The sequence below is a fragment of the Streptomyces sp. NPDC047869 genome (assembly GCF_040704065.1).
Taxonomy (GTDB): Bacteria; Actinomycetota; Actinomycetes; order Streptomycetales; family Streptomycetaceae; genus Streptomyces.
This window is the reverse complement of sequence record NZ_JBEYRK010000009.1, coordinates 56,619-170,897: the sequence shown is the minus strand read 5'-3', so window position 1 is coordinate 170,897 and position 114,279 is coordinate 56,619. Positions and strand designations below refer to the sequence as shown.

Below are 114,279 nucleotides of genomic sequence, written 5' to 3'. Positions count from 1 at the left end.
TCTGCGCTCGGCGATGCGGAAACTGGGCGCTCACACCCGGGGGGAGGCGGTGACCGCGGCACGCCGGGCGGGGCTCTTGCCCTAGGGACCGGGCGGCCGGTGACGCTCGTAAGGAAACCTGGCCATTGTTGTGACCATGCCGCGAATTTTTTCCTGCGCTTGACCGTTTGTTATTTCCCTCACCACGACTTCCGTCCGAATTTCAAGAATCGTTGCCTAGAATTTGGCCCGGACACGACACAGGAGGGGAGCGGTGACCATGCGACGGGACTTCCAGGAGTCGGTTCGATGCCGCCCCGACCTGGTCATCGGCCGCGAAGAGCTGTTCGGGAGCGCCCGGGACCAGCTCGACTCCGGTGGCAGCGTGCTGCTCCACGGCCCCGCCGGAATAGGTAAATCGACGGTGCTGCGGGCATTGGCCGAGGAATACGGCGCCACCGCGCGCCGGGTCCTGCGCTGCTCGGCGACCGAGTCCGAATCCCACCTTCCGTTCCTGGCCCTCGCCGACCTCCTCGGCCTGGCCCTGGAGGAGGTCGCCCCCCGGTTGCCCGCCGCCCAGCTCACGGCCCTGGAGTCGGCGCTCACCGGCCGCGGCGAGTCCAGCCTCCAGCGCGACGGCCTCGCCCTGCGCCTCGCGGTGCTCTCCGCGCTCCGGGCGCTCGCCGACCGGGGCCCGGTCCTGATCGTCGCCGACGATCTGCAGTGGCTGGATCCGGCCAGTGCCGAACTGCTCGGCTTCGCCGCCCGCCGGCTCGGCGACACCCCTGTGCAGATGCTGTGTGCGGTGCGCACCGAGGACGAGGCCTACGACCGCCATCTGCGCGCCTGCCCGCCGGGCACCCTCTCGGTGCGGCTGGGCCCCCTCTCCCGCACCGAGCTGACCACGCTGCTGAACCACCGCGGCTACGACGGTCTCCCCCGCTCCACCGTCCGGGAGGTGCACCGCACCAGCGGCGGCAACCCGCTGTTCGCCCTGGAGCTGGGCCGCGTCCTGGCCGAGACCCCGGCCCCGCCCAGGCCGGGCGAGCCGCTGCCGGTGCCCACCTCGCTGCGCGCCCTGGTACTCAGCCGCCTCGACCTGCTCTCCGTGGAGGCCCGCCGCACCCTGCTGCTGGCCAGCGCCGGCGCCCGCCCCACCCTGGCCCTGCTGCACGCGGCCGGCCGGGAACACGCCGAGGCCGAGTGCGCCCAGGCCGCCGAGCTCGGCCTGCTGGCCACCGAGACCGACGACCCGGCCGTACGGTTCGCGCACCCGCTGATCTCCGCCGCGCTGTACGCGGAGGCGCCCGCGCAGGAGCGGCGCGCGGTGCACGCGGCGCTGTCGACCGCGGCCTTCGACCCGATCGAACGGGCCCGGCATCTGGCCCTGGCCACCACCGGCACCGACCCGGACGTGGCCGACCGGCTCGCCGAGGCCGCCGCGCTGGCACGGGACCGCGGGGCGCCGTCGGTGGCCGCCTCGCTCGGACTGCTCGCCGCCCGGCACACCCCGGCGGCCGGCGAGCCCGGGCCGGACGAGCGGCGGCTCCGGGCCGCCGAGGACGCCATCACGGCCGGCGAGGCCGACCTGGCCCGGGACATCGCGCGCGAGGTGCTGTCCCGGGCCGTGCTGCCCGCCGAACGGGTACGGGCGTGGATGGTGGTGATCGAGTCGGCCGGGCAGGCGCTCGGCGACGTGGACGCCGTCTTCCCGCAGGCCCTGGCCGACGCCGGGGACGACCCCAGGCTGCTCGCCCTGGTCCGTTACCAGCTCGCCTGGCGCGCCCTGGTCGTCGAGGGCGACTTCACCGAGGCCCGCCAGGAGGCCGCGCACGCCGCCGAGCTGGCCGCGCGGGCCGGTGACCGGCGCACCGAGCTGATGGCGCGTGCCTTCCAGGCGTCCACCGAGACCCTGATGGGCCATCCGGACGCCGCCGCCACGACCGCGCGGGCCCTGGAGGAGCCGCAGGATCCGTACGTCGCCTGCCACCACAACGGCGTCGGCTACGCCCGCTACCGCTGGCTGCTGATGAGCGACCAGCTCACCGAGGCCCGGGCCACCATCACCGCGCTGCTGCGCGAGGTGCGGCGGCGCGGCATGGTCGAGAGCGAGGTGCACTACCTGCGCATGTGCGCCGAGACCGAGCTGCGCGCCGGCCACTGCGGCCGGGCCCTCGACCTGTCCCGGGAGAGTCTGCGGCTGGCCCGGGACGCGGGCATCGGCGAGAGCGCGTCCGCGATGCTGGCCTCGCTCGCCGAGGCGTCCGGCGGCGACACCGAGCGGGCGCTGGAGCTGGCCCGCGAGGCGGTCGGGCACGCCGAGGAGGACGGCGACCAGATGTACCTCTCCCGCGCCCTGGCCGCCCTCGGCTACGCCCAGTTCGTCGCCGGGGAGCCGCGGGCCGCCGTGGAGTCGCTGGGCCGGGTGCGGGAGCTGGAGCTGGGGCTCGGCATCACCGACCCGGCGCGCGGCCGCTGGCACGGCGACCTCGCGGAGGCACTGGTGCTCGCCGGAGAGCACGGCCAGGCGCAGCAGGTCATCGACGGGGCCCGGGAGCACGCCGTCAGGCTGGGCCGGGAGAGTGTCGTCGCCGTCCTGGACCGGGCGGAGGCGCTGGCCCGGGCCGCCCGCGGCGACCACGAGACCGCCATCGCCCAGCTGACGTCCGCTCAGGAGCGGCTCGGCAGGCTCGGCAACGGCCTGGAGGAGGCCCGGGCGGCGTTCGCGCTGGCCCGGCTCCGCGCGCGGCAGGCGGAGGACCCGGCCAAGCGGAGGGCGGCGTACGACGAGGCCGTGCGGCTGTTCCGGCGCTGCCGGGCGCTGCCGTGGCTGCGCCAGGTGGACGAGGCCCTGCGCGCCCCGCAGCCGGAGCCCGCGCCGCCCGCCCGGGACCCGCTGGACGCGCTGGACGGTCTGGCCTCGATGGAGCGTCAGGTCGCCGCGCTCGTCATGGAGGGGGCCACCAACCGGGAGATCGCGTCACGGCTGTTCGTCAGTGTGAAGACGGTCGAGGCCACGCTGACCCGGGTGTACCGGAAGCTTGGGATCCGCTCGCGCGTCGACATCGTCCGATTGGCGGCGGCTCGCCGAGCGCGGTGAGCGAGGCGCTAGTTAACTGAGCCGGACCGAGGGTTTTCCCTCACCCGACCCCCTAGGGGGTTCCCTCATTGGGAGCCGAGGGACCCGGGCCTAGCGTAAAGGGCGTGCCGCTCGCCCGGGCACACGGGGTCGGTCCCTCCCCCAACCGCTCGGTCTCCCCCGGGCAGGGGGTTCCCCTCCCCATGTGCACCACCCCCACGCCCGTGCGAACCCCCCACCGGCCAAACCGAGGAGACGCATGTTCGGCCTCAGACGTGCCAGAAAGACCACCGCCACGCTCATGGCGACGGCCGCCGCCGCGGCCACCGCGCTCATCGCCTCCCCCGCCTCGGCCGACGCTCCTCAGCCCATCGTCGGGGGGACGACCACCACCACGACGGCGTACCCGTTCGTCATGCAGATCACGGACGCGTCCGGCAGCCAGTTCTGCGGCGGCACCCTGGTGGCCGCCAAGAAGGTGGTGACGGCGGCTCACTGCATGGTCGGTGAGACAACCAACAGCGTCCGCGTGGTCGGCGGCCGGACCTATCTCAACGGCACCGACGGCACGGTGAGCAAGGTCAGCAAGATCTGGATCGACCCGGACTACACCGACGCCACCAACGGCGACGACGTGGCCGTGCTGACCCTGTCGACGTCGATGCCGTACACGAAGGCGTCGTACGTCTCCTCCTCCCAGACCAGCGTGTACGCGGCCGGCACCACGGCCCGCATCCTCGGCTGGGGCACCACCTCGGAGAGCGGCAGCTCCTCCAACCAGCTGCGGACCGCGACCGTTCCGGTCGTGTCGGACGCCGGCTGCAGGAGCTCCTACGGTTCGGACTACGTCCAGTCCGACATGGTTTGCGCCGGATACACGTCCGGTGGCGTAGACACCTGCCAGGGCGACAGCGGCGGTCCCCTGTTGATCGGGGGCGTCCTGGCAGGGATCACTTCCTGGGGCGAGGGGTGCGCGGAGGCCGGTTACCCGGGTGTGTACACCCGGCTGACCACCTTCTCGGACCTCGTGACCGCGCAGGTCACCTCATAGCCCCGAGGACCACCCGAGCACCTCTCGGGTAGATGCCGGGGGGCGTTGCGAGCCACCACGAGCGGCCCGCAACGCCCCCCTTTCCAAGTCCCGTCCCCCGGGCACCGGTTGCTCCGGACGGGTGAGGGGCTCAGCGCGGTACGACGGTGCCGAACCGGATGTCGTGGGGCTTCCCGGGGTGCAGCGCGGCCAGCATGCGGGCGCCCTCCTCGGCGACCTCCTCCCGCTGGCCCTTCGTCAGCTCTCCGAACGGCTCGACGACGAGCGTGGTGCCGTCGGGCATCCACACGCCCGCCAGGAAGCCGTCGACCAGGAGGGTGCGGTAGGCCTGGTTGCCGCGCCGGGCGCGGCCCCGGTACTCGGGGGGTACGACACGGCCGCGGTCGGCGTGGGAGAGCAGCAGGTTGTCGTACTCGGGCAGGAAGCGGGGCGGGGCCGGGGTGTCCGGGTCGGGGCGGGACGCGTCGGGCAGGTCGAACAGTTCGACTCCGCCGGCGTCGCGGAAGGTGACCAGCCGCGGGCGCAGCCGCTCGAAGGCGTCCCGGAGCCGGGTGAGTCCGGACCAGGTCTGCATGTCCTTGACGGAGGCGGGACCGAAGGCGGCGAGATAACGCGGGATCACGGTCTCCGCAGCCGGGGCCGGTTCGGCGGGGCGGCCCAGCCAGTGCTCCGCGGTGGTGAGGGCCACCCGGCCGGCCCGGCCCCACAGTCCGCGCGGGGTCACCTGGACCAGGGGCAGGGTGCAGCGGGCGGCGACGGCGAGCGACCCCGGGTCCGCGTCCGGCCACTCGGCGCTCAGCGCCTCGCGCAGCTGGGCCATGGTCCGCGGCTCCGCCTCCACCAGGTCACGGGCGACGGCGGCCAGCCGGCCGAGGTCGACGCCGGCCAGGCCGGTGCGGAAGTGCGTCAGCTCCCGCACCCGGGCGGCCTGGACCAGCGGCCGCAGGGTCAGGCAGTCGTCGGCGGTGTGGGTGTGGATGGTGGAGCGCAGGGTGACGATGCGGACGGCCGCGCGGTCCGCCATGAGCCGGGACAGCCGCTCCGGCGTGAACCCCTCGAGCCGGGCGGCGAGAGCGTAGTACGGGGGCTCGGTGTTCTGCGCCTGCAGGCCCAGGAGGTGCCGTACGGCGTCCTCGGCGGACAGCGGGGAACGGCGCAGCAGGAGCTGCCGGTCCAGGGTGGCGCGGTTGAGGGCGCGGGTGTCCAGGAGCGGAGCCGGGGCCGTGCTGCTCTTCGTCATGGAGGCACGCTAACCGGCCTTGCGGACACCTTCTGTCCGCGGCCGGCGGACCGGATCCAGCGGGCGATCTTGCGCGGGCGAGCCGAGAATGGGCGAGGGCACGTTCCGATCCGGGGAGAGGAGCCGGAGGTGTCCGAAGAGCCGGCCGCACGCATCGCGGAATTGATCGAGCCGCTTCGGGTGGCACCGGGTGCGCGGGTGGACCTGAGCCGGGACTTCGACCCCGGCTACCGGGCGGGCCTGCGCAAACGCGACGCCGAGGAGCTGTTGCGCGCCGGGGTCGCCCTGCTGGCCGAGTACCAGCAGCGGCTGGCCGCCCAGGACACCTACGGCGTCCTGCTGTGCCTCCAGGCGCTCGACGCCGGGGGCAAGGACGGCACGATCCGGCACGTGATGAGCGGCCTCAATCCCCAGGGCGTACGCGTCAGCAGCTTCAAGGTGCCCTCGGACGAGGAACTGGAGCACGACTACCTGTGGCGCTACGCCCGGCGGCTCCCCGAGCGGGGCGAGATCGCCATCTTCAACCGCTCGCACTACGAGGAGGTCCTGGTCGTACGGGTGCACCCGGAGAACCTCGTACGGCAGAAGCTGCCCGGGGAGGCGCGCGGACCGGACGTCTGGGAGCGGCGCTACCGCGAGATCAACGAGTGGGAGCGTCATCTGACCGACAGCGGGTTCAAGGTGGTCAAGCTCCTCCTGAACCTCTCCAAGGAGGAGCAGCGCGCCCGGTTCCTGAAACGGATCGACCTGCCGGAGAAGAACTGGAAGTTCTCCGCGGCCGACGTGCGCGAACGGCGGCACTGGGACGAGTACCAGCGGGCCTTCTCCGCGATGCTCTCGGCCACCAGCACCGCCTGGGCCCCCTGGTACGTCGTTCCGGCGGACCGCAAGTGGTTCGCGCGGATCTGCACGGCGGCCGTCCTCGCGCACACCCTGATGGACATCGACCCCCGCTACCCCGAGGTGAGCGAGGAGGCGCGCAGGGACCTGCTGGCCGCCCGGCGAGAGCTGGAGCGGGAGGCGCCCGCCGGTGCCCCGGCCGATCCGTACGCGGCGCGGCAGGCGCGGGCGGACGGCGGGCGCGGGGCCGGCCCGGAGCGGCGGGACGGCGGCGAGCGCGGAGGATCCGTCGAGGGCGGGAGACAGGGCCAGCCCCGGCAGCGCGGGAAGCGAAGCGGCCGGGGCTGACGGGCCGGGGCACCATCCGCCCGGATCGGTGGCGACGCGATGACGGTGCGGCCGCTCCTGTGGGAGCTGGGCAAGTCGCTGGCCCGCCGGTCCAGGAGCACCGGGTGAGCGGACGCCCGGCGGCCGCGCCCGGCAGCGGGGCCGGTGGTGCGTTCCGCGCCGTGCCGGGTGCGGGCCCTCAGCGGGTGTCGCGGCCGACGGCGACGCGGCCCATGGTCAGGGCCAGCCGGCGGACTTCGCGCCAGTTCATGGCCGGTGCCACGCGGGGCGCGCCGGGGCGGTGGCGCGGCACGCGTACGCGCAGGACGCCCGGCTCGATGCGGCAGCGCACCGGGGTGGGCAGCGTCAGGGCCTCGCCGTCGACGCCGGCCGGGACGGCGGTGGCGTCGGCGTCCACCACGACCTCGGCGGCCGTGAAGCCGGTGAGCCCGCGGCTGCGTCCGCCGAGCAGCAGCAGTTCGGTCGCCTCCGTCGTGCTGTTCACCTCGACGACCAGCACGCCCAGCCGGCCGGAGTCCAGCCGGTCCCGGTGGCCCAGTCCCGCCGCGTCGTCGCCGTGGTAGGGGTTGTTGCTCACCAGGACGGCCTGGGGACCCGTCAGTCTCCGCTCACCGGCGCGCACGACGAGCCGTGGGCCGCTGTGCCGGGTGAGCAGGTCCGGCAGCATCTCCAGGGTGGTACGGGCCTTGTCCTCGCGGTAGGCGGGGCTCTGCACCACGGCCGCGTACACGCCGAACGAGGCGTTGTTGACGAAGACGCGCTCCGTGCCGTCGTCCGCGGGCCCCCGTCCGGAGCTGATACGCCCGAGGTCGACGCGGAGTTCGACGCCGTCGGTCAGCGCCTCCAGGCAGGCCGCGGGGTCCTGCCGGTCGAGGCCCAGGTCCATGGCGAAGTGGTTGCGGGTGCCGGCGCTGATGACGACGAACGGCACGTCGTGTTCGGCGGCCACCCCGGCGACCAGGGCCTGGGTGCCGTCGCCCCCGGCGACGCCGAGCAGATCGGCTCCGCGCCGCACGGCCTGCCGCGCCAGCTCGGCCACGTCCCGCGGTGCGGCCGGGTCCAGTACCTCGACCTCCGCGCCGAGGGCCCGGGCGCGCTCGACGAGGCGGAATTCACCGACCTTGCCGCCGCCGGAGCGCGGGTTCATGATCAGGAAGGGGTGCCGGGCCCGCCGGGCCGCGAGCTCCGGCATGGCCGGCACGTCGTCACCGGCGAGTGCCGCCCGGCCCGCGGAGACGGCCAGCGTCCACAGACCGAGCGAGACCAGCACGACCCACAGCAGCCCGGCGGCGGCGTACAGGGCGAGGACGGCGAGCGGCGCCGCGATCACCAGTACCACGGCCAGCGACCTGGCCCATCCGGTGCGGCTCAGCAGCCACCACACGCCGGCCGCCGTGAGGACGGTCCCGGCGAGGCCCACGGCCACCAGGACGACGCTGCCGAGCCCGGCGAAGGCCGGCAGCACCGCCACCGCCGCCACGCCCGCCACCAGGGCCAGACGCGCGGTCCAGCGCCTGTTCATGCGGCAACCTCCCGTTCCGTCGTCCCAGGCTACGAGCGGGCGCCACGACCGGCATGTCCGCGCCCGGCGCGCCCCGCCGGACCGGTGGCCACATCCGGACCGTTCCCTTCACCCCGTGTGGTGTCATTCCGGTGGATCAAGAATCGACAACCGAGGAGCAGGGATGTCCGAGGCTTTGGTGCTGGGCGGTGGCGGTGTGGGCGGGATCGCCTGGATCACCGGGGTGCTGACGGGACTCGCCGACGCGGGGCATGACGTCACCGGAGCGGATCTGCTGCTCGGGACGTCCGCCGGTTCCACCGTCTCGGCACAGCTGGGCAGCGGACTGGGGCTGGCGGAGCTGTTCGCGCGGCAGGTGGACCCGGCGCTGCAGTCCACCGAGATCATGGCCGAGATGGACCTGGAGGGGTTCGCCGCCGAGATCGGTGCCGCGGCGTCCGCCACCGCCTCCGTGCCGGAGCTGCGCCGGGCCGTGGGGCGGGCGGCGCTGGCGGCGCCGACCGTGCCGGAGCCGCGGCGGCGGGCGGTGATCGAGTCGCGGCTGCCCTCGCACGGCTGGCCGGAGCGCGCGCTGCGGATCGTCGCCGTGGACGCCGAGAGCGGGGAGCCGCGGGTCTTCGACAAGTACTCGGGGGTACCGCTGGTCGACGCGGTGGCGGCGAGCTGCGCCGTGCCCGGCGTGTGGCCGCCGGTCGGCATCGACGGGCGGCGTTACGTCGACGGCGGGGTGCGCTCGATGGCCAACCTCGACCTTGTGGACGACGCGGACCGCGTGGTGGTGATCGTGCCGATGGGCATGACGGAGCCGTTCCCCAGCGAACAGCCGGTGGAGAGGTCGGTGCGGGAGCTTCGCGCCCGGGGCACCGAGGTCGTGGTGGTGGCGCCCGACGAGGCGGCGCGGGCGGCGATCGGCGACAACCCGCTGGACCCGGGAACCCGCGGCCCGGCCGCCGAGGCGGGCCGGGCACAGGGACGGGCGCTGTGCCTGCCCTGGCGGCACGGCTGAGACGCCCCCGGCGCTCAGGAGCCGTGGTCGCAGACGGAGTTCAGCCAGGTGAGGCTCTCCGGGCTGCTGAGGCTGTCCAGGTTCCTCAGCAGGTCGTCCAGATGCCGCTCGCCCGGGTCGGCGAGGAAGTCGATGGTCGCCTGCGCGAAGGCGTCACGGACCTGCGGCGGCATCGCGTCGGAGGCGTCGAAGCAGTGGACGGCGTCCTTGTCGAGAAGGGTCCGGGCCAGCGAGCGGTGCCAGCCCGCACCGACGTCATCGGCGGACGGCTGGGCCCCGGCGTGCACGGAGAAGCCGGACTCCTTCGCGACCCAGGCCCGTTGGGCCCCGGCGGAGGCCAGGTGGCGGATGAGCGCTCTGGCCTGCGGGGTCGCGTGCAGCAGGGCGACCAGGTCTCCGGAGACCTCCCAGGCGTCGTGCGCCGTGGCGCCGGGAATCAGCCGGGAGGAGGGCGTGTAGCGGCCGTCCGCCTTCTTCCAAGGGCCGAGGTCCCGGATGAAGGAGGCCTGGTGCTCCAGGGAGCACCGCGGCGGGTCGGCGGTGACCAGCTCGGACGCCTGCTGGTACTCGGTGAGCAGGGCGCGCTCCACGAGGGCCTTGTGGCCTCCGGCGCCGGCCAGCCGGCCCCAGGTGGTCCAGGCCCGCTTCACCTCCTTGGACTGCCAGGACAGTCGGCCGCGGGCCCAGCGCTCGTAGGCGCCCGAGCCGTACTGCTGCAGCAGGATGTCCTCGATCCAGTCGGTGCCGGGCCAGCCGCTGGTCGCGCCCGAACCCATGCCGAGGCACCACTGCCCCGGCCGCCCGGCGATCTCGTTCAGCGTTCCCGGAGGGGTGCGCGCGGGGTACCAGACGATGCTCTTGAGGTCGGCCTTGAGCGGGAACCAGTACACGTGCCCGTTCAGGGGCGTGACCCAGGACTCGCTGAAGTCCTCCCGCCGGATGAGCTCGTCGAGCGGCTTCAGCTGCTGCCGGCCCGCGTAGGCGGCCAGTTCGCCGGGGCCGGTGAGCACCACCACGTCGGGTGGTGTGCCGGTCTCCACGTCGGCGCCGAGCACCTGGCTCTCGGCGGAGCTGCCCTGGTACTCGACCTTGATGTGGTGCTCCCGCTCGAAGGGTTCGATGACCGCCTCGCGGAAGTACCGCGCGTCCCTGCCGGTCCAGTTGGCCAGCAGGGTGACGGTCGGTTCCTGCCCCAGCGCGCGTACGCCGGTCACGACGGCCGCGGCCAGCACGGCCAGGCAGCTCGCCACGACGGTGACCGTGCGGACCGCGCGGCGCCGGGCGCCGGGGGCGGCCCGGTCCTGCCCGGGGGCGCTCACCGCGGCCTGAACCGGTAGTCGTCGATGTGCGGCCGCAGACCGGCCTCGGTCAGTGCCATGAGCAGGACGCCTCCTATCACGATCCACGCCGAGGCCGCGGCGCGGAAGCCGGTGTGCGCCAGGAACGACGCGGTGCGCGGTCGCGCGTCCGTGACGGCCTGCCCGGCCACCACCTGGTCGAGCAGGCCCCGGGTGTCGGCCATGCCCCGGTGGGTCCACACCGTGAACAGCACCAGGGTCAGGAACCCGCCGGCCGTCAGTGCCGCGGCACCGATGAGCTGCCGGTTGTACCGCCGCCGGAAGCGGCGGCGCAGGAACAGCTGGGTCTCCGCCAGGGCCGCGCCCAGCGCGAGGACGCACAGCCCCGCCACACTCCAGCCGAGCCACAGCGGCCAGCCGAAGGAGGTCTGCCGCTGCACCGCGGCCCGCTGCTGGTCCTGCAGCAGCTTCAGCCGGGCCTCGATGCCGGACTCGCCGCTCCGCAGCATGCTGGTCGCGTAACTCATGTAGGCCCTCCGCAAGACGCTGTTGCTGGGCTCCAGTTGGGCCCTCTGCACCATCGCGGTGTATCCGGTGACCAGGCCGGCGACCGTCTGCAGGGCCTGCCGGCCCGCCGGCCCACCCACGTCGTCCGCGGCGGCTTCGGCGAGACTCTGCGCGGCCACCGAGATCTGCTTCTGGAACTCGCTGGTCGACGGGGTCGCCCCGTTCGCGTCGGCCTGTGCCTCGCCGAGCGCCTTCAGCGCGGTGTCGATGGCGACGACGGCGGGGGCGCTGGCGGTGCGCAGCGGGCCCGCGTCCGCGTGCACGCCCTGGTAGGAGACGAACAGGGACAGGGTCAGCAGCGCGGACAGGACCAGCAGCAGACGCCGGCGCACGGCGAGGTCGTACGCGGTCGTGCTGCCGTCGGGCGGCCGCCGCCCGGCGCCGAGGAGGCGGCCGAGCGGGCGGGGCAGCGGCGGGCGGTGGCGGGGGCCGGCGGTGTCGCGCGCGGGCAGCGGGCCGCCGGGTCCGTGGCCCCGTCCCGTCCGCGCCGCCGCCGGCTCCGTCCCGGCGCTCACGCCGTCCCCCTCAGCAGACGCCCGCACTCGCCCCCGCAGTAGACCGAGTCGGCCGGGCCGAGCCACGCGCAGTCCGGGCACTCGACGAGGTCGTCGGAGCCGGCCGGCTCGAGGGGGCCCGGCGGGCCCTCCGCGCCGGCGGACGGTGGTCCGGCGGACGGTGTTCCGGCGGGCGGTGGCTGCGGTGGTGTGGTCATGGCGCTGGAGAGGATCAGGTGCTGCCAGTCGACGTCCTTGAGGCCGTCGCGGACCCGGCCGGTGCCCGGTACGGCCTCGATCCGGCGCAGGGCGGCGAGCAGTTGGGCGTCGTCCAGTTCGGCGGCCAGGGACAGTGCCCGGGCGAGGGCGCGGTCCGCCTCCGCCCCGCCCTCCGCGCGGCGCAGCCAGGCCCGGTACGCCCGGGCCACGGCCGCGCTCGTCTGCTGGTACAGCTCGTGGCGGCGGACGCCGGGGTGCGGCTGGGAGGCGTCGAGCGGGTTGTCGGTCCAGCGCACCAGGACGGGCCGGGGCGCGGGCAGCCGTACCGGGTGCCCGGAATCGGGTACGACCGCTTCCACGGCCGCGAGCTGGAGGTCCTCGCCGGTGTCGCGGCCGGTGGGGTCGGCGGTCAGGACGACCTGGAAGTGCCTGGTCTCCTCGCCCCAGGCGCGGGTGACGTACTCGGCACCCCGCTCGCCCGGCCCGGCGTCGAGGGCGTGGAGTTCCCGCTCGCTCGGCACCACCTGCTTGACCTGGCGGATCACCGTGCCGGGGGCCGGGGTGATCCTGATGCGCAGCTCGGGGACCGCCGTGCCGAGCAGCGAGTTCGTCAACTCCTCGTACGCGGCTGTGAGTTCCGACTCGCGACGGACCGCGCCGGCCCGGCCGTGCAGCCGCCGGGTGATACGCAGCAGGAGGTCGGCGTCCCAGTCGTCGCCGATTCCCCAGGCGTCGCAGACGAACCGGCCGTCGCAGGCCTCCAGGGCGGTGTCCAGCGGCATGCCGGCGCGGTGGTCGTGTTCGTTGCGGCCGTCGGTGAGCAGCAGGACGTGCTTGACCGGCGCGGCCTGCTTGCTCAGCAGCCGGCGGGCCAGGTCGAGCCAGTGGCCTATGGCGGTGCCGCCGTCCGCGTCCAGCAGCCGTACGGCACGTTCGGCGGCCGCGCGTTCGGCCGGCCCGGCGACCGCCATCACCTCCTGGCCGGGGCCGGGATGGACCACCGAGGCGTCGAACCGGCCGGACAGCACGGCGAACGCGGTGCCCTCCGGCAGCAGCCGCAGGGCCGCCGCCGTGGCGTCCTTGGCGGCGTGCAGCTTGGCGGCCGGGTGCAGCATGGAGCGGGAGGTGTCCACGATCAGCACCTCGGCGAGGGCGGGGCCGGCACCGCGGGCGGACCCGGTGGCGTTCCGGGAACCGCCCCCGCCGACGCCGACGCCGATCTCCAGGATGGCGTGCATCTCCCGGGCACGGGGCCGGCCCGTCGCGCCCGGCGTCACGGGCAGCTCCTTGTTCTGGCCGACCGCCAGGGTCACCTCGATCTCCTCGGCGTCCCCCGTGCTCCCGGCGCTCATGACTGCCTCCTCTCTCGCTTCCCTGGGTGTGGTCGGCGTTCTCAGAACGTGGTCATCGGCCGCACGGCGTGGGCCAGATCGAGCAGCCGGCCATGTTCGGCGGCGGTACGGGCCTGTGCCGCAAGCTGCCGGAAGGACTGCTCCAGCAGGGTGCGCATCTTGTCCTCGGCGCCGGATCCGAGCAGGTCGCCGGCCGGGAAGTCCGGCCCCCAGCCCTGTTCCGGGCGGCTGTCCAGGACGTTCTCCCGGACCTCGGCGACCAGCCGGGCCCGCGAACCGCCGTCGGCGGCGCCGCCGTCCAGGTGCAGCTCCGGCAACCGCCGCACGGCGTCCCGCAGGTCGGCCGGGGTGGGCGGGCGACCGTGCAGGAGTCCGGCGCGGATGCGTACGGCCGCGACGCGGGCGGCGTCGTAGTGGCGGGAGGTGGCGGGCACGGCGTCCAGGACGTGGACGGCGGCGTCCCGGGCGCCGGCCGCCAGGTGGCCGCGGGCCAGGCCGAACGCGGCGGCGGTGTGCGCGAAGTCCCGCGCCCGGACCGCCTCGTAGAACCTCATCGCCCGGCTCGTGTTCCGGCCGCCGGCGTGTTCGGCGCAGTGGGCGAGGGCGAGCTTGGGCACGTACTCGCCGGGCAGCGCCCGGTAGACGGCCTCGAAGCAGCTCTCCGCCTGCCGCACCTCGGCCTTGCTCAGGTGCAGCACGCCCCGGTGCCAGGCGATGCGCCAGTCGTGGGCGGCGGAGCGTTCGCCGAGCAGGGTCTCGGCCTCGGCCAGCCAGTTCCTGGCCTCACCTTGTTCGCCCTTGCGCAGGTAGGCGCGGCACAGCCAGAGCGCGGTCTCGGGGGTGCCGAGGCGGGATTCGCGGGGCCACTGCCGGGCCACCCGGTCGGGGGCGTCGGGCGGGAAGGTGTCGAGCAGCAGGGCGGCGCCGTCGTCGGGGTCGGGGACCGGTTCCGGGAGGGCGCCGGCGACCTCGGCGGGCGGGGGCGGGGAGACGTCCAGTGCGGCGGGCCGTCCGCCGGCGCGGCCGGTCCAGTGGTCCAGGGCCGGGATGGCGCCGAGCCCGGCGTCCAGTCCGGCCTCGGAGGCGCGGAACCGGGTCGAGCTCTCGGGCAGTTGCTCGCCGAACTGGAGTGAGCGGAACTCCCGTAGCACTTCCCAGCATTGCCGGGACATCTCGGCGGCCGACCGGAACCGGGCGCGGGGTTCGCCGTGGGTGGCCCGGTCGATGAGGCGGCGGAAGGAGTCCGGGGCGAGACCGCGGGCCGGTTCGGCGCTGCGGGCCAGGGCCTGGAGGGTCATTCCGACGGTGTAGAGGTCGCTGTCGACGTGCCAGCCCCGGCTGTCGATCTCCTCCTTCGGCGGGGCGAAGGTCGCGGTGTAGACGTAGGCGGAGGCGCGGTCGCCGATCGCGCGGACCGCGCCGAGGTCGATGACCTTGATCGCCCGTCCGAAGTGGATGACGTTGGCGGGCTTCATGTCGCAGTACAGCAGGCCGCGTTCGTGCATGTACTGCAGGGCGCCGAGGATCTTGCAGCCGTAGGTGAGCACGTGGTCGAGGCGGGGCCGGCCCTGGAATATCCGCTCGGCTTCGTCGGCGTCGAAGAGCTGCTGCAGGGAGGGGCCGGCGATGTAGTCCATCACGAGGTAGCCGGTGGGGGAACGGCCGGCGGACCCGTGTTCGGCGTAGGTGATGATGCGGACGATGTCGGGGTGGTGCAGGTCGGTGAGCGAGCGGCGTTCCTCGACGGCGTTGCGGCGGGCGAGCGCGTCGTGCACGTTGATCAGCCCCTTGAGGACGACGCGGTAGCCGTCGGCGCGGATGTCCTCGGCGAGGTGGATCCAGCCGAGGCCGCCGTGCGCCAGGCAGCCGAGGATCCGGTAGTGGCCGGCGACCACTTCGCCCTTCTCCAGCTGGGGCAGGAAGGAGTAGCGGGTGCCGCAGCGCGGGCAGCGGCCGGTGGCGCGCGCGGGCTGGCCGCCGTAGCCGACGCCGATGGTCATCGTGCAGCCGTTCGCGCCGCAGCGGCGGCCCCCGGTGGGCGGCCGGGGGTCCTCGACCGGTGCGCCCTCGGGCACGGGCACCTCGGGCAGCAGGACCAGTCCGTGCTGGTCGAGTTCCCCGACCCCGGCGACGGCGTGGACGGGGCCTGGGCCTGGCGGCTCCTCGGTGCCGGGGCCGGGGTCCGCATCGGGCCGCGGGGGCGGCGGATCGAGGCTCCGTCCGCTCCGCGGCTCGGCCCGCGGCTCCTGGTGGCGGTGCCCGCAGGTGTCGCAGTAACCGGTGGCCATGATGTGGCCCGCGCAGCCGGGCCGCAGGCACGACGTCATCGGGCAGCACCTCCGTTGCCGGGTGCGGAGCCGGAGCAGAAGCCGACGAACCGCTCCACGGCGCTCTCCGCCTCGGCCACGTCGCAGGGAATCTGCCGCAGCAGCGACAGAGCGCGTTCGTAGAGCCGGTAGGCCTCCATGACCCGGTCGTCCTCGGACGCGGCCCGCTGTCTGCACAACGGCCACTCGGCGGTGACCCGGCCGAGGAGTTCCTCGCGGCGGCGCAGCCGGGAGTCGAGGACGTCCACCGCCTGCTCCAGCCGCAGGCGGCGGCGTTCGGCGGCGTCCTCGAAGGTGAACAGCAGGTCGGCGCGCCCGGGTTCGCGTTCGGGCTCGGGGGTGTGGGCGACCCACTCGCGCAGCATCCGGGTGCGCCGTACACCGGCCTCGGCCTGGTCCAGCAGCCGCCGGGTGGCGGGGTCGGGCAGCACCCGGTCCCGGCGCTCGTCCAGCGCGGGGCCCAACTCGTCGACGATGTAACGGAGTTCGTGGTCCAGTCGGCTCCAGCGGCCGCGCAACGGCCGCTGGACGAAGGACTCGGCGGCCCGGTCGGCACGGCCGCCCCGGCGGCGGAAGACCAGGAGCAGCCGTGCACCGTGCTGGGCGAGCCGGTCGAGCAGGCCGAGCAGGTCGTCGGGTTCGGCGGCCCGGTCGACACCGGCCAGCACGGCGGCGAGCGGGACACGCAGAGCGCCGAGCCGCTCCGGCCGGGGGTCGCCGCTGATGCCGAGCCGTTCGGCGATCCGGCGCATGACCTGGCCGGACGTCATGTCGGTGACGTCCAGCGCGAGGTCGTGGCCGCCGGCCGGGGGCACGGTCTCGGGCGGGTCGTGGGTGAAGGCGCTGGTGTTCTGCCGGGTGCGCAGCTCCCGGTCGGCCAGGGTGACGGCACGGTTGAGGGTCCAGGCGCGCGCGCCGCGGGCGGGGACCACCGTGACCAGCACCGGCCAGCCCTCGCCCCGGAACCAGGAGGCGAGTTCGGTGGCGAAGGGCACGTCGAGCCGGCCCACGGCGGGCGTCGCGGTGCTGCGCAGCGCCGGGTCGACGGCTTCGGCGCCGGCGCTCCAGGCGGCGGCCTGCGGCAGATGGCTCAGCACGGTCTCGGTGGGGCTCATGTAGCTGAACACGGAGCCGGATCCCTCGTCGACACTGAGCACGATCCCGATGACCTGGTCGGTCTCGTGGTCGATCACCGGCCCGCCGCTGAAGCCGGGGACGGCCAGTTCGCCCGGCGTCTGCGGGCGCAGCTGCACCTGGCTGTCCCGGCCCCGGGCGGCCACCAGGGTGGCGCCGTGCCAGCGGCCGCCGGCGTCGCCGTCCGGGAAGCCGTACATGCTCACCGGTCCGTGCGGCGCGGCGAGCCGGTGCAGCCGGGTGGTGTGCTCGGCGAGCAGGGGCTCGGCGAGCCGCAGCAGGGCCAGATCGCCGCTGCGGTCGCCGAAGGCGTCCTCCCGCTGCGGCACGTGTTCGTCCTCGCGGACCGTGGCGGCGACGCCGGGCACTCCGGGGACGCCGAGGAAGTGGACGACGTAGGGCCGGTCCGGGCGGACGACATGGGCGGCGGTGAGCACCCGGTCGGGCGCGAGCAGCACCCCCGCTCCGAGCACCTGCCCGTCCGGTTCCTCGATGCGGGCGATCCAGGACGGTATCCGTAACCGCGACTTGACGGCTCGCTCCCCCGTGCGCGTCATGTCAGCCGAGGTTACTCCGCGTGTTCCTCCGGGGCCACTGGTGTGCACGGGGTTGTCGCGCGGGGCGGACAATGAGGCCCCCGCGATCCAGAACCAGAAGAGGGAAACGTGAAGAAGAAGCACATATGTCTCGTCGTGGTGGCGTGCACCGTCCTGGCCGCCGCATGCGGGGGAGGCGAAACACCCGTCGACACCTCCCGCCTGACGGGCCCGCAGCGGGAATGGGTCGAGTTCGCCTACGCGCACGAGAAGAACGACGAGACGAAGAGGGCGTGGGAAGGGCTGACCGCCGAAGGCGTCAAGTCCTACCTCCGTCGGCAGCGCCCCCGGCTGTGCGGCGACTCGGCGTCGCTGATGGGGAGCCTGAAGGAAGCGGGCTACACGGCGGACGAGATGCAGGAGTACGAGGACAGGACCGAGGAACTGATCTGCTCGCACCCGTGACGAAGACCGCCCGGCGCGTCCCGGTCACGACGGGCGGGCGGCCCGCGCCTGCCAGCCGGTCCACCGCCGCACGGTGACGTCGATCACCGGCCCGGCCGGCGGACACGGCCCGTACTGCGGGTACTTGGCGCACAGCAGCGCGACGGCCGTCTCGCGCACCCGCCGTACGGCCGCGTCGGCGGTGTCCGGCGGCAGGACGCGGGCCTCTCCGTCGGCACGCACCCACCACAACTGCTCCCAGTCCTCGTCGTAGGCGTCCACGAGCAGGCACACCGCCGGCCGTACGGCCAGGTTGGCCAGCCGCTTGAGGCGGGTGGTGGTCTTGGGCTTGTGGTCGACGGCGGTGACGAGCCGGTCGGCGCCGTCGCGGGTGTGGTGGGCGAAGACCACCGGCACCTGGTGGGGGCGGCCCGCCGCGTCGGCGGTGGCCAGCCGGGCCACCCGGGCCGCGGCGAACCGGCGCCGCGCCTCGGCCTCCTCCAGTCGGGGCATGTCCGCTCCTCGCTTTCCGGCCGGCCGGAAGCCGGCGCGCGTGCGGTGCGCCGAGCACGCCGGCTTCGGTGAGTCACCCGGAGTTCCCGCCCCCGCTCATCCATGGTGCTCCGGCGGTGCCGGCCGGTGCTCGCCCGGCTTCAATAAATCGAACACACGAACTATGCACTGAATGTATAGTCCCGGCATGCCTCTCACGACTTCGGCCGGCGACACCCCGGCCCCGCAGCCCGCGCCCCTGAAGATGCGCCGAAGGGGGCGCGGGTTGCGTCTGTCCGCGCTCGCGTCGGTCGCCGCCTGTCTGACGCTGACGCTGTCGGGCTGTGCGGAGGTCGACACGACCGCCCCCAGCACGGTGCGCGCCGAGGGTGCCCACGGGGCGCCGGCCGGGCTCGGGACGGTGGACTGCCGCGAGGCGAAGTGCATCGCGCTGACCTTCGACGCGGGGCCGAGCGAGAACTCGGCGCGGCTGCTGGACATCCTGAAGGAGAAGAAGGTCCCGGCGACCTTCTTCCTGCTCGGCAAGCGGCACATCGACACGTATCCGGAGCTGGTCAGGCGGATGGCGGCCGAGGGTCACGAGGTCGCGAGCCACACCTGGGACCACAAGATCCTCACCCGGATCTCCGACGAGCGGATACGCGAGGAACTGCGGCGGCCCAACGAGGAGATAGAGCGGCTCACCGGGCACAGGCCCACGCTGATGCGTCCGCCCCAGGGCCGCACCGACGCCGACGTGCACCGGATCTGCAAGGAGATGGGCCTGGCCGAGGTGCTGTGGAGCGTGACCGCGAAGGACTACACGACCACCGACTCGGCACTGATCACCAGGCGCGTCCTGGACCAGGCCTCCCGGGACGGCATCATCCTGCTGCACGACATCTACCGGGGCACCGTGCCGGCCGTGCCCGGCATCGTCGACGCGCTGAAGGCCCGTGGCTACGTCTTCGTGACGGTGCCTCAGCTCCTGGCGCCGGGGCGGGCCGAGCCGGGCCAGGTGTACCGGCCCTGAGCCGGCCGGTCGTCAACTCGCCGCCGGGCGCCGCCGTTGCGCCGGGCGGGTGATCCGGGGCCGAGTGCGCGGGTGGCCGGTGGCGATTGCCTACGATCGTGCCGTGCCCTACTTCTGCGTCGAACGCACCGTGCCCCTTCCGCTCGAGGAGGCGTGGCGGCGGCTCACCGAGTGGCCCCGCCACGGTGACGCGGTGCCCTTCACCCGCGTCAGCGTCCTCACGCCCGCGCCGACGCACGAGGGCACCCGGTTCGTGGCCCGCTCCGGTGTCGGCCCGTTCGGCTTCGACGATCCCATGGAGGTCACGGTCTGGCGCCCGCCCGTGGACGGCGAACCGGGGCTGTGCCGCCTGGAGAAGCACGGGCGGGTGATCCTGGGCTGGGCCGAGATCGAGGTCCGGCCCGGACCGGGCGGCCGGGCCCGGGTGGTGTGGCGGGAGGACGTACGGATCCGTTTCCTCCCCCGCCTCTTCGACGGCGTCGTGGCGTTCACGGCGCGGACGCTGTTCGGGAGCACGGCGAACCGGCTGCTCCGGCGGGCGTGACCGGCCGGCGGCCGCTCAGGCAACGGACCCGACGATCCGGCCCGCGGGAGTCGCCGCCGTGTCGTGGTGGATCGGGGTGTGGGCGCCGGTGAGGGAGACGCCGCTGCCGCCGCGGCGGACCGCGACGATCTCCGCGGCGATCGACAGGGCCGTCTCCTCGGGGGTACGGGCGCCGAGGTCGAGGCCGATCGGGGAGCGCAGCCGGGCCAGTTCGAGTTCGCCGACGCCGACCGCGCGCAGCCGCTCGCTCCGGTCCAGATGGGTGCGGCGGGAGCCCATCGCGCCGACGTAGGCGACCGGCAGCCGCAGGGCCAGCCGCAGCAGCGGTACGTCGAACTTGGCGTCGTGGGTCAGGACGCACAGGACGGTGCGAGCGTCGACGTCCGTGCGCTCCAGGTACTCGTGGGGCCACTCGACGACGATCTCGTCGGCCTCCGGGAAGCGGGCCCCGGTGGCGAACACCGGGCGGGCGTCGCACACCGTGACGTGGTAGCCGAGGAACTTGCCGGCCCTCACCAGCGCGGAGGCGAAGTCGATCGCTCCGAAGACGATCATCCGGGGCGCGGGGACCGAGGACTCCACCAGGACCGTGAGCGGGGCGCCGCAGCGCGAGCCCCGCGCTCCGATCTCCAGGGTGCCGGTGCGGCCCGCGTCCAGGAAGGCGCCGGCCTCGGCGGCCACCGTCCGGTCGAGTTCGGGATGGGCCCCGAAGCCGCCGTCGTGGGAGCCGTCGGCGCGGACCAGCAGGGCGCGGCCGCGCAGTGCGGCCGGCCCCTCGGCGATCCGGGCGACCGCCGCCGCCTCACCCCGCGCGGCGGCTGCCAGCGCGGCCGCGAACACCGGCCGGGCGGGACCGTCCGCCCGGACCGGTGTGACCAGGATGTCGATGACGCCGCCGCAGGTCAGGCCGACGGCGAAGGCGTCCTCGTCGCTGTACCCGAAGCGCTCCAGGACGGTCTCCCCGTCCTGGAGCGCCTGCCGGCACAGCTCGTACACCGCGCCCTCCACGCACCCGCCGGAGACCGAGCCGACGGCCGTGCCGTCGGCGTCCACCGCCAGGGCGGCGCCCGGCTGCCGCGGGGCGCTGCCGCCGACGGCCACCACGGTGGCGACGGCGAAGTCACGGCCCTGCTCGGCCCACCGGCTCAGCTCCTCGGCGATGTCCAGCATCTCTCGGTCTCCTGACGGGGTTGTGGGGTACAGGTGTTGGCTAGCGCACGCCCAGCCAGCCCTCGATCGGGCGGAGGGCGAAGTAGACCAGGAAGACGGCCGTCAGCCCCCACATGAAGGCCCCGATCTCGCGGGCCCTGCCCTGGGCGGTCTTGATGGCCGTGTAGGAGATGACGCCCGCGGCGACACCGGTGGTGATGGTGTACGTGAACGGCATCAGGACGACGGTCAGGAAGACCGGGATCGCGGTGGCGCGGTCGGCCCAGTCCACGTGCCGGGCGTTCATCAGCATCATGGCGCCGATGACCACCAGGGCCGCGGAGGCGACCTCCTGCGGCACGATCGCGGTCAACGGGGTGAAGAACAGGCAGGCGGCGAAGAACAGTCCGGTGACGACCGAGGCCAATCCCGTGCGGGCGCCCTCGCCGACCCCGGTGGCCGACTCGATGAACACGGTCTGGCCGGAGCCGCCCGCCACACCGCCGATCGCACCGCCGGCGCCGTCGATGAACAGCGCCTTGGACAGGCCCGGCATCCGGCCCTTGTCGTCGGCGAGCTTCGCCTCGGTGCCGACGCCGATGATGGTGGCCATCGCGTCGAAGAAGCCGGCCAGGACCAGGGTGAAGACGATCATGCCGACGGTCATCGCGCCGACCTCGCCCCAGCCGCCGAACTCCACGTGCCCGAAGAGCGAGAAGTCGGGCATCGAGAGCGCGCTGCCGTGCAGTTGGGGCGCGCCGCCCGCCCACTGCTTCGGGTCGATCACGCCGAGGCCGTTGAGGACGGCGGCGACGACCGTGCCGGAGACGATGCCGATGAGGATGGCGCCGGGGACGTTCCGGGCCTGCAGCATGAAGATGAGCAGCAGGGTGCCGGCGAAGAGCAGGACCGGCCAGCCGGCGAGTTCACCCGCGGGGCCGAGGCTCACCGGGGTGGCCTTGCCCTGGTGCACGAAGCCGGCCTTGTAGAAGCCGATGAGGGCGATGAACAGGCCGATGCCCATGGTGATGCCGTGCTTGAGCGCGAGCGGGATCGCGTTCATTATCATCTCGCGCAGGCCGGTGACGACCAGCAGCATGATGACGACGCCGTACAGCACGCACATGCCCATGGCCTGCGGCCAGGTCATGTTGGGGGCGACCTGCGAGGACAGGACGCCGGAGACCGACAGGCCGGCGGCGAGCGCGAGCGGCACCTTGCCGACGAAACCCATCAGCAGCGTGGTGAGGGCCGCGGCGAACGCGGTCGCGGTGATCAGGGCCTTCTGGCCGAGGGTGTCCCCGGCCGCGTCCTTGCCGGACAGGATCAGGGGGTTGAGCAGGAGGATGTACGCCATCGCCATGAAGGTGGTGATGCCGCCGCGCACCTCACGCGCGACCGTGGATCCTCTGCCGCTTATGTGGAAGTACCGGTCGAGCCAGGACCTGCCGGCCGGGACGCGGGTGCCTTCGCCCGCGTCTTCGGCTGTGGTCCTGGGCTCCACTGACTGCTGGGTCATGGGCCAACTCCCAAGGTTCACAGGGGCACCCGGCTGCCGTGGGGCGGCAGGCGGGATTTGGGATTGGACGGCCCGGGGGACGGCCCGAGACGAACGTGGTACTTGCTGGTCGGCGCCGGGACGGCCGTGGGTCGGGCGGAGCCCGGCGCCGGGGTGCCGGCGCGTCGCGACGTCGTAGCGACGCGCCGGCGGCCGTCGCTACGCGGTGCCCGTGAGGTGTTCCGGGCGGACCGGTGTGCGGTTCAGCTCCAGTCCGGTCGCGTTCCGGATCGCCGCGAGGACGGCCGGGGTGGACGACAGGGTCGGGGCTTCGCCGATGCCACGGAGCCCGTACGGCGCGTGGTCGTCGGCGAGTTCGAGCACGTCGACGGGGATGGTCGGCGTGTCGAGGATCGTGGGGATCAGGTAGTCCGTGAAGGAGGGGTTCCTGACCTTCGCGGTCTTCGGGTCGACGATGATCTCCTCCATGACCGCGACGCCCAGTCCCTGCGTGGTGCCGCCCTGGATCTGGCCGACGACGGAGAGCGGGTTGAGCGCCTTGCCGACGTCCTGGGCGCAGGCCAGTTCGACGACCTTGACCAGGCCGAGTTCGGTGTCGACCTCGACGACGGCGCGGTGCGCGGCGAAGGAGTACTGGACGTGCCCGTTGCCCTGGCCGGTGCGCAGGTCGAAGGGTTCGGTCGGCCGGTGCCGCCACTCCGCCTCGACCTCCACGGCCTCGTCCTCCAGGACGTCGACCAGGCCGGCGAGGACCTCGCCCGCATCGGTGACCACCTTGCCGCCCTCCAGCAGGAGTTCGGCCGTGGCCCAGGCCGGGTGGTAGGAGCCGAACTTGCGGCGCCCGGTCTCCAGGACCTTCTCACGGACCAGTTCGCAGGCGTTCTTGACGGCGCCGCCGGTGACGTACGTCTGCCGGGAGGCCGAGGTCGAACCGGCGCTGCCCACCTGGGTGTCGGCCGGGTGGATGGTCACCTGGCTGACGCCCAGCTCGGTACGGGCGATCTGCGCGTGGACGGTGACTCCGCCCTGGCCGACCTCGGCCATCGCGGTGTGCACGGTGGCCACCGGCTCGCCGGCGATCACCTCCATCCGGACACGCGCGGTGGAGTAGTCGTCGAAGCCCTCGGAGAAGCCGACGTTCTTGATGCCGACCGCGTAGCCGATCCCGCGTACGACGCCCTCGCCGTGCGTGGTGTTGGACAGACCGCCGGGCAACTGGCGTACGTCGGCGCCCTCGCTGGACTCCCACTGGCGCTCGGGGGGCAGCGGCATCGCCTTGACCCGGCGCAGCAGTTCGGCGACCGGGGCCGGGGAGTCGACCGGCTGCCCGGTCGGCAGCAGGGTGCCCTGCTCCATCGCGTTGAGCTGCCGGAACTCCACCGGGTCCATGCCGAGTTCGGCGGCCAGCTTGTCCATCTGCGCCTCGTAGGCGAAGCACGCCTGGACCGCGCCGAAGCCGCGCATGGCGCCGCAGGGCGGGTTGTTGGTGTAGAGCGCGATGGCCTCGATGTCGACGTCCTCGACGACGTACGGTCCGACGCTGAGCGAGGAGGCGTTGCCGACGACGGCCGGGGAGGCGGAGGCGTAGGCGCCGCCGTCCAGCACGATCCGGCACTTCATGTGGGTCAGTTTGCCGTCGCGCGTGGCCCCGTGCTCGTAGTGGAGCCTGGCCGGGTGGCGGTGGACGTGCCCGAAGAAGGACTCGAACCGGTTGTAGACGATCTTCACCGGCTTGCCGGTGCGCAGCGCCAGCAGGCAGGCGTGGATCTGCATCGACAGGTCCTCGCGGCCGCCGAAGGCGCCGCCCACTCCGGACAGCGTCATGCGCACCTTGTCCTCGGGCAGGCCGAGGACGGGCGCCATCTGGCGGAGGTCGGAGTGGAGCCACTGGGTGGCGATGTAGAGGTGGACGCCGCCGTCCTCCTCGGGCACCGCGAGGCCGGACTCGGGGCCGAGGAAGGCCTGGTCCTGCATGCCGAAGGTGTACTCGCCCTCGACGATGACGTCGGCCCGCTCGCGCGCCGCCGCCACATCGCCGCGGACGATCGGCTGGCGGTGGACGATGTTCGGGTGCGGGACGTGGCCCGAGTGGTGGTCGTCGCGGTTCTCGTGCACGAGGATCGCGTCCGGGGCGGTCGCGGAGGCCTCGTCGGTGATGACCGGCAGTTCCCGGTACTCGACCTTGATCTTGGCTGCGGCGCGGCGGGCGGTCTCCGGGTGGTCGGCGGCGACGATGGCGACCGGCTCGCCGTGGTGGCGCACCTTGCCGTGGGCGAGGACGGGGGTGTCCTGGATCTCCAGGCCGTAGTTGCGCACCTCGGTGGGCAGGTCGTCGTAGGTCATGACCGCGTACACGCCGGGCAGGGCGAGTGCCTCGGAGGTGTCGATGGACACGATCTCGGCGTGCGCGACGGTGGAGCGCAGGATCTGGCCCCACAGCATGTCCTCGTGCCACATGTCGGACGAGTACGCGAACTCGCCGGTGACCTTCAGGGTGCCGTCCGGGCGGAGCGTGGACTCACCGACGCCGCCCCGGGTCTGCGAGCCCTGCGTGATCTTCGTAGGAGCGCCGTTCGTCGGCATCTCAGACCCCCTCGGACTGGCGGGCGGCGGCCAGCCGGACCGCATCCATGATCTTCTCGTAGCCGGTGCAGCGGCACAGGTTGCCGGACAGGGCCTCGCGGATGTCCGCGTCGGTCGGGTTGGGGTTGTGCTCCAGCATCTCGTCGGCGGCGACCAGCAGGCCCGGGGTGCAGAAGCCGCACTGGACGGCGCCGGCGTCGATGAACGCCTGCTGGACGGGGCTGAGTTCGGTGCCCTCTCCGGTCTGCGAGTCGGTGCCCTGGGCCTGCCATCCCGTGGCCTCGTCCAGCGAGGTGCCGCACCGGCCCGCGTCGCCGCACGAGCGCTGCCTGGCGTAGTCCGCGAGGCCCTCGACGGTCACCACCTCGCGGCCTTCGGCCTGGCCGGCCGCGACCAGGCAGGAACACACCGGCACGCCGTCGAGGCGCACCGTGCAGGAGCCGCACTCGCCCTGCTCGCAGGCGTTCTTGGAGCCGGGCAGGCCGAGGCGCTCGCGCAGCACGTACAGCAGGGACTCGCCCTCCCAGACGTCGTCGGCCTCCTGCGGGCGTCCGTTGACGGTGAAGTTGACGCGCATCACGCAGCTCCCTCGGTGGTGCGGCGGGCGCCGCGGTACGACTCCCAGGTCCAGGTGAGCGTCCGGCGGGCCATGACGCCGACCGCGTGCCGGCGGTAGCTCGCGGTGCCCCGGACGTCGTCGATCGGGTTGCAGGCGCCGGAGCACAGCTCCGCGAACCGCTTGGCGACCGACGGGGTGACGATCTTTCCGTTGTCCCAGAAGCCGCCCTCCTCCAGGGCCGCGTTCAGGAACTCCTCGGCGGCCTTGGCCCGCACCGGCGTGGGCGCGGCGGAGCCGATGCCGGTGCGCACGGTGCGGGTCTCCGGGTGCAGGGCGAGACCGAAGGCGCACACGGCGATCACCATGGCGTTGCGGGTGCCGACCTTGGAGTACTGCTGCGGGCCGTCCGCCTTCTTGATGTGCACCGCGCGGATCAGCTCGTCGGGCTGGAGGGCGTTGCGCTTGACGCCGGTGTAGAACGCGTCGATCGGGACGAGGCGGGTGCCGCGGGCCGCCGACTCCACCTCGACGTCCGCGCCGGCCGCCAGCAGGGCGGGGTGGGCGTCACCGGCGGGCGAGGCCGTGCCGAGGTTGCCGCCGACGCCGCCGCGGTTGCGGATCTGCGGGGAGGCGACCGTGTGCGAGGCGAGCGCGAGGCCCGGCAGCTCGGCACGGAGGTTCTCCATGATCTTCGTGTAGGGGACCGAGGCGCCCAGCCGGACGGTGTCCTCGCCGACCTCCCACCCGCAGAGGTCGCCGACGCGGTTCAGGTCGAGCAGGTACTCGGGCCGGCGGTGGTCGAAGTTGATCTCGACCATCACGTCGGTGCCACCCGCAATCGGCACAGCGGTGGGGTGCTCGGCCTTCGCGGCGAGCGCCTCCTCCCAGCTGGCGGGGCGAAGGAAGTCCATGACCGGCTCTCTTCTTCGTCTCGTGAGTCGTACGGATCGAGCCAATCCGGGTGCGGCGGTTCCGGCTCGTTCATGTGCTCTTTACGCGGAGTGGGCTCAGTACACCGCCCCGTACTCCGGCAGGGTCAGTCACCGAAACCATGAAGGAGTTGGCTGGCCACGACGGGCATCTTGTAGATTCGTATGAACGGAGGTCTTCGGTAACCTCTCCGTTTTCCCCGGGAAACGCGGGTGCCGGCCCGGCGGCCCCGTCGTACGGCCCCGGCACCCGGGTTCCGGGCCCGTCACGGGTCCCCATCAGGATTCATCGTAGATTTCGAGACACAGAACGGCGGCGACGAGATGCGGCTGCGCGCACTGCTGGACACCGATGCGCTGGGGCTGCGGCTGCTCGGCGGCGAGGACGAGCTGGACCGCTCCGTGCGCGGGGTCATGACCACCGACCTGCGCGACCCGAGCCGCTATCTGTCCGGCGGCGAGCTGGTGCTGACCGGACTGGCCTGGCGCCGCGACGCCGGCGACTCCGAGCCCTTCGTACGGATCCTGGTGCAGGCCGGGGTGGCGGCGCTGGCGGCCGGCGAGGCCGAGCTGGGCGCCGTGCCGGAGGACCTGGTGCTGGCCTGCGCCAAGCACCGGCTGCCGCTGTTCGCGGTGCACGAGTCGGTGGCGTTCGCGACGGTCACCGAGCACGTGGTGCGGCAGGTCTCCGGGGAGCGGGCCGGTGACCTGGCGGCCGTGGTGGACCGGCACCGGCGGATGATGACCTCGGGCCCGGCCGGCGGCGGCCCCGACGTGGTCCTCGACCTGCTCGGCACCGACCTGGACCTGCGCGCCTGGGTGCTCTCCCCCACCGGCCGGCTGATCGCCGGCTCGAAGGTCGCGGGTCCCGCGCTGCCGGCCGAGACCTGCGCGCGGCTCGCCGCCGAGCACCTGGCCGCCACCCGCTCCGGCCGGCGCGGCCCGCACCGGTTGCCGCTGGACGGCAGCACGTTCTCCCTCTTCCCCATCCGCTCCTCGGGGCGCTCCCCGCAGGCCGCCCGCGACATGCGCGAGACGGTCCTGTCGGACTGGCTGCTCGCGGTGGAGGCGGACGCCGGGGACTGGCCCGAGGAGCGCCTCGACCTGCTTCAGGGCGTCACCCAGCTGATCGCCGTCGAGCGCGACCGGCGGGACGCGGCACGCACGGTGCGGCGCCGGCTCGCGCAGGAGGTGCTGGAACTGGTGCAGACCGGTGCCGCGCCCGCCGAGATCGCCGCGCGACTGCGGGTGGCCGCGCCGGTGCTGCTGCCGGGGCTCGGGGCGGCCCCGCACTGGCAGGTGGTCGTGGCCCGGGTCGAATGGGACGGCGCGGCGCCGGCGGGCGGCCCGGTCGCCCAGTCGCTGCTGGAGGAGATCCTGGTGGACCCGCTGGCCACCGGCCCCGAGCCCTCGGACCGCATCGCCGTCGCCCACACCGGGGACGAGGCGATCGCCCTGGTGCCGCTCCCGGCGGTCGCCGCCGACCAGGACGGCTCCGAGACCGGTCTGCTCGCCGACGCGCTGCTGCGAGCGGTACGGGAGCCGCTGTCGGCGGGCCTGGCCGACGACGGGCGGCTGACCCTCGGTGTCAGCGCCGCCGTGCACTCGGCGGAGGGCCTGCGCGGCGCGCTGGAGGAGGCCCGGCACGCCCGCCGGGTCGCCGCGGCCCGCCCCGGCCGGGTCTGCGCGGCCGGCCACCAGGAGCTGGCCTCGCACGTGCTGCTGCTGCCGTTCGTCCCGGACGACGTCCGCCGCGCCTTCACGGCACGTCTGCTGGACCCGCTGACCGACTACGACCGCCGCCACCGCGCCGAGCTGATCCCGACCCTGGAGGCGTTCCTCGACTGCGACGGCTCCTGGACCCGCTGCGCCACCCGGCTCCACCTGCACGTCAACACACTGCGCTACCGGGTCGGGCGGATCGAGCAGTTGACGGGACGGGACCTGTCCCGCCTCGAGGACAAGCTGGACTTCTTCCTGGCGCTGCGGATGAGCTGAGGCGACCGAGACGTGACAGGGTCCGGCCAAGTCACGCCAAGGTCCCCCGACTTTGTGAATTTTTTCACCCATCCCCTTGGCCCAGCCCCATGATTGGTGCTGGAATGCCGCCACCACTCAACAGCTCGACGGCGTGCTCGGGGAGGGCAACGTGGCGCATTCCGCCATGTCTGGTAACGGAACGACCGCCTGTGACGATCCTCTCCAGACCGCGGTATGGCGGTTGCGCTCGCGGGCCTGCTGGGCCGACGCGGCGGCCATGCTGCCGGCGGACACCCCGGCCGCGACCCTGCAGCGGGCCGCGCTGCTGGTCGAGCGGTGCCTGTACACCGAGCGGGGCTGGGCGGAGGCGGAGGACGCGCTGCGCACGGCGGAGGCGCAGGCGCACACCGACGAGGAGCGCGGGGCGGCCGCCTGCGAACGCGGCCAACTCGCCTACGCCGCCACGCTGCACGGCGTACGGGACCGGGCGGACGAGGCACGGGCCGCGCTGGGGCGGGCGGCGGCGCTGATTCCGCCGGGCGCCGTGGGACGGGCGCTGCTGGACTTCCGGCGGGGGCTGCTGGCCGAGAACCTGGCCCACTCCCCGCAGGCGGCGCGTGCCGCGTACCGCCGCGCCCACGCGGGCGCCACCGCGCACGCCGATCCGCTGCTGCTGTCCTTCACCTGGCGCCACCTCGCCGGACTCTCCCTGCGCGACGGGGAGTTGGCGGAAGCCCGGCACGGCTTCGCCGAGTCGCTGCGGATCCGCGAGGAGCTGGGCTACCTGGTGGGCACGGCCCCCGCGCTGGCCTCCCTGGCGGACGCGGAGTCGGAGCCGGAGGCCTCACGGCTGCGGGAGGAGGCCCGGCGGCTGTTCCGGCTGCTGGGCGGCGTCCCGACCTGGCTGGCCCAGCAGTTGGCCCCGCCTGCGCCGGGTGCCGCGACCGCCTGAGGGCCGCCTCAGAGCCGGCTGAGAGGTCGCTGTGCCAGTGTGACGCGCCCCGACCCCCTCAGGAGCGCTCGATGAGTCTGGTCAACGGCCTTCCGGCCCATGTTCTGCTGGTGCACGTGGTCGTCGTACTGATACCGCTGACCGCGCTGGCCCTGGTGGCCGGCGCGGTGTGGCCCCGGGCCGCCCGGCGGCTGGGCGTGCTGCTGCCCTCGCTCGCCCTCGTGGCCCTGGTCAGCGTGCCGCTGACCAGCCAGGCCGGTGAGTGGCTGGAGCGGCACGTCGACGACGACGCGCTGGTCCGGCGGCACACCGAGCTGGGCGACGGACTGCTGCCGTGGGCGCTGGGCCTGTTCGTCCTGGCGGCGGTCGTGTGGTGGTCGGCACGCGGTCCGCGGCGGGAGGGCCGGGACGGCGGCACGGAGCTGGCCACCTGGCTCACCTCGCTGCCGCTGCGCGTCGTGGTGTCGGTGCTGTCCCTGGCGGTGGCGGCCGGAGCCGTGGTGGACGTGTACCGCATCGGCGACTCGGGCGCGAAGGCCGCCTGGCACGACGCGTACTCGAAGAGCGCGCACGGCGAGCGGGACGGTTCCTGACCCGTGTCCCGGGCGGAGCGGGGAGGCCCGCTCCGCCCCTTGCCGGGCGGCGCCCGGGAGGTGTCCGCCCGGCGTCAGACGGCGCCCGCGAAGTGGTCGCCGACCAGGTCCCGCACCACGTCGAGGTCGCGGGCGATCAGCGCGTCCAGCAGTGCCGTGTGCTCGGCGGCGTCGGCCACGAGGTCGGCGCGGCCGTGCCGCACCGGGCCGCCCACCAGCGGCCACTGGGAGCGCCGGTGGAGGTCCTCCGCCATCCGCACGAGCTGCGCGTTGCCCGCGAGGGACAGCACCGCCCGGTGGAAGGCGCGGTCGGACTCCGCGTACGTCGCCGGGCAGCCGGAGGACGCGGCGCGCACCGTGTCCTCGGCCAGCGGCCGCAGCTCGGCCCAGCGCTCCGCGGGCACCGTACGGGCCAGCCGCAGCATCACCGGCACCTCCAGCAGCGCCCGCACCTCGGCCAGCTCGGCCAGTTCCCGGGCGCCCCGCTGCATGACCCGGAAGCCGCGGTTGGGCACCACCTCGACGGCGCCCTCAAGGGTGAGCTGCTGCATGGCCTCGCGCACCGGTGTCGCCGACACCCCGAAGCTTTCGCCGAGGGCGGGCGCCGAGTAGACCTCGCCCGGTTTCAGCTCGCCGGCGACCAGAGCCGCCCGCAGCGCGTCGAGGATCTGACCGCGCACCGAGGAGCGCCGCACGGCCGTCCTGGGCCGCGGGATCGGACGCTCACCGTGGGTGTGCTCGCCCCGCGCCCCGGACGGACCGGTGTCCGGCCGGCCGGCCGGCTCGGCCGCCCGCTCCCGCGCCGGTGCCCTGGCCTCGCCGAACGGGTCGGCGGAGCCCTGCACACCCTGCTTCACGGGGCCTCCTCCGGCTTGTCGGCACTTGGGGTCATTAACGGCGGGTTGTCACTTGTCCGTCAAGCACCATAGGCGCACGGGGCGGGTCTTCAAATTTCCCGGAGAATGGATAAGGTTAGGCTTACCTTTGCATTCAGCCCGCGATCAAGGTCCGGTGATCCCGCCATGCCCGCTACGGCCTCGCCGTTCACCGCCGCGTACGCCCGCCTCACCGCGGTCCACCCGGGGCTGACGGTCACCGAGCCGGACCCGGCGCGGGCACTGCCCGAGGGCGGCGGCTGGGTCGGTGCCGCGGGGCTCGCCGAGGGCGGGGACCGGCTCGACGCCTTCCTCGCCTGGGACGAGGCCCAGGTGCTGCGGGACTACGGCCGGCGGGCCCGCCCGGACGTCGTGGCGAGCTTCGGACTGCACCGCTACGCCTGGCCGGCCTGCCTGCTGATCACCGTCCCGTGGTTCCTGCACCGCCGGGTGCCCCGGCTGCCCGTGACGGCCGTCTCCCACGACCGCGCGGCCGGCCGCATGGCCGTCCGCCCCGCCTCCTTCGCCTGCCTGCCGGGCGATCCGGCGGCCGTCCTGCCCGGCGCGGTCGTCGTGCCGGACGAGGAGGCGCTGCGGGCCGAGGTACGCGCGGCCGTCGCCGAGCACCTGGAGCCGGTGCTCGCCGCCTTCGGGCCGCGGATGCGGCGGCGCGGGCGCGCCCTGTGGGGCATGGCGACCGACGAGGTCGTGGAGGGCCTGTGGTACGTCGCCCACCTGTTCGGCGCGGACGAGGAGCGGCGGGCCGTGCGGGAGCTGGAGCTGCTGCTGCCGGGGGCGACGCGGCCGTACGCCGGCTCGGCGGCGTTCCGCGTGCTGACCGGGCCGGACGGCGAGCCGCTGGCCACCCGGGACCGGGCGAGCTGCTGCATGTTCTACACCGTGCGCCCCGAGGACACCTGCGCCACCTGCCCGCGCACCTGCGACAGCGACCGGATCGCCAGGCTCACCGCCGCCGTGGCCGCCTGAGGCTCCCTCAGGTCTCCTGCGCCTCCCGCGTCCCTTAAGACCATCACGATCGGACCACCGGTCACGGACAGGTGATTCACAACTCCCCCACCCGCATCGGGAACTTTCCGGGGAACCATCCGTACGGGTAGTCTTATTCGAACTCAACTCCCGCCCCTCAAGCGGCAGTTCGAGCAGAACGTCGCCCTGGGCATCCCCTTGCACCTCCTTGGCGGCCTCTTGCCCCGAAACCCCCTGAGGGCTGTCCGGAGTGGGCCACTATGGCGGGCGTTACGCCCTATCCCAATGCAAGGGACCCCTGATGAGACTGACCGACATATCGCTGAACTGGCTGCTTCCGGGCGCCGTGCTGCTCCTGGGCATGCTGGTGGCGGTGGCGGTGCTCGCGCGCGGCAAGCGCTCCTCCGGGGAGAACGCGAGTGCGGACGACTCGTGGGAGCGCCAGGAGGAGCGCCGCAGGCGCAAGGAGGCCGTTTACGGCACCGCCTCCTACGTGCTGCTGTTCTGCTGTGCGGCGGTCGCGGCCGCCCTCTCCTTCCACGGCCTGGTCGGCTTCGGTGAGCAGAACCTCGGGCTGACCGACGGCTGGCAGTACCTGGTGCCGTTCGGCCTGGACGGCGCGGCGATGTTCTGCTCCGTCCTCGCGGTGCGCGAGGCCAGCCACGGTGACGCGGCCCTGGGCTCCCGGATACTGGTGTGGCTGTTCGCCGCGGCGGCGGCCTGGTTCAACTGGGTGCACGCACCTCGCGGCGTCGGCCACGCGGGCGCCCCGCAGTTCTTCTCCGGCATGTCCCTGTCGGCGGCCGTGCTGTTCGACCGCGCGCTGAAGCAGACCCGCCGGGCCGCGCTGCGCGAGCAGGGCCTGGTGCCCCGCCCGCTGCCGCAGATCCGCATCGTCCGCTGGCTGCGGGCGCCGCGCGAGACCTACGGGGCCTGGTCCCTCATGCTCCTGGAGGGCGTGCGCAGCCTGGACGAGGCGGTCGAGGAGGTGCGCGACGACAAGCGGCAGAAGGAAGAGGCGCGCCGGGCCCGGCGTGACCAACAGCGGGTGGAGCGCGCCCAGCTGCGCGCGCTCAGCCGGGGTCACCGCGGCTTCGCCGGACGCGGTGGCGGCCGTCAGGTGGAGGTGCAGACGGTGGAGCGCGGCCCCGCGCCGGCGACCGCGGAACCTGCCATATCGGCGCCGGAGCCGCTGCCCGTCCGCTCCCGGCCCTCCCTTCAGCCGGTCCGCAAGGGCACTGAGGCGATCACCGTCGACCTCACCGCCGAGGACGACACGATGGCGCTGCCGCGCCTGGACTCCCTGGAGCGCAAACTGAAGGATCTGGAGCAGCAGTTCGGCTAGAACCGGAGCAGGGACCGGGGACTGGGCTCATCTCGGGACGGGGGCGTGACCGCGCGGTCACGCCCCCGTCCCGTGTCCGTCTTCGCGGCCGGTGAGCCTCAGGCCGCCTCGGCACCGAGTTCGAACCACACCGACTTGCCCACGCCGTGCGGCCGTACGCCCCAGCAGTCCGCGAGGGACTCCACCAGGACCAGCCCCCGCCCGTTGGTGTCCTGCTCCGTGTCCGGTGTGCGCGGCCGCGGTCCGCGGGCCACGAAGTCCCGTACCTCCACGCGCAGTCCGCCGGCCGAGACGACGGCGGTCAGTACGGCGTCGCGGTCGGTGTGCACGAGTGCGTTGGTGACGAGTTCGCTGGTGAGCAGTTCGGCTATCTCCGAGCGACCCGGTCTGCCCCAGTGCCGCAGCAGTTCCCGTAGTTCCCGGCGCGCCTCGGGCACCGCCCTGAGGTCCGCCCGCCCCAGCCTGCGCCTGAGCCGCTGCTGGTGCCACTCGTGTTCGGTGATGGTGTCGGTCTCTTCCCCCGCTTGAGCCGAGGAGGCCCCGATGGCCACGGGACCGCCCCCTCGCGCCTGCCTCTTCATGACCCCCGCCCGCACGTTTCCGGCCCTGCCCCTCCTGGTCGAACACGTTCACGGGGATCCATTCCCCACCCGCCCACGGGCAGTCCTGGGGTCCGGCCGACGGCCGTGTGTTCGGCCACGCCCGCCCGAGCCTCGCGCCCGGCCCCGGACACCGCCGCGATCTTGCTCCGCCCCGGCAGGACCGCCGTACGGTGCCCCGCGAGTCCCAGGACGGACAGATCGGGACGTGTGGCCCCAGCTGGGCGGTGCGCCGTCACGGGCCGTGAAAGTGGCCGGAAAACACCGTTGTCCGGGCGGAGTCTCAGGGCCTGGGGACGTTGCGCAGGTTGGAGCGGGCCATCTGGACCATGCGGCCGACCCCGCCGTCCAGCACCATCTTCGAGGCGGACAGCGCGAACCCGGTGACCATCTCGGCGCTGATCTTCGGCGGGATGGACAGGGCGTTGGGATCGGTGACGACGTCCACCAGCGCCGGCCCCTTGTGCCGGAGGGCGTCCTTGAGCGCGCCGGCGAGGTGCTTGGGCTTCTCCACCCGCACCCCGTAGGCACCGCAGGCGCGGGCGACGGCGGCGAAGTCGGGGTTGGTGTTGGCGGTGCCGTACGAGGGCAGGCCCGCGACCAGCATCTCCAGCTCGACCATGCTGAGCGCGGAGTTGTTGAACAGCACGACCTTCACCGGCAGGTCGTACTGCACGAGCGTGAGGAAGTCACCCATCAGCATGGCGAAGCCGCCGTCGCCGGACATGGAGACGACCTGCCTGCGCCGGTCGGTGAACTGGGCGCCGATCGCCATCGGCAGCGCGTTCGCCATCGAGCCGTGCGAGAAGGAACCGATGATCCGGCGGCGGCCGTTGGGCGAGATGTAGCGCGCGGCCCACACGTTGCACATGCCCGTGTCGACCGTGAACACCGCGTCGTCGGAGGCTACTTCGTCGAGGACGGCGGCCACGTACTCGGGGTGGATGGGGACGTGCTTGTCCACCTTGCGGGTGTAGGCCTTGACCACGCCCTCCAGCGCGTCGGCGTGCTTCTTCAGCATCCGGTCGAGGAAGCGCCGGTTCGTCTTCTCCTTCACCCGCGGGATGAGACAGCGCAGCGTCTCGCGCACGTCGCCCCACACGGCGAGGTCGAGCCGGGAGCGCCGGCCGAGGACCTCGGGCCGCACGTCGACCTGGGCGATCTTCACGTCGTTCGGCAGGAAGGCGTTGTACGGGAAGTCGGTGCCCAGCAGGATCAGCAGGTCGCACTCGTGGGTGGCCTCGTAGGCGGCGCCGTAGCCGAGCAGCCCGCTCATGCCGACGTCGAACGGGTTGTCGTACTGGATGAACTCCTTGCCCCTGAGCGCGTGCCCGACCGGGGACTTGATCCTCTCGGCGAACCGCATCACCTCGGCGTGCGCGCCGGCCGTGCCCTTGCCGCAGAAGAGGGTGACCTTGCCGGCCTCGTCGATCATGTCCACGAGCTTGTCGAGCTCCGCGTCACCGGGCCGGATCGTGGGCCGGGAGGTGACCAGGGCGCTCTCGGCGGCGCGTTCCGGGGCGGGCTGGTCGGCGATGTCGCCGGGCAGCGAGACCACGCTCACGCCGCTCTGCCCGACCGCGTGCTGGATGGCGGTCTGCAGCAGCCGGGGCATCTGTCTCGGGCTGGAGATCAGCTCGCTGTAATGGCTGCACTCCTGGAAGAGCCGGTCCGGGTGGGTCTCCTGGAAGTAGCCGAGGCCGATCTCGCTGGAGGGGATGTGCGAGGCCAGCGCGAGCACCGGGGCCATGGAACGGTGCGCGTCGTACAGACCGTTGATTAGGTGCAGGTTGCCCGGGCCGCAGGAGCCGGCGCAGGCCGCCAGCCGGCCGGTGATCTGGGCCTCGGCACCGGCCGCGAAGGCAGCGGTCTCCTCGTGGCGTACGTGGATCCAGTCCACGGCGGAGTGGCGGCGCACGGCGTCCACGACCGGGTTGAGGCTGTCCCCGACGACGCCGTAGAGCCGGCGCACACCGGCCCGGACGAGGATGTCTACGAACTGCTCGGCGACGTTCTGTTTGGCCATGGCTGTCGTCAGCTCCTTCGCTGTCCCTCGCTGTCCCGCAGGGGCCCTCCCGGTCCATCAAGTCACAGGGGCGGCGGTCACGCCTCCCACACGGCCGCCGCCGTACGGTCGTCGGCGTAACCCTTCACCCGTACCTGGGCGTCCGCGAGGAACGCGGCGAGGCCCGGCGGGGTGGGGCCGGACCAGCGGCGAGCGAGGTATGCGCAGAGCGCGGGCTCGCCGCGCAGCGGCTCGGCGAGGCCGCCGGTCGCCATCACCAGCACATCACCCGGGCGGGCTACCGAGGCGCGGAAGCGGAAGGGTTCGCGGGGTGGCCCGGGGGCGGGCTCGAACGGGCTCGGCGGGACCGGGATGCCGAAGTCCATGGTGAGCCGGTCGCCCTCGGGGGTCTCGGCGGGGGCCGAGCCGAAGCCGACGACCGGTTCGCCGGTGGCGCCGCCGGACGGCACACCGGGCTCGATGTCCTGCCACTCGCCGCCGCGCAGCCGGAACAGTCCCCCTTCGCCGACGCCGAAGAACACGCGGGTACGGCAGCCGGGGTCGGCGGGCAGCAGCAGGCAGCGCAGACCGGCGGTGTACTCCTCCGGATCCAGGCCCCGTTCGGCGGCGTCGGCCCGCAGCCTGCCGAGACTGTGGTCGGTCAGCCGCTGCAGACCGGACTTCAGGTCGCCGCGCCGGGCGGCCCGGAGGTCCTCGACGAGCCGCCCGTGACTGCGGCCGACGGCCCGGCCGATCAGCCGGCACGCCTCCGCCGCCACCTGGTGCGCGCCCGGCGCGGCCCGTGCGCCGGTCGCCATGGCGACGAGCACCAGCGCCTGTTCGCCCGTGCCGAACCGCGCGGTCAGCAGCGCGTCCCGGCGCGGCTCGCCCCGGTACCGCGCCGAGTCCCCGCGCAGCGACACGGCGCGCAGCGTGCAGGTCCCGTACTGGGCCCCGTCCAGAGCGGTGTCGGCCACCTGCTCCGCCAGATCGTCCGGATCGGCGAGGGGCAGCGCGGTGGGCTCGGGGTCGTAGGTGGGGGGCCCGGAGCCCACGTGGTCGAGTGCGCAGGGCGGCGAGGGGACCGCTGAGGGCAAGGGGGCCGCGTAGGCGCGGGGCGGGCGCGCCGGAGGGTCGGGGGGCACGGGGGGCACGGCCGGGGCTGTGTCCGGCGGGGCCGGCAGGCGCTGAGCCGGCACCGCGCGGTCCGGGGATGCGCGGTCGGGTGACGGCTGGTCGGACGGCGGCTGGCCGGGCGGCGGTTCCGCGGACGCCGGCGTGCCGTCACCGGACCCCTCGCTCGCGCCGGGCTCATCGCTCGCGCCGGGCTCATCGCCCGCGCCGGGCACCTCGTTCCCTCCGGGCCGCTCCCGCACCGCGTCCCGGGCCGAGGTGAAGCGGTCGTCCAGCGAGTCGGGGGCCGGTGCGGGCCCCGTGTCCTCGGTGGAGTCGTCGTACAGCTGTCCCCACCAGTCGTCGTCATGACGGGCGGGCCTGCCCCCCTGCTGGCTCATGTCCCTGATTGTCCACCGCACGGGCCGTATGAGAACGGGGCACGGGGAAATTGCGGCGTCCGCGTTCGCGGGGCACGGCGCGACGGAGTACGGACCGAACCGCCGTACGTGAAAGGCTTGATGGCCGCCGGGCGGTCCCACCCCCCACGGGAGGACCGCCCGGCGGCGTTCTGGGTGACCGGGCTACGCCGGTCGAGTGGCCGGATCCGCTCGGATCATGCGGGGGATCTCTGGGCCGCGGCTGTGCGCCCCCGGCCCGGCCGGGTGTCCGCCGGTGCCGTTCAGCCTGGCAGAGTGACCGCTGGTACGGCGATGATGTGCGGCGGCGGGTTTGCGCCGTGGCCGGTTTCCGCCACGGATCGCCCGCGTGGATGGCTTGTTCTCAGGAAAGAGGAACGTGGCTCGATGCTGGCAGCGATAGGCCTGGACGAGACCCACGAGTCCGCGTACCGGGCGCTGGTGTCCGTGGGCGCCGCCGAGGTGGCCGATCTGGCGCGGCGGCTGTCGCTGGCCGAGCCTGACACCGAGCGCGCGCTGCGCCGGCTGGAGCGGCACGGCCTGGCGGCCCAGTCCCCGGCGCGGCCGGGCCGCTGGGTGGCGGCGCCGCCCGGGGTGGCGCTGGCCGCGCTGCTGACGCAGCGGCGGCACGAGCTGGAGCAGGCGGAGCTGGCGGCGGCTCTGCTGGCCGAGGAGTACCGGGCCACGGCGGCCGAGCCGGAGGTGCACGACCTGGTGGAGGTGGTGACCGGCGCCTCGGCGGTGGCGCAGCGCTTCCTGCAGATGCAGCTCGGCGCCACCGAGGAGGTGTGCGCGCTGGTCACCGGCAACCCGATGGTGGTCTCCGGGACGGAGAACGACGCGGAGGAGCAGGCGGCCGGGCGCGGGGTCCGCTACCGGGTGGTGGTGGAGCGCGCGGTGCTGGACCTGCCGCACGGGCTGACCGAGCTGACGGCGGCGCTGGGCCGGAACGAGCGGGTGCGGGTGCTGGACCGGGTGCCGACGAAGCTGGTGATCGCCGACCGGTCGCTCGCCATGGTGCCGCTCACGACCAGGACGGTGGAACCGGCCGCGCTGGTGGTGCACGCGAGCGGTCTGCTGGAGCTGTTGGCGGGTCTGTTCGACTCGGTGTGGCGCGAGGCGCTGCCGCTCCGGCTGGCCGCCTCCGGGGTGGCCGAGCAGCGGCCGGACGGGCCGGACCCGACCGACCTGGAGGTGCTGTCGCTGCTGCTGGCCGGACTGACCGACGCGAGCGTGGCCAAACAGCTCGACCTGGGCCTGCGGACCGTGCAGCGCCGGGTGAAGCGGCTGATGGAGCTGGCCGGGGTGACGACCCGGCTGCAACTGGGCTGGCACGCCTGCGAGCGGGGCTGGGTGTCCCGCGACGAACCCCTCTGATCTGCGGCTTCTTCACCTCTCGGGCACGCTGGGCAGATGGGAGCGTGGGAACTCCCGCTGGTCGGCGTGGTGATCGCGCTCGGTCTGTGCGGAGTGCTGGTGCCCGGGGCGCCGGGGTCCTGGCTGGTGTGGGCCGCGGTGCTGTGGTGGGCGCTGGAGGACCCGCGGCCGCTGGCCTGGGCGGTACTGGTGGGCGCCACCGGGGTGCTGCTGCTGTCGCTGCCGGTGCGCTGGGCGCTGCCCCCGCGCCGGCTGCGGGCGAGCGGCGCCACGCCCCGCATGGCCGTGTACGCCGGGACGGGCGCCGTCCTCGGCTTCGTGCTGCTGCCGGTGCTCGGCGCGCTGCCGGGTTTCCTGGCCGGGATCTATCTGCACGAGCGGCTGCGGCTCGGCGGGCACGGCGAGGCGATGTCCGCGCTGCGCACGACGATGCGGTCGGGCGGTTCCGGCGTGCTCACCGAGCTGTTCGCCTGTCTGCTGATCGCGGGGGCGTGGCTGGGCGCGGTGCTGTGGGGCTGACCGGTCAGCGGGCGAGTGCCGCGGCGACGGTGTCCGCGATCGCGCGCATCCCGGCGTCGTTGAAGTGCAGGTGGTCGCCGGGGTCGTAGGCGGGCAGGATGCGCTCGGGAAGGGCCGGGTCGCGTACGGCCGCGTCGGCGTCGGCGACGGCGTCGAAGGCGCCGCCGGTGCGGATGAACGCGTTGACCCGCTGCCGTACGGCCTCACCGGTCGCCGTGTACGCCCCGTACCCCGCGTACGGCGTGAGGGTGACGCCGACGACCCGGACGCCGCGGGCGTGGGCGCGGGCGACCAGGGTGCGGTACGCGGCGGCGAAGGCGGCGGGGTCGTCCGCCACGGGGGTGCCCTTGATGTCGTTGACGCCCTCCAGCACGACCATGACCCGCACCCCGGCCCGGTCCAGGGCGTCGGCGTCCAGCCGGGCCAGGGCGCTCGGCCCGGTGCCGTCGCGCAGCAGGCGGTTGCCCCCGACACCGGCGTTGAGGACGCCGAGACGCCCCAGCCGTTCGGCGAGCCGGTCCGGCCAGCGGCGGTTGGCGTCGGGGGTGGAGCCCTGGCCGTCCGTGAGCGAGTCGCCGAACGCGACGACGCTGTCCTCGGCGGCGCCGAGCACGTCGACGCCGGTGACGTAGTACCAGGAGCCGGTCGCCAGGGTGTAGGCGGCGCCGGTCTCGTCGGCCGCGTGGCCCGAGCCGGCGGGGGCCAGGTAGCTGGTCTGCAGGGCGGTGCGGTGGAAGGTCGCGGGGCCGGTGTCGTCCGGGGTGAGGACGGTGACCAGCAGGTCGGCGGCGGCCGGCACGGTCAGCGGGACGGGATCGGTGAGCACGTCCCGGCCGGGCTGGACGGTGACCGTCGGCGCGCCCCCGAAGGTGGCGGTGCGCAGGGTACCGGGTACGGCGTCCGGGCCCGCTGCCCGCCGCAGCGCCACCGTGACCGCGCCGAGCCGCAGCGGCGCGGTGCCGAGCCGGTTGCTGAGCCGGATCCGCACGGCGCCGCCGCCGACACTGAGATGGACGACGTTGCGGAAGGCGGCACCAGGCAGCGCGGCGGCGGTGCCGGACGGTGCCGCCTCCCAACTGCCGGTCCAGTGCGGTGCGGTGGTCCCGGCGACGGCCCTGGCCGTCGTACCCGGCACCACCGCGAGCAGCAGCGCCGCGAGCACCCGTCCGGCCTTGACCATGTACCGCCCGCCCTTCCCACGACCCGTCGCAGGTGACCGTGCCACAGGGCGGGCGCGCGGCACCGGAGCGGCACCGGGGAGTCCACCCGCTCGGCGTAGGGCGGTACGCGGGCGGCGGCGGTGGTTCCCGGCCGGGGCCCGCGGGCGTCGCGGCTATCCGGTCACCGGTCCGCCGCCGGGGCGGGATCCGGCAGGCCGTTCTCCAGGGTGAGCAGCCAGAGCTTTCGGTCGAGGCCGCCCGCGTAGCCGGTCAGGGCGCCGCCCGCGCCGATGACGCGGTGGCAGGGGCGGACGATGAGGAGGGGGTTGGCGCCGATCGCACCGCCGACGGCGCGGACGGCGGCACGGGGCGCGCCAATGCGGGCGGCGATCTCGCCGTAGGTGGCGGTGGCGCCGTACGGCACGGCGTCGAGGGCGTCCCACACCCGCTGCCGGAACTCGGTGCCGTGGGCGCGCAGGTGCAGCCGGAAGTCCTTCAGTTCACCGGCGAAGTAGGCGGCCAGCTGCTCCTCGGCGGCCCGGAAGGGCCCCGGGTCGTGTCGCCAGCCGGGTTCGACGGTCCGGCCGCCCTTCTGCCCGGGCACGGACAGGGAGGTGAGGGCGCCGTCGGGGCCGGCGGTGAGCAGCAGCCGTCCGACCGGGGCGTCCACGGCCGTCCAGCGGGTCAGGTCCGTCATGGGGTCAACTCTCCTGTGGTGCGCAGGTGCTGGATGGCATACGACCGCCAGGGCCGCCAGGTGTCGGGGGTGTCGAAGCCGGGCGGGGCCACGTCGGGATCGCCGAGGGCGCGGACGCGCAGGACGGCGGCGACGGCGGGGTCGAGGCCGGGCAGCGCGAGCAGCGCCCGCTGGGCTTCGTCCCGGTCGGCGCCCGGGTCCAGCCGTACGGTGCCGTCGGCGAGGGCGGCCGCGAGCGCGCCGAGCGGGCCGCCGGGCTCGGCCCCGGCGAGGACGGCGGGCTCCGGGAAGAGGTGCGTGAGGCTGCCGCAGGGTGCGTCGAGCGCCTTGCCGTACCGCCGCACCAGCCACTCGGCCCCGGCCGTCCCGGCGAGCGCCCGTACCGCGGGCTCCAGGGGGTCGACGGCACCGGGTGAGCGCAGACCGGGCCGGGCGGCGACCAGCGGGGCGAGCCGCGGGTCGCGGGACAGCCGCTCGTCGACCGCGTACGGGTCGGCGTCGAGGTCGAACAGCCGGCGCAGCCGGTGCACGGCGGTGGTCAGGTCCCGGGGGTCGGTGAGGTGCAGCCGCGCCTCCAGCCAGCCGCCCGGACGGGTGCCGCCGCCCGGTCGCCGGCCCCGGGCGCGCTCCTCGACGGCGACGATCCCGGTGCCGTGGGGCAGCCGCAGGGTGCGCCGGTAGATCCGGCCGCCCAGGGCGCCGGTGACCTCCTCGACGCCGGGCACGGCCTCGGCGGCGAGCTGGTCGAAGACGGCGGCGGACTGGTAGGGGCCGCGGTGGGCGAGCCGCAGCGGGACGCCCGCGCCCGGGGTGGCCCGGCGGGCGCCCCGGCCCCGGGGCGCGGCCGCCCGTACCCCGGTCGGCGTGGCGTCGTACACCTGGCGGATGGTGTCGTTGAACTGGCGCACGCTGGCGAACCCGGACGCGAACGCGATCTCCGTGATCGGCAGGTCGGTGGTCCGCAGCAGGGTCCGGGCGGTGTGCGCCCGCTGGGCCCGGGCGAGCGCCACGGGTCCGGCGCCGAGTTCGGTGGTGAGCTGCCGCTGGACCTGCCGGGCGCTGTAGCCGAGCCGGGCGGCCAGTCCGGCGACGCCCTCGCGGTCCACGACGCCGTCGCCGATCAGTCGCATGGCCCGGCCGACCACGTCCGCGCGGACGTTCCACTCCGCCGATCCCGGCACGGCGTCCGGGCGGCACCGCCGGCAGGCCCGGAAGCCGGAGCCCTGCGCGGCGGCGGCGGTGCGGAAGAACCGCACGTTGGAGCGCTTCGGGGTGACCGCCGGGCAGCTCGGCCGGCAGTAGATACCGGTGGTCTCGACGGCGAAGAAGAACGCCCCGTCGAACCGCCCGTCCCGGCTGCGCACCGCCTCGTACCCGCTGTCCTCGTCCATCACGTGTCCCAGTGTGACCGCCCCGGCCGGGGGCGGGCTGGCGGGAATCGGACATGCAGGTGGGAGGGGTGGCGGCGGGACGGCCGGAAGCCGCCCGGGCGGCATCCGGCCGGGCGGTGGGCGGCCGGGCGGTGGGCGGCCGGGCGGTGGGCGGCCGGGCGGTGGGCGGCTACGCCCAGCGGCCGCGCTTGGCCTCCATCGCGGCCCTGCCCTGCGCCCCCTTCCGCTTCCAGTCCTTCCTAATCTCCGCGCGCAGGCGGGCGTCCGTCTTGGCGACGATCCACTGGTTCTCGCGCAGCAGTTTGCGGTAGCTCTCCAGGCGCCGGACCGGGAGGTCTCCGCCGTCCACCGCGGAGCGCACCGCGCAGCCGGGCTCGCTCTCGTGCGCGCAGTCCTGGAACCGGCACCGCTCGGCCAGCTCCTCGATCTCCGCGAACACCTGCCCGACCCCGCTCTCGGCGTCGTACAGCCCGACGCCGCGCAGCCCGGGGGTGTCGATCAGCACGCCACCGGAGGGCAGCGGGAGCAGGTTGCGGGTGGTCGTGGTGTGCCGGCCCTTGCCGTCGACGTCCCGGGCGGCCTTCACGTCCATGACGTCCTCGCCGACCAGGGCGTTGGCGAGAGTGGACTTGCCGGCCCCGGACTGCCCCAGCAGCACGGTGGTGCCACCGCCGACGAGCGCGGTGAGCACGTCGAGGCCGTCGCCGTGCAGGGCGCTGACGGTGAGCACGGGCACGCCGGGCGCGGTCGTCTCGACGTCCTGGACGAGATGGGCCAGCGTCACCTGGTCCGGCACCAGGTCGGCCTTGGTGAGCACGACCACGGGCTGTGCGCCGGACTCCCAGGCCAGCGCCAGGAACCGTTCGACGCGCCCGAGGTCGAGCTCGACGGCGAGGGACACGGCGACGACGACGTGGTCGACGTTGGCCGCGAGGATCTGCCCCTCGGACCGCTTGGAGGAGGTCGACCGGACGAAAGCGGTACGGCGGGGCAGCAGCGTCCGCACGTACCGCGGATCACCGCCCTGCGGGTCGACGGCGACCCAGTCTCCCGTGCACACGACTTTCATCGGGTCGCGGGGGACGACGAACTCGGTGTCGGCGCGGACGACGCCGGCCGGGGTGATGACGTCGCACTGGCCGCGGTCGACCCGCACGACACGGCCGGGCAGGAGGCCCTGCTCGGCATGGGGAGCGAACTCGGCCTCCCAGCCCTCGTCCCAGCCGTAGCCGGCGAGAGGGTGCGACGAAACCGAAGAAGCGGAGAAGTTCAAGGGGAACCCTTCACAAGGGCGGCCCCGGCTCCGCGCACGTGCGCGCTGTGGGAAAGGTCAGCCGGTGGCCACGGGGGTGGAGTGGATGATCTTCTGGTTGCGGGCAGCACCCGTCACAGAGACAGCCATCGGTCACACCTCCCGTTCCTCGTCCGGTCGACAGCGGCCGTCAACGGCCGCCGTGCGAAGCGGTCTTCACAGTAGAGCGGCGCGCACCCGGGCGCCACCGGTTTGTTCGCCCGCGTCCGCCCGGCCCCGCACCCCTGGTGGGCGCGAGGCGTCCGTCCGCCGGAGTGTGCTACGGTTGCATCAGTTGCAGTTGTGGTACCCATGAATTCATGTGCGCCTGACGGGAATGTTTCTCCTAAAGGCGCATTATTTGTTTTTCCGGCATCTCCGGATGGGGCCTCTGCCTACCAGAAGGAGAAAGTCATGGCACAGGGAACCGTGAAGTGGTTCAACTCTGAAAAGGGTTTCGGCTTCATCGCGCAGGACGGCGGCGGCCCCGACGTCTTCGCCCACTACTCGAACATCGCCACCCAGGGCTTCCGTGAGCTCCAGGAGGGCCAGCGGGTCAGCTTCGACGTCACGCAGGGCCAGAAGGGCCCGCAGGCGGAGAACATCGTTCCCGCCTGATCGCCGGACACGTACCTGCTCACCGGGGCCCGCACCGTCATGGTGCGGACCCCGGTTTGTGCTGTTTTCAGGAAGGCAGACAACCGCATGCCCCGCAGACCCCAGAAGCCGAACCGGCGCGCGTCGTCACCCCCACCGTCCGCGTCGTCGCCGAGGGAATTCCGGCTGCCGGAAAGCACGACACCCGCACTTCCCGCCGTCGAGGACTTCGCCGGTCTGGACATGCCCGCGGCTCTGCTGAAGACGCTCACCGCGCAGGGTGTCACCACCCCCTTCCCCATCCAGGCCGCCACGCTGCCGAACTCGCTCGCCGGCCGTGACCTGCTCGGGCGGGGACGCACCGGCTCCGGCAAGACCCTCGCGTTCGGGCTGGCACTGCTGGCCCGCACGGCCGGACTGCGCGCGCAGCCCAAGGCGCCCCTCGCCCTCGTGCTGGTGCCCACCCGGGAACTCGCCCAGCAGGTGACGGACGCGCTCACCCCCTACGCGACGGCGGTGAACCTCCGGCTGACCACCGTGGTCGGCGGGCTGTCCATCACCAAGCAGGCCGGTGCGCTCCGGCGCGGCGCCGAGGTGGTCGTGGCGACCCCCGGCCGGCTCAACGACCTCGTGGAACGCGGGGACTGCGTGCTCGACGACGTGCGCATCACGGTGCTGGACGAAGCCGACCAGATGACCGACATGGGCTTCCTGCCGCAGATCACCAAGCTGATCCAGCGTGTACGGCCCGACGGGCAGCGCATGCTCTTCTCGGCCACCCTGGACCGCAACATCGACCGCCTGGTGCAGCGCTTCCTTACCGACCCCGTGGTGCACTCCGTGGATCCGTCCGCGGGAGCGGTGAGCACCATGGAGCACCACGTGCTCCACGTCCTGGACGGCACCGACAAGGAGGCCGTCACCACCCGCATCGCGGCCCGTGACGGCCGGGTCATCCTCTTCCTCGACACCAAGAGGTCCGCCGACCGGCTCGCCAAGCGGCTGCTGGCCGTCGGCGTCCGCGCGGCGGCACTGCACGGGGGCCGCTCCCAGCCGCAGCGCAACCGCACCCTGGATCAGTTCAAGACCGGCCGGGTCACCGCGCTGGTGGCGACGAACGTCGCGGCCCGCGGCATACACATCGACGACCTCGACCTCGTCGTGAACGTCGATCCGCCCACCGACCACAAGGACTACCTGCACCGGGGCGGCCGCACGGCCCGCGCCGGCGGTTCCGGCAGCGTGGTCACGCTGGTCCTGCCCGAGCAGAAGCGGGACATGACGCGGCTCATGTCGGACGCGGGCATCCGCCCCCGGACGGCCCGCGTCAAGTCGAGCGACCCGGAGCTGGTCACCATCACCGGCGCCCGCGAGCCCTCCGGCGTGCCCGTGATCATCGAGGTCCCCCAGCAGGCGACGCCGGCGGCGTCCCGCCCGGACCGGAAGACCGGCTCCGAGCGCGGCGGACGGTCCGGTCGCCGCCGCCGCGGCGGCGGCGGAGCCGGAGCCGGAGCGGCGACCGGTGCGGCCACCACGGCGGGCAACCGGGGCTCGGACCGCCGGGCCGCCGCCGGTGCGGCCGCGGCCGGTGACGCCTCCGCGGCCGGCGGGCGCGGTTCCGCCCGTCGGGCCGGATCCCCCCGGGCCACGGGTGGCGGCGTCGGCGCGGGCGGCCGGGGTACCGACCGCCGGGCCGCCGCCGGGACCGCGACCAGCGCCTCGTCGGGCAAGGACGCCCGCGGATCCCGCCGGCCCACGGCGGCCGGCGGTGCCACCGGCGGCGCCGCCGGGACCGGGAGCCGCGGCGCCGACCGCCGGGGCGGCCGGCGCACCTCGGCCACCTAGGCGGCCGTCGGCCGCGCCTTCGCCCAGGGCGTGCTCGGGTCCCTCAGACCAGGATCAGCACGAGCGCGATCATGACCGCGATCACGCCGACGAAGCCTCCGATCACACAGCCCGGGTTGCTCGTCAGCTCACCGAACCGGGCCCGGGCGGAGGACGGCGGCCCGGCGCCCGCCGGTGACTCGGGGGACCCCGGGGGCGACGAGGGCGTCCGGTGGACCGGCTGGGCGGTGGGCCGCTGGACCGTGGGCGGTGGCGACGGGACGGCGGACACCGCGCCGCCCCGGTACGCGTCCCGCAGGAGCTGGCTCCACAGGACCGGCGGCAGGTCGGGGGCCGGTCCGTTCTCCGGTTCGACGAAGGTCTGCCAGAGCCAGTTGCCCGTGGTGGCGTGACGGTCCCGGCTCATGCCGTAGAACAGCTCCCGCAGATCGCGCAGATAGCGTTCGTCCCGGACCAGCGGCGCCACGGCCCACTGGAAGACCCGGACCGCCCGCTCGGCCGTCGCGGTCCTCGACAGCGTGGGCTCGGTGCCGGACGACCGCGGCGCGAAGTACAGGTTCTGCTTCAGCACTTCGGCACACAGGGCGTGCCGTGTCTCCGGGCGGCGCTGCTGGAGGCGGGCCGCTCCGCCGAGCTCGTCGAGCACCAAGTCGATCGCGTCCGGGGAGAGTTGCTCCGAGCTGAGTTCGTCCAGCAGGACCTCGTCGGACTGCCTGCCGAGTTCCGCCACCAAAATCCGGTGCCCCATGGCGTCCCCGCGCCGGTACCCGCACAGCTCGCGGTGGAGGGCACGGGAGTCCGGGGCGCCCGGAAGGGCCGCCGCGGCGGCTGCCGGGGCGGTGTCGAAACCGTCGGGCAGCGACAGCACCGGGTGCCCGCCGGTCCCGTACTCGGTCGAGGCGCCGGGCGGGGGCGCTGGAGCAAAATCCGGTTCGGGCGAGTGCGGGAACTCGGGCACGGGCGCGGGCGCGGGGTCGGGTGCTTGTGGGCGCCGGTGCGGGGAGACCGGTTCGGGGGCGTGTACGGACCGGGGCGCAGACTCGGGAGGGCGTGCGGGACGGGGCTCGGGCCCGCGCAGTGGTGCGGGTTCGCGCGGCGGTGCCGGTTCGCGTACCGGATCGGGTTCGCGCACCTGTACGGGATCGGGATCGCGTACCGGCAAGGGCTCGGGATCGCGTACCGGCAAGGGCTCGGGGTCGCGTACCGGCAAGGGCTCGGGCTGGTACCGGGTGCGGGCCGGCGGGCGGTCGGTGCCGAGGATGGCCCGCAGCCGGGCGCTCCGCCGCTCCCAGTCGAGGGCCGCGCCGTCGGCGAGGCCGTCGACCAGTTGCGGCACACCGGCGGGCGCCTCCGGGTTGGCGAGGAGGTGCTTCACCAGCCGGGAGGCGGCCCGGTGTTCGAGGCCGGGCCGGGCCGGCCGGCGGTCCATGATCCGGGCGAGTGGGCCGGATCCGCCCGCGTCCGGTTCCCACCGCGGGACGGCCATCAGCCGCAGCGGGTGGGTGTCCACGGTGTCGTAGGTGGCGAACGTCCACTCCTGGCCGAGCCAGGAGCCGAAGATCAGGAACAGCCCCAGGTAGACCAGCGGCACCCGGTCCGCGTCCGGCCAGGCGCGCGCCGTCCCTTCCTCGAGGAGCAGCGACACCCGCTGGGCGGGATCACGCAGCAGCTCGGCGGTGGCCAGGATCAGCGCGTGCTCGACGCTCGGCAGCGCGTCCAGCATGCCGGGCAGTCGCCTGCGCGCCGGCTCGTCGAGTTCCGCGCAGTCGATCACGGACTGCGGGCCCTTCGCCTGCTCGGCCTTCTCCTGGGAGCCCCAGCCCCGGTGGGCCAGGCCCAGGCACTGCCGTGTCTTCAGGGCCCGGGGATCGCCGAAGAGCACATGACTGACCGTGGACGGACGGCCGCCCCGGTCGGTGGTGGGCCAGCGCTGCACGAGCATGACGTCGCCGTCGCGGGACACGGTGCGCACCACGCTCCGCCGTGCCGCCGCCGCGCCGGACACCCAGAGCAGCCGGCCGAGTTCCTGGCCAAGTCGCTCGGCCCGTTCGGGCGGGCAGGAGTGGGCGACCGCGCTCATACCGGTGCCCTGACGGCCGTGGTTGCCGTCCCAGCGGAAGACGACCTGGTGCACCTCGCGCCGGTCCTGGAAGCCGTTCACCGATGTTCCCCTCCCCCGGAGGATCCCGCGGATCCCCCGGCTTTCTGCGCTTCCTCCCGCGGCACCGTCTCGAGCACGGGCACCTCACCCACCGCCAGCGCCTCGGCGCCACCCGGCACGTCGATCAGCCCGTGCATCGCCAGCAGCGCCAGCAGCGGCTCCAGCACCCGCCGCGGCCCGGCGCCCGCCGGATAGCGGCCGTGGGCCTCCTGTCCCCCGGTGGCGGACGCGATGTGCAGGGTGCACCGGCGGATCGCGTCGAATGGACGCAGCCAGGCCTGGCCCGCGTGCCGGCGCAGCAGCCCGTACACGTCCCGGCTCTCCTCGCGGATCGGCGCGGGGTCGAGCGAGGTGGCGGGCGGCCGGGCCAGCCAGCGGTCGACGGGCGGCTGGAACCTGAGCAGGTCCGCCTTGCCGAGCACCATCGCGGCCGGCACGTCCAGGTACGGCCCGTTCTTCGGCAGCCGGTCCAGGACGGTGCCGAAGGCGAGGTCGCCGTCCCGGTTCACCTCGACGTCCAGGCGCTCCCTGACATGGTCGAGCTGGGGCAGCGGCAGGGCCAGCGCCGGGTCGACCACGAAGATCAGGGCGTCGACCCCGAGCAGGAACCGCAGCGCCGCGTCGGTGCGTACGAGGTCCTCGCCGCCCAGGTCGAAGAAGGCGACCGGACGGACCTGACCGCGGGCGTCGGTGATCAGCAGCGACTCCACGAAACGGGCGAAGTCGTCCAGGCCGAGGGCGGCCGTGTGGTCCAGGACCCGGCCGCTGCGCAGCGGCTGCACCCGTTCCCGTACGAACCGCGCGTGCTGTTCGGGGTTGACGGACTGCCACTTGAGGCCGAACGGCTCGAGACCGCCGTCCGTGACGGCCGCGATCATCTGGGTCAGCAGATGGCTCTTGCCGGTGGACGACTGGCCGACCATCGCCACGGTCAGCGGGCGGCCGTACGTGAGGTAGGGCACCGGGATGAAGTGCTCGGGGAAGTCCGGGTCGGCCGTGCACTTCTGGACGGCGCCGCGCATGATGTCGTTCCGCCGCACCGGGTTGTTGATGCCGGCCAGGTCCAGGGGCTTGTACTGCATCCTGCTGTCGGTGACGAACAGTTCGCCGAGGTCGAGCTGGATGGCCTCCAGGCAGTAGGGGCAGAGTACTTCGCCGTTGCCCGGGTCGGCCGCCGCCCCGGTGCCGTCCTCGGTACGGGTCACCGGTGCCTGCCGTTTGAGGCGCAGCGCCTCCTCGAAGGCCTCCCGGTGCGGACGCTGTTCGTCGGCGGGCAGGGTGAGCCGGACCCGGCGGGCGGCTCCGGGCGCGAGGAGTTCGAGCAACTGGGCGGGGGTGGGCCGGCCGGCGGCGCTCGGGGCGAAGGCCTGCCGCAACGTCCGGTCCAGCGCCCGGTGTTCGCCGAGGTCGGCGGGGGCCCGGTCGGCGGCCCCGGGCCGTCCGGTCACCAGCCGGTAGAGCACCTGGGCCGCGCTCCACACCGCGTCCCGGGGGTCGGCGAGCCCTTCGCCCCGGCGCTGTTCGGGCGAGCAGAAGGGCGGCCGGCCCCATGGGGCCCGGGGCCGTCCGGTCCTGGTCATCGCCTCCAGTCCCCAGAGCTGGACCCGGGCGCCGTCCCAGAGCACGGTGGTGGGCGAGACGCCACGCGGCACCAGCCCCTGGTCGGCCAGCAGGCACAGGGCGAGCATCAGATCCCGGGTGAGGCGCTGCTGGTCCGTCGCGGCCATCACGTGGGTGCGCGCGGCGGGGACCCCCCGGGGCGCCGCGTACAGCAGGAACGGCTCCGCGGCGTCCGGTTCGTAGCCGATGATCCGCGGGAAGAGCGCCGCGTACTCCGTGTCGTCGAGCACGCGGTGCAGATGCAGTGCGGTGCCCGCCTCGGTGTCCAGCAGCGCGCGCGCCGCCGGGTTGGCCGCCTCGGCGCTGCCCAGGCGCACCTGCAGGCACTGCTGTCCCTCGTCGTCGAGCACGCAGTTGCGGATGAGCTGGGGCAGCAGCCGGTCACGGCGGGACTCGGGCCCGAAGCGGGCCGGGGTGACGCGGCGCCGGCCCGACGGCAGGGTGAACGCGAGCTTGTCCGGGGGCGAGCTGGTCACCGGCGGTCCTCTCCTTCGTGCGCGTGCGCCGGGCCGTACCCGTGCACGGGCATGCGGCCGGGGTGCGGGGTGCGGGTCACCAGCGGTCGCCGTCCCCTCGGTCGTCCGGATCGGGACGGTCGTAGGGGGGCGCCTGTTCGTACGGGGTCGCCTGCTCGTAGTCGCTCGCCTGTTCGTACGCCGAGGGCGGCGGGTCGTACGCGTAGGAGTCCGTCCCGTAGGAGTCCGTCCCGTACGCATCCCTCCCGTACCCATCCGTCCGGTCGTAGGAGTCCTGCCGGTAGTGGCCCGTACGGTCGTAGTCCGTCCGGTCGTAGTGCGTCCGGTCGTAGGCGTCCTGCCGGCCGGAGGGGCGCGGGCGGTCGTACGGGTTCCCCGGCTCGTCCGGGGTCCTGCGGCCGTACGGGTCCGTGCCGTCGCCGGGGCCGGTTCCGTAGCGGGGCCGGACGGTGTCCACCACGCCCATCCGCAGCGGGGTGAGCCGCACCAGGCCGGCGTACCGTCCCGAGGAGGTCCACAGGACGTCCTCCGGCTGGACCGAACCGCTCGACCGCCACGCCTTCTCCACCTCGTCGCGGACGGCCAGCGGCGCGAACCTGAGCCACACGGCGGCCGCCGGGTCGCGGCTGAGCAGTGTGCCCTGTTCGGGCGAGGACAGTTGCACCACGGACTGCCGGTCGGTCTCCGCGCCGACCAGTTCGGCCGGCCGGTGCGGGTCGGTGCCGAGCAGGTTCGCCGAGGTCGCGCGGACCCGGCGGGCGGCGGCGAACGGCGGTGCGGCCAGCACCCCGTTGTGCTGGAGGTGGCGGCGGGCCGTCGACAGCACCTCGCGGACCCGCTCCTCGGTGCGCCGCACGGCGAGGGCGCCGGCCTGGCCGCGTTCGACGGCACCCCAGTACGGCTTCATCGCCTCCAGGGCGGCGTCCGTCAGATCGGCGGCCAGGGTGGCGACCAGCTCGGGTCCGCCCTCGCCGCTGTCCCGCTCCAGCCAGCGCGGAACCCCCTTGGCGCGTTCCCCCCGGGACGCGCCGGGGGTCCTCCCCCGGCTCTCCCGCGGCCCGTTGCCGTGCCCTTCGTCGCCGGCGGGCTCCTCCCACGCGGGCCCGTCCTGCCAGGCCGGGCCGTCCTGCCAGGCGTACACGCCGGCCCAGTCGTCCTCCGCGTCGTCGGGACCGGCGTCGTCCGTCTCCAGGGCGGAGGGGCCGGTGAGCCAGTCGTCCTCGGCGGGCGGGCCGGTGTCCGGTGCGGCGAAGGCGCCGGGCGCCTCGAACCGCTCGGCCTCGGGCGCCGCCTCGGCCTCGGCGGCCGCGGCCGTCGCACGCAGCATGCCGGCGACGGACCGGGCGGCGTCGGCGCAGTACAGGCGCTCCTCGACGGCCCAGTGCTCGCCGACCGCCTCGGCCAGCAGGGCGTCGAGCCGGTCCAGGGTGTGCCGCAGCGCGTCCGTCGTACGGCCCGGCGCCCAGGCGGCGGCCGCCGCGTGCCACAGCCGGCGGACCGTCTCCACGGCGACGCCGAGCCCGGCCACCAGGGCGGCGCCGCCGAGCAGCGGCGGGGGCCCGGCCGCGTACGCCACGGCCACCCCGGCCCCGGCGCCCGCGAACGCGGCGACGCGGGGGGCGACGGCCCAGCGGCCGGGGCGTCCGGCACCGCGCAGCCGGGCCTTCCCGAGCTCCGCCATACCGACGAACAGCAGGGGGACGAGGAGCGCCAGCGGGAGGAACGGCCCCCGCCACAGCGCGCCGAGCACCCCGGCGACGGCCGCGAGCGCAGTGGCGACCAGGATGCCGGGCACCGCGGCGTCGTCCGCCGTACCGGAGCGCCGGTCCCCGGCACCGGTGCCGTCGGCGGCCGTGCGCGCGTCACCGCGAGCACCGGGGAGGGCGGCCAGCTTGGGCAGCAGCGCCGAACCCGGTACCGGCTCCGCCCGCCCGGCCAGTCCCGTGAAGCGCTGGGCCACCGACCGCATGGGCAGCGCCTGGCCTAGCAGTTTTCCGGCGAACTCCCGCAGGCCCTCGCCGATCCGCTCCCCGATGCCCTCGGCGGACGGCACCCGCAGACCGAGGGCCGTGAGCCGGGCCGCCGACTCGGCGGGGGACGCGGTCGCGCCGCCACCGCGCAGGGCGGTGCCGACGATGTCCCGGTACTCGTCCAGCGCCTGGCGGGCCTGGTCGACGTCCGCCTCGAACGCGTCCCGGCGGCCGGGCCGCAGCAGCCCAGGCAGGCTCCCCAGCCCGGCCAGCGACTCCTCGGCGTGGTCGAGGGCCTCCGCGCAGGCGCGGTAGGCGTCGTCGGCCACCCCGCCGGGCTCCCGGTGCCGCTGGTCCCGGCCGCCGCGGGCCGCCACCAGCCGGCGCAGCGGCTCCGGCAGATCGGCTCCGGAGGAGGCGGTCAGCAGGACGTCCGGCGCGAGTTCGGTGTCCTCACCCGCGAACCGGGTGAGCGCGTCACGCCAGGCCCGGTCGCGCACCTCCGGCGGCAGGTCCTGCTCCAGCAGCCGCACCCCGGGCGCGGCGACGGCCTCGGGCAGCGACCCGATCGCCGCCAGCACCCCCCGGTACAGGTCGGGCACCGACAGCACGTCGACCAGGACCGCCAGGGCGTCCGGGTCGTCGGCGGCGGGCTGCTCGAGCGCGGTGTGCGCCGAGCGCAGATCACCGGCCCACAGCAGCCCGGTGCCCGAGGTGCGCAGCACGGCGGGCCGCACCAGCCTGCGGTCGGGCTGGAACGCCTCGTCCTCGCCGGCGTACGAGCCCGGCGCGCTGCCGACCAGCAGCACCAGCAGCCTGACCTCGCCCACCGCCCGGTAGCCGGTGAGCAGTTCGTACTGGAGCTGGTGGTCGGTCAGCCCGGCCGGGGTGTCGACCACCAGGAAGAGCGGGTCGTCGGGTTCCGGCAGCCCGGCCCGGCCCAGTTGCCGGGCCACCCGGGTGCGCAGGGCCTGAGCGCTGTCCAGCTCCGCCGCTCCCGCGCGCAGGTCCAGGTGAACGACGGCCGCGAAGTCCTGAGTACGGCTCACTGCGCGTCACCGTCCCAGGGGTTGCGGCGGGACCGGTCGCGTTCGTCGCCTCCGCCGTACGTTCCCGGACCCGCGGAGTCGTCCCACGGCACCGTGGGCACGTCCTCGCGGCGAGGTCGTTCCTCCGCACCGCTCCCGGTGGCGGAACGGCCGTCCCGGCGGCCCTCCCGTTCGCCCCAGGGCTCGCGGCTCTCGTCGTCGTCCGTGCCGCGCCGGCCGCCGCGGTCCTCGCCGTACGCCCGCTCGTAGCCGCGCCGACGGGCGCCCTCCGGGTCGCCCCGGCCCTCGTCGTCGTCCTTGCGGAACCGGGCGCCGCGGTCCTCCGCGTGCCGCGGCTCCTCACCGTACGACCGATCGTCGCCGTACGACCGGTCGCCACCGTACGGGCGGTCCTCCGCGTACGGGCGGTCCTCGGTGTACGGGCGGTCCTCGGTGTACGGCCGTTCCTCCCCGAACGGCCGGTCGTAGCCGCGCGGGCGGGCGGCGTCGCCGCCGTCCCGGTCCTCGCGGTCGGCGGCTCCCCGGTGGGTGTCGTAGGAGGAGACGGGGGCGGTGCCCCAGTCGTCGTCCCCGGCCGCCGCTCGCCGGGGCCGGGGAACGTCGTCGCGACCCCGGGGCCGCCCCGGTGCGCCGCCGCGCACGTGTTCCAGCAGGGTGCGCAGGGTCGGCTGGACGGCGCGCTGGTCGCCGAACTCCTTGTCCAGCGCGGCCGGCAGGGTCTCCGCCCAGAACTCCCACAGCGGCCGCACCCAGCCCTCGACCCGCTCGCCGCCGCGCTCCCGGCGGTCGGCCAGGAGCTCGAGCTGGCGCGGGGCGATCTTCTCGACCAGGTCGACGAAGAGCGGGTGCGGTTCGCTGCCGGTCCGGGCCAGCCCCAGCGGCTGTGCGCCCATCAGCTCACGGCAGTAGTCCTCCACGGTCCGCTCGTCGTCGAGGACCGTCCAGCGCTCGTACGACCGCAGCAGCTCCGCCCAGCTCGACACCCCGCCGGGGAAGTCGCCCAGGCGCAGCCGGACGCCGGGCACGTTCGGGCCCGCCTCGGGGAACAGCCGCAGCCTGACGCGTTCCGGGGAGGCCGGGTCGCCGTCCACCACGTCCACCTGGCCGTTCCACACGCAGCACAGCAGCCGGTGCAGGATGGTGCGCCGGTCCTCCTCGCTGCTGACCATCCAGCTGTCGCGGTGGCCCAGGCGCTGCCGCCAGCGCAGTACGTCCTGGGCCTGCTCGGACTCCTTCGCCCTGGCCCACTGGCGCAGCACCTTGCGGGCCTCGGGCACCTGGGTGAGGCTCATCTCGCTACGGAAGAGGACCACGGTGATCGAGTCGCTCTCCACCGCCCGGTACTCCACGGAGTTCTTGGCGTCCGAGGGCAGCCGCAGCGTCTTGCCCAGGTACTCCTGCACCTCCTCCGCGGCCTGCACCCTCGGGTGGGTGACCAGGACCCGCAGCGGTCCGGTGCCCTCCGGGGTGAAGCCGACGGGCAGCAGCCCGGCGAGCTTGCGTCCGAACAGGTCGAGCGCCTCCTTGCTGACCTGGTCGGTGGCCTCCTGGTCGCCCGCCGCGGCGGACAGCAGGGTCCCCATGGCCGGCAGCAGCGGCCGCTCCTCCAGATGGGTGCCGCTCTCGGCGAACAACCGGGTGATGCGGGCCTCGAGCTGTCCCTTGACCTGGGCGACGGCGCCGTCCGGGTCACGGCGGCTGCGGGTGTGGACGCGGCGCCAGGTGTCCCCGTCGACCAGCTTGAGCAGCAGCGCCGCCTCGTAGTCGGTCTCCCGCAGGCCCTCACGCCGGATCAGCCGGGCGACCACGTCCTCGTAGAAGTGGTTGAGGGTGCGCTGCGGCGGCAGCAGGTAGGAGATGCCGGTGCGGTCCTCGTACAGCTCGTGGCCCTTCTGCGCGGAGGCCTTGCGCTCCTGGTCGCCGTGGCTGCGGAAGGCCCGCACCAGGCGGTCCAGGTCGGCTCCGGCCGCGTCCGCGTGGGGCTGCCAGACCTGCTGCTGATCGCGCCAGGCCTCGTGCCAGATCAGCCGGCAGCGCCACTCGTACCAGGCGTCCTGCTCCCGGATGGCGGCCTGGACGGCCTCGTCGCCCCAGCGGGCCGGCGCCATGCCGGCCAGCTGTCCCTTGATCCGGGGGATCTTGGGCGGCTGTTCGGTGACCCCCGCCGGGCGCTGCGGGGCGCGGGCGCGGCTGTCCAGCATGCCGAGGAAGCCGAGCCGGACGATCCCGTGATCACTGTCGGATATGCCGCGCACGACGCGTTCGGCGAGGAAGGGGTCGGCGCTCTGCAGCAGCTTGTCGATGGCGGGGCGCGGGGCGAACCGGTCGGCCATGACGGCGGCCTGGTGCTCGGCGTCCACGCGCAGGGCGGACAGCTGGCGCTGCATGTCGCCGATGCGCTCACCCAGCGCCTGCTCGACGTTCTTGCCGCCGCGCGGCAGCGGTTCGGGCTCGGGCACCGGCAACTGCCGCCGTTCCCACAGCTCTTCCAGGTGGGAGTCGGCGAAGAGCTGGCGGATCATCAGCACCCCGTTGTCGCCGCGCAGGGCGGCCCGCGGCCGTTCCACCAGCTCGGTGACCGCCTCCCGCAGCATCCGTCCGGCCACCAGGTCGGCGAGCTGGTCCATGGGTGCGGTCATGGAGGCGACCAGGCTGGTGGAGACGCCCTGCCGGCCGATGCCGGTCGGCGACAGCGAACTGCGGGCGACACCACGGTTGATGAAGCTCGCGGAGAAGGTCTGGTAGTCGTCGTCGGCGGCCGTCTTGCGGCCCCGGGAGCGGCCGTCGCCCAGCTCGGTGCCGATCAGCGACATCACCAGGGAGACGATGGAGCGGCGCAGGTCGTCGGCGCGGATGCCGGCGGTCGGGCTGAACAGGAAGGCCGTGGGCAGGATTCCGGTGCGCAGCCGGACGGGGGTGGTGCCCGGGTAGCGGATGGCGAAGCCGGCGTCGTGGTCGAGGTCGCCGATCTCGGCGCCCTCGGTGGGCGCGTTCTGCCGGTCCACCAGCCGGAACAGGTCCACCAGGGCCCTGGCCGCGTTGAGTTCCGCCTCGCGTCCGCCGCCGGTGGCGGAGGAGAACGACGACGGCATGACCACCAGCGGGTAGATCTTGACGCCCTCGAACCGCCGTACCTGGAAGGCGTAGTTGATGAGGTGCAGGTAGTCCAGGAAGATACCGGCTCCGGTGCCGCCGGCCACCGAGAAGGCGACGAACACGTCGCAGCCGCTGACCCTGCCGCCGCCCAGCTCGCTGAGTTCGCCCGCCGACTTGGCGATGGCGTCGATCGCCTGCAGCAGCGGCTCGAGGACCGGTGCGAGACCGTGCCGGAGGGTCGCGAACAGGGCGGCGCGGCCGACGGTGGGGAGCTGGCCCGCGCCGTTGTGCAGCGGGGTGACCTCGGGCTCGCCGATGACCGGCGGGAGCCAGCCGGCCACCTCCTCGCGCATGCTGGCCCGGAGCATCTTGGTGACCTCCGGTGAACTGTCGAAGTTCGGCAGCAGGTGGTGGGTGGCCCGGGACGTGCGGGCGTAGGCGGCGCGCAGCGAGGGGTCCACGTTGAACTGCGGCAGCCGCTGCAGGTCGGTCTCGCTGTAGTCGGCGTAGACGAACTGGAGGCAGTCCGGGAGCTGGTAGGGGGCCTGGCCGCTCTGCCGGGTCAGTGCCATGCCGTCCGGCCCGCACAGGTCGGTGCGCAGTCTGCGTTCGAGTTCGGCGCCGACCAGTCCCCCGGTGCCGCCCAGGCCGACGAAGAGCATCGGCTGGAAGATCTTCATGGTTTCCTCCCCGCTCGCGGCCGGGGCGGCCGCGGGTTCGTGCTGGGACCTTCTGCGTGGTGCGTGCGGCTCGATGGCCGCGGTGCGATGCGGTGCGGTGTGCCGGGCGGGCGGGGAGCGATCGGGCTCCCCGCCCGCCCCCGGCGTCATTCGTAGGAGCTGTAGGCGCCGGGGGTGCTGCTCTCGGCGGTGCCGGGACCGGGGGTGCCGGGCTCGGGGCGGGGACGGGGCGGCTGCCCGCGGCGCTTCTGCTTCGGGGGACGTCTGTCCTCGCCGAGGGCCAGTTGCAGCGTCTCGGTCAGCGGGACCGGGCCGCGGACGGGCACCAGGCTCCGGCCGCCGCCCTTCTTGCGCAGCACCGCTCCGCCGCCCTTGGGGTTGCGCTGGACGGCGTACGGGCCGTGGGGGCGTCGTTCGATGCGGGGGCTGCGGTGGGGTTCGGCGACGGTGAACTCGTACCACTGCTTCTGGCCGTGCCCGGCCTGGTGCTCGGAGAGGACGCTGCCGTCCTCCGCGACGAGCTGCAGCGTCAGGCCGTACGGGTCCTTGGCGCGCCGGCGCTGGCGCACCCAGGCCACGGCGACCAGGGCGAGCACCACCAGCAGGGCGGCGGCGCCCAGGATCACCCACTTGTACTTGTCCCAGAAGCCGGGTTCGGGCGTCACCCGCACCGAGAGCGGGGAGCGTACGAGGGTCCGGTCGTGGTCGGTGGTGTCGGCGACGGTGACGGTGCCGGCGAGTTTCAGCCCGTCGTCGCCGAGGCGGTCGCCGAAGACGCCGGCGGGGGCGACCTCGACGGTCACCTTTCGGGTGCCGGACTCGCCGGGCGCGAGCGTGATCCGCGCGGGGCTGACGGAGAGCAGTCCGGGCTGGAGGTCGGCCACGGCGAGCCGCAGGGTGTGCGCGGTGCCGCTGGTGTTGTGCACGGCCAGGGTGCCGCTGATCCGGGCGCCCGGGTGGACGTCGGCGGCGGGCAGGTCGAGCGAGGTGGTGACGGGCAGCTGGCCGGGGGCGACCTCGCCGGTCTCGCTGCGGGTGTCGGCGCTGAGCCCGGCGGCGGTCAGCGTGGCACTCACCTTCAGCGCTCCGTCGGCGTCCTTCGGGACGCGCACGGAACCGGTGAACGAGCCGTCGCTCGCCGTGGGGTCGGCGGCCTTGCCGTCGTCGGTGAGGTCCAGCTTCAGCGGGGTGAATCCGTCGCCGGTGAGCGCGCTGCGCACCCGCAGCCCGTCGTAGTCGCGGGGGTCCTTGATCTGGTAGCCCTCGCGGGTCTGCAGCCGCATGGTCACCTTGACCTCGTCCCCGGCCTGCGGGGAGGGCGGGTCCATGGTGATGGCGCCGCGCAGCTCGCCCTGCCACAGCACGCTGACGGAGACGGGCAGCGAGCGGTGTCCCTCGGGTGCCTCGGCCTTCACCTTCCAGGGTCCGGGCAGCGGGTCGACGATCTTCAGCGCCTCCACCACACCGTTGCCACCGGCCAGCTCGAAGGACGACTTGCGGTACTTGCCGTGCGTGGGCACCTTGTTGCCCTTGGGGTCGTAGTACGTGATCTCGACCGCGGGGTCGCCCTTGTCGACCACGATGCTGCCCACGGTCGCCAGCGGGGAGATGGCGATCTCCTGGGTGGACGGCGGCCGTTTCGGGTCGGGTCCGCGCTCGTGCCGCAGGCAGTGGGCGGCGGCGAAGATGTCCTCGAGCGTGCTGCCGAGGGCCTCCGGCTCGACCTTCTTCGGTTCGGGGGTCGCGGACGGCAGGTCGACGCAGCCCTTCTGGTATCCGCCGGCCGCCATCCGCTTCAGTTCGTCCATGCGCGGCTGGTCCCCGAAGCCGAGCGGCCACACCTGCACGTGCTCGTCCCTGGCCTCCTTCAACGCCAGACCGAGCTGCCGGTCGCCCTCGTCGTCGCGGTGCGCGGGGTCGCCGTACTTGGGGCTGTCGCCGACGTCCATGTAGCCGTCGGTGAGCAGGAACAGCACACGGGGCTGGGACGGGTCGGTGCCGTCGGTGAGGTCGTGCACGCCCTGGCGTATCGCGCTCGGGAAGTCGGTGCCGGTGCCCTGGCGTTTCGTCCGGCTGCGCAGCTTGGTGACGCAGCTTCCGATGGTGTCGCGGCCCGCCGCGTCCAGCGCGGTCCGCGGGCACACCGGGTCCACCGCGCGCTGGCCGTCGGACTCGGCGGCGGCGAAGCCGAAGACGGTGACGTGGGACTGGGAGGAGACGTCGCCGAGCGCGATCCGGGCGGCGGCGGCCTTCTCGGCCTTCATGTCCGCGGCGGCGAGGCTCGCGGACTCGTCGACGGCCACGGCGTAGTTGACCGCCGGGAACGCCGGCGTCGTCTCCGCCACCGGCACCGGGCCGTGACCCGGTGGTGCCAGGAGGGCGCCGGACAACGCGGCCCCCGCCAGCACCGCGACCGCGGCGCGGCGCATCCCGCCCCATCGCCCTTGCCGTCTTCCCGTGACTGTTTCCACGGCGGTCCCCTGTTTCCTCGTTCGTTTGTGCATGTGGAGTGCTCGGTGCGGGCGGACCCGCTCAGCGCGGGGTCAGGCCCCAGGCCAGGGCCAGCGCCGCCGAGAGGGCGAGCGAGCCCATGCCCCAGCGGATGGCCCGGTACTTGGCGGACAGGATCGAGCTGACGTCGACGGCCTGGACGAGCAGCCACCCGGCGGGGTCGCGCCCGGCCTCGGCCACCCGGGCGTACAGCCCCGTGAGGTCGCGGGCGGCCACCAGGTCACCGAAGTACGTGACCCCGTCCCGGCCGCGGCGCGTGCCGGTGCGCGGCATCACCGCGCCGACCAGCGCGATCACCGCGCCGGCCCAGAACACCCCGGCGAGGACCAGCGGCACGTCGGCGGGTCCGCGCCAGCCCGGTGGGCCGTGCCGTCCCAGCAGGAAGGCGGGCAGCGCGAGCGTCCCGGACAGCAGTACGGCGGCCTTCGAGTCGGCTCGTCCGAGGTCCTCGCGGATGGTGTCGAGCAGTCGTTCGGCGATGCGCTCCCCCGCCCCGCCGTGGCTGTGCCGACCCCCGTCCGGTACGTGCACGGTCGGGGCGGGGGAGGTCCTGGCGGCCTCGTCCTCGGCGGTCATCCGTCCTCTTCCGCCCAGGACCAGCCGTCGTCGCGCGGGCGTCTGCGGCCGCGCGGCGGCTCCCGGTCGTAGTCGTCGGCCGGGTAGTCGTCGGCGTGCTCCGGCCGGTAGGTCCGGCCCCGGGCGGGCTCGCGGTCGTAGTCGTCCGCTTGATAGGGCTCGGGCCGGTAGGTCCGGCCCCTGGACGGCTCGCGGTGGTGGTCGTCCGCCGGTTCCGGCTCGGGCCGGTACGTCCGGCCGCGCCGCGGCGGCGGCTCGTAGTCGTCCTCGGGACCGGGTTCCGGACGGTACGTCCGGCCCCGCGAGGGCTCGCGTTCGAAGTCGTCGGCCGGGTAGGGCCCGGAGCGCCGGGCGTTGCCCCGGTCCGGCTCCCGGTCGTAGTCGTCCGCCGGGTCGAGTTCCGGACGGGACGTCCGGCCGCGCGGCGGCTGCCGGTCGTAGTCGTCCGCCGGGTCGAGCGGCCGGTACGTCCGGGCCCGCGGCGGCTCCCGGTCGTAGTCGTCCGCCGGGTAGGCCTCGGGTCCGCGGCGGGGGCGGGAGGGCGGTTCGTCGGCGACGGTGCCGTCGTCCAGGTGGGCCTCGGCGCGGTGCACCTCCCGGGTGGACTCGGTGCGGTAGGTCTCCGTCCGATAGGTCTGCGCGCGGTGCGACTCGGCCCGGTGGGAGCGCCGCCGGGGCGGTTCGTCCGACACCCAGTCAGGGGTGTACGGCTCCTCGGCGGCGGGTTCCAGTTGGCGCGGCTCCCTGCGGGCCGGTACCGCGCCGATGGGCCCCTGGAGCGGGCGGCGCTGGTCCTGGTTGAGCAGGTTGAGGACCTGAGTCTCCACGTCAGCGGCGTGCAGCTCGCCCCTGAGCGCCATGGTGTACAGCCGGTCGACCCGCTCCCGCTCGTCCTGCCGGCCCTCCTGGCGGATCTTTTCCAGGAAGTCCTTGGCGCCCTCGGGGTCGGCGGCCAGCATGAAGCTGAGCTGCTCCAGCTCGCCGCCCTGCAGCATGCGCCGGAACGAGTCCTGGCGGACCCGGGTGACCTCGGCGTCGGCCTGCGCCCCGCGCCGCTGCTTGGCGTACTCGATGGCCTCGTCGTTCACCCCGAGGCGGACGTACAGCCTTACCCGCAGGCCGAGTTCACTGCCCAGGTCGCTCCAGCGGCCGCCGACGCACTCCCTGGTGATGACGCGGTTGGCCTGTTCGGCGTCGGTCACCCGGTAGGTCAGGGTGATCTCGCGCAGCCGTTCCAGCACCGGGGAGGTGAGCCGGGCGGCGACATCGGTCACGACCTGGACGGCGGCCAGATGGGGGTCGGTCACCTCCCACTCGATGTCCACCTCGGCCTTGAAGAAGCTGGTGCCGCCGGCGGCCGGCAGTTCGAGCTGGAGCGGCGAGACGTACGTGCCCTGGGCGATCTCGCAGACGTTGTACGGCCGGGCCAGCGTCCGCTTGTCCACGTGCCGCACCCCGGAGACGGTGACCACGCTGTGGCCGCCGTTGCGGTAGAACAGCACCGAGGCCTTCTGCGCGCTCGCCGCCGGGAAGGTGCCGAGCGGGGCGTACTCCCGCAGGAACGGTCCCGCGGGCACCGGCCCCCCGGCCGCCGTCTCGTCCTCGTCGTCAGCCATTCCTGTCCTCCTCGCGGGTCCTCTCCCGGCGCGTGCGCTCCCGGCGGTCCGGCCGCCGTGGCGTGACGGCGAGCCACCACAGGTCGCGCGCCCGCGCGTCGAGGAGGGGGTTCTCGGGGTCGTTCATCATGTGGCGCAGCAGCCAGTCCAGCCGCCGCTGGTCGTGGTCCTCGGTGGCCAGCGCGGGCAGCAGTGCCGCGAGCCCCGGCCGGGTCCACTCGGTGCCGTCCTTGCGGACGGCGGACCGCAGCAGACGTTCCAGCGCGTCCATCGCCACGTCCCTGGCCCGGGCGGTGTTGAGGGCCGTCCACATCAGGTCGGCCATGGGGCCGACGAGTTCGGGGCGGGTGGCGGCCAGGGCGAGCGGCAGCGGCCAGTCGCCCCGGTCGGCCAGGGGTGCGCCGGGGTCGTCCGTCAGCACCTCGTCCACCGTGGTCAGCGACAGCCGTACGGTGGTCACGAGGCCCAGGTCCTGGTACGCCTCGCGTTTGTGGTGGGTCCACTCGGCGATCCGCGTCAGCACCTGGTCCGCGTCCGGCAGCGCCAGCAGCCGTACGACGTTGAAGGAGGCGACCGCGAGCTGGTCCCCGTCCTCGCGGACCCCGATCCTGGCGAGGGTGTCCAGCGTGTCGTCCGTGGTGGCCGCCGCGTTGCCGTAGCCGAGCGCCATCGCCGCCGTCCAGCGCAGCGCGTTGGTGCCGTTGCGGCTCCAGTCGCCGACCAGCCGGTGCACCGTCCCGCGGTGGGTGCCGTGGCCGGCGGCCTGGTCCAGGGTGGTGGCCGCGAAGATCCTGCGGCGGGGCGTGGCCGCCTCGGCGAGCGGCCGCACCAGCTCGGTGTAGCCGTAGTCGAAGTCCCGTACGCACAGCTCGCCCGCGGCCACCGCGGCGCGCATCCACACCTGGGAGCGCGGATCGTCCGCGAGCAGCCTGAGCCAGCGCACCACCGGTGCCCGGACCGGGAAGTGCCGGTCCCACAGCTCGGTCAGGACCGCCGAGGGCAGGGCGGTGCCCCGGTACCAGATCAGCCGGGCCGGGACCTCGCCGCCGGCCACCTCGACCCGGCCGTCGGTCACCTCGGCGCGCGAGAGCGCCAGGTCGGCCTCCGGGTCGTCGCAGAACAGCGGGCGGGCCGGGGTGTTGTCGGGGTCGCACTGGACGGACAGTTCCCAGGTCAGCAGGTGGGCCGCGGCGGCCACCGCGCTGTGCGAGGCGCCGCCGAGCACGGCGAGGGCGATCCGGAACGCCACCGGGTGGAACAGGTTCGCCGTGTCCGGGCGCCCCGCGCCGGTCCCGGTGCCGGCGGGCCGTGCCGTCAGTGCCCGGTCCACCCCGGCGAACCACTCCTGCACCTGGCTCGCGGCCAGGCTCCGGCAGCCGGCCAGCAGTTCCTCGTAGGAGATGTCGCCGAGCACATGGCCGGCCAGCAGGGACGCGAGGAGTTCGGCCTCCGCCGGGCGCAGGTCCGTCAGGCCGACGACGCCCTCGACCTCCTCACGGGCCCACAGTTCCTCGGCGCGGGCCAGCAGTTCGGCCGGGCCCGGGCCGTCGTCCGGGGCCGTGGCCGTGGCCGCGTGGCGCTCCAGCCGTTCCAGCAGCCGGGTGCGCAGCAGTTCACGGGTGGGCGCGGGCGGGCAGAGCATGCCGTACCGGCCGGCGAGCAGCGCGTTGGCGGCCGATCCGACGGTGACGACGATCACCGCGTAGGCCTCGCGGCGCTCCAGGGCCGCGGCGAGTTCGTCGAGGTCCATCTCGGCGGGCGGCAGCGCGCCGGGCCGGGTCAGGGACAGCTCCAGCAGGTAGCCGGTACCGCTCGGTGTCTCCTCGCCGTCGCCGCTTGCGTGGTCCAGCGACTCGGCGAGCTGCCGTGCCCCGCCGTCCGGGTCGACCCGCCGCACCCGCGTTCCGGTGCCGGGTTCCGGCTCGGCGCCGTTGGCCGACGCGGTGGTGACCTCGTCGAGGAGGGAGAGCGCCGTACTGGTCCGCCCGGTGCCCGGAGCGGCGCCGAGGACGAGAAGCCGGCGGGCGCGCAGCGCGTTGCGCAGCCGTATGTAGCCCGCCGGCTCCACGTGGACGCGGCGCAGCCGGCGCAGTTCCTCCTCGGGCACGGGCCCGCTGCGCATGCCGGCGCCGGACCGGCGGGCGTCCAGGCTCAGGTTGATGTCGCCGATGATGGCGCTGCCGATGTACGACCGGTCGAAGCTGGTCAGGTCGCGGCCGACGTCGAACAGCGTCCGGGTGGCGCGTCGGGCCCGGGTGGCGGCGGCGAGGTCGGTGGGTCCGTCCTCGTTCTGCTCCGCGGCGAGGGGGTCGCGGGTGTACTCCTTGATCCGCCCGGCGGCGCGCTCCCGTTCGCGTTCGCGTTCCTGCTCCCGCTCGGCGGCCTCGTCCTCGGCGTCTTCGTCCTTGCCGGACCCGCCGTCGGCCTTGCCGTCGTCGTCGTGGGCCTGCTCGTCGCGGCCCTTCTTGTCCTCGGGTTCGGGCGAGCGGTCCCGGCCGGGCTTGTCGGGGGTGTCCTCGGCCGGGGCGTCCGGCTGCTGGTCGTCGCTCATCCGCCTCAGCCCTTGCGCCGCTCGTCGTCGCGTCCGGTGATCCGGCCGATGTGCACGGGCTGCTGGTAGACGTTGTCGTGGTGCTCGGACATGTCGCCGTGCACGGTGTACTGGTTGCCGGACGGGCGTTCCCGGTACGGGGCGGCCGCCGGCGGGACGGGGGCGCCGGTGTCCGGCGCCGGGCCGGCGGCGGGGCGCGGCGCCTCGGCGGCGGTTCCGGGCGGGGTGTCGGCGGGGATCTCCGGGGCGGGCAGGCCCGGCAGATGGCACCAGGCGGTGACCTCGCCCTCCTTGAGCCGCAGCCGGGCCCGGGAGTACTGCCCGGGCTCGATGAACTTGCCGCCGCCGCTGACGACGTCCTCGTACAGGGACTGGGAGGTGACCAGGACCAGGTCGGCCCCGTTGGCGTCGAGGAGGCGGCGGGCGACGGCGGAGTCGGCCAGCCGGCAGGCCAGGTCGACCGCGCGTCCGCTGATGCCCCGGTCGTCGTGGCGGACCGGGCCGACGTGCATGCCGATGCGCAGTCCCAGGGGCACGCGCAGACCTCGGTTCTCGTCCCGCAGTTTCTCGCGCACCTCGACCAGCCACAGGCCGAGCAGCCGGCTCACCGCGACGCGGCCGGTGACCGCCACGAGCACACCGTCCCCGCGGTCCTCCAGGTGGAGGGCGTCGCGGGGCACCGAGGCGTGGGTGAAGGCCGTCTCCAGCACCCGGTAGATCCGGGCGCGCATCCGCGGCTTGTCGACGTCGTCGTACTCCCCGGACCGTCTGGCGTCGACGCTGATCACCAACTCGTAGTGTTCCTCGGTGATTTCCGTCGCGTCGTGGTTCACCCGTGCCCCCTGCGGTGCTGTGCGCTCGTGGATGAGGTGGTCGTCCCAACAGCGTCGGGCCCGGGACGCGGGGCCGTCTGTAGCCGTTTACACACGGCGGGCGGTGCGTTACTCGTGATGGCCGTCCGCGAGAAGGGCGAGCAGGGCCGGATCGAGGATCTCGACCATCCGGTTGCCGGTGCGCACGATGCGCTGGGTGCGCAGCAGCCGCAGGGCCTTGGCCACGGCCTCCCGGGTGGCGCCGATGGTGGCGGCCAGCTCGTCCTGGGCCAGGTGGACGACGGAACCGGCGGGCGGGGGGCCGGACGGACGGCCCGCCGCGGCGGGGGTGTAGGGGCCGGCGGGTTCGGCCGCGGAGAGTTCGCTGAGCCGGCCGGCCAGGCGCTGCAGGACGGTGAGGGAGGCGAGCGCGGACCGTTCCTGGTCGGCGCTGCGCAGCCGGAAGGTGAGCTGGCGTATCACCAGTCCGCTGACGCGGGGGTGCAGGGCGAGGAAGCGCCGGAAGGCGTCCCCGGATATGACCTGGGCCTCTATCGGGCCGAGCGCGCGCACGGTGGCACTGCGCGGATGCGGGTCCAGCGCGGCCATCTCGCCGAGCAGTTCACCGGGTCCGCGCAGGCCGAGTATCAGCCGGGTGGCACCCCGGTCGGTGGAGACGGAGACGGTGGCCCAGCCGTCAAGAAGGATCAGCACATGGCTGGACCGGTCGCCCTCGGTCAGCAGGTGGGCGTCGGGCGGGAAGTGCTTCCGGTTGCCGAGGGCCATGACGCCCTCGCGCTCCTGTGCGGACAGAGACTGCGCGAACGCAAGGTCATTGCCGAGCAGCCCCATGGCCACGCCCCCCGCCGCAGTGCCGATGGCCGATTTTTCGATGGCGTTGATGGTGGCAGAACGCCGTTTTCGGGCGAGTGAATTGCGCCACATCGGGGGTACCGTCCGGTAATGACGGAACTGCCAGGTAGGTCGCCCGGGCAGCGCGTATCCAGGGCGCGGACCGGTCACCGGGCACGGCGGGGCGAGGCTCTTCCGGCCGTCGGCGTCGATCGACTACGGCGAGGTCAGACCCCCCTGGGGGTGACACCTCGCATAAATGCGCCAAGTGGGCGAGTGGAGGGATTTGGCGAGAACTCGGGTTTTCCGCGGGCGTGGCGCCACGGATTTCAGCCTGCCGCGCAGGTCTCCCCGTTGAGCGTGAACTCGTACGGTGTCCGGTTCCGGTCCCGCCAGGACGCGATGAAGCCGAAGGACAGCGAGGAGTGCGCGGCGACCGACCTGTTGTAGTCGGCGGCGGTGGCGGTGGCCCGGGAGCCGTCCTGGTGGGCGGTCGCGTCCCACATCTGGCCGACCTGCTGGCCGTCGCGGAAGCTCCAGGCGACCTGCCAGCCGGTGAGGGCCTCGGCGGTGGTGACGGTGACGGTGGCCTGGAAGCCGTCGGGCCACTGGTCGACCAGGTCGTAGGCGACCCGGCAGGTGGGGGCGGGCCCGCCGGAACGGGTGGGTCCCGCACCGGTGGTGCCGGAGGAGGTGCCCTGGGGTTCGGGTCCGGGGTTCCTGGTCTCGTGCCGGGTACGGGGAGCGGTCGCGGAGGGGGCGGCGGAGGCCGATTCCCGGTGGGCGGGGTGTCCGGACGCCGATTCCCCGGGTGACGGGGAGCCGCTCGTGACGGGGAACGTGCCGGGGTCGGCGACCGGCTGTCGGTCGTCGCGGGCCGCCGCCGTGTCCTCGCCGGAGCCGCCGAACGGCATCATCGACACCCCGAGCGCCAGCGCCGACAGCAGGACGGCCGCGGCGAGCAGGCCGCCGCGCAGCGCCCGGCCGCGGCCCGCGCGCTCCTCCGGGTCGCCGCCGGTGCCGGCCTCGTCCGGGCGGCCGGCGCCCAGCCGGACCTCGGCGGCGCGCCGCCTGCGCTCCAGGTAGGCGAGGCCGCCCCAGCCGACGACACCGCCGGCGATGGCGGCGGGCAGGCCGCCGCCGTGCAGGCGCAGACAGGCCGCGGCCTCCGCGCACGGCGCGCAGGTGGCGAGGTGCCGGGAGAGGTCGGCCGGTGTCTCGGCGCCGGCCGACCGGGTCACCGCGTCCAGCAGCCGGGCGTACGCGCGGCACTCCGCGTCCATCGGCGAGTCGAGGTGCGCGCGGTGGCAGCGGCCCCGGAACAGGCCTCGCACCTGGTCGAGTTCACCGTCCACCGTGGCCGGGTCCAGGCCGAGCCGGCGGGCCACGGCGGGCAGCGGCAGCGCCTCCACCTCGGCGAGCCACAGCAGCGCGGCGTCCGACTCCTGCATGTCCCTCAGACCCCGCAGCGCGACCGGCCGCCCCGGCGGCGGCCCGGCGAACCTGGCGGCCGCGCCGGAGTTGAGCCACAGCCGCAGGTCGGGATCCAGCTTGTGTCCCTGCCCGCCGGCCTCCCAGCCCGCGGCCGTGTTCCGTACCGCGGTGAGCAGTTCCGGGATCGCCGGCAGCCGGCCCGGTCGCCTGCCCGGGCCGCGCCCGGGGACGGTGCCGGCGGCCCGCAGCCCGCGCATGCCCGACGTGAACGCCTCGGTCGCCAGCTGATGAGCCGTCAGCGATCCGGAGGTGCACAGATCGGCATAACTGAGCACCGCGTCCCAGCACTCCGAGAACAGCTCCGCCTCGGTGGCGTCCTGGGGGGCCGGCAGGTCGGGCATGGCACTCCTGCATCCACGAGCGAGGTCAACTCACCGCACACATAGGGGAGTTGGCGGAACCCCGCAGCGAGCAGGAGCCTTTCACGCCGCCGACACAACTGACAAGCGCCATGTTCGAATCGGGTGATCACGGCGTCGCGCGCCGTGACCGGCCGCGGCCGGGCCCGCCACTCCCGTCTCCCATACGGACGCGGGCCCCGTTCCGCTCACCGTCCGGCTCGCTGATTCCCGGCGGTCAGACCTCCGCCGGCTCCTCGGCGGGCAGGCTGTCCATGAAGGAGCTGACGGAGAACACCGCGCGGCCCGGTCCGGGCTCGCCGTAGCCGGGCGGCGAGGAGAGACCGAAGTCGTCCATCGTGGCCCGGTAGGCCTCCAGCAGCCGGATGTGGTACTCCAGCGGCGCGCCCTGCGGGTTCGCCTTGCCGAGCGGGGTGGTGGGCTCCGGGCACCAGGTGGTGAAGCGGGGCGTGATGCCGTGCGACATGAAGAAGCGCAGGCCCTCGGTGGTGGACGCGATGGCCTCGTCGACGGAGGTGAAGCCGAACGGCTCGGCCATCTCCACGCCCGCGACGAAGTTCGGGATCACGTTGCGCGCGCCGAAGACGTCGGCCGAGTCCAGGATGCGGCGGTGCCACTCGTCCCGGCCGACGTAGCGCTCCTTGCCGGGGCAGTACAGCTCGAAGAGCCGGCGGTCCCACACCTCGAAGTTGGGGTGGTAGATCTGCACGCCGTAGTCCTTGAACCGCTGCACGTCCGCCTTGGGCAGCGCCTGCGCGACGACCTTGCCGATCCAGCGGCCCGGGAAGCGCTCCTCGATGGCCTTGGCGTAGTGGCCGTAGAAGTCGGCCTCGTCCCGCCCGGCGACCGTCTTGGTGATGGCGCCGCCGGTGAGGGTGTAGGCGGTGGACGCCTTCTGGGTGTCGTACCGGTCGATGATCTCGAGGGCCTCGAGTACCTCCTCGACGTCCTTCACCCCGGTGTAGGGCCGGCCGGCCGCCTTGTGCTGGCGCCAGTTGTGGTTGATGTCGCAGTACTGGCACTCCTCCTTGGCGCCGAAGTACTGGCAGACCCGGAAGACCGTCAGGTAGATCAGATAGCCCCACTGGATGGTGGGGGCGACCTCCATCACCGACTTCCCGTTGGACAGGGTGTGCCGGTAGTACTCGGGCATGGGCGGCACACCGACGTCGGCGATCCGGCTGCCGTCGAGGTACAGGCCGAGGAGCCCCTCCTCGTCGGCGGCGACCCGGTACGGCGAGGCCGGGTTCACCCGTACGGAGACGACGGTGCGCCGCAGGTCGTACGGGCCGCCCGTGAGGATGATCTCCTCCGGGGGCCGGCGCAGCGCGGCCTCGCCCAGCTCGGGAAGGGTGCCGTGGTCGAAGGAGAAGATGAAGTACGACTTCGGCTTGACCTCGCCGCTCTCGTTGTCGCTGAGCGCGGAGGCGTCGAAGGCGACTCCGCCCCGGAGCAGGTCCTCCTTGAAGACGGCCTCCCGCGGCACATGCGGAAAGCGCTCCATCAGATCCTCGACCAGCGCGGTGCGGCTGCCCATCCGTCATCTCCTCCCGGCTCGGACATTCGGATCTCACCGTATGCCCCCGTTCGCGCGCCGGCCCGGCCGGGTCCCCGTCCCGGCGCGCGAGCCGTCCCGGTCCGGCGGTGCCGTCAGGCCGTCCGCTCCAGGGCGGTGTGATCGACGGCATACGCGAGCGGGTCCCCCGCCGCCAGCCGTGCCGCCTCCTCCACCACCGTGCGCCCGAGCCGGGCGACCTCGTTGCCCTGCGAGCCGGCGAGGTGCGGGGTCACGAAGGCGTTGGGCAGGTCGAACAGGGGTGAGCCGGCCGGCAGCGGCTCCGGGTCGGTGACGTCCAGCACGGCGCCGAGGCGGCCGGTGCGCAGCTCGGCCACCAGGGCGTCGTGGTCGACCAGGGCGCCGCGCGCGGTGTTGATCAGCACGGCCCCCGAGGGCATGAGGGCGAGTTCCCGGGCGCCGATCAGGTGCCGGGTCTCGGGGGTGTCCGGGGCGTGCAGGGTGACGGTGTCGGAGCCGCGCAGCAGGTCGTCCAGCGGCAGCAGGGGCACGCCGAGCCGGGCCGCCCCGGCCTCGTCCACGTAGGGGTCCGAGAGGCTCACCCGGAGATCGTGGGGGCGCAGCAGCTCGACGACCCGGCGGCCGATGCGGGAGGCGCCGACGACGCCGACCCGGCGGCCGTAGTTGCCGATGCCGGGGAGGATGTCGCCGTAGGGGAAGGCACGGCGGCCGCGCAGCAGCTCGCGGGAGGCGAAGACGTCCTTGCCCGAGAGAAGGATCATGGCGAGGGTGTACTCGGCGACGGGCAGGGCGTTGGCGGCGGCGGCCGAGGACACGGCGATGCCGCGCTCGAAGACCTCGGGGGTGGTGAAGCCCTTGACCGAGCCGGCCGCGTGCAGCACCGCGCGCAGCCTCGGTGCCGCGTCCAGGGCGGCCGCGTCGAGGAGCGGGCAGCCCCAGCCGGTGATCAGGACCTCGGTGCGGGCCAGGGCCTCCCGCACCCGGGGCTCGGTGAGGTCCTCCGCCACGAGGGCGGGGTCGATGTCGACGTGCTCGCGCAGCCCGGCGAGCAGGTCCGGCGGGAAGACGCGCGGCACGTTGGGTGCCGTCATGGCGAACAGGGCCTGGGGACGCTCGGGCAACGAAGGGGCCTTCCGTCTCGTCGGCGCGCGGATCGCGGGCGCCCGCATCTCAGGCGCACGGACCAAGGACGCCCGGGTCGCGGGCGCTCGGACAGCAACCGCTCTCTACGGTAGGTCCCGGCAGATGAGAGGGTCAATGAACACGCACCCCAGGGAGGGACGGCAAGGATGAGTCGGACGGCGCGGACGGTCACCAACTGGGCCCGGAACATCACCTACCAGGCCAAGGAGTTCCACCGACCGGAGACGGCCGGCGCGCTCCGGTCGCTGGTGGCCGGCAGCGCGCGGGTGCGGGTACTGGGCAGCGGCCACTCCTTCAACCGGATCGCCGAGCCCGGCGGCGACGGGGTGCTCGTGTCGATCACCGCCCTGCCGCCGGTGATCGACGTGGACACCGCCGCCCGCACGGTGCGCGTCTCGGGCGGGGTCCGGTACGCGGAACTCGCCCGTACGGTCCACGCGCACGGACTCGCGCTGCCCAACATGGCCTCCCTGCCGCACATCTCGGTGGCCGGCTCGGTGGCCACCGGCACCCATGGCTCGGGCGTGGGCAACGGGCCGCTCGCCGCGGCGGTGCGGGAGGTGGAGCTGGTCACGGCGGACGGCTCCACGGTCACCGTCGCCCGGGGGGACGCCCGCTTCGACGGCGCGGTGACCTCGCTGGGCGCGCTCGGCGTGGTCACCGCGCTCACCCTGGAGCTGGAACCGGCGTACGAGGTCGAGCAGTACGTGTTCACCGAACTGCCCCTGGCCGGGCTGGACTACGAGGCGGTGGCGGGGGCGGCGTACAGCGTCAGCCTGTTCACCGACTGGCGGGAGCCGGGGTTCCGGCAGGTGTGGGTGAAGCGGCGCACCGATCAGGCGCCCGTGGACTTCCCGTGGGCCGCCGCCGCGACCGGGGCGATGCACCCGGTGCCGGGCATGCCCGCGGTGAACTGCACCGAGCAGTCCGGGGTGCCGGGACCGTGGCACGAGCGGCTGCCGCACTTCCGGGCGGAGTTCACCCCGAGCAGCGGGGCCGAGCTGCAGTCGGAGTACCTGCTGCCGCGGTCGGCCGCCGTCGACGCGCTGCACGCGCTCGACGCCGTGCGGACGACGGTGGCCGGCGTCCTGCAGACCTGCGAGGTGCGCACCGTCGCCGCCGACCCGCAGTGGCTCAGCCCGGCCCACGGCCGGGACTCGGTGGCGCTGCACTTCACCTGGATCGAGGACACGCCCGCCGTGCTGCCGGTGGTCCGCCGGGTCGAGGAGGCCCTGAGCGCGTTCGACGCCCGCCCGCACTGGGGCAAGGTCTTCACGGTGCCGCCCGCGGAACTGCGTCGACGCTACGCGCGCCTGGCCGACTTCCGTGCCCTGGCCGGATCCCTCGACCCCACCGGCAAGTTCACCAACGCCTTCGTCCGGGACGTCCTGGGGAACTGACACCTGCGGGACTTTCTTCACCCCCTTTCCTAACTCCTTGTCGATGGCGTCCGAAGCCCATAGCCTGTCGCCGCGCCGGTGCCGGCCCGCCCCGGTCCGGCCCGGCGGTATGGGAGGGGCAGCTCCGTGAAGCGCACGTCACGTGACATCCGCACCGCGAACCGGTACGAGGTGCTGCGCCAGATCATCGCCGAGTCCCCCACCTCGCGGCAGGAGCTGGCGGCCGCCACCGGGCTGAGCCTGGCCACGGTCGCCACGCTGGTCGGCGAGCTGCTGGAGCTGCGCATGATCACCGAGGTCGGTTTCGAGGACTCGGCCGGCGGCCGGCCCCGGGGCCTGATCGCCGTGAACACGTCCGGCGGCGCGCTGGTCGGGGTGGACGTCGCGGAGACGTACGTCCACGCCGAGCTGTTCGACCTGGCGCTGAACGTGCTGGCCCGCGCCGACGAGGAACTGCGGCCCGGCGAGAGCGGCCCGGAGCAGGTGGCCGGCCATGTCGCCGCCGCCGTCGGATCGGTGGTGGCCCGGGCCGGGATCGACGCGGCCCGGGTGCTCGGCGTCGGCGTGAGCGTGCCCGGCCAGGTCGACCGGGACCGCGGGGTCGCCGAGTACGCGGCCAACTGGGACTGGCACGACGTGCCGTTGCTGGACCTGCTCGCCGAGCGCGTCGCCCACCCGCTGTACCTGGACAACCCGTTGCGCGCCTGCACCGTGGCCGAGCTCTGGTTCGGGGCCGCGCGGGGGCGCGGGGACGCCGTGGTGGTGAACCTCGGCACGGGGGTCGGCGCCGGTCTCGCGCTCGGCGGCGGGCTGCACCGGGGGGTCAGCGACAGCGCGGGCGAGTGGGGGCACACCACGCTCGTGCTGGACGGCCGCCTGTGCCACTGCGGCAACCACGGCTGTGTGGAGACCTACGTCGGCGCGCCCGGCGTCATGCGGAACCTGCGCGAACTGGACCCAGACTCACCGCTGTTGCACCCCGGGGACCAGACCGCGACCGTCGACGCCCTGGCCGCGGCGGTCGCCGCGCACGATCCGGTGGCGCTCGCGGTGCTGCGCGACACCGCCCGCTATCTGGGCGCCGGGATAGCCGATCTGATCAACCTCCTCAACCCCGAAGTGGTCGTGCTCAGCAGCTGGGTGGCGTCCCGGCTGGGCGCGCCGCTGCTCGGCGAGGTGCGCGCGGCGGTCGCCCGGCACGCGCTGCGGCGGCCGCTGGCGGCCACCGAGATCGTCCTCTCCCCCATCCCCACCGACCCGGTGTCCCTGGGCGCGGCCACGTTCGCGCTGGAGGGGACGCTGCGGTCCGTCGGCGGACGGCGCGGCGGCGCCGGACGCACCGCGACCGCGCTGCGAGCCACCTGACTCCAGACGAGCTAGGAGACCGATGTCCTTCCGTACCACGACCCCCGAGTACATCGAGGACGTCTCGCCGGGCTCCGGGGTGCTGCCGCCCCGGGCCTGGTACGCCACCTCGGACGCCAAGTCCCTCTCGTTGAACGGAAACTGGCGCTTCAGACTATCGGACACGGCCGACGCCAAGGACGACTCCTTCGCGCGCGAGGGGTACGACGCGGCCGGCTGGGCGGAGCTGCGGGTCCCCGGTCACTGGGTCCTCCAGGGGCACGGCTCCCCCGTCTACACCAACCACCTGTACCCGTTTCCGGTCGATCCGCCTCGGGTCCCGACCGAGAACCCGACCGGCGACCACCTGCGCGTCTTCGACCTGCCCGAGGACTGGCCCGGTGAGCCGGACGGCGGGGCGGTGCTCCGTTTCGACGGAGTGGAGTCCTGCGCCCGCGTCTGGCTGAACGGCACCGAGCTGGGCGAGTTCAAGGGCTCTCGGCTGCCGCACGAGTTCGCGGCCGGTCATCTGCTCAGGGCGTCGGGCAACGTGCTGGCGGTCCGGGTCCACCAGTGGTCGGCGGGCTCGTACCTGGAGGACCAGGACCAGTGGTGGCTGCCGGGCATCTTCCGTGACGTCACGCTGCTGCACCGCCCGGCGGGCAGCACCCCGGACTTCTTCGTGCACGCCTCGTACGACCATGTCGCCGGTACCGGCACCCTGCGCGTCGACTCCGACGTGGCCGGCCGGGTGACCGTGCCGGACCTCGGCATCGACATCGCCACCGGGGAGCCGGTGACGGTGCCCGCCGAGCCGTGGTCGGCGGAGACGCCGACGCTGTACGACGGAGTGCTGGCCACCGGGGGTGAACGGGTGCCGCTGCGCATCGGTTTCCGCACGGTGGAGCTGTCGGACGGCCTGATCAAGGTCAACGGCAGGGCCGTGCTGTTCAAGGGCGTCAACCGGCACGAGTGGCATCCGGAGCGGGGCCGCGCGCTGGGCCTCGCGACGATGCGGGAGGACGTGCTGCTGATGAAGCGGCACAACATCAACGCCGTACGCACCTCCCACTACCCGCCCCACCCTGCCTTCCTCGACCTCTGCGACGAGCTGGGCCTGTGGGTCGTCGACGAGTGCGACCTGGAGACGCACGGCTTCACCGAGCAGGGCTGGCGGGACAACCCCGTCGACGACGACCGCTGGACCCCGGCGCTGCTCGACCGTGCGGCCCGCATGGTCGAGCGGGACAAGAACCACCCTGCCGTGGTCGTCTGGTCGCTGGGCAACGAGGCCGGCACCGGCCGGGGCCTGACCGCGATGGCCGAGTGGATCCACGGCCGCGACCCCTCCCGCCTCGTGCACTACGAGGGCGACCTCGGCTGCCGGGACACGGACATGTACTCGCGGATGTACGCCGGGCACGCCGAGGTCGAGCGGATCGGCCGCGGCCTGGACGGCGGTCCCCGCCGGCGCCGTGAACTGCCGTTCATCCTCTGCGAGTACGGGCACGCCATGGGCAACGGCCCCGGCGGGCTCGCCGACTACCAGCGGATCTTCGAGGCGCACGGCCGGCTGCAGGGCGGCTTCGTCTGGGAGTGGATCGACCACGGCATCGCGGACGAGCGGTTCGGCTTCGCCTACGGCGGCGACTTCGGCGAGGAGTTGCACGACGGCAACTTCGTCTGCGACGGCCTGCTCTTCCCGGACCGGCGGCCCTCCCCCGGTCTCGTCGAGTACAAGAAGGTCATCGAGCCGGTCGCGATCGAGGGCGACGGCACGGGCGGCGGCGTCCGCGTCACCAACAAGTACGACTTCGCCGACCTCTCGGCGCTGGCGTTCACCTGGGCCTACCAGGTGAACGGCGAGACGGTGGCGTCCGGTGCCCTGCCGGTGCCGCCGCTGGCGCCGGGCGAGTCCGCCGAGGTGAAGCTGCCGGAGCCGCCGGTCACGGCTCCGGCGGGCGAGGCCCACTGGACCGTACGGGCGCTGCTCGCCGCGGACACCGCCTGGGCGCCGGCGGAACACGTGCTCGCCTGGGGTCAGTTCGCGGTCTCGGCACGCCCGGTGCCGTCGGTCCCGGCGACCGACGGGCCGGTGCCCGGCGAGCGGGTGATCACCCTCGGCCCGGCCTCCTTCGACGCACGCAGCGGCGCTCTGACGGCGATCGGCGGGGTGGCGGTCACCGGGCCGCGCCTGGACGTGTGGCGGGCCACCACCGACAACGACGACGGCGCCGCCTGGCAGAGCGACATCCGCTACGGCCCGCTCTGGCGCGAGCTCGGTCTGCACCGCATGCGGCACCGGCTGGACGCCGTGGAGGTGGACGACGACGCGCTGACGGTGCGTACCCGGGTGGCGCCCGCGGCCCGGGAGTTCGGGCTGTCGGCCGTGTACCGCTGGACGTCGGACGGAACGCGGCTCGGCCTGACCGTGTCCGTCACACCGGACGGCGACTGGACGGTACCGCTGCCCCGGCTCGGCATCCGCTTCGCACTGGCGGCGGCCGACCGGGTGCGGTGGTACGGCGGCGGTCCGGGCGAGGCATATCCCGACAGCGCGACGGCGTCGCGGGTCGGCCGCTGGGAGTCGACCGTGGACGACCTGCAGACGCCGTACGTCCGCCCGCAGGAGAACGGCGCCCGGGCCGGCGTCCGCTGGGCGGAACTCGGCGGCCTGCGTATCGAGGGCGATCCGGAGTTCTCCCTCACAGCCCGCCGCTGGACCACCGAACACCTGGACGCGGCGGCCCACCTGACCGACCTCGTCCCCGGTGACACGGTGTGGGTCAACCTGGACCACGGCCTGCACGGCCTCGGCTCCCAGTCCTGCGGTCCGGGCCCGCTGCCGCGGTACTTCCTGCGGGCCGAGCCCACGCGGTTCTCGTTCGTCCTCTCGGAGGTCCTCGCCTGACGAACGCCTGGTTCCGGCGGGCCCGAGGCCACAGCCTGGATACCCTGGGATGCCGGCTCGGCATCCCAGGAGGTGGCACATGGCCCGTGCGGGACTCACCGTCGACCGGATCGTCGCGGCCGCCGCCGAACTCGCCGACGAGGCGGGCTTCGGGAACGTCTCCCTCTCCGCGCTGGCCCGGCGCTTCGGGGTCAAGGACGCGAGCCTGTACTCGCACGTCCGCAACCTGAACGACCTGCGCACCCGGCTGGCGCTGCACGCGGGCGGCGAGCTGATCGACCGGATCGCGGAGGCCGTGGCGGGGCGGGCGGGCCGGGACGCGCTGGCCGCCTTCGCGGGCGCCTACCGGTCGTACGCCCTGGAGCACCCCGGCCGCTACGCGGCCACCCGGATCCGGATCGACCAGAGCCTGATCGCCGACTCCCCCGCCCTGCGCCGCACCGCCGAGATCACCTACGGCATGCTCCGCGCCTACGGCCTGGCCGAGCCCGACCTCACCGACGCCGTACGCCTGCTGCGGAGCACCTTCCACGGCTACTGTGCCCTGGAGTCCACCGGCGGCTTCGGCGCCCCCCGCGATGTACAGGCCTCCTGGGACAAGGCGGTGGAGGCCCTGCACATCGCCCTCACCCACTGGCCCCGGGAGGCGCGGGCCGCCGGCTGAGCGGGGGTGCCACGGCGGCACGGGCTCAGGCGGTCACGAGAGGTCCCCGACCGCGTCCGCGTAATAGGTGGACTCCGCCACGTGGTGGGCCAGTTCGCGGAAGGTCCAGCCCTCGCCGGGCGAGGCGTCGAGCTGTTCGCCGGTCAGCGCGTCCAGGCGTACGGACCAGATCCGGGCGAGCCGGGTGAGACGGCTGCGGGCCTCGTCGAGGTCGTCGGCGGTGAAGGGGGCCAGGTCGGCGGCCGTGGTGCTCGCGGAGGCGTGCCAGTGGTCCGGCCGGGGGGCCTCGCCCGCCAGCCGGGCCTCCAGTTCGGCCAGATGGTCGATGAGGTGGTCGGTGACCCTGCGGATCGCCTTGTGCGGGGTGTAAACGCGGTCGTCGGTGTGGACCGGGGTGCCGTCCCAGGCGGTCCATCCGGCGGCCAGGGCCAGCACGTGCCCGACCATGTCGGTGACGGCCCGTGCCGGCGTCAGCTGTTCGGTGTCGCTCATACGGAGCACGCTAGGTGCGGGTCCGTTCGGCGGCGGCCGAAGTGTCCGCGCCCCCTACCCGGCGCGCTCGGCCGCGCTGCGCTCCACGCAGAACTCGTTGCCCTCGGGGTCGGTGAGGACGGCCCAGCCGGTGCCGTCGGGCCTGCGCCGGTCGTCGACCAGGGTGGCGCCGAGGGCGATCACCCGCTCGACCTCCTCGTCCCGGGTGCGGTCCTGCGGCTGGAGGTCGAAATGCAGCCGGTTCCTGACGGTCTTGCGTTCCGGCACGGTGACGAACAGCAGCCCCGCGCCCTCGATCAGTGCCTCCGGGTCACCGGGGTGGTCGTCGTCGTGCAGCGGCTGGTCCAGCACCTTCGACCAGAAGCCGCCGAGAGCGTAGGCGTCGGCGCAGGCGATCGTCACGTGGCGGATCTTGGAAGTCATGCGGTGGAGTCTTCAGCACGGTCGCCGAGGGCGGCAACCGAGTTGTCCCGGGGCGAGAACCGGAACCGCCCGCGCCGGCCCGTGGCCCAGCGGACGGTCAGGTCGCGCTCGTCCCGCACCTCGACGGCCACCAGGCCGCCCAACGGCACAGGGCCGGGTTCCGCGGTGAGCCGGGCGAGGGCGACGAACAGGGTGGCACCGTCACCGGTCGTGCCGGTGAGGGCGTGACCGTCCGACAGTCCGTGTACCGGCACCAGTTCGGCCCGCTCGTCCGCCCCCGGCACCCACCCGGTGACGCGCACCTCGGTGCCGGGTCCGGCTCCCGTCACCAGATGGGCCCGCACCTCGACCACCCCGTCGGCCACGACGAGGCTGGTCACCGTCGCGCCGGACGCCACGGTGTACCGGAAGGCCGCCCAGTCCTCCCCCACGCCCAGGGGCACGAGGTCCGAGCGGACGGGGTCGCCGCCGACCACCACGATGTTGCCCGGCGGGGACCCCAGGGGCCGCGTGACCGTCGAGTACGCGAACCGCGTGTAGTACGGGTCGTAGCGGATGTCCTCGCTGCCGTGGTTGTGCAGGCGGACGACGCCGTCCGGACGCGTCGACTGCAGCAGCCAGTTGGGCCCCGTGACCGGGTTCACCGCGTCGGCGCGCTCCGCCGGGCCCGGCCGCTCCCGCGCCGTCCAGACCTCATGGTCAGGGGGCAGCAGGAGGCCGAGGAAGCCCTTGCCGGCCCAGTAGGGCGAGGCCGGCCCCGAGTAGCTCTGCAGGACACCCTCGTCGGGGCCGTGCCAGCCGAGGGTCAGCAGCCCGCGGGAGTCCACGGCGCCCCGGTCGAGGAAGTACCTGAGCGCTCCGGACGCCAGTCTCCGGGTCTCACCGGCCGCCAGCGGCGTACGTCCGGTCAGCGCGCCGAGTCACAGCGGGGCCGCGGTCGCGAACCGGTAGGTCAGTGAGCGGCCCTGGTGCAGGGGGGCGCCGTCGCCGCCGAACAGGCGGGCGTAATCCGCGAGATGGGCTTCGAGACGGCCGCCGTAGCGGTCCAGCAGTGCGGCGTCGCCGGCCAGCCAGGCGTGCAGCACCGGGTAGAGGTGCATGGCCCAGCCGTTGTAGTAGTCGAACTTGCGGCCGTCGCCGTCGGTGTACCAGCCGCCGCCGAGGTACCAGTCCTCGATGCGGTCCAGGCCGCGGTCGACCGCCTCGCGGGCCGCGTCCGGACGGTGGCCGATCTCCGCGAGGAAGCCGCCCACGGTGACCGGGAACAACTCCCAGTTGCAGGGCCAGGGTTCGGCGGTGAGGGCGTCCTCCAGCCAGACCGCCGTCCGCTCGCGCACCTCCTGGTCCAGGCGGTCCCACAGCAGGGGCCGGGTCAGCCGCAGGGCCAGCGCGATCGAGGCGGCCTCGACCAGGGGCTGGGCCCGGTCGGTGATCCGCGGCCAGACTCCGCCGGGGCCGGCCGCGAGGCCCTCGGCGTAGCGGCCGAGCGCGGTCCCGTCACGGCGGAATGCGGCCAGCAGCAGGGTGCGGGCGTACCCTTCGAGCCCGTCGGAGAGGTGGCCGGAGTGGCTGACGTGGTCACCGGGGAAGTGGTAGAGCGCGCGGTCGGGGGTGGCGTACGGCTCGACGGCGGCGAGCAGGGCGTCGGCCGCCGCCTCCCAGTGGGCGCGGGTGTACCCGGTGTACGGGCTCGACGAGCGGTCGTCGGGCGGCAGTCGGAGCACGGCGGTGACTTCCCTTCCTGCTGGGCCCGGGGCGCCCGGGTTCCGGTCGGGACGCCCCGGGGCGTCGCCCCACCCGCGTCCGGCCCCGGGCACCGGGCGCCGGGCGGGGAGTTCCTCTCGGGCCGGACCGGCGCGGCGCATGGTGCCGCCCCCGGCGGACCTGAGACCGTACCGCTTCCAGCAAGCGCTTCCCACTCCTTTGCGCGGATGCGTGCGCGCGGTGCGCCCGGGGCGCTTGGACTAGCGTCGAGACATGACCAGCAGCGCGTCCGGCCGCACGCACCCCGGCCTCGCCGAAGCCCTCGCCGCCGGAACGGTCGTGCTCGACGGCGGTATGTCCAACCAGCTCGAGTCGGCCGGGTTCGACCTGGGCGACGAACTGTGGTCGGCGCGGCTGCTCGCCGAGCGGCCCGAGGCGATCACCGAGGCCCACCTCGCCTACTTCGGCGCCGGTGCGAGCGTGGCGATCACCGCCAGCTACCAGGCCGGCTTCGAGAGTTTCGGCAGGCGCGGGATCAGCCGGGCGAGGGCGGCGCGGCTGCTGGTGCTCAGCGTGGAACTGGCCCGGGAGGCGGCCCGGCGGGCGCGGGCGGGCGGGACCGGTCGCCCGCTGTGGGTGGCGGCCTCGGCCGGCCCGTACGGGGCCATGCTCGCGGACGGCTCCGAGTACCGGGGACGTTACGGACTGAGCGCCGGGGAGCTGGAACGCTTCCACCGGCCGCGGCTGGAGATCCTGGCCGCTGCCGAGCCGGACGCCCTGGCGCTGGAGACGGTCCCGGACGCCGAGGAGGGTGCGGCGCTGGTGCGAGCGGTGCGGGGGCTGGGGGTGCCCGCCTGGCTCTCGTACACCGTCGAGGGCCGGCGTACGCGCGCCGGGCAGCCGCTGGAGGAGGCGTTCGCGCCCGCCGCCGACGCCGACGAGATCATCGCGGTCGGTGTGAACTGCTGCGCGCCGGAGGAGGTGACGTACGCGGTCGGGGTCGCGGCCCGGGTCACCGGGAAGCCGGTCGTCGTCTACCCCAACAGCGGGGAGGCCTGGGACCCGCGGGCACGCGCCTGGACCGGCCGGTCCCGGTTCGGCGCCGGGCATGCCGAGGAATGGCGGGACGCGGGGGCACGGCTGATCGGCGGCTGCTGCCGGGTGGGACCGGCGGAGATCGCCGCGATCGCGCGAGTGGTGTGAGCGGGCCGGGGTGGGCGTGTCACGCGGCTGTGCCGGGGCCGGTGCCTGCGCCGCGCCGTCGCGGGTGCCGGCTCCGCGCCGTCACCGGCCCGCCGTCCGTGTGACCGGCATCAGCTTCGCCGGCCGTCCTGCCGTTGCCGGCACCGGCACCGGCACCGGCACCGGGCGCGGTGTCACCGGCGGCGGACGGCGACCGAGCGGCGCAGGCGCCGGACCGCGGAGGCCCGTGCGGCTCCCGGCGCCCTGACGCCGGAGGCGGACGCCGGCTCCGGGACGGTGTTGTCGGCGGTCGGCCACAGACCGAGTTCGGCGTCGCGCGGCCCGTGCGCGACGTACGGCTCACCGCCGTCGAAGATCCGCACCGGATGCGAGGCGTCCCAGGCCTGCCAGCCGGGGTCCCCGGTCGCGGCGAACCGCACCCAGGCCGGGTGCATCGCGTCGCACAGCTCCTGCGGCGCGCCCGCCCCGGCCAGCTTGACCGACTCCGGCACCTCGCCGGTGTCGAAGACGAACCCGAGTTCGAGCGCATGGCAGGCGCCGAGCCCGGGGACCAGGGACGGCCAGGCGAACTCGTACAGGTAGGAGCTGCCCGGGCGGGCGTCGGCGAGCCGGTGCAGCGGCAGCCGGAGCAGGTGGTCGGTGACCATCTGGCCGACGATCTCGGCGGTGCCGGCGCCGGGGCGCGCGGCACGGTAGCCGCGGGGCACGTCGTGCCCGGCGTGGCAGCGGGCCATGGCCCCGGCCAGGGCGACCGTGCCGAGCCGGTCGACACGCTCGACCAGCCCGCCGGGCACCAGCCACAGCCGGTACTCGTCCCGGGTCCAGCCCATCAGCAGTTCGGCGCCCCGGGCCGCCTCGCCGTCGATCAGGGCCTTGAGCGGGTCGCGGGGTACGAGGTCACCGTCCACGACGATGCCGAAGGCGGGGCCGCCCAGGACGGGGCTGCTCAGCCGCCCGACCTCGGCCTGGGTGCGCAGCAGCAGTGCGCGGTCGACGGCGGCGAAGGCCTCGGCGGTGGCCGGGATCCTCAGCCGGCCGGCCATGCGGCGCACCATGCGCCGCACCCGGTCCCGCTCCGAGACCTCCGGCGCGCCGCTCTGCAGCACCGCCCGCCGGAACAGGCCCTGGGCCTGGGGTGCGGCGATCAGGGCGCCGACGCTGATCGCGCCGGCCGACTGCCCGCACAGGGTGACGTTGTCCGGGTCACCACCGAAGGCGGCGATGCCGTCGCGCACCCAGCGCAGCGCGGTCAGCTGGTCGCGCAGGCCGGGGTTGGGCGGCGCGTCCGGGAACAGCCCGTAGCCCTCGACCCCGAGCCGGTAGTTGACCGAGACGAGCACGACCCCGTCCCGTGCGAACGCGTGTCCGCCGTAGACCGGAACGGCGGAGGATCCCCTGGTCAGGGCACCGCCGTGCAGCCACACCAGCACCGGCAGGCGGGCACCGGGGCCCGGCTCGGGGGTCCACACGTTGAGGTTGAGGCAGTCGTCACCGGCGACGACGGGATCGGACAGATACCGGGCGAAGGCCTCGGAGTACGGCGGTTTCGGCGCCGTCGGCCCGAAGGCGCCGGCGTCCCGCACCCCGTCCCACGGCGCGGGCGGCTCGGGCGGCCGGAACCGCCGGGGCCCTAAGGGCGCGGCGGCGTACGGAATCCCCCGGAACACCGCGACACCGCGCTCGTACCGGCCGCGTACGGCCCCGTGGGGTGTCACGACCACGGGGCCCGTCGACTGCTCTGCCGTCATCGCCCACCAGCCCTTCACCACGCCCGGCCCCGCCGCGCGGCCACCCGGGCACAGATCAAGCACCGCTCATTTCAGAGCACCACACCGCGCGGATGTATTCCGGCGCACGGAGTTCCGGCTGGGCCGTACGGGGGACGTGGGGCAGGTCCGGGCGAGATGCGGCGGGCGCGGGGCGTCAGGCCGCCCAGACTCCCGAGTTCGCCGCCGTCGAACCGAAGTCGAAGTAGAAGTGCGTGCCCGCCAGGACGTCCGTCGCGACGACGGTCCACCGGCCCGCCGGAGCACTCTTGAACGTGCTCTGGCAGTACGAACCACCGGAGCTGGGCAGCCAGCACACCGCGACGCTGGTGGAGGTGTTGGGTTTGATGTTGATGTCGGAGCAGTTGGTGGTGGCCGTCAGGTACGGGCCGCCCTGGGGGTACCAGCGGTTGCCGGCGGGCTTGGAGTACGACTTCGCACTGCCGTAGCAGGAGAGCGCCCCCGTCCCACCGTTGGTCTGGGCCTGGGCGGCGGGCGCGGCGGCGAGGACGCCGCCGAGCAGTACCGCCGAGAATAAGGACGCGGTGACGGTCTTTCCGATGCTCATGTTTCCCCCTCGGTGATGTGCCGGGTTCCCCCATCGGGCCCCCTGGCAGCCGCAGTCCGGCGACCCCCACGGCCTGATGTCACCCGCACTGCCACCACTGGATGCTGCTGGACGCCCGGTGTGATGAACAGGGTCAAAATCGGTCATGTCCTTGTCATATGGCATCGCCTGACCGCACGGCCCCCGGCCGGACAGCCCGCCTCGTTGCGGTGGCCCGCCCGCCCGTTGACGCCGGATCGGGGGCGGAGGGGGTGACGGCCGGGCACCTCCCGCACGGGATGCCCGGCCGTCGTCCTGTGTCACCGCGTCCCCGCGTCGCCCCTCAGCCGTCCTCCTCCCGGCCGGGGGCTCCGACCAGGGCCTCGACCACGTCCACGGCGCTGCCGTCGTGATCGCTGCCGGCGGTGCCGCTGCCGGTCTGCAGGTTGGCCGAGCGGTCGACCTCCAGGATCGAGTCCGCCCGCGAGTTGTCGATGACCGTGATCAGGCCTCCGGACGCGGGTGCCGAAGCGACCGCGGGCACGGCACCGGCCCCGAGCACCGCCGCCGTGAGCACCGCGGCCGCCGTCAGCCGGGGCGCCGCACCCGTCACACGCCCACAGCCTCGGGCCGCGGCCGCTCGCGGGCGATGTTGCGCTCCAGCAGGGCGGTCGACGCCTGTACGCCGACCCCGCTCGCCGGGTCCACCCGCGGCAACCGGCCGTCGGACGCCTTGAGTTCGGTGAGCGCGGAGTCCATGGCCTGGTGTGCGGCGAACAGGCAGGGGGTGCTGTAGATGGCCACGTCGACCCCGAGGCCGGACAGTTCGCCGAGCGACAGGCGGGGCGACTTGCCGCCGGCGATCTGGTTGAACAGCAGCGGCTTGCCCCCGGTGACCTCACGGATCCGCCCGATCCACTCGACGCTGCGCACCCCGTCCACCAGCACCACGTCGGCGTCGGTCGCGGCGAGCCGCTCGGCGCGGTGCAGGATGTCGTGCTCGTCGGTGGCGTCCGTGCGGGCGACGACCACGAGGTCCTGCCTGGCGGCCAGTACCTTCTCCAGTTTCTCCAGGTACTCGTCCAGCGGCAGCACCTGCTTGCCGTCGGCGTGCCCGCAGCGCCGGGGCCGCTTCTGGTCCTCGAGGATCACCCCCGAGGCGCCGATCCGTTCCAGTCCCTCGACGACATGACAGGCGACCTCCGGGTCGACGTACCCGTCGTCGATGTCGACGAGCAGGTGGTGGTGCGGGAACGCGCCCCGCAGCCGCTGGACGAAGGCCACCATGTCCGGCCAGGCGATGAAGCCGATGTCCGGCAGGCCGTAGTGGGAGGCGGCGAAGCCGAAGCCCGATACGAACATCCCGTCGTAGTGCTTGGCCGCGATCGAGGCCGAGTACATGTCGTAGACGCCGATCAGCGGTGTGGTCCCGGGCCCGGCGATCCGCTCGCGCAGTTTCTTCCCGTAGGTCAAGGTCCGGCTCCTTCTGTGGGTGGGTGACGCGGACCCGTGGAGGTCTCCGCGCCTCGGCGCCCTTTACCAAGTCGAAAGATTCCCTGGACGGATGGCTGACCTTCGCCATACGCCGGCTTTACTCACCCCGATGGCCGAACGGGTTCACCGCAGAAACGTCACTCGGTGAGCCGTCCCGCCCACTGCGGGCCCGTGCCCGCCGCCACCTGCGAACGTACAGCTCGTTCGTACGGGCGCGGAGTGGTGAACACAGGCACGGACGTGCGGAGTTCGACCGCATGGGAACGAGCCGGCGGGCACGGAGGAACGCCTCGGCGATGGTCGGCGAGCAGCAGATCGCCTCGATCGAGCAGGGCAGGCGCCCACTGAAGCCGGATCTCGCTGAGCAGTTGGACGAACTCCTCGACACCAAGGGTGTTGTCGGTCGCGCCGAGCAGGATGCCGGAAGTCGATCTCGTCCCGATGCGGGCGGGGGAGTTCCTGGATTGTGAGCGGGAGGCGACGGTGATCTCCTCCTGTGAGAACCGGGTGTTGCCGGGTCTCCTCCGGACGACGGCCTACGCGCGGGCGGTCTTCCGCAGCCGCATGCCGTCGCCCCCGCCTCCTGGGCCGCCTTCCTGCGGCTGACCAAGGACGTCTGACGGGACCGGGCGCTGTCCGTTTTCTTCAAGACCGGACGGCGGGCCCCTGCCTACCGTGGGTCCATGACTCCACGATTCGCCGTGATCGGCGTGGTCGCCTCCGATCTGGCCGCCTCGCTCGCCTTCTACCGTCGCCTCGGGCTGGTCTTCCCGGAAGGGGCCGAGACACAGCCGCATGTCGAGGCCGAACTGCCCGGCGGGCTGGTGCTCGCGCTGGACACCGAGGAGACCGTGCGGTCCTTCCACCCGGCGTGGCGGCCGCCGGCCGCCGGCGGACGGGTCGCGCTCGCCTTCCACTGCGGCTCGCCGGCCGGGGTCGACGCCGTGTACGACGATCTCGTGGGCGCCGGGTACCACGGCGAGCTGAAGCCGTGGGACGCGTTCTGGGGGCAGCGGTACGCCACCGTGCACGACCCGGACGGCAACGGCGTCGACCTGTTCGCCCCGCTAGCCGCCGAGTAGCTCGCCCAGCGTCCGGCCCGCCAGCTGCCGTACGTCGCGGGCGAGGTGCGGCTGGTCCGCGTAGCCGGTGCGCGCCGCCGTCTCGGCGTACGGGATCCCGGAGCGGGCCAGGGCCAGGGCGCGCTGGAGACGCAGGATGCGGGCCAGGGTCTTGGGGCCGTAGCCGAACGCGGTCAGGCAACGGCGGTGCAGCGCGCGTCCGCCGATGCCGAGTTCCGCGGCCGTGACCGCCACCGGGCGGCCCGCGTCCAGGCGCTCCACCAGCCGGCGCAGCAGCGGGTCGGGGCCCTCGGACCCGGCGGCCCAGCGCAGCGCGATGTCCTCCAGGGCCGTCGCCGCATCCGGTGCCGTCGCGACGCGGTCGCACAGCCGCCGGGCCCGGGCGGCAGGCCACAGGTCGGCCAGTTCGACCCGGGTGTCGCGCAGTTCCCGGGCCGGTACGCCGAGCAGGGCGGGCGCGGTGCCGGGGAAGAAGCGCAGGCCCGCCCAGGCGCGGGGCGGGCCCTCGGGGACGTGGGCACGGGTGTCGGGACCGGCGACCAGCAGCCTGCCGTCGCTGAACAGCAGGTCCATGCAGCCGTCGGGCAGTACCGGCCGGGCGGCGGGGTCCTCGGGGGTGCGGCGCCACACCACGGCGCCGGTGAGCCGGGACGGCCGTTCCTCGTACACGAGCGCCAGGCTACGCCGCCGGGCGCGTCCCGGGCGCCGGAACGGTCACCGGGCCGGGCGCCCGCGGCGGCGGTCAGATCCCGTGCGGAGGCGTGTCGCCGTGCCTGCCGTGCTTCCCGTCGACGCCGTTCACGCCGTTGGATCCGGCCGCGCCGTTCGGGCCGGCCGCTCCGGTCCCGCCGGCCGCCCCGTCCCCCTTGTGCGTGTGGTGGTGCGGGTTCCTGGCGTGGGTGCGCAGGCGGGCCGTCACATCCTCCGGGGGGAGGAAGCGGGACCAGCGCTCGGGGAACTCGGAGGGCATGTCGGGGTCGTCCGGGTCGCTCTCGCGGGCCGTGGCGGCCCAGGCGACGTACTCGGCGACCTGTGCCTCGCGCACCCGCTCGTTCGCCTCGCGGGCGGCGGCCGTGGCCGCGGCGGGCCAGACCCGGTCGATGGCGGCGTTCACCGCGGCGCCGACGAGCACGGCGAAGGCGGACACGCCGATCCACAGCAGCACGGCGACGGAGGCGGCGAGGGAGCCGTAGATCGTGGCGCCCTCGATGGTGTTGGTGAGGTAGATCCGCAGCAGCAGGCTGCCCAGGACCCACATGGCGAGGGCGACCAGGGCGCCGGGCACGTCCTCGATCCACGGGGAGCGCACGGGCACGGAGACGTGGTAGAGCGTCGTCAGGAAGACGACCGACAGGACGAGGACGACCGGCCAGTACAGGACCTGCACGAGCGTCTCCGACCAGGGCACGATCCGCACCACCGCGTCCGGTCCGGCCACCATCAGCGGCAGCGCGACCGAGCCGATCAGCAGGGCCACGATGAACAGCAGGAACGCCATGAGCCGGGTCTTGACGATGCCGCGCACGCCGTCGAGGCCGTACATCACGGTGATGGTGTCGATGAAGACGTTCACCGCGCGGGAGCCCGACCACAGGGCGAAGAGGAAGCCGATGGAGATGACGTCGGGCCGGCCGCCGGCCATCACGTCGTGCAGGATCGGCTCGGCGATCTCCTTGACGCCCTTGTCGGACAGGACGGTGCGGGAGGCCTCGAGGAGGTTGTTCTCCAGGCTCTGGATGGTGTCGGCGCCGGTCCAGGCGTCGACGTAGCCGAGGAGACCGATGAGGCTCAGCAGCAGCGGCGGCACCGACAGCAGCGTGAAGAACGCCGCCTCGGCCGCCAGGCCCAGGATGCGGTACTCCATGCACGAGTTGACGGTGTCCTTGAGAAGCAGCCAGGCCATCCTGCGCTTGGATACGTTCCGGTAGAGGGCTCTGGCCCGGTGGAGACGGCCGGCGGGCCGCTCGGGGGTTTCACTTCCTGGCTGCACGACCTAACGGTATCCGTCGTACCGGACCGCCCTCACCTTCCGGGGGTGGACGACCGGGCCCGGCGCGCTGCGCAACGGCGCCGCGTCGCTCCGGGGGCAGCATCGGCCCGATCGCGGGTAGGTTCGCAGTCATGGCAGGCAACCCCACGCACACCGTGACGAACCAGCCGCCCCCGCTGGTGGGCTACGACGTCTTCGGCGCCGACCGGGCCCTCGTGGAGGCCGTCGAGCGGCACACCGCCGCCGAGGTGCTGGACGAGGTGCGCGCGGAACTGTCCGCGCTGGGCCGGGCCGCCGGGTCGCAGCAGGTGCAGGAGTGGGGGGCGCAGGCGAACGAGTTCCCGCCGCGGCTGCGCACGCACGACCCCTACGGCCACCGGATCGACGAGGTGGACTTCCATCCGGCCTGGCACCGCCTGCTCGGCAAGGGCGTCTCGGCGGGGCTCACCGGCGCCTGGACCCGGCCGGCGGGGCATGTGCGCCGGGCGGCCGGGTTCCTGGTGTGGACCCAGGTCGAGGCGGGCAACTGCTGCCCGCTGTCGATGACCCACGCTGCCGTGCCCGCGCTGCGGGCCGATCCGGCGCTGGCCGCCGAGTGGGAGCCGCGGCTGACGTCCACCATCTACCACCGAGGGCTGTGGCCCCCCGCCAAGAAGGCCGGCGCCCTGTTCGGCATGGGCATGACCGAGAAACAGGGCGGCAGCGACGTACGGGCCAACAGCACACAGGCCCGGCCGCTCACCGAGGCCGGGACGTACGCGCTGACCGGGCACAAGTGGTTCTGCTCGGCACCCATGTCGGACGGCTTCCTCGTGCTCGCGCAGGCCCCCGGTGGGCTCACCTGCTTCCTCGTGCCCCGCGTCCTCGCCGACGGCAGCCGCAACGTGTTCCTGATCCAGCGGCTGAAGGACAAGCTCGGCAACCGGTCCAACGCCTCCGCCGAGGTCGAGTTCGACGGCACCTGGGCGCGCGTGGTCGGCGAGGAGGGGCGCGGGGTCCGTACGATCATCGACATGGTCGCCGCGACCCGGCTGGACTGCGCGCTCGGCTCGGCCGGGCTGATGCGGCAGGCGGTGGCGCAGGCGGTGCACCACTGCGAGCACCGGGAGGCCTTCGGCGGCAGGCTGATCGACAAGCCGCTGATGCGCAATGTGCTCGCCGACCTCGCGCTGGAGTCCGAGGCCGCGACCACGCTGGCACTCCGGCTCGCCGCCGCCCATGACGACGGGAGCGAGCAGGAGCGCGCCTTCCTGCGGCTCGCGGTCCCGGCCGCCAAGTACTGGATCACCAAGCGCTGCGCCCCGCTGACGGTGGAGGCCGCCGAGTGCCTGGGCGGAAACGGGTACGTCGAGGAGTCGGGTCTGCCCCGGCTGGTGCGCGAGTCGCCGCTGAACTCCGTCTGGGAGGGCGCGGGGAACGTACAGGCGCTGGACGTGCTGCGGGCGCTGCGGCGAGAACCGGGCGCGCTGGACGCCTGCCTCACCGAGATCGGCCGGGCGCACGGCGCCGACCACCGGCTGGACCGGGCGGTGAAGGACCTGTTCACCGAGCTGGCCGACCTCGACGGGATCGAGGGCCGGGCCCGGCGGCTGGTGGAGCGGCTCGCGCTGGTGCTCCAGGGATCCCTGCTGGTGCGGTTCGCGCCGCCGGAGGTCGCCGACGCGTTCTGCGCCTCCCGGCTCGGCGGCGATCGGGGCGGCTCGTTCGGCACGCTGCCCGCGGGCCTGGACCTGGCCTCGGTGGTGGAGCGGGCACGGCCGGTGTCCTGAACCGGACGGCCCTGCCCCGTCACGGGCGCACGTCGCGGGGGTGGTGCTGCGCCGACACGGCACCACCCCCGCTGAATGGGCCCGTTGAAAGGCCAGAACGCCGCCCATGGGCGGCGCCGTGGACAAGTCTCGGGTGTCCTCGTGCGGTTCACCAGGGTTGCAGGGGGTTGCAACTTATTGATGACTGTGCGCGGAGTCTGTGCCTCCGGCATGCGCCCGGCGGCAGTATGTGCACTGAAGCCGACCGGAAACCGCCGCCCGGTATGGCTTGACAAGTGTGTTCGAGGCCCTCCCGGGAGGATCACCCGTGGTGAACCCGCCGATGAACCTGGCGCGTCTGGCCGCCGTGGACGCGGCGCAGGCGGCGCGGGTACTGAGCGAGGTGCGTGAGGCGACACTCGCCGGGCGGCGTGCGCGGATCGCGCCCCGCCCGGTGATCGAGCAGTCCTGGGGGCGGATGCTGCGCAGCGGCGTCGACCCCGACCACGACTTCAGATCCGGTCTGCTGTCCGCCGACGAAGTGCGGCGCAGACGCGAGGAGTCACCGCTGCGGCAGGTGCTGCCGGTGCTGCGCGAGGGACTGCTTTCGGTCGCGGACGTCGCCCAGCACATCATGGTCGTCGCCGACGCCGAGGGACGCGTGCTGTGGCGGGAGGGGTCGCCGCAGGTGCTGCGCAAGGCCGACGGCCTCGGCTTCGAACTCGGCGCGGACTGGCGGGAGGACGTCGTCGGCACCAACGGCGTGGGCACCCCCGCGGTGGTGCGGCGGCCGGTGCAGGTGTTCGCCGCCGAGCACTTCGTCCGCTCGCACGCCTCCTGGACCTGCACGGGCGCCCCCATCGCCGACCCCAGGGACGGCCGGCTCATCGGAGTGGTGGACATCAGCGGCCCGCTGCGCACCATGCATCCGGCGACCCTCTCCTGGGTGGACTCCGTGGCGAAACTCGCCGAGGCCCGGCTGCGGGAGCTGCACCTGGACTCGCTGGAGCGGCTGCGCACGGTGGCGGCGCCGGTGCTGGCCCGGCTGGACGGCCGGGCGCTGGTGGTGGACCGGGACGGCTGGGCGGCGGCGGTGACCGGGATGCCGTACCTGCGGCGGCTCGGCCTGCCCAAGTCGCTGTCCCCGGGGCGCCGGTGGCTGCCGCCGCTGGGCCACTGCTCGGTCGAGCCGCTGGCCGGCGGCTGGCTGCTGCGGGTGGCGGACGAAACGCCGCCGGGCACCGCGAGCCGGGTGCGGCTGGATCTGCGCCGGGCGGGCCGTGCCTCGGTGACCGTGTGCGGTACGGCCGGCTCATGGACCCGGGAACTCAGTCCGCGGCACGCCGAGTTGCTGTACCTGCTCGCCGAGCACCGGGGCGGGCGGGGGGCGGCGGCCCTGGCGGAGGACCTGTTCGGCGATCCGTCCAGAACGGTGACCGTACGGGCCGAGATGTCCAGGATCCGACGGTACTTGGGGGATCTGCTGCAGCATCGGCCGTACCGTTTCCGCGAGGACGCGGAGGTCGAGGTGCTGTCCCCCGGCAACCCCCGCGACCTGCTGCCCCGGTCGGTGGCCCCGGCGGTGGCCGCACGGCGGCGGGCGGCGGGCGCGGACTGAGGGCGAACCGGACGGCGGCGTCCGGGAACCGGCGGCGCGAGCGGACCACCCGGTCCGGGTGGGTGTCTTTCGCGTATTTGGGGGTCTTGGCCCTGCACCGCCCCTTACTGCCGTAGCATCCCTGTGGGCCTCCCCACCCGCTCCTCGGTCAACGTACGGACCATCAGGAGCAGTTGGCCCGTCGGGAGGAATCATGAAGCATCGCGGCAGACACCGCAGACGCAGACGGGGCACAGCCCTGCGCGCGGTCCTCACCGGGACCGCGCTGGCACTCACCGCGGCCGCCACGCTGATCAGCACCTCGCAGGCCGAGGTCGCCGAGAGCCCCGGCGCGCTCCAGCCGTTGACCTCCGCCTCGGACACCGCCCGGCTCGGGCTCCAGGAGCACCTGGTGCCCGCCCGCGACCTGAACAGGCTCGCCGCGTCCATGGGCCGCCCGGTCGGTGTGAGCGCCGTCCTGGGGAGCGCCGACCGCACTCTGCGCGAGGCCGCCGACTGCGCCCCGGACGACCGGGCGACCCTGCCCGTCGCCCCGTCCGCCGACCGCGCCTACTGCTGGGACCGGACCGACACCGCCGACACCGCCTGGCGGCCGCACTCCGTCACCACCTCCGGGGACGCCGACGACGACGGCGTCTGGGGCACCCACCGGGTGATCCTCACCGGCTGGACCCGCACCACCGCCGACGGGCCCACGGCCGGCCGGGGGCCGGCCCGGGTCGCCTTCATCGACGCCGACGACCCCGCACGGCCCGTCTACCGCTGGGTACTGCTGGTGGTGCCCGTCGACGGCGGCCGCGACTACCGCGGCCTGTCCTCCACCCTGTCCGGCATGGTCTGGTACCAGGACAAACTGCTGGTCACCACCCGCTCCGGCAGCTCCGAAGCGCTCTACGTCTACGACCTCGACCGCATCCAGCGCACTACGGCGGACACGCCCGTGATCGGCCGGGTGCCCGGCGGCTGGTCCGCCGAGGGCTACCGGTACGTGATGCCCGCCGTCGGCTCCTACCGCTTCACCGCCGGCCGCTGCACCGCCTCCGGGCCGCCCTGTCCGGCCACCCTCTCCCTGGACCGCGGCACCGCGCCCGACAGCCTCGTCGCCGCCGAACGGACCGCGCCCGGCGGCGACCGTCGCACCCGGCTGTGGCGGTACGCGTTCGACAGCTCCCCCGCGCGCGGCGGACTGCTCGCCACCGACGCCGCCGGACGGGCGGACGCGATCGAGGCCTACCGGACCCGGGTGACCGGCATCAACGGCGCGCTGTCCCACCGGCGGGCCGGAGCGGGCTCCCCGTCCTGGTACGTGGGACGCGCGTCCGGCACGGGAGACGGTCACGGCGGCCTGTGGCGCCAGGACAGCACGGACGCCAAGGCGGCACGCTGCGGCTTCGACGCCTCCCACCACTGCTGGGCCGAGTCGGCGGGCTCCCTGTCGTACTGGGAGGAGACGGGCGAGGTGTGGTCCCTCTCCGACCGCATGCTGTTCGCGGTGCCCCTGACCGCGCTCGACCGCTCGCTGAGGTGACGGCCGGCGGCCGCTCATCGGGCCGGGGCGGGCCCGAGTGACCTGGCCGATCGACAGCCGGGCCGGTGGGATGGTTCCCTGGCCCGCATGAGCAGCGTCACCGTCACCACCTGGTCCCTGGAACAGAACTCGTCGGCCGACCTCCTGCCGGCCGCCGCCCCCGAGGGCGACGTCCGGATCGTCCGCGCCGAGGTCCCCTCCCCCGAGTTCAGCCGCTTCCTGTACGCCTCCGTGGGCGGCGACATCCGCTGGACGGACCGGCTCGGGTGGACCTACGCGCGGTGGCAGGAGTACCTCGGCCGTCCGGGCGTCGAGACCTGGGTGGCCTACGACCGCGGCACCCCCGCCGGATACATCGAGCTGGAGGCGCACGACGAGGGCGTGGTCGAGATCGCCTACTTCGGGCTGATCCCCGCCTTCCGCGGCCGCCGTATCGGCGGCCACCTGCTCTCGCACGGCACGGCCCGCGCCTGGGACCTGGCCGAGCGGTGGCCCGGGCGGGCGCCGACGAAGCGGGTGTGGGTGCACACGTGCAGCAAGGACGGCGAGTTCGCCATGGACAACTACCAGCGGCGCGGGTTCCGGCTGTTCGACACGAAGGTGGAACTCGAGCCGGAGGCCGCGACGCCCGGCCCGTGGCCCGGCGCCTGACCCCGAACCCGTCAACCCCCCGGCCCGGAGCGTGACCCACAACACCCCGTCTCGCCATTCAGAATAGTTCCGTCCATATTACGGACGAAGGTGGACTGGCCGGAGATCCGCGTGACACGCTTCCGTCATGCCTGGAACTGGAATTGCCTTGGTGAGTCGGCGGCACGTCGACCTCGGCCGCATGTCCAGCGCCATCTGTCCGGCGAGCTGACAACTCCAGCACCGCCGATCTCCCCGCACCTCTCTCCCTGCTGCGCAACGGCGCGCACGCATGCCCCCGTGCGCCCGCATGCGCAGATCAGAGCCGCGTTTCCCGCCTGTCCCGAAGGACGTAACAGCCATGGCCGCCACCCCGCAGAACCCTGCCGCCTCCGCGCCCCGCCGCAAGGTGAGCCGTCACCGCGGTGAGGGTCAGTGGGCCGCGGGTCACTTCACCCCGCTCAACGCCAACGAGCAGGCCAAGAAGGACGACGACGGTCTCAATGTGCGGACACGCATTGAGACGATCTACTCGAAGCGGGGCTTCGACTCGATCGACCCCGGTGACCTGCGCGGCCGGATGCGCTGGTGGGGCCTGTACACCCAGCGCAAGCCCGGGATCGACGGCGGCAAGACCGCGATCCTGGAGCCGGAGGAGCTGGACGACGAGTTCTTCATGCTCCGGGTGCGCATCGACGGCGGCGCGCTCACCACGGAGCAGCTCCGGGTCATCGGTGAGATCTCGCAGGAGTTCGCGCGGGGCACCGCGGACATCACCGACCGGCAGAACGTCCAGTACCACTGGATCCGCATCGAGGACGTGCCCGGGATCTGGGACCGGCTCGAGGGCGTGGGCCTGTCGACCGTCACCGCGTGCGGCGACACCCCGCGTGTGATGATCGGTTCGCCGGTCGCGGGCATCGCCGAGGACGAGATCATCGACGGCACTCCGGCACTGGAGGAGATGAAGCGCCGGGTCCTCAACAACAAGGCGTACTCGAACCTCCCCCGGAAGTTCAAGACGGCCATCTCGGGGTCGCCGCTGCTGGACGTGGTGCACGAGATCAACGACGTGGCGTTCGTCGGCGTACGGCACCCCGAGCACGGGCCGGGCTTCGACCTGTGGGTCGGCGGCGGTCTGTCCACCAACCCGAAGCTGGGCGTGCGGCTCGGCGCCTGGGTGCCGCTGGACGAGGTCGCCGACGTCTACGAGGGCGTCGTCTCGATCTTCCGTGACTACGGCTACCGCCGGCTTCGCAACCGGGCCCGCCTGAAGTTCCTGGTCGCCGACTGGGGCCCGGAGAAGTTCCGCCAGGTGCTGGAGGACGAGTACCTGGGCGGCCGCAAGCTGATCGACGGCCCCGCGCCCGAGCAGCCGGTGCGGCAGTGGCGCGACCACATCGGCGTGCACCGGCAGAAGGACGGCCGGTTCTACGTCGGGTTCGCCCCGCGCGTCGGCCGGGTCGACGGCGCCACCCTCACGAAGATCGCCGACCTCGCGGAGGCGCACGGCTCGGGCCGGGTCCGCACCACCGTCGAGCAGAAGATGATCATCCTCGACGTCGAGCAGGACCAGGTCGACTCGCTGGTCGATGGCCTGGAGGCGCTGGACCTCACCGCCCGGCCGTCCTCCTTCCGGCGCGGCACCATGGCCTGCACCGGCATCGAGTTCTGCAAGCTGGCCATCGTGGAGACCAAGCAGCGCGGCGCGCAGCTCATCGACGAACTCGAGCGCAGGCTGCCGGACTTCGACCAGCCGATCACCATCAACCTGAACGGCTGCCCGAACGCCTGCGCCCGCATCCAGGTGGCGGACATCGGTCTCAAGGGCCAGTTGGTCCTGGACGACGACGGCAACCAGGTCGAGGGCTACCAGGTGCACCTCGGCGGCGCGCTCGGCCTGGAGGCCGGCTTCGGCCGCAAGGTCCGCGGCCTGAAGGTCACTTCGGCCGAGCTGCCCGACTACATCGAGCGGGTCCTCAAGCGCTACGAGGCCGAACGCCAGGACGGCGAGCGCTTCGCCACCTGGGCCGCCCGGGCTTCCGAGGAGGCTCTGTCGTGAGCGAGCGGGCGGCGCCCTTCTACTGCCCCTACTGCGGCGACGAGGACCTGCGGCCCGGCGAGCAGGGGCACGGCGCCTGGGAATGCGGGGCGTGCAACCGCGCTTTCCAGCTGAAGTTCCTCGGGCTGCTCGCCCGGGGGCTCCAGCGAGCCGACAACGGAGGGGACGAGCGGACATGACGACGACTCAGCAGGAGCGCACCGCCGAGGAGTTGAAGGCACTCGCCGAGCAGGCGGGCCGGGACCTGGAGAACGCCACCGCGCTGGAGATCCTCCAGTGGGCGGTCGACACCTTCGGGGCGAAATTCTGCGTCACCTCCTCGATGGAGGACGCCGTGGTCGCCCATCTCGCCTCCCGCGCCCGCAAGGGCGTGGACGTCGTCTTCCTCGACACCGGCTACCACTTCCCGGAGACCATCGGCACCCGGGACGCCGTGGAGGCCGTGATGGACGTCAGCGTCATCACCCTCACGCCGCGTCAGACGGTCGCCGAGCAGGACGCGGAGTACGGCCCGAAGCTGCACGACCGCGACCCCGACCTGTGCTGCGCGCTGCGCAAGGTGAAGCCGCTGGAGGAGGGCCTGAGGGGCTACCAGGCCTGGGCCACCGGCCTGCGCCGCGACGAGTCCCCGACCCGGGCGAACACCCCGGTCGTCGGCTGGGACGAGAAGCGGCGGAAGGTCAAGATCTCCCCCATCGCCCGCTGGACCCAGGACGACGTGGACGCCTACGTCGCCGAGCACGGCGTGCTCACCAACCCGCTGCTGACGGACGGATACCCCTCCATCGGCTGCGCCCCCTGCACCCGCCGCGTCCTGGAGGGCGAGGACGCGCGCGCCGGCCGCTGGGCGGGGCGCTCCAAGACCGAGTGCGGGCTGCACGGATGACGGCGCACACAGCTACGCACACCGCGCCCACAGGTCCGGCTGTTACCGCTTTCACCGAAGCCACCGACACCCAGGAGAACCACGTGACCACCGGAGCCACCGTCTGGCTCACGGGTCTGCCGAGCGCCGGCAAGACCACCATCGCGCACGAGCTGGCCGGCCGGCTGCGCGCCGAGGGCCACCGCGTCGAGGTGCTCGACGGCGACGAGATCCGCGAGTTCATCTCGGCGGGCCTCGGCTTCGGCCGCGAGGACCGGCACACCAATGTGCAGCGCATCGGCTTCGTCGCCGAACTGCTCGCCCGCAACGGTGTGAAGGCGCTGGTCCCGGTGATCGCGCCCTACGCGGACAGCCGTGAGGCCGTGCGCAAGCGGCACGCGGAGAACGGGACGCCGTACCTGGAGATCCATGTGGCGACCCCGGTCGAGGTGTGCTCGGTACGGGACGTGAAGGGGCTGTACGCCAAGCAGGCGGCGGGTGAGCTGACGGGGCTGACGGGCGTGGACGACCCGTACGAGGAGCCCGAGACACCCGACCTGCGGATCGAATCGCAGCACCAGACCGTGCGGGAGTCCGCCGTCTCGGTGCATGCCCTGCTCAGTGAGAGGGGACTGGCATGACGACCGTCGCCGAGACCGCGGCCGGTGGCGAGGGCACGGACACTCCGTACGCCCTGTCGCACCTGGACGCGCTGGAGTCCGAGGCGGTGCACATCTTCCGCGAGGTCGCGGGCGAGTTCGAGAACCCGGTGATCCTTTTCTCCGGTGGCAAGGACTCGATCCTGATGCTGCACCTGGCGCTGAAGGCGTTCGCCCCGGCCTCGATCCCCTTCTCGCTGCTCCATGTGGACACAGGACACAACTTCCCCGAGGTGCTGCAGTACCGCGACCGTGTGGTCGCCGAACATGGGCTGCGACTCCATGTGGCGTCCGTACAGGACTACATCGACCGCGGTGTGCTCAAGGAGCGTTCCGACGGCACCCGTAACCCGCTGCAGACCCTTCCGCTGACGGAGAAGATCCAGAGCGAGAAGTTCGACGCGGTCTTCGGCGGCGGGCGGCGCGACGAGGAGAAGGCCCGCGCCAAGGAGCGGGTGTTCTCCCTGCGGGACGAGTTCTCCCAGTGGGACCCGCGCCGGCAGCGCCCCGAGCTGTGGAACCTGTACAACGGGCGGCACGCCCCGGGCGAGCACGTCCGCGTCTTCCCGCTGTCCAACTGGACCGAGCTGGACGTCTGGCAGTACATCGCCCGCGAGGGCATCGAGCTGCCGGAGATCTACTTCGCCCATGAGCGCGAGGTGTTCCAGCGGGCGGGGATGTGGCTGACGGCCGGTGAGTGGGGCGGCGCCAAGGACGGCGAGACCGTCGAGAAGCGCCTGGTGCGCTACCGCACGGTCGGCGACATGTCCTGCACCGGCGCCGTCGACTCCGACGCGACCACGCTGGACGCCGTCATCGCCGAGATCGCCGCGTCCCGGCTCACGGAGCGGGGCGCGACCCGCGCCGACGACAAGCTCTCCGAGGCCGCGATGGAAGACCGCAAGCGCGAGGGGTACTTCTAAGCATGAGCACCACCACGACCGAGACGCTCCCGGAGACCACCCTGCTGCGGTTCGCCACCGCGGGCTCCGTCGACGACGGCAAGTCCACGCTGGTCGGGCGGCTGCTGCACGACTCCAAGTCGGTCCTCACCGACCAGCTGGAGGCCGTGGAGCGGGCGTCCGCGAGCCGCGGCCAGGAGGGCCCGGACCTGGCGCTGCTCACCGACGGCCTGCGCGCCGAGCGGGAGCAGGGCATCACCATCGACGTGGCCTACCGCTACTTCGCCACGCCCCGGCGCCGGTTCATCCTCGCCGACACCCCCGGCCATGTGCAGTACACCCGCAACATGGTGACGGGTGCCTCCACGGCCGAGCTGACGGTGATCCTCGTCGACGCCCGCAACGGCGTGGTCGAGCAGACCCGCCGGCACGCGGCGATCGCCGCGCTGCTGCGCGTGCCGCACGCGGTCCTCGCGGTCAACAAGATGGACCTCGTCGCGTACGAGGAGTCCGTCTTCGCAGCGATCGCCGAGGAGTTCACCGCGTACGCCACCGAGCTGGGCGTCCCGGAGGTCACCGCCATCCCGATCTCGGCGCTGGCCGGTGACAACGTGGTGGAGCCGTCCGCGAACATGGACTGGTACGGCGGCCCGACCGTGCTGGAGCACCTGGAGACGGTCCCGGTCAGCCACGACCTGTCGCACTGCCACGCCCGGCTGCCCGTGCAGTTCGTGATCCGGCCGCAGACCGCCGAGCACCCGGACTACCGGGGCTACGCGGGCCAGATCGCCGCCGGCACCTTCCGGGTCGGCGACCCGGTCGCCGTGCTGCCGTCCGGGCGTACCACCCGGATCTCCGGCATCGACCTGCTGGGCGAGCCGGTCGACGTGGCGTGGACGACGCAGTCGGTGACGGTACTACTCGAGGACGACATCGACGTCTCGCGCGGCGACTTGATCGTCCCGGCCAAGGACGCCCCGCCCGTCACGCAGGACGTGGAGGCGACCGTCTGCCACGTCGCCGACCAGCCGCTGGCCGTCGGACACCGGGTGCTGCTCAAGCACGGCACCCGCACGGTCAAGGCGATCGTCAAGGACATCCCGTCCCGGCTCACGCTCGACGACCTCTCCCTGCACCCGCACCCCGGGCAGCTCGTCGCCAACGACATCGGCCGGGTGAAGATCCGTACCGCCGAGCCGCTGCCGGTCGACTCCTACGCGGACTCGCGCCGCACCGGCTCGTTCATCCTGATCGACCCGAACGACGGCACCACGCTCACCGCCGGCATGGTCGGCGAGTCGTTCGCCTCCCCCGAGCCGGTCAAGGACGCGTCCGAAGAAGACGGCTGGGACTTCTGACCATGAACTCCCCCGATTTCTACTCGATGTTCGCGAAGGAGGGCGGCCGCGTCGGCAGCGGCGCCCTGGGCAGCGGGCAGGGCGGAGTGGGCCGATGTGTGCGGTGACGTACGCGCACCGCACGCGCGCCCAGCGACGAAGACCCCCTGCCGAACTCCCGGCCACGCCCTGAGAGACCGTGACCGCCGGGCCAACGAGAGGAACACCTCCCGTGCCTGCCAGTTCCACACTGCTTCGCCGCGGTCTGGCCGCGATGGCGGCCCTCCCCCTGCTGACGCTCGCGGCCTGCGGCTACGGGTCCGAGGCCAAGGACGACAACGCGGGCGCCCGGATCGCCGCCGGGGCGAAGAAGACCGACGGCCTCGACTCCGTGAAGATCGGCTACTTCGGCAACCTGACCCACGCGACCGCGCTGGTGGGCAACCAGAAGGGCTTCTTCCAGAAGGCGCTCGGCGCGACCAAGGCCGACTACCAGATATTCAACGCCGGTCCGTCCGAGATCGAGGCGCTGAACTCGGGTTCCATCGACATCGGCTGGATCGGCCCCTCCCCCGCCATCAACGGCTACACCAAGTCCAACGGCAAGAACCTGCGGATCATAGGCGGTTCGGCCTCCGGCGGGGTCAGGCTGGTCGTGAACCCCGAGAAGATCAAGTCCCTGAAGGACGTCAGGGGCAAGCGGATCGCGACGCCCCAGCTCGGCAACACGCAGGACGTGGCCTTCCTCAACTGGGTCGCGGAGCAGGGCTGGAAGGTCGACGCGCAGAGCGGCAAGGGTGACGTCTCCGTCGTCCGCACCGACAACAAGGTGACCCCGGACGCGTTCAAGTCCGGTTCGGTCGACGGCGCCTGGGTGCCCGAGCCGACGGCGTCCAAGCTGGTCGCCGAGGGCGGCAAGGTGCTGCTCGACGAGTCGTCGCTGTGGCCCGGCGAGAAGTTCGTGATCACGAACATCGTGGTGTCGCAGAACTTCCTGAAGGAGCACCCGAAGGCCGTCGAGGCAGTGCTGAAGGCATCGGTCGAGACCAACGCGTGGATCAACGCCCATCCGGACGAGGCCAAGGCCGCGGCGAACAAGCAGCTCGGCATCGACTCGGGCAAGGAGCTGCCGGCCGACGTCCTGGACCCGGCCTGGAAGTCGATCCGGATCACCGACGACCCGCTGGCCGCGACCCTCGACACCGAGGCGCGGCACGCGGTCATGGCGGGCCTCCTTCAGGACCCGCGGCTGAAGGGCATCTACGACCTCGCCCCGCTGAACAAGGTTCTCGGGGCCAAGGGTGAGAGCACCGTCGACGACGCCGGTCTCGGCGTCGGCTGAGATCCGGATCCGAGCGTTCCCAGGAGGTGACGACCATGGCAACCGCCCTCGCCAAGGCCGAAGAAGCAGAGACGGTCGAGTACGCGGCACGCATCGAGCAGGTTTCGAAGTCCTTCGCCGGGCCGGCCGGACGGCAACTCGTCCTCGACGACATCAACCTCGATGTCGCGCCCGGCGAGTTCGTCACCCTCCTGGGTGCCTCGGGCTGCGGCAAGTCGACGCTGCTGAACCTGGTGGCGGGGCTCGACCGGCCCACCGCCGGCAGCATCGCGACCCACGGCCGCCCCGCCCTGATGTTCCAGGAGCACGCCCTGTTCCCGTGGCTGACCGCGGGCAAGAACATAGAACTCGCCCTGAAGCTCAGGGGCGTCCCGAAGAGCGAGCGGCGCGGCCGGGCCGAGCAGCTCCTCGAACTGGTCCGGCTGCAGGGCTCGTACGGCAAGCGGGTGCACGAGCTGTCCGGTGGCATGCGGCAGCGCGTGGCCATGGCCCGGGCGCTCGCGCAGGACAGCCAGCTACTGCTGATGGACGAGCCGTTCGCCGCGCTGGACGCGATCACCCGCGATCTGCTGCACGACGAACTGACCCGGATCTGGGCCGAGACGGGGCTGTCCGTCCTGTTCGTCACGCACAACGTGCGGGAGGCGGTGCGGCTCGCGCAGCGGGTGGTGCTGCTGTCGTCCCGCCCGGGCCGGGTGGCCCGCGAGTGGCGGGTGGACATCCCGCAGCCGCGGCGCATCGAGGACGCCCCGGTCGCCGAACTGTCCCTCGAGATCACCGAAGTACTGCGTGGGGAGATCCGCCGCCATGGCCAGCACTGAGACGAAGACCGCCACGGACGCGGGGAGCGTCGAGGCGGGCCTGGACGCCCTGGAGACCGCCGTCGCGGGCCGGGCCCCGTTCCGGGAGACCTTCGTCCGCAAGATCCTGCCGCCGATCGTCGCCACCGTCGTGGTGCTGGTCGTCTGGCAGGCACTGATCTCGCTGCGGATCGTCGACGACCCGACGAAGCTGCCCTCCCCGTCCGACGTGGGCGGCGAGTTCAAGCGGGCCTGGCTGGAAGGCAAGCTGCTCGGCTACATCTGGACCAGCGTCTCGCGCGGTCTGCTGGGCTTCCTGTTCGCGCTGGCCATCGGCACCCCGCTGGGCCTGCTGGTGGCCCGGGTGAGGTTCGTGCGCGCGGCCATCGGCCCGGTGCTCTCCGGTCTGCAGTCGCTGCCGTCGGTGGCCTGGGTGCCGCCCGCGGTGATCTGGCTGGGCCTGGACAACCAGATGATGTACGCGGTGATCCTGCTCGGCGCGGTGCCGTCGATCGCCAACGGCCTGGTGTCCGGCATCGACCAGGTGCCGCCGCTGTTCCTGCGGGCGGGCCGCACGATGGGCGCGACCGGGCTGAAGGGTGCCTGGCACATCGTGCTGCCGGCCGCGCTGCCGGGCTATCTGGCCGGCCTGAAGCAGGGTTGGGCCTTCTCCTGGCGCTCGCTGATGGCGGCGGAGATCATCGCCTCCTCCCCCGACCTCGGCATCGGCCTGGGCGCGTTGCTGGAGAACGGCCGCAACGCCAGCTCCATGTCCATGGTGTTCGAGGCGATCTTCCTGATCCTGTTCGTCGGCATCGCCATCGACCTGCTCATCTTCTCCCCGCTGGAGCGGTGGGTGCTGCGCAGCCGTGGCCTTCTGGTGAAGAGCTGAGTCCCGTGTACGGAAAGCCGGCCCGTCCCGTCCTCCTGGTGATCGCCCACGGCAGCCGCGACCCGCGGCATGCCGCGACCGTGCACGCCCTGGTGGAGCGGCTGCGGTCGCTGCGGCCCGGCCTGCGGGTGGAGACCGGCTTCCTGGACTTCAACATCCCGTCCGTGCACGGGGTGCTGGAGTCACTGGCCGCGGAGGGGGTGCGGGACGTGGTGGCGCTGCCGCTGCTGCTGACCCGCGCCTTCCACGCGAAGGCCGACATCCCGGCGGTCCTGCGGGGCGCGCCTCGCGGCCTGCGCATCCGCCAGGCCGAGGTGCTGGGCCCCTCGCCGCTGCTGCTGTCGGCGCTGGAGCGGCGCCTGTACGAGGCGGGGCTGACGCCCGCCGACAAGTCCTCGACCGGGGTCGTGCTGGCCTCGGCGGGGTCCTCCGACCCGGAGGCGATCGCAGTGATCGCCGACATCGCGCGGGAGTGGTGGCACACCGGTTGGTGCGCCGTGCGGCCTGCGTTCGCCTCCGCATCCCTTCCCCGCACCGAGGACGCGGTGAGTGAGCTGCGCGCCCTCGGCTGCGAACGGGTCGCCGTGGCGCCCTACGTCCTCGCCCCCGGCTTCCTGCCGGACCGCATCGCGCGCGGCGCGGCGGAGGCCGACGTCCTGGCGGACGTCCTGGGTCCGGCCCCCGAGGTGGCGCGGCTCCTGCTGGCCCGCTACGACACGGCGGGCCTGCCGGCCCGAGCGGCCCTCGGCGCCTGACCCGGTGCCGGGCCCCGTGGCGGCGGGGCCCGGCCGGTTCACAGTTCCAGCAGGTGGACCAGTTGCTGGGTGAAGGCGAGGCTGCCGGTGCCGGCCGGGGCGCCGATGCTGATGGCCTCCAGGCTGGAGCGGATGCGGCCCCGGTTGGGCGGGCCGCCGTCCGCCGCGGCCTCCTCCAGCGCGGCCATGATGACCTCTCCGTGGACGACGAGCCCGGGGAGCTCGGCGTGCAACGCCTCGAGGAGTCCCTCGGTGAGCCGGAAGACGGTCTCCGGGTCCGGTCCGTCGTCGCCGCCGGTGCGGCCGTAGGAGCCCATGCGACCGGGGCCGTTGATGTTCCCGTTGTAGTACGTGCTCATCGTCTCGTCCTGACTCCTGGTCTGGGAGGGGCCGTACCGGGCTGGGTCCGGGACCGCCGACGTTACCCATGCGGCGGCTCCGGCCATGTCCAGGAGTCTGGTGGTGCTCCGCCCACGCGTGCGGAAAGGGCCGAAAATAGTCACCCGTACGAGTGATCCGTGCCCGTTGACCAGGCCGGACACTCCCGACGGAACGGACAGGGAACCGGCCCGTGGAGCGGGGCTCGGCTGTCGCGCGTCCCGGCGGGAAAGGTGCTCCCGCGCGCGTGCCAGGACGGCCGGCCACGGTCCGGCGTTCCCCTGTGACGTCGGACCGCGGCCGGTACCTCGTTCTGCGTTCGGCCCGGCGGATGCGTCACCCGCGCGGAACGCCCGTCGCGCCCCAGGGGTGCTAATCGGCCACCCGCTTTCCGCCGACCGGGGCCTCCCGGCTCAGTCGAAGCGGAGCTCTCCCGAGCGGGTGCGCTTGAGTTCGAAGAAGTCGGGGTGGCGGGCCAGCACCCGGAAGCTGTCGAAGAGTTCCGCGGCTTCGGCACCACGCGGAACGGCCCGCAGGACGGGACCGAACCACACCGTGCCGTCGACGTGGATCGTGGGCGTGCCCACGTACCCGCCGGACCCGGGCTCGGCGCCGGCGTCGTGGCTGCGGCGCACCGCGTCGTCGTACGACGGGTCGTGAGCGGCGTCCGACAGGTCGGCCGGCAGGCCGAGTTCGGCCAGCGACTCGGCGATCACCACGTCGAAGTCCGCGGCCTCCCGCTCGTGGATACGGGTGCCGAACGCGGTGTACAGGTCGCGCAGCACCTTCTCACCGTGCCGTTCGGCCGCGGCCACCGCGACCCGCACCGGTCCGATCGACCGGTCGACCAGATCGCGGTACCAGTCCGGCAGTTCGTTGCCGGTGTTGTGCAGGTAGAGGCTCATGGGGCGGAAGCGGAGGTCGAGCGGGCGCAGGCGCTCGACCTCCAGCAGCCAGCGGGAGGTGATCCAGGCGAAGGGGCAGGCGGCGTCGAACCAGAAGTCGACCCTGGTGGGACCGGAACCGGCCGTACCGCTGTGATCGGCATGTGTCATGCCGATCACGCTAGTCGGCGGGTGGAGCGGAATCCCGGTCCAATCACCGCCCTGTTCTCTGGGCCACTTCCGGCGTACCGGCCGCCCCGGGCGAGGGACCGCCCCGGCCCGTCTCACGCCTCGGGAGCGGTCAGTTCGACGAGTTTCAGCACCGTGTTCCAGTTGCGGCTGGTGGCGATCAGGCCCTTGGCGGGGCGGCGGGACAGCGCCTCGCCGAGCTTGGAGCGGCCCAGGCCGTCCGGTGCGTACAGATAGAGGCAGCGGTCGCCGAGGCGGAACTCCTCGGGGAGGTGCGCGGCGGAGTCGACCGCCGCGAAGCGCTCCGGAGTGACGGGCGCGGAGTAGTAGGTGACGTAAAGTTGTCTCGCGGCCAGTTCGGCGGCCGGGAACGGGCATGCGTCGGCCACCGCCCGCAGATAGGCGTGGTCGCGCACGATCACGTCGACCCGGAAGCCGAACCGCGCCTCGATCGCCCGGGTCAGCTCGGCCGCCAGGGACTCCTCGTCGCCGTGCCCGGCGCTGAACACGGCCTGGCCGCTCTGGAGATGGGTCCGTACGCCGTCGTGGCCGAGGCCCGTCAGGAGCGAGCGGAGATCGGCCATCGGGAGTTTCCTGCTGCCACCGACGTTGATTCCGCGCAGCAGCGCCGCATAGGTCGTCACCCGGACAGGTTAGAACGGCCGCCGTGCCCCGTGGGGGCGGGCACGGCGGCCGGACCGGGACGACCCGGGCTGCGCGAAACTCTGGCCGATCAAGGGCCCGCTGTTCAACCTCTACACGCACCTGTGATTTGTTCAACAAGGTTTCTTAATCACAAAGTGGATCTTCGACGGCGGATCGGACACGGCCCGCCGCCGGCCCCCGCCGACCCCCTCACCCCGAGACGCGTCCCCGGGAAGCCCCGAAAGATGTAAGGGCCCGCTGTCCTCCCCAGCGGTGACCCGGACCCGCGCCACTTCACCGGGCAGTACGACGAGACCTCGCCGCCGGGCCCATACCGTCGAAGCTGAACGAGCGAGGACGTGGCGGCAGGGGGTCGTCACCGCATACGAGGGGGAAAGCCCGTCATGGGGAACACGGACGTGCGCGTGCGGGGACTGGCCGCCCGCGCCGGCGGCTGGAGCGCCCGGCACCGCTGGGCCGCCGTCGGCATATGGGTGCTGTTCGTCGTCCTGGCCATGGGACTCGGCTCGGCGGCCGGCCGGGTCGACGTGGACGAGAGCGACCAGCTCAAGGGCGAGACACACACCGCGGCGAAGATCATCGAGGACGCGGGCATCGAGCAGCCGGCCGGAGAGACCGTGCTGATCCAGTCCCGGGACGGCGCCCTCAAGGCGACGAGCGGCGAGTTCCGGGCCGCCGTCGACGCCGTCGTCGAGGCCGTCGACGGCACCGGAAAGGTCACCCATGTGACCTCCCCGTACGACACGCGCGCCATCTCCCGGGACGGCCGTACCGCGCTCGTGCAGTTCGACATGCGCGGCGACGCGGAGACCGCCGCCGACCGGGTCGAGCCGGTGCTGGACGCCGTCGCCGGGGCACAGAAGGCGCACGACGGCCTGCGGATCGAGGAGATCGGCGGCGCCAGCATGAACAAGCAGTACCAGGACGCCTTCGGGGACGACTTCCAGAAGGCCGAGTACTCGGCCGTGCCGGTGGCCCTCGGCATCCTGCTGATCGCGTTCGGCGCCCTGGTGGCCGCGCTGCTGCCGGTGGCCCTCGCGGTCACCGCGATCATGGCGACGATGGGCCTGATGGGCCTCGTCAGCCACGTCCAGCCGATGAGCGACACCGCCAACTCCGTGATGCTGCTGGTCGGTATGGCCGTCGGCGTCGACTACTGCCTGTTCTACCTGCGCCGGGAGCGTGAGGAGCGGGACGCCGGCCGGGACGCGGGCGCCGCCCTGCGCATCGCCGCCGCCACCAGCGGCCGCGCGATCATCGTCTCCGGGGTCACGGTGTGCGTGGCGATGGCGGGCATGCTGTTCACCGGGCTCGCCGAGTTCGAGGCGATGGGCCTGGCCTCGCTGATGGTGGTCGCCGTCGCCATGGTCGGCTCGGTGACCGTGCTGCCCGCGCTGCTCTCCCTGCTGGGCGAGCGGGTCGAGAAGGGACGCATCCCCTTCCTGGGCCGCCGGCGCCGGCGCGGCGGCACCGGTGAGAGCCGCTTCTGGACCGCCGTGCTGCGCGGGGTGCTGGCCAAGCCGCTGGTCTCCGTGGTCGTGGCGGCCGGCGCGCTGCTCGCCGTCGCCGCGCCCGCGCTCGGCATGAAGACCCAGCAGCTCACGCTGGACCAGGAGTTCGGGAACTCGCTGCCGATCGTGCAGACCTACGACCGGCTCAACGAGGCCTTCCCGGGCGGCTCCGAGCCCGCCCAGGTGGTCGTCGGCGCCAAGGACATCAGTGCCCCGGAGGTACAGCGGGCGCTGGCCGACTTCAAGCAGCGGGCCATCTCCTCGGGCGCCTCGCGCGGCCCCGTCGACATCAAGGTGCACCGGGCGCAGAACGTCGCCCTGGTCTCCGTACCGCTGGTCGGCGGCTCCGACATGGACCGCGCGGTCAAGAGCCTCGACAAGCTGCGCGACGAGGTGCGCCCCGCCACCCTGGGCAGGGTGGCGGGCGTCGAGGCGCCGATCACCGGGCAGGTCGCGGGCAACCACGACTTCAACGACCAGCTCGTCGGCTCCGTCGTCCCGGTCTTCGTGTTCGTGGTCGTCTTCGCCTTCCTGCTGATGCTGCTGTCGTTCCGCTCGCTGACCGTCGCGATCACCTCGATCGTGCTCAACCTGCTGTCGGTGGGCGCCGCCTACGGCATCCTCGTCGCCGTCTTCCAGCACGGCTGGGGTGCTTCTCTGGTGGGCGCGGAGGGTGTCGGCGCGATCGTCACCTGGCTGCCGCTGTTCCTCTTCGTGATCCTGTTCGGCCTGTCCATGGACTACCACGTGTTCGTGGTCTCCCGGATCCGCGAGGCCCGGCTGCGCGGCCGCAGCACCAAGGACGCCATCCAGCACGGCGTCGTCACCACGGCCGGTGTCGTCACCAGCGCCGCCGTCATCATGGTCGCGGTGTTCGGGATCTTCGGCACGCTGTCCATGCAGTCCATGAAGCAGATGGGCGTGGGCCTGGCCGCCGCCGTCCTGATCGACGCGACGGTCATCCGCGGTGTGCTGCTGCCGGCCGTGATGGCACTGCTCGGTGAGCGCAACTGGTACCTGCCGAAGTGGCTGCACCGTCTGCCGGACCTCACCCACGACGAGTCGCCGGAGCCTGCCGCGCCGGCCCCGGTGCGCGACGAGGGCGAACGGCTCACCGTCTGACACCTCCCGCGGACGCGGGGGCCCGCCGGTTTTGGGGAACCGGCGGGCCCCCGTCCGTGCTCAGCGCGCGGGCAGCTCCGCCTCGATCAGGTCGGCCGCGCGCCGGGTGCCGCCCTCCTCGGCCATCTCCGCCTGGATCTCCTTCAGCCGCCGGGCGATCTCGGGGTCGCCGGTGAGGGCCAGGGCGGTCTCGCGGAGGCGGTCGGCGGTGGCCTCCTCGGTGGGCAGGTGCCTGGCCACGCCGAGGGACTGGAGCACATCGGCGTTGCCGAACTGGTCCACGGCCTGCGGTACGGCGATCATCGGCGTGGCGGTGGCCAGCCCCTCCTGGCTGCCTCCGGCGCCGGCGTGCGTGACGAACAGGTCGGCCTGCCGCAGGATCGCCAACTGCGGCACCCACCCGCGCACTTCCACGTTCGCGGGTACGTCGCCCAGCTCCTGCGGGGTCACCTGGCTGCCGATCTGCAGGACCAGGTGCCAGCCGGGCAGGTCGCCGAACGCGCGGACGCACTCGCGGTAGAACGCGGGCCGCTTGGTGAACGCCGAGCCGAGGGAGACGAGGACCACCTTCTCCGCGCCGGCGGGCCGCTGCCAGTCGCCCTGGTCGGCCCGGTCGCCCTGGCAGGCGCCGACGAAGCTGTACACCCGCTCGTCGACGCGGTCGGCGTGCGGCTGGAGCACCTTCGGGATGAGGACGAGCGAGCGGTCGGGGTGCCCCACGAACGGGTCCGGGTGCCGGGTGATCCCGTTCTCCGCGAGCCAGGCCCGGAACCGGGCGTAGTAGGCCTTGCCGCGCTCGGTCTGCCGGGGCTCCGCCCACATGGGCTCGGCCACCTCCTCCTCGTAGCCGTCCCAGGCGACGAGGTTCGGTGAGAGGGAGACCGCCGGGACGCCCCAGCGGTGGGCGAGCACGCGGGCCGGGTAGGAGGTGATGTCGTGCAGCACCAGGTCCGGTTCGTCGCCCTCGTAGGCCGCGATGAGCTGCGGGAGCGCCTGGACGGCGTCGTTCAGGAAGGGCTCCACGTTGTCCAGCAGGGTGCTCCCCCAGGCCTCGGGGTCGGCGTCGGGGCCGGGCAGCGTCGAGTCGTAGAGCACGGGCCGGGCGCCGGTCGCGGCCACCTTCTCGGCGAAGACCGGCGGAATGGCGTACGTGACCCGGTGGCCGCGGGCGACGAGTTCGCGGATCACCTCGAGGCTTGGGTTCACATGGCCGTGGAGGGCGGCGGAGAACATGGCGATGTGGGCGGGAGCGGTCATGACGACGAGGCTAAACGAGACGAGACGTCTCGTTCAAACTGATTACGGTCGCCGGCTCAGCGCTGGTAGCGGGCCAGCACCGGGTTGCCGTCCCGTTCCAGGCGTTCCCGCAGGCCGGCCAGGCCGATGGAACCGCTGTAGTACTCCTGGTAGGCGGGGGTGGCGACCTTGTCCTTCCACTCCGGGTAGCCGCGCACGGACTGGGCGGGGGCCGGGCGCAGGTGGGCCGCGAGTGCGGTGCCGGTGGCCCAGCCGTTCTCCGCGGTGTGCAGGGCGGGGTCCTTCAGGGCCTCGGTGCCGGTGGGCAGCATCCAGTCGCCGAGGGCGAGGCGGACCATGTTCCGCGGCCGCAGCAGGAAGTCGATGAACTCGGCGGCCTCCTTCTTGTGCGGGCAGTCGGCGGCGACGGACAGGGTCTGCGGACTGACGCCCTGGGTGAGCCCGCCGGTGCCGGCCGGGGCGGGCAGCACCTGCCAGTCGAAGCCCTTCGGCGCCTGCTGCGCGATCTGCTGGCGGTAGGAGAAGCCCAGCGGGACCATCGCGTACCGGCCGCCGAAGAAGCCGGGCAGGGTGTCGGAGCCGCCGCTGCCCAGCGTGGAGTACGGAGCGCTGTGGTCGACGGCGACCTGGTCGTGGACCGTGCGCGGTACGACCGCGTCACCGGCGCCGAACCGGACGGTCACCTTTCCGTCGGCGCCCCGGTGGAAGAGCCGCCCGCCCGCCGAGAGCGAGAGGTTGAGCGTGGCGGAGACGGGTTCCTTCAGCGGCCAGGCCACGCCGTACTTGCCGGCGCCGCTGAGCCGCTTGGCGACCTGCCGCAACTCGGTCCAGCTCCAGGGGTGCCCGGCGGTCGGGATACGCACCCCCGCCGAGCGCAGCCAAGCGGCGTTGGCGATCAGCACCCGGGGCTCCTGGAGGAAGGGCACTCCGTAGACGCCGTCCCCGAAGGTGGCCGCCCGCCAACTACGGCGCGGGATGTCCGACTTGAGCCTGGCCGGCAGCAGGCCGGTGAGGTCGGCGAGGTAACCGCCGTACGCGAAGTCGGCGAGGTCGTCGGAGGCGTCGTGGATGACGTCCGGGGCCTCACCGCCCTCGAAGGAGGTGAGGAGCTGGTCGTGCACACTGTCCCAACTGCCCTGTATGTACTCGACCTTGATGTCCGGATGGGCGGCGTTCCACTCCTTCACCAGCTCCTTGTTGGCGGCCACGGACTCCTGCTGCCAGGCCAGGGACTGGAAGCGCAGGGTGACCGGGCCGCCCCGCCCGTGGCCCGTCCCGGAACAGCCCGCGAGGAGGAGCAGCAGGACGAGGAGTGCTGTGGCCGTCCTTCCCCGGCCTGCTCCGCGCGGTTGCCGCATCAGTTCTTCACCGCCCCTTCGAGCAGACCGCCCGTGATCCGGCGCTGGACGAGGGCGAAGACGAGCAGGGAGGGCAGCGTGGCCAGGAACGCGGCGGCGGCCAGCGGACCGAGGTCGGCGACGCCCTCCGCGCCGATGAAGTGGGTGAGTACCACCGGGAGGGTCTGCCTGCCGGGGCTCTTCAGCAGGACCAGTGCGAAGAAGAACTCGTTCCAGGCCGTGACGAACGCGAACAGCGCCGTCGCCGCGATCCCGGGCGCCAGCAGCGGCGCGGTCACCGACACCAGCGTCCGCAGCCGCCCGGCGCCGTCGACGGCCGCCGCCTCCTCCAGCTCGGCGGGCACGGCCCGGACGTGTCCGACGAGCATCCACAGCGCGAACGGCAGCGCCCACACCACGTACACCAGGACCAGCCCCACCAGCGAGTCGATCAGCCGCAGGTGCTTCAGCAGCAGGAACAGCGGGATGATCACCAGCACGAACGGGAACGCCTGGCTGACCACCACCCATCCGGTGGCCGCCCGGGACAGCGCCGAGCGGTGCCGCGCCATGACGTACGCCATCGGGGTCGCGATCAGCACGGCGACGACGGCGGCCCCGAGCGCCACCAGCAGGGAGTTCAGCGCGGCGTGCAGCAGCGGCTGCTCGTCGAAGGCCTGACGGAAGTTGGCCAGGGTGGGGTGGCGCGGGATCCAGGTGGGATGGAGACTGCCCAGCTCGCGGGGCGGCTTGAAGGCGGTGGACAGCAGCCACAGCAGCGGGAAGGCGAGGAAGACGAGATAGGCGAGCAGGGCGGCGTACTGACCGGCGCGCGCCGCGGGACGGGTCCTCATGCGTCCTCGCCTCCCCTGAGCCTGCCCACGAGGAACACCGCGAGCAGGACGGAGACGACCGCGACCAGGACGCATCCCATCGCCGCCGCGTAGCCGAACTGGCCGTAGCGGAAGGCCTCCTCGTAGGCGAACAGCATGGGCAGCCTGGTCTTTCCGCCGGGTCCGCCGCTGGTGAGCACGTACACCAGGGCGAAGGAGTTGAGGTTCCAGATGAGGTTGAGCGCGGTGATGGCGAGGGCCACCGGTCTCAGGGCGGGCCAGGTGACCGCGCGGAACCGGCGCCAGGCGCCGGCGCCGTCCACCGCCGCGGCCTCGCGCAGTTCGCGCGGGGTGTTCTGGAGACCGGCGAGCAGGGCCACCGTGGTCTGCGGCATGCCCGCCCAGACGCCGACGACGATGACGGCGGGCAGCGCGGTGGCCAGCCCGCTCAGCCAGTCCCGGCCGCCGCCGAGGCCGAGGTCGCGCAGGGTCTCGTTGAGGACGCCGGCGTCGGGGTTGTAGACCAGCCGCCACATGATGCCGACGACGACCTCGGGCATGGCCCACGGGACGATGGCGAGCGCCCGGGCGAACCGGCGCAGCCGCAGGTCCTGATCGAGCAGCAGGGCGAGGCCGAGCGCCAGCAGGAACTGCGGCACGGTCACCCCGGCCGCCCACACCAGCCCGATCCGGAACGACTCCCAGAACAGCGTGTCGTGCAGCAGGTCCCGGAAGTTGAGGGCGCCGATCCAGGCGGTGGCCGTCGTCCGGCCGGACTGGGCGTCGGTGAACGCCAGCGCGATGCCGTAGAGCAGCGGGCCCACGCTCAGCAGGAGGATCGGGATCAGGGCGGGCAGGACCAGGAACCAGGCGCCGTGGTCGCGGGTGGCGGCACGACCGGCCGGCCGCCGCGCCTCGGCCACTGCTGTCATGCGATCAGCCCCTTTGCGCGAACTCATTGGCGTGTTCATGTTCGTAAAGGCGCCGAACCCCGTCAAGGGACCGCGCACCTGGCCCGACCTGTGCGAATGGGAGACTGGCCGCAGGCCACGACGGCCGGGACGGTACGCAGAGGGCACGGAGGCGGACGATGGACGAGGCACGGGCGCGGGACGTACTGGCCGCGGCGAAGGTACTGCCGGGCCCGGCCGGAGACGCACGGCTCATCGCCCTCGGCGAGAACGCGGTGTTGGCGGCCGGTGAGTTGGTGGTCAAGGTGGGCCGTGACGCCGAGCTGCTGGACCGGGCCCGGCGCGAGCTGGACATCGCCGGCTGGCTGGCCGGGGCGGGCGTGCCCGCGGTGCGGGCGGCCGAGCCCGAGCCGCTGCTGGTGGACGGGCACCCGGTGACCGTGTGGCACCGGCTGCCGGATGCCGTGCGGCCGGCCGAGCCCCGTGATCTGGCCGGGCTGCTGCGCACCGTGCACGCGCTGCCCGCGCCGCCCTTCGCGCTGCCGCCCCGGGAACTGCTGGGCGGTGTGGAGCGCTGGCTGCGGCTCGCGGGCGAGGCGATCGACCCGGAGGACGCGGCCTATCTGCGCGAGCGCAGGGACGGGTTCGCGGCCGCGGCGGCGGCGTTGACGCCCCGTCTGACTCCGGGGCCGATCCACGGGGACGCGCTGACCCGCAATGTGCACGTGGGGCCCGACGGGCCGGTGCTGGTCGACCTGGAGACCTTCTCCGCGGATCTGCGTGAGCACGATCTGGTGGTGATGGCCCTGTCCCGGGACCGTTACGGGCTGCCCGCGCAGGCGTACGACTCCTTCGTCTCGGCGTACGGCTGGGATGTGTGCGAGTGGGAGGGTTGCTCGGTGCTGCGGGGCGCCCGGGAGACGGCGAGCTGCGCGTGGGTGGCCCAGCACGCGGCCGGCAACCCGAAGGCGCTGGCGGAGTTCCGGCGCCGGGTGGGGTCGTTGCGCGACGGGAACGAGGCTGTGCGGTGGTATCCGTTCTGAGGGGGCGTGTGTTTTTTCGGCGCCCTGCGTTGGAGCCCAGGTCACGGAGTCGCGGTGGCCCGGCGCTGGTCGGTGCCCGGTACTGGTGCCTGAGGTCACGGTGTCGCGCAGGCCCGGCGCTTACGGGGTGCCGCTGCGCCCACCCGTGCCGCCCTTGGCGGCACGCATGCCCGCAGCTGGGCGGGCCCAGTACCCACGGTTGCGCGAGCCCGGCCGTCCGCGGCTGGGCGAGCCCGTGCCCACAGTTGCGCGAACCCGGCCGTCCGCGGCTGGGCGAGCCCGTGCCCACAGTTGCGCGAACCCGGCCGTCCGCGGCTGGGCGGGCCCGCCGTCCGCGGCTGGGCGACATGGCTGCCCGCGGCTACGCCGGCAGGTTGTCCGGGAGGTGGCGGATCGGCCAGGTGCCGTCGATCACCGCTGTCTCGTCGCCCTTGCGGCGCAGGAAGGACTGGAAGTCGGCTGCCCATGCGGCGTACCAGTCGATCTGGCGGGTGTGGAGTTCCGCCGGGGCGAGGGCTGCGATCTTGGCATGGCGGGTGGCTATCGCGGAGGCGAGGCGGGCCGCGGCCAGGGCGTCGGCGCAGGCGTTGTGGGCCGCGTCGAGGACTATGCCGTACTCCGCGCAGACCGCCTCCAGGTTCCGTTTGCCACGGCGGTACCGGTCGACCCAGCGGTCGATGGTGTAGGGGTCGATCACCGGGGCGGGGAACGCGCCGCCCAGGCGGTCGGAGAGGGACGGCAGGCCGTGGCGGCGCAGTTCGGCGGAGAGCAGGGTGAGGTCGAAGGCCGCGTTGTAGGCGACCACCGGAACACCCGTCTGCCAGTACGACACCAGCACGTCCGCGATGGCGTCGGTCACCTGGTCGGCCGGACGGCCCTCGGCCGTCGCCCGTTCGTTGCTGATCCCGTGCACCGCGACCGCGTCGGCCGGGATCTCCACGCCCGGATCCGCCAGCCATTCCCGGCGCCCCAGGGGCTCACCGGCCCTGACCTCTATGACCGCGCCGGTGACGATGCGCGCCTCGTGCGGGTCCGTGCCCGTGGTTTCCAGGTCGAAGCCGATCAGCAGCTCCCGGTGCCAGCCCATGGGCGGCCCCCCTTCTTGTGGTGCTTTCCCCCAGTGGCTCCCACCATCGCACGCGGCACTGACAATCCGAGGGCCGCGTTCCGCTTGCCCGCACGGACAGTTCAGGACACGGGGCGCGAATCGGCCCAGGACAGCTCGAATTCCTCACGATACGTGGGGAAGATGCCGGCATCGCCCATGTCGTCCGACTTGAGCACCTTGCCACCGCCTCGCAGCACCAGCACCGGCGACTCCATCCCGCGGGCCCCGCGCAGATAGGACTGCACCACGGCGATGCCGTCCGCGCCGTCGCCGTCCACGAGGTAGGCGGTGAAGCGGGGCGTCTCGTCGTAGACCTGGATCTCGAAGGCCCCGGGGTCGCGCAGCCGGGACCGCACCCGGCGCATGTGCAGGATGTTCATCTCGACGGAC

Annotated in this window: 91 protein-coding genes and 2 pseudogenes (2 of these 93 running past the window's edge); 41 read left to right on the top strand and 52 right to left on the bottom strand. The window is 73.7% G+C overall.

Translation table 11 applies throughout. The features are described 5' to 3' along the window. The 3 genes from AB0924_RS14770 to AB0924_RS14760 all read left to right on the top strand — a co-directional run. Positions 1-85, top strand: partial view of a helix-turn-helix transcriptional regulator gene (locus tag AB0924_RS14770; protein ID WP_358936187.1) — the 3' end only. Its footprint begins 752 nt before the window's first position; only the last 85 of its 837 coding nucleotides appear in the window; its start codon lies beyond the left edge, outside the window; its stop codon occupies positions 83-85. Positions 86-253: 168 nt separating this feature from the next. Further along, on the top strand, positions 254-3,079 hold the full coding sequence (locus AB0924_RS14765; RefSeq protein ID WP_366911570.1) for an AAA family ATPase: 2,826 nt from the start codon (positions 254-256) through the stop codon (positions 3,077-3,079). A gap of 238 nt (positions 3,080-3,317) precedes the next feature. Beyond that, on the top strand, positions 3,318-4,109 hold the full coding sequence (locus tag AB0924_RS14760; protein ID WP_358936191.1) for a serine protease: 792 nt from the start codon (positions 3,318-3,320) through the stop codon (positions 4,107-4,109). A 130-nt stretch (positions 4,110-4,239) separates the two neighbouring features. On the opposite strand, the gene AB0924_RS14755 is transcribed toward AB0924_RS14760, so the two are convergent. Next, positions 4,240-5,349, bottom strand: a complete 1,110-nt coding sequence (locus tag AB0924_RS14755) for a winged helix DNA-binding domain-containing protein (RefSeq protein ID WP_366911569.1) — start codon at positions 5,347-5,349, stop codon at positions 4,240-4,242. Positions 5,350-5,478: 129 nt separating this feature from the next. Here AB0924_RS14755 and AB0924_RS14750 point away from each other — a divergent pair, with 129 nt between their 5' ends. Next, entirely contained in the window at positions 5,479-6,537 is a 1,059-nt protein-coding gene (locus AB0924_RS14750) for a PPK2 family polyphosphate kinase (protein WP_366911568.1), read from the top strand. Between the two features lie 178 nt (positions 6,538-6,715). On the opposite strand, the gene AB0924_RS14745 is transcribed toward AB0924_RS14750, so the two are convergent. Then, positions 6,716-8,059 (bottom strand): diacylglycerol kinase family protein, encoded by a 1,344-nt coding sequence (locus AB0924_RS14745; RefSeq protein WP_366911567.1) that lies wholly within the window; start codon positions 8,057-8,059, stop codon positions 6,716-6,718. Positions 8,060-8,222: 163 nt separating this feature from the next. On the opposite strand from AB0924_RS14745, the gene AB0924_RS14740 reads away from it, so the two are divergent. Continuing rightward, complete coding sequence (locus AB0924_RS14740) at positions 8,223-9,065, top strand: patatin-like phospholipase family protein (protein ID WP_366911566.1); 843 nt, start codon at positions 8,223-8,225, stop codon at positions 9,063-9,065. Positions 9,066-9,079: 14 nt separating this feature from the next. Here AB0924_RS14740 and AB0924_RS14735 read toward each other — a convergent pair whose 3' ends face one another. The 5 genes from AB0924_RS14735 to AB0924_RS14715 are packed head-to-tail and all read right to left on the bottom strand — an operon-like array spanning position 9,080 to position 17,013. Further along, complete coding sequence (locus tag AB0924_RS14735) at positions 9,080-10,384, bottom strand: ABC transporter substrate-binding protein (protein WP_366911565.1); 1,305 nt, start codon at positions 10,382-10,384, stop codon at positions 9,080-9,082. Then, complete coding sequence (locus tag AB0924_RS14730; protein ID WP_366911564.1) at positions 10,381-11,445, bottom strand: hypothetical protein; 1,065 nt, start codon at positions 11,443-11,445, stop codon at positions 10,381-10,383. The genes AB0924_RS14735 and AB0924_RS14730 overlap by 4 nt, the downstream gene beginning before the upstream one ends. Then, on the bottom strand, positions 11,442-12,995 hold the full coding sequence (locus tag AB0924_RS14725) for a VWA domain-containing protein (protein ID WP_366911562.1): 1,554 nt from the start codon (positions 12,993-12,995) through the stop codon (positions 11,442-11,444). Before AB0924_RS14725 ends, AB0924_RS14730 begins: the two co-directional genes overlap by 4 nt. Before the next feature lie 41 nt (positions 12,996-13,036). Then, a complete protein-coding gene (locus AB0924_RS14720; RefSeq protein WP_366911561.1) occupies positions 13,037-15,322 on the bottom strand; it encodes a tetratricopeptide repeat protein in 2,286 nt (761 codons plus the stop codon). After that, a complete protein-coding gene (locus tag AB0924_RS14715; protein ID WP_358936209.1) occupies positions 15,319-17,013 on the bottom strand; it encodes a serine protease in 1,695 nt (564 codons plus the stop codon). Before AB0924_RS14715 ends, AB0924_RS14720 begins: the two co-directional genes overlap by 4 nt. A 108-nt stretch (positions 17,014-17,121) precedes the next feature. Here AB0924_RS14715 and AB0924_RS14710 point away from each other — a divergent pair, with 108 nt between their 5' ends. Beyond that, positions 17,122-17,457 (top strand): hypothetical protein, encoded by a 336-nt coding sequence (locus tag AB0924_RS14710; protein ID WP_366911560.1) that lies wholly within the window; start codon positions 17,122-17,124, stop codon positions 17,455-17,457. A gap of 24 nt (positions 17,458-17,481) precedes the next feature. Here AB0924_RS14710 and AB0924_RS14705 read toward each other — a convergent pair whose 3' ends face one another. Beyond that, entirely contained in the window at positions 17,482-17,949 is a 468-nt protein-coding gene (locus AB0924_RS14705) for a TIGR03668 family PPOX class F420-dependent oxidoreductase (RefSeq protein WP_366911559.1), read from the bottom strand. 244 nt (positions 17,950-18,193) lie between these two features. Between AB0924_RS14705 and AB0924_RS14700 the strand changes: the two genes are divergently transcribed. Together AB0924_RS14700 and AB0924_RS14695 are read left to right on the top strand one after the other, a co-directional pair. Next, the gene (locus tag AB0924_RS14700) at positions 18,194-18,961 is read left to right on the top strand and encodes a polysaccharide deacetylase family protein (RefSeq protein WP_366911606.1); all 768 of its coding nucleotides are present in this window, start codon (positions 18,194-18,196) and stop codon (positions 18,959-18,961) included. Positions 18,962-19,064: 103 nt separating this feature from the next. Then, complete coding sequence (locus AB0924_RS14695; RefSeq protein ID WP_358936215.1) at positions 19,065-19,505, top strand: SRPBCC family protein; 441 nt, start codon at positions 19,065-19,067, stop codon at positions 19,503-19,505. A gap of 15 nt (positions 19,506-19,520) precedes the next feature. Here AB0924_RS14695 and AB0924_RS14690 read toward each other — a convergent pair whose 3' ends face one another. The 5 genes from AB0924_RS14690 to AB0924_RS14670 form a co-directional block, all read right to left on the bottom strand. Continuing rightward, a complete protein-coding gene (locus tag AB0924_RS14690) occupies positions 19,521-20,675 on the bottom strand; it encodes an XdhC/CoxI family protein (protein WP_366911558.1) in 1,155 nt (384 codons plus the stop codon). A gap of 40 nt (positions 20,676-20,715) precedes the next feature. Next, the gene (locus tag AB0924_RS14685; protein WP_358936219.1) at positions 20,716-22,173 is read right to left on the bottom strand and encodes an NCS2 family permease; all 1,458 of its coding nucleotides are present in this window, start codon (positions 22,171-22,173) and stop codon (positions 20,716-20,718) included. 198 nt (positions 22,174-22,371) lie between these two features. Continuing rightward, positions 22,372-24,756, bottom strand: coding sequence for a molybdopterin cofactor-binding domain-containing protein (locus AB0924_RS14680; protein WP_366911556.1), 2,385 nt, complete (start codon positions 24,754-24,756; stop codon positions 22,372-22,374). Between the two features lies 1 nt (position 24,757). After that, entirely contained in the window at positions 24,758-25,333 is a 576-nt protein-coding gene (locus tag AB0924_RS14675) for a (2Fe-2S)-binding protein (RefSeq protein ID WP_366911555.1), read from the bottom strand. Beyond that, positions 25,333-26,226: a xanthine dehydrogenase family protein subunit M gene (locus AB0924_RS14670; protein ID WP_366911554.1), complete on the bottom strand. Its 894-nt coding sequence runs from the start codon at positions 26,224-26,226 to the stop codon at positions 25,333-25,335. The genes AB0924_RS14675 and AB0924_RS14670 overlap by 1 nt, the downstream gene beginning before the upstream one ends. 342 nt (positions 26,227-26,568) lie before the next feature. Here AB0924_RS14670 and AB0924_RS14665 point away from each other — a divergent pair, with 342 nt between their 5' ends. The 3 genes from AB0924_RS14665 (at position 26,569) to AB0924_RS14655 (ending at position 29,769) form a co-directional block, all read left to right on the top strand. Next, on the top strand, positions 26,569-28,242 hold the full coding sequence (locus tag AB0924_RS14665; protein WP_366911553.1) for a PucR family transcriptional regulator ligand-binding domain-containing protein: 1,674 nt from the start codon (positions 26,569-26,571) through the stop codon (positions 28,240-28,242). A 166-nt stretch (positions 28,243-28,408) separates the two neighbouring features. Beyond that, positions 28,409-29,176, top strand: coding sequence for a hypothetical protein (locus AB0924_RS14660; protein WP_358936229.1), 768 nt, complete (start codon positions 28,409-28,411; stop codon positions 29,174-29,176). Positions 29,177-29,247: 71 nt separating this feature from the next. Beyond that, on the top strand, positions 29,248-29,769 hold the full coding sequence (locus tag AB0924_RS14655) for a DUF2231 domain-containing protein (RefSeq protein WP_358936231.1): 522 nt from the start codon (positions 29,248-29,250) through the stop codon (positions 29,767-29,769). Between the two features lie 74 nt (positions 29,770-29,843). Here AB0924_RS14655 and AB0924_RS14650 read toward each other — a convergent pair whose 3' ends face one another. Beyond that, entirely contained in the window at positions 29,844-30,626 is a 783-nt protein-coding gene (locus AB0924_RS14650) for a GntR family transcriptional regulator (RefSeq protein ID WP_358936233.1), read from the bottom strand. A gap of 165 nt (positions 30,627-30,791) precedes the next feature. Here AB0924_RS14650 and AB0924_RS14645 point away from each other — a divergent pair, with 165 nt between their 5' ends. Together AB0924_RS14645 and AB0924_RS14640 are read left to right on the top strand one after the other, a co-directional pair. Continuing rightward, positions 30,792-31,631: a (2Fe-2S)-binding protein gene (locus AB0924_RS14645; protein ID WP_358936235.1), complete on the top strand. Its 840-nt coding sequence runs from the start codon at positions 30,792-30,794 to the stop codon at positions 31,629-31,631. Between the two features lie 301 nt (positions 31,632-31,932). Next, a complete protein-coding gene (locus AB0924_RS14640; protein ID WP_366911552.1) occupies positions 31,933-32,976 on the top strand; it encodes a DUF2637 domain-containing protein in 1,044 nt (347 codons plus the stop codon). Between the two features lie 98 nt (positions 32,977-33,074). Here AB0924_RS14640 and AB0924_RS14635 read toward each other — a convergent pair whose 3' ends face one another. From AB0924_RS14635 to AB0924_RS14625, 3 genes are all read right to left on the bottom strand, one after another. Next, on the bottom strand, positions 33,075-33,527 hold the full coding sequence (locus AB0924_RS14635; RefSeq protein ID WP_358936239.1) for an ATP-binding protein: 453 nt from the start codon (positions 33,525-33,527) through the stop codon (positions 33,075-33,077). 331 nt (positions 33,528-33,858) lie between these two features. Further along, complete coding sequence (locus AB0924_RS14630) at positions 33,859-35,601, bottom strand: pyruvate dehydrogenase (RefSeq protein WP_358936241.1); 1,743 nt, start codon at positions 35,599-35,601, stop codon at positions 33,859-33,861. A gap of 77 nt (positions 35,602-35,678) precedes the next feature. Beyond that, complete coding sequence (locus AB0924_RS14625; protein ID WP_366911550.1) at positions 35,679-37,094, bottom strand: protein phosphatase 2C domain-containing protein; 1,416 nt, start codon at positions 37,092-37,094, stop codon at positions 35,679-35,681. Positions 37,095-37,499: 405 nt separating this feature from the next. Here AB0924_RS14625 and AB0924_RS14620 point away from each other — a divergent pair, with 405 nt between their 5' ends. Together AB0924_RS14620 and AB0924_RS14615 are read left to right on the top strand one after the other, a co-directional pair. After that, on the top strand, positions 37,500-38,489 hold the full coding sequence (locus tag AB0924_RS14620) for a helix-turn-helix domain-containing protein (protein WP_366911549.1): 990 nt from the start codon (positions 37,500-37,502) through the stop codon (positions 38,487-38,489). A 36-nt stretch (positions 38,490-38,525) separates the two neighbouring features. Then, entirely contained in the window at positions 38,526-39,008 is a 483-nt protein-coding gene (locus AB0924_RS14615) for a DUF456 domain-containing protein (protein ID WP_359546542.1), read from the top strand. A gap of 4 nt (positions 39,009-39,012) precedes the next feature. Here the strand turns inward: AB0924_RS14615 and AB0924_RS14610 are convergent, their stop codons facing one another. From AB0924_RS14610 to rsgA, 4 genes are all read right to left on the bottom strand, one after another. Next, positions 39,013-40,188 carry a GDSL-type esterase/lipase family protein gene (locus AB0924_RS14610; protein WP_366911548.1) on the bottom strand — a complete coding sequence of 392 codons (1,176 nt, stop codon included), beginning with the start codon at positions 40,186-40,188 and terminating at the stop codon, positions 39,013-39,015. Between the two features lie 161 nt (positions 40,189-40,349). Continuing rightward, entirely contained in the window at positions 40,350-40,865 is a 516-nt protein-coding gene (locus AB0924_RS14605) for a methylated-DNA--[protein]-cysteine S-methyltransferase (RefSeq protein WP_366911546.1), read from the bottom strand. Further along, entirely contained in the window at positions 40,862-42,256 is a 1,395-nt protein-coding gene (locus AB0924_RS14600) for an AlkA N-terminal domain-containing protein (protein ID WP_366911605.1), read from the bottom strand. Before AB0924_RS14600 ends, AB0924_RS14605 begins: the two co-directional genes overlap by 4 nt. A gap of 169 nt (positions 42,257-42,425) precedes the next feature. Further along, positions 42,426-43,529 (bottom strand): ribosome small subunit-dependent GTPase A, encoded by a 1,104-nt coding sequence (rsgA, locus tag AB0924_RS14595; protein WP_358935280.1) that lies wholly within the window; start codon positions 43,527-43,529, stop codon positions 42,426-42,428. Between the two features lie 432 nt (positions 43,530-43,961). Between rsgA and AB0924_RS14590 the strand changes: the two genes are divergently transcribed. Both AB0924_RS14590 and AB0924_RS14585 read left to right on the top strand, forming a co-directional pair. Continuing rightward, positions 43,962-44,165: a cold-shock protein gene (locus AB0924_RS14590; protein WP_020943502.1), complete on the top strand. Its 204-nt coding sequence runs from the start codon at positions 43,962-43,964 to the stop codon at positions 44,163-44,165. Positions 44,166-44,252: 87 nt separating this feature from the next. After that, positions 44,253-45,989 carry a DEAD/DEAH box helicase gene (locus tag AB0924_RS14585; protein ID WP_366911545.1) on the top strand — a complete coding sequence of 579 codons (1,737 nt, stop codon included), beginning with the start codon at positions 44,253-44,255 and terminating at the stop codon, positions 45,987-45,989. Positions 45,990-46,032: 43 nt separating this feature from the next. On the opposite strand, the gene AB0924_RS14580 is transcribed toward AB0924_RS14585, so the two are convergent. The 13 genes from AB0924_RS14580 to AB0924_RS14520 all read right to left on the bottom strand — a co-directional run bounded on the left by AB0924_RS14580 (position 46,033) and on the right by AB0924_RS14520 (position 70,470). Further along, positions 46,033-48,150, bottom strand: a complete 2,118-nt coding sequence (locus AB0924_RS14580; protein WP_366911544.1) for a hypothetical protein — start codon at positions 48,148-48,150, stop codon at positions 46,033-46,035. Beyond that, positions 48,147-50,246 carry a hypothetical protein gene (locus tag AB0924_RS14575; protein WP_358935273.1) on the bottom strand — a complete coding sequence of 700 codons (2,100 nt, stop codon included), beginning with the start codon at positions 50,244-50,246 and terminating at the stop codon, positions 48,147-48,149. Before AB0924_RS14575 ends, AB0924_RS14580 begins: the two co-directional genes overlap by 4 nt. A 76-nt stretch (positions 50,247-50,322) precedes the next feature. Continuing rightward, a complete protein-coding gene (locus AB0924_RS14570; protein WP_366911543.1) occupies positions 50,323-53,265 on the bottom strand; it encodes a hypothetical protein in 2,943 nt (980 codons plus the stop codon). Continuing rightward, positions 53,262-57,041: a tubulin-like doman-containing protein gene (locus AB0924_RS14565; protein ID WP_358935269.1), complete on the bottom strand. Its 3,780-nt coding sequence runs from the start codon at positions 57,039-57,041 to the stop codon at positions 53,262-53,264. The genes AB0924_RS14570 and AB0924_RS14565 overlap by 4 nt, the downstream gene beginning before the upstream one ends. Positions 57,042-57,187: 146 nt before the next feature. After that, positions 57,188-59,470 (bottom strand): VWA domain-containing protein, encoded by a 2,283-nt coding sequence (locus tag AB0924_RS14560; protein ID WP_366911542.1) that lies wholly within the window; start codon positions 59,468-59,470, stop codon positions 57,188-57,190. Between the two features lie 103 nt (positions 59,471-59,573). Next, on the bottom strand, positions 59,574-60,128 hold the full coding sequence (locus AB0924_RS14555) for a Pycsar system effector family protein (protein WP_366911541.1): 555 nt from the start codon (positions 60,126-60,128) through the stop codon (positions 59,574-59,576). Continuing rightward, positions 60,125-61,744 (bottom strand): hypothetical protein, encoded by a 1,620-nt coding sequence (locus AB0924_RS14550; RefSeq protein ID WP_366911540.1) that lies wholly within the window; start codon positions 61,742-61,744, stop codon positions 60,125-60,127. Before AB0924_RS14550 ends, AB0924_RS14555 begins: the two co-directional genes overlap by 4 nt. Beyond that, positions 61,737-64,295 (bottom strand): hypothetical protein, encoded by a 2,559-nt coding sequence (locus AB0924_RS14545; RefSeq protein ID WP_366911539.1) that lies wholly within the window; start codon positions 64,293-64,295, stop codon positions 61,737-61,739. Before AB0924_RS14545 ends, AB0924_RS14550 begins: the two co-directional genes overlap by 8 nt. A gap of 5 nt (positions 64,296-64,300) precedes the next feature. After that, positions 64,301-65,128: a hypothetical protein gene (locus AB0924_RS14540; protein WP_366911538.1), complete on the bottom strand. Its 828-nt coding sequence runs from the start codon at positions 65,126-65,128 to the stop codon at positions 64,301-64,303. A gap of 108 nt (positions 65,129-65,236) precedes the next feature. Then, entirely contained in the window at positions 65,237-65,959 is a 723-nt protein-coding gene (locus tag AB0924_RS14535; protein WP_358935291.1) for a Crp/Fnr family transcriptional regulator, read from the bottom strand. Positions 65,960-66,288: 329 nt separating this feature from the next. Beyond that, a complete protein-coding gene (locus tag AB0924_RS14530) occupies positions 66,289-67,794 on the bottom strand; it encodes a cellulose-binding domain-containing protein (RefSeq protein ID WP_366911537.1) in 1,506 nt (501 codons plus the stop codon). A 235-nt stretch (positions 67,795-68,029) separates the two neighbouring features. Continuing rightward, on the bottom strand, positions 68,030-69,349 hold the full coding sequence (locus AB0924_RS14525; protein ID WP_358935255.1) for a radical SAM protein: 1,320 nt from the start codon (positions 69,347-69,349) through the stop codon (positions 68,030-68,032). Positions 69,350-69,462: 113 nt separating this feature from the next. Continuing rightward, on the bottom strand, positions 69,463-70,470 hold the full coding sequence (locus tag AB0924_RS14520) for a hydroxyacid dehydrogenase (RefSeq protein WP_366911536.1): 1,008 nt from the start codon (positions 70,468-70,470) through the stop codon (positions 69,463-69,465). A gap of 168 nt (positions 70,471-70,638) precedes the next feature. Here AB0924_RS14520 and AB0924_RS14515 point away from each other — a divergent pair, with 168 nt between their 5' ends. The 4 genes from AB0924_RS14515 (at position 70,639) to AB0924_RS14500 (ending at position 76,811) form a co-directional block, all read left to right on the top strand. Next, entirely contained in the window at positions 70,639-71,892 is a 1,254-nt protein-coding gene (locus AB0924_RS14515) for an FAD-binding protein (protein ID WP_366911535.1), read from the top strand. Positions 71,893-72,018: 126 nt separating this feature from the next. Further along, on the top strand, positions 72,019-73,257 hold the full coding sequence (locus AB0924_RS14510; RefSeq protein WP_366911534.1) for an ROK family transcriptional regulator: 1,239 nt from the start codon (positions 72,019-72,021) through the stop codon (positions 73,255-73,257). Positions 73,258-73,279: 22 nt separating this feature from the next. Then, positions 73,280-76,147 carry a glycoside hydrolase family 2 TIM barrel-domain containing protein gene (locus tag AB0924_RS14505; protein ID WP_366911533.1) on the top strand — a complete coding sequence of 956 codons (2,868 nt, stop codon included), beginning with the start codon at positions 73,280-73,282 and terminating at the stop codon, positions 76,145-76,147. Positions 76,148-76,226: 79 nt separating this feature from the next. Then, a complete protein-coding gene (locus tag AB0924_RS14500) occupies positions 76,227-76,811 on the top strand; it encodes a TetR-like C-terminal domain-containing protein (RefSeq protein WP_358935245.1) in 585 nt (194 codons plus the stop codon). Between the two features lie 33 nt (positions 76,812-76,844). Here AB0924_RS14500 and AB0924_RS14495 read toward each other — a convergent pair whose 3' ends face one another. From AB0924_RS14495 to AB0924_RS14485, 3 genes and pseudogenes are all read right to left on the bottom strand, one after another. Further along, positions 76,845-77,303, bottom strand: coding sequence for a hypothetical protein (locus AB0924_RS14495; protein ID WP_358935243.1), 459 nt, complete (start codon positions 77,301-77,303; stop codon positions 76,845-76,847). A gap of 54 nt (positions 77,304-77,357) precedes the next feature. Continuing rightward, positions 77,358-77,726 (bottom strand): VOC family protein, encoded by a 369-nt coding sequence (locus tag AB0924_RS14490; RefSeq protein ID WP_366911532.1) that lies wholly within the window; start codon positions 77,724-77,726, stop codon positions 77,358-77,360. Then, positions 77,723-79,450 (bottom strand): annotated as a pseudogene (locus AB0924_RS14485) (DUF2264 domain-containing protein). The gene AB0924_RS14490 and the pseudogene AB0924_RS14485 overlap by 4 nt, the downstream one beginning before the upstream one ends. Before the next feature lie 253 nt (positions 79,451-79,703). Between AB0924_RS14485 and mmuM the strand changes: the two are divergent. Then, positions 79,704-80,633: a homocysteine S-methyltransferase gene (gene mmuM / locus AB0924_RS14480; protein WP_366911531.1), complete on the top strand. Its 930-nt coding sequence runs from the start codon at positions 79,704-79,706 to the stop codon at positions 80,631-80,633. Positions 80,634-80,806: 173 nt separating this feature from the next. Here mmuM and AB0924_RS14475 read toward each other — a convergent pair whose 3' ends face one another. From AB0924_RS14475 to AB0924_RS14460, 4 genes are all read right to left on the bottom strand, one after another. Then, on the bottom strand, positions 80,807-82,381 hold the full coding sequence (locus AB0924_RS14475) for a carboxylesterase family protein (RefSeq protein WP_366911604.1): 1,575 nt from the start codon (positions 82,379-82,381) through the stop codon (positions 80,807-80,809). A gap of 175 nt (positions 82,382-82,556) precedes the next feature. Beyond that, positions 82,557-82,967: a hypothetical protein gene (locus AB0924_RS14470; RefSeq protein ID WP_358935233.1), complete on the bottom strand. Its 411-nt coding sequence runs from the start codon at positions 82,965-82,967 to the stop codon at positions 82,557-82,559. Between the two features lie 322 nt (positions 82,968-83,289). After that, a complete protein-coding gene (locus AB0924_RS14465) occupies positions 83,290-83,559 on the bottom strand; it encodes a hypothetical protein (RefSeq protein WP_358935232.1) in 270 nt (89 codons plus the stop codon). Next, positions 83,556-84,419 (bottom strand): isocitrate lyase/PEP mutase family protein, encoded by an 864-nt coding sequence (locus AB0924_RS14460; RefSeq protein WP_366911530.1) that lies wholly within the window; start codon positions 84,417-84,419, stop codon positions 83,556-83,558. The genes AB0924_RS14465 and AB0924_RS14460 overlap by 4 nt, the downstream gene beginning before the upstream one ends. A 278-nt stretch (positions 84,420-84,697) precedes the next feature. Between AB0924_RS14460 and AB0924_RS14455 the strand changes: the two are divergent. After that, positions 84,698-85,010: pseudogene (locus AB0924_RS14455) on the top strand (Scr1 family TA system antitoxin-like transcriptional regulator); the annotation flags it as partial. Between the two features lie 113 nt (positions 85,011-85,123). Then, positions 85,124-85,522 carry a VOC family protein gene (locus AB0924_RS14450; protein WP_358935228.1) on the top strand — a complete coding sequence of 133 codons (399 nt, stop codon included), beginning with the start codon at positions 85,124-85,126 and terminating at the stop codon, positions 85,520-85,522. Here AB0924_RS14450 and AB0924_RS14445 read toward each other — a convergent pair. Continuing rightward, positions 85,508-86,191 (bottom strand): helix-turn-helix domain-containing protein, encoded by a 684-nt coding sequence (locus tag AB0924_RS14445; RefSeq protein WP_366911529.1) that lies wholly within the window; start codon positions 86,189-86,191, stop codon positions 85,508-85,510. The genes AB0924_RS14450 and AB0924_RS14445 overlap by 15 nt on opposite strands. Before the next feature lie 73 nt (positions 86,192-86,264). Next, entirely contained in the window at positions 86,265-87,512 is a 1,248-nt protein-coding gene (locus AB0924_RS14440; protein ID WP_366911528.1) for a YihY/virulence factor BrkB family protein, read from the bottom strand. 131 nt (positions 87,513-87,643) lie between these two features. On the opposite strand from AB0924_RS14440, the gene AB0924_RS14435 reads away from it, so the two are divergent. The 15 genes from AB0924_RS14435 to AB0924_RS14365 all read left to right on the top strand — a co-directional run bounded on the left by AB0924_RS14435 (position 87,644) and on the right by AB0924_RS14365 (position 102,650). Further along, on the top strand, positions 87,644-89,281 hold the full coding sequence (locus AB0924_RS14435) for an acyl-CoA dehydrogenase family protein (protein ID WP_366911527.1): 1,638 nt from the start codon (positions 87,644-87,646) through the stop codon (positions 89,279-89,281). Positions 89,282-89,603: 322 nt separating this feature from the next. Beyond that, positions 89,604-90,878 carry a GAF domain-containing protein gene (locus tag AB0924_RS14430; RefSeq protein WP_366911603.1) on the top strand — a complete coding sequence of 425 codons (1,275 nt, stop codon included), beginning with the start codon at positions 89,604-89,606 and terminating at the stop codon, positions 90,876-90,878. A 193-nt stretch (positions 90,879-91,071) separates the two neighbouring features. After that, positions 91,072-92,406, top strand: coding sequence for a hypothetical protein (locus tag AB0924_RS14425; RefSeq protein ID WP_366911526.1), 1,335 nt, complete (start codon positions 91,072-91,074; stop codon positions 92,404-92,406). Between the two features lie 87 nt (positions 92,407-92,493). Continuing rightward, entirely contained in the window at positions 92,494-93,057 is a 564-nt protein-coding gene (locus AB0924_RS14420; RefSeq protein WP_366911525.1) for a GNAT family N-acetyltransferase, read from the top strand. 127 nt (positions 93,058-93,184) lie between these two features. After that, positions 93,185-93,268, top strand: coding sequence for a putative leader peptide (locus AB0924_RS14415; protein WP_310739661.1), 84 nt, complete (start codon positions 93,185-93,187; stop codon positions 93,266-93,268). Between the two features lie 129 nt (positions 93,269-93,397). Then, the gene (locus AB0924_RS14410) at positions 93,398-95,098 is read left to right on the top strand and encodes a nitrite/sulfite reductase (RefSeq protein ID WP_358935216.1); all 1,701 of its coding nucleotides are present in this window, start codon (positions 93,398-93,400) and stop codon (positions 95,096-95,098) included. Further along, entirely contained in the window at positions 95,095-95,277 is a 183-nt protein-coding gene (locus tag AB0924_RS14405) for a hypothetical protein (protein WP_358935214.1), read from the top strand. The genes AB0924_RS14410 and AB0924_RS14405 overlap by 4 nt, the downstream gene beginning before the upstream one ends. Continuing rightward, on the top strand, positions 95,274-95,984 hold the full coding sequence (locus AB0924_RS14400; protein WP_358935212.1) for a phosphoadenylyl-sulfate reductase: 711 nt from the start codon (positions 95,274-95,276) through the stop codon (positions 95,982-95,984). The genes AB0924_RS14405 and AB0924_RS14400 overlap by 4 nt, the downstream gene beginning before the upstream one ends. After that, complete coding sequence (gene cysC, locus AB0924_RS14395) at positions 95,981-96,604, top strand: adenylyl-sulfate kinase (protein WP_358935210.1); 624 nt, start codon at positions 95,981-95,983, stop codon at positions 96,602-96,604. The genes AB0924_RS14400 and cysC overlap by 4 nt, the downstream gene beginning before the upstream one ends. Further along, positions 96,601-97,545 (top strand): sulfate adenylyltransferase subunit CysD, encoded by a 945-nt coding sequence (cysD, locus tag AB0924_RS14390; protein WP_366911524.1) that lies wholly within the window; start codon positions 96,601-96,603, stop codon positions 97,543-97,545. Before cysC ends, cysD begins: the two co-directional genes overlap by 4 nt. A gap of 2 nt (positions 97,546-97,547) precedes the next feature. Beyond that, positions 97,548-98,882, top strand: a complete 1,335-nt coding sequence (locus AB0924_RS14385) for a GTP-binding protein (protein ID WP_366911523.1) — start codon at positions 97,548-97,550, stop codon at positions 98,880-98,882. Positions 98,883-99,093: 211 nt separating this feature from the next. Continuing rightward, complete coding sequence (locus AB0924_RS14380) at positions 99,094-100,203, top strand: aliphatic sulfonate ABC transporter substrate-binding protein (RefSeq protein ID WP_366911522.1); 1,110 nt, start codon at positions 99,094-99,096, stop codon at positions 100,201-100,203. A gap of 35 nt (positions 100,204-100,238) precedes the next feature. Then, positions 100,239-101,024 carry an ABC transporter ATP-binding protein gene (locus tag AB0924_RS14375; protein ID WP_358935202.1) on the top strand — a complete coding sequence of 262 codons (786 nt, stop codon included), beginning with the start codon at positions 100,239-100,241 and terminating at the stop codon, positions 101,022-101,024. Beyond that, the gene (locus tag AB0924_RS14370; protein WP_366911520.1) at positions 101,011-101,895 is read left to right on the top strand and encodes an ABC transporter permease; all 885 of its coding nucleotides are present in this window, start codon (positions 101,011-101,013) and stop codon (positions 101,893-101,895) included. The genes AB0924_RS14375 and AB0924_RS14370 overlap by 14 nt, the downstream gene beginning before the upstream one ends. 5 nt (positions 101,896-101,900) lie before the next feature. Continuing rightward, positions 101,901-102,650 carry a sirohydrochlorin chelatase gene (locus AB0924_RS14365; protein ID WP_366911519.1) on the top strand — a complete coding sequence of 250 codons (750 nt, stop codon included), beginning with the start codon at positions 101,901-101,903 and terminating at the stop codon, positions 102,648-102,650. Positions 102,651-102,688: 38 nt separating this feature from the next. Here the strand turns inward: AB0924_RS14365 and AB0924_RS14360 are convergent, their stop codons facing one another. From AB0924_RS14360 to AB0924_RS14350, 3 genes are all read right to left on the bottom strand, one after another. Next, positions 102,689-103,009: a hypothetical protein gene (locus AB0924_RS14360; protein WP_358935196.1), complete on the bottom strand. Its 321-nt coding sequence runs from the start codon at positions 103,007-103,009 to the stop codon at positions 102,689-102,691. Between the two features lie 432 nt (positions 103,010-103,441). Next, positions 103,442-104,083 (bottom strand): DsbA family protein, encoded by a 642-nt coding sequence (locus AB0924_RS14355; RefSeq protein ID WP_358935194.1) that lies wholly within the window; start codon positions 104,081-104,083, stop codon positions 103,442-103,444. A gap of 113 nt (positions 104,084-104,196) precedes the next feature. Further along, positions 104,197-104,745: a DUF1697 domain-containing protein gene (locus AB0924_RS14350; protein ID WP_366911518.1), complete on the bottom strand. Its 549-nt coding sequence runs from the start codon at positions 104,743-104,745 to the stop codon at positions 104,197-104,199. A gap of 405 nt (positions 104,746-105,150) precedes the next feature. Here AB0924_RS14350 and AB0924_RS14345 point away from each other — a divergent pair, with 405 nt between their 5' ends. After that, on the top strand, positions 105,151-107,400 hold the full coding sequence (locus AB0924_RS14345; protein WP_366911517.1) for an MMPL family transporter: 2,250 nt from the start codon (positions 105,151-105,153) through the stop codon (positions 107,398-107,400). 60 nt (positions 107,401-107,460) lie between these two features. On the opposite strand, the gene mgt is transcribed toward AB0924_RS14345, so the two are convergent. Genes mgt through AB0924_RS14325 form a run of 4 tightly spaced genes read right to left on the bottom strand, consistent with a single transcriptional unit; the run spans position 107,461 to position 111,759 of the window. Further along, the gene (gene mgt / locus AB0924_RS14340) at positions 107,461-108,657 is read right to left on the bottom strand and encodes a macrolide-inactivating glycosyltransferase (protein ID WP_366911516.1); all 1,197 of its coding nucleotides are present in this window, start codon (positions 108,655-108,657) and stop codon (positions 107,461-107,463) included. A gap of 56 nt (positions 108,658-108,713) precedes the next feature. Then, entirely contained in the window at positions 108,714-110,015 is a 1,302-nt protein-coding gene (locus AB0924_RS14335) for a sugar ABC transporter substrate-binding protein (RefSeq protein WP_366911515.1), read from the bottom strand. Beyond that, entirely contained in the window at positions 110,015-110,848 is an 834-nt protein-coding gene (locus AB0924_RS14330; protein ID WP_358935184.1) for a carbohydrate ABC transporter permease, read from the bottom strand. Before AB0924_RS14330 ends, AB0924_RS14335 begins: the two co-directional genes overlap by 1 nt. Further along, complete coding sequence (locus tag AB0924_RS14325) at positions 110,845-111,759, bottom strand: sugar ABC transporter permease (RefSeq protein WP_358935181.1); 915 nt, start codon at positions 111,757-111,759, stop codon at positions 110,845-110,847. The genes AB0924_RS14330 and AB0924_RS14325 overlap by 4 nt, the downstream gene beginning before the upstream one ends. 158 nt (positions 111,760-111,917) lie before the next feature. Between AB0924_RS14325 and AB0924_RS14320 the strand changes: the two genes are divergently transcribed. Next, on the top strand, positions 111,918-112,781 hold the full coding sequence (locus AB0924_RS14320; RefSeq protein WP_366911514.1) for an aminoglycoside phosphotransferase family protein: 864 nt from the start codon (positions 111,918-111,920) through the stop codon (positions 112,779-112,781). A 361-nt stretch (positions 112,782-113,142) separates the two neighbouring features. Here AB0924_RS14320 and AB0924_RS14315 read toward each other — a convergent pair whose 3' ends face one another. Both AB0924_RS14315 and AB0924_RS14310 read right to left on the bottom strand, forming a co-directional pair. After that, the gene (locus AB0924_RS14315) at positions 113,143-113,868 is read right to left on the bottom strand and encodes a 3'-5' exonuclease (protein ID WP_358935177.1); all 726 of its coding nucleotides are present in this window, start codon (positions 113,866-113,868) and stop codon (positions 113,143-113,145) included. 101 nt (positions 113,869-113,969) lie between these two features. Further along, a protein-coding gene (locus AB0924_RS14310; RefSeq protein WP_358935286.1) for an SAV2148 family HEPN domain-containing protein crosses the window boundary here: on the bottom strand, positions 113,970-114,279 show its final stretch. Its footprint extends 932 nt past the window's final position; 310 of the gene's 1,242 nt are visible here — the last part of the coding sequence; its start codon lies off the right edge, out of view; the stop codon is at positions 113,970-113,972.

Excerpts from the sequence above, each read along its gene's own strand:
- AB0924_RS14640 (WP_366911552.1), top strand. The coding sequence starts at position 31,933 with ATGAGACTGACCGACATATCGCTGAACTGGCTGCTTCCGGGCGCCGTG.
- AB0924_RS14690 (WP_366911558.1), bottom strand. The coding sequence starts at position 20,675 with ATGCTGGACATCGCCGAGGAGCTGAGCCGGTGGGCCGAGCAGGGCCGT.
- AB0924_RS14420 (WP_366911525.1), top strand. The coding sequence starts at position 92,494 with ATGAGCAGCGTCACCGTCACCACCTGGTCCCTGGAACAGAACTCGTCG.
- AB0924_RS14345 (WP_366911517.1), top strand. The coding sequence starts at position 105,151 with ATGGGGAACACGGACGTGCGCGTGCGGGGACTGGCCGCCCGCGCCGGC.
- AB0924_RS14515 (WP_366911535.1), top strand. The coding sequence starts at position 70,639 with ATGAGTCGGACGGCGCGGACGGTCACCAACTGGGCCCGGAACATCACC.
- AB0924_RS14760 (WP_358936191.1), top strand. The coding sequence starts at position 3,318 with ATGTTCGGCCTCAGACGTGCCAGAAAGACCACCGCCACGCTCATGGCG.
- AB0924_RS14470 (WP_358935233.1), bottom strand. The coding sequence starts at position 82,967 with ATGAGCATCGGAAAGACCGTCACCGCGTCCTTATTCTCGGCGGTACTG.
- AB0924_RS14385 (WP_366911523.1), top strand. The coding sequence starts at position 97,548 with ATGAGCACCACCACGACCGAGACGCTCCCGGAGACCACCCTGCTGCGG.
- cysD (WP_366911524.1), top strand. The coding sequence starts at position 96,601 with ATGACGACCGTCGCCGAGACCGCGGCCGGTGGCGAGGGCACGGACACT.
- AB0924_RS14550 (WP_366911540.1), bottom strand. The coding sequence starts at position 61,744 with ATGGCTGACGACGAGGACGAGACGGCGGCCGGGGGGCCGGTGCCCGCG.
- AB0924_RS14655 (WP_358936231.1), top strand. The coding sequence starts at position 29,248 with ATGAGTCTGGTCAACGGCCTTCCGGCCCATGTTCTGCTGGTGCACGTG.
- AB0924_RS14610 (WP_366911548.1), bottom strand. The coding sequence starts at position 40,188 with ATGGTCAAGGCCGGACGGGTGCTCGCGGCGCTGCTGCTCGCGGTGGTG.
- AB0924_RS14360 (WP_358935196.1), bottom strand. The coding sequence starts at position 103,009 with ATGAGCACGTACTACAACGGGAACATCAACGGCCCCGGTCGCATGGGC.
- AB0924_RS14590 (WP_020943502.1), top strand. The coding sequence starts at position 43,962 with ATGGCACAGGGAACCGTGAAGTGGTTCAACTCTGAAAAGGGTTTCGGC.
- AB0924_RS14665 (WP_366911553.1), top strand. The coding sequence starts at position 26,569 with ATGCGGCTGCGCGCACTGCTGGACACCGATGCGCTGGGGCTGCGGCTG.
- AB0924_RS14330 (WP_358935184.1), bottom strand. The coding sequence starts at position 110,848 with ATGAGGACCCGTCCCGCGGCGCGCGCCGGTCAGTACGCCGCCCTGCTC.
- AB0924_RS14620 (WP_366911549.1), top strand. The coding sequence starts at position 37,500 with ATGCTGGCAGCGATAGGCCTGGACGAGACCCACGAGTCCGCGTACCGG.
- AB0924_RS14705 (WP_366911559.1), bottom strand. The coding sequence starts at position 17,949 with ATGCCCCGACTGGAGGAGGCCGAGGCGCGGCGCCGGTTCGCCGCGGCC.
- AB0924_RS14670 (WP_366911554.1), bottom strand. The coding sequence starts at position 26,226 with ATGGACTTCCTTCGCCCCGCCAGCTGGGAGGAGGCGCTCGCCGCGAAG.
- AB0924_RS14355 (WP_358935194.1), bottom strand. The coding sequence starts at position 104,083 with ATGACACATGCCGATCACAGCGGTACGGCCGGTTCCGGTCCCACCAGG.
- AB0924_RS14430 (WP_366911603.1), top strand. The coding sequence starts at position 89,604 with ATGAACCTGGCGCGTCTGGCCGCCGTGGACGCGGCGCAGGCGGCGCGG.
- AB0924_RS14450 (WP_358935228.1), top strand. The coding sequence starts at position 85,124 with ATGACTCCACGATTCGCCGTGATCGGCGTGGTCGCCTCCGATCTGGCC.
- AB0924_RS14375 (WP_358935202.1), top strand. The coding sequence starts at position 100,239 with ATGGCAACCGCCCTCGCCAAGGCCGAAGAAGCAGAGACGGTCGAGTAC.
- cysC (WP_358935210.1), top strand. The coding sequence starts at position 95,981 with ATGACGGCGCACACAGCTACGCACACCGCGCCCACAGGTCCGGCTGTT.
- mgt (WP_366911516.1), bottom strand. The coding sequence starts at position 108,657 with ATGACCGCTCCCGCCCACATCGCCATGTTCTCCGCCGCCCTCCACGGC.
- AB0924_RS14500 (WP_358935245.1), top strand. The coding sequence starts at position 76,227 with ATGGCCCGTGCGGGACTCACCGTCGACCGGATCGTCGCGGCCGCCGCC.
- AB0924_RS14585 (WP_366911545.1), top strand. The coding sequence starts at position 44,253 with ATGCCCCGCAGACCCCAGAAGCCGAACCGGCGCGCGTCGTCACCCCCA.
- AB0924_RS14325 (WP_358935181.1), bottom strand. The coding sequence starts at position 111,759 with ATGACAGCAGTGGCCGAGGCGCGGCGGCCGGCCGGTCGTGCCGCCACC.
- AB0924_RS14490 (WP_366911532.1), bottom strand. The coding sequence starts at position 77,726 with ATGACTTCCAAGATCCGCCACGTGACGATCGCCTGCGCCGACGCCTAC.
- AB0924_RS14415 (WP_310739661.1), top strand. The coding sequence starts at position 93,185 with ATGCCTGGAACTGGAATTGCCTTGGTGAGTCGGCGGCACGTCGACCTC.
- AB0924_RS14505 (WP_366911533.1), top strand. The coding sequence starts at position 73,280 with ATGTCCTTCCGTACCACGACCCCCGAGTACATCGAGGACGTCTCGCCG.
- AB0924_RS14530 (WP_366911537.1), bottom strand. The coding sequence starts at position 67,794 with ATGCCCGACCTGCCGGCCCCCCAGGACGCCACCGAGGCGGAGCTGTTC.
- AB0924_RS14475 (WP_366911604.1), bottom strand. The coding sequence starts at position 82,381 with ATGACGGCAGAGCAGTCGACGGGCCCCGTGGTCGTGACACCCCACGGG.
- AB0924_RS14320 (WP_366911514.1), top strand. The coding sequence starts at position 111,918 with ATGGACGAGGCACGGGCGCGGGACGTACTGGCCGCGGCGAAGGTACTG.
- AB0924_RS14675 (WP_366911555.1), bottom strand. The coding sequence starts at position 25,333 with ATGCGCGTCAACTTCACCGTCAACGGACGCCCGCAGGAGGCCGACGAC.
- AB0924_RS14410 (WP_358935216.1), top strand. The coding sequence starts at position 93,398 with ATGGCCGCCACCCCGCAGAACCCTGCCGCCTCCGCGCCCCGCCGCAAG.
- AB0924_RS14725 (WP_366911562.1), bottom strand. The coding sequence starts at position 12,995 with ATGAGCGCCGGGAGCACGGGGGACGCCGAGGAGATCGAGGTGACCCTG.
- AB0924_RS14645 (WP_358936235.1), top strand. The coding sequence starts at position 30,792 with ATGCCCGCTACGGCCTCGCCGTTCACCGCCGCGTACGCCCGCCTCACC.
- AB0924_RS14335 (WP_366911515.1), bottom strand. The coding sequence starts at position 110,015 with ATGCGGCAACCGCGCGGAGCAGGCCGGGGAAGGACGGCCACAGCACTC.
- AB0924_RS14545 (WP_366911539.1), bottom strand. The coding sequence starts at position 64,295 with ATGAGCGACGACCAGCAGCCGGACGCCCCGGCCGAGGACACCCCCGAC.
- AB0924_RS14435 (WP_366911527.1), top strand. The coding sequence starts at position 87,644 with ATGGCAGGCAACCCCACGCACACCGTGACGAACCAGCCGCCCCCGCTG.
- AB0924_RS14625 (WP_366911550.1), bottom strand. The coding sequence starts at position 37,094 with ATGAGCCAGCAGGGGGGCAGGCCCGCCCGTCATGACGACGACTGGTGG.
- AB0924_RS14400 (WP_358935212.1), top strand. The coding sequence starts at position 95,274 with ATGACGACGACTCAGCAGGAGCGCACCGCCGAGGAGTTGAAGGCACTC.
- AB0924_RS14560 (WP_366911542.1), bottom strand. The coding sequence starts at position 59,470 with ATGCGCCGCGCCGCGGTCGCGGTGCTGGCGGGGGCCGCGTTGTCCGGC.
- AB0924_RS14720 (WP_366911561.1), bottom strand. The coding sequence starts at position 15,322 with ATGACGTCGTGCCTGCGGCCCGGCTGCGCGGGCCACATCATGGCCACC.
- AB0924_RS14745 (WP_366911567.1), bottom strand. The coding sequence starts at position 8,059 with ATGAACAGGCGCTGGACCGCGCGTCTGGCCCTGGTGGCGGGCGTGGCG.
- AB0924_RS14755 (WP_366911569.1), bottom strand. The coding sequence starts at position 5,349 with ATGACGAAGAGCAGCACGGCCCCGGCTCCGCTCCTGGACACCCGCGCC.
- AB0924_RS14600 (WP_366911605.1), bottom strand. The coding sequence starts at position 42,256 with ATGGACGAGGACAGCGGGTACGAGGCGGTGCGCAGCCGGGACGGGCGG.
- AB0924_RS14535 (WP_358935291.1), bottom strand. The coding sequence starts at position 65,959 with ATGGGGCTGCTCGGCAATGACCTTGCGTTCGCGCAGTCTCTGTCCGCA.
- AB0924_RS14740 (WP_366911566.1), top strand. The coding sequence starts at position 8,223 with ATGTCCGAGGCTTTGGTGCTGGGCGGTGGCGGTGTGGGCGGGATCGCC.
- AB0924_RS14425 (WP_366911526.1), top strand. The coding sequence starts at position 91,072 with ATGAAGCATCGCGGCAGACACCGCAGACGCAGACGGGGCACAGCCCTG.
- AB0924_RS14315 (WP_358935177.1), bottom strand. The coding sequence starts at position 113,868 with ATGGGCTGGCACCGGGAGCTGCTGATCGGCTTCGACCTGGAAACCACG.
- AB0924_RS14370 (WP_366911520.1), top strand. The coding sequence starts at position 101,011 with ATGGCCAGCACTGAGACGAAGACCGCCACGGACGCGGGGAGCGTCGAG.
- AB0924_RS14525 (WP_358935255.1), bottom strand. The coding sequence starts at position 69,349 with ATGGGCAGCCGCACCGCGCTGGTCGAGGATCTGATGGAGCGCTTTCCG.
- AB0924_RS14555 (WP_366911541.1), bottom strand. The coding sequence starts at position 60,128 with ATGACCGCCGAGGACGAGGCCGCCAGGACCTCCCCCGCCCCGACCGTG.
- AB0924_RS14700 (WP_366911606.1), top strand. The coding sequence starts at position 18,194 with ATGCGCCGAAGGGGGCGCGGGTTGCGTCTGTCCGCGCTCGCGTCGGTC.
- AB0924_RS14630 (WP_358936241.1), bottom strand. The coding sequence starts at position 35,601 with ATGGCCAAACAGAACGTCGCCGAGCAGTTCGTAGACATCCTCGTCCGG.
- AB0924_RS14605 (WP_366911546.1), bottom strand. The coding sequence starts at position 40,865 with ATGACGGACCTGACCCGCTGGACGGCCGTGGACGCCCCGGTCGGACGG.
- mmuM (WP_366911531.1), top strand. The coding sequence starts at position 79,704 with ATGACCAGCAGCGCGTCCGGCCGCACGCACCCCGGCCTCGCCGAAGCC.
- AB0924_RS14660 (WP_358936229.1), top strand. The coding sequence starts at position 28,409 with ATGTCTGGTAACGGAACGACCGCCTGTGACGATCCTCTCCAGACCGCG.
- AB0924_RS14565 (WP_358935269.1), bottom strand. The coding sequence starts at position 57,041 with ATGAAGATCTTCCAGCCGATGCTCTTCGTCGGCCTGGGCGGCACCGGG.
- AB0924_RS14715 (WP_358936209.1), bottom strand. The coding sequence starts at position 17,013 with ATGACGCGCACGGGGGAGCGAGCCGTCAAGTCGCGGTTACGGATACCG.
- AB0924_RS14685 (WP_358936219.1), bottom strand. The coding sequence starts at position 22,173 with ATGACCCAGCAGTCAGTGGAGCCCAGGACCACAGCCGAAGACGCGGGC.
- AB0924_RS14680 (WP_366911556.1), bottom strand. The coding sequence starts at position 24,756 with ATGCCGACGAACGGCGCTCCTACGAAGATCACGCAGGGCTCGCAGACC.
- AB0924_RS14495 (WP_358935243.1), bottom strand. The coding sequence starts at position 77,303 with ATGAGCGACACCGAACAGCTGACGCCGGCACGGGCCGTCACCGACATG.
- AB0924_RS14615 (WP_359546542.1), top strand. The coding sequence starts at position 38,526 with ATGGGAGCGTGGGAACTCCCGCTGGTCGGCGTGGTGATCGCGCTCGGT.